We start from the raw sequence: 112,821 nt of genomic DNA, 5'->3' as shown, positions 1-112,821 counted from the left end.
GCGCTGTCGGTCGCGCCCAGGGTGCGGGCGTAGAGCAGGTGTCCGGCGTTGTCGTACTTGAGCAGAGCCACGTCGCTCTGGCCCTTGATGACCTGACCATTGATGTCGGTCTTGCCGCTGACCGCGGTATCGACATCGGCCAGCATGTAGACCGACCCGTCCGCGCCGGTCAGCGACTTGCGGACGGTGTTGATCGTGCCCTGCAGCGTCTCGGTGAAGACCTTGCCGCCGGGCGCGCCGGCGCCGGGGCCGCCGCCGGTTCCCGCCGCGCTGTATTTGGTGAGCGTGCTTTCGTAGACCGCGTCCTTGGTCTCGGGCTTCTTGTCCGGATCAGGGTCGCCGGCCTTGGTCGTCACATAGACGGCGGGCGCGGCGGTCGGCGCGGTAAAGGTCAGCTGCTCGGCGGAGTCGCCGTTGATCCGCAGGGCGAAGTCGTCCCCGGTGGCCGGCAGGGTCACGGGCTTGCCGCCGACCTGCACGGTGCGTTGTTCGCCGGGCGTGCGCTGGACCGAGAACGAGGTGTTGAACCCCGCGGCCTTCAGCTTGCCGTTCATATAGGTCACGACGTTGGACATCGTCCGGGGCGTCGAGCCCATCTCGGCGAGATTCATGGTCACGTTCGAGGTGACGCCGAAACTCTTGACCGCCACGCTGAACGACACGTCGCCCTTGAAGCGTGGGACCTCGTCATCGACCTGGCCGGTATAGAGCGTGTCGGTCTTGTAGCTGTAGGTCGCCTTGGGAACGCCGACGGTCGCCTTGTCGGTGGTCATCACCGAACCGGTCGTCAGGCGCAGCTGATCCAGGGAGAGGTTCTGGACATAGCCGCTGACTTCGCCGAGGCCGCGCGTCAGGGCGGTCTGCAGGCGGGCGATCTCGCCGTCGGTCTGGCCCTTCTTGCCGGCTTCGGTGATCAGGGCCGACATCGTGTTCAGCGCCTGATAGGTCGAGAACAGCTTGGCGTAGTCCGGGCTGGCGCCCTTGAGCTTCGAGGTGTTGGCGGCTTCGTCGACGAACTTGCGACCGTTGACGGCCGCGCGGACCAGTTCGCTGGCGGGCGGGATCCCGCCGCCCAGCCAAGGCGCGTTCGGAACGACCGCCTTGCCCCGCGCCGGCGTCGCGCCGCTCGACGCGGACGCGCCGGCGCCCGCCAGGCTCGACCGAGCCTGGTAGAAGTTGAGCAGCAGATTGGAATCGAAGCTGATCACGACCTGTTCCGAGCGGGCGCGGAAACCCACGCCTACCCATGCCAGACGATCGCTGACGACTCGTTAAGATGTCGCGTCAGGCGGCGATCAGGTGGGCGTCCGACAAGGCGCGGCGGGCCGCCTCGCGCAGCTGCGCCCATTCGGACGCCAGGATGCCCAGCAGCACCACGTCGCGGGGTTGGCCGTCCTTCAGGACATGGCCGCGCAGATAGCCCTCGCGCCGGAAGCCCGCGGACGACTGCGCCTTCAGCGCCGCGTCGTTGTCGGCCATCACCTCGGCGAACACCTTGTGCAGCCCCAGTTCGCCGAACGCTCGATCCAGGCCCAGCACCTGGGCGGCGCGGCCGACGCCCCTGCCCCGCGCCTCGGCCGAACCGAGGAACCAGTTCCAGCTGGCGCGACGATGATGGCTGGAGAGCCCCGTCAGGGTCAGAAGGCCCATGGGCGCGCCGCCGCGGGTGATCATCCAGCCTCGCAGATCCGGATCGGCGCGGAGCGCGGCGAACCACGCGGCATGCGCCTCGTGGCTGGGCAGATCGGCGTCGGACATCCAGCGGTCGACCTCGGGCTCGGACCGCCACTGGAAGAGGACCGCCTCGTCCTCGTCTCGCAAGTCGCGCAACTCGATCATGCCGCCGCCGAATCCCCAGGTCCGCCTGGCGCGAGTTTAGCCCCGGGATGCGACAGGACCTAGACCTCCGCCCCCCGTGGCGGGTCTAGGCGCCCTTGAACAGGGACAGGATGATCTGCGGCGCGCCGTTGGCGATCGACAGCGCCTGGGCGCCCAGCTGCTGCTTGACCTGCAAGGCCTGCAGGCGGGCGCTCTCCTTGGCCAGATCCGCGTCCACCAGATTGCCGACCCCGGTCTCGAGCACGTCGTTGAGCTTGGAGACGAAGCTGTTGTGGGCCTCGATCTGCTTGGACTGCGTGCCGATGTTGCCGACCGCCTGGTTGACCGAGGTCATGGTCGCGTCCAGGCGCGTCAACACCGCGGCGGCGTTGGTCGGCGTCAGGATGTCGTCGGTGGCGGTCAGGGTGTTGATCGTGCCGCCCAGAGAGAGGTTCTGCAGGGTCAGGGTGATCGCTTGGGCCGCGTCGGCGTCGGCCAGGAACGTCATGTCCGCCGCCTGGCTGCCGTCCAGCAGATTGGCCCCGTCGAACACGGCGCTGGAGACGACCTGTTGCAGGTTCTTGAGCAGACCCTGGAAGTCGGCGTTCAGCGACTGTCGCGAGCTCGTGGTCAGCGAGGTGTCCTTGGCGGCGACCACCTTCTCGCGCATCGTCTTCAAGAGATCGGACACCGACTCGCCGGCCGCCAGAGCCACGTCCGAGATCGAGGTCGCTCGGTCCAGGCTCATCTTGACCGCGCCCAGCGCGCTCATGTCGGCGCGCTGTTGTTGGGCGATCGACCAGACGGCGGCGTTGTCCTTGGCGGTCGAGATCGACTGACCCGTATTGATGTGGGTCTGGACCGACTGCATGTCGTCGTTGGTCTTGTTGAGATTCTGCAGCGCGATCAGCGCGGGCTGGTTGGTGTTGACGCTCAGCGACATGCGCGGCCTCCGGTCGGCGATTTTGCCGTTGGTTGCGACCGCGCGTGATTCGGCGCGCGATCAACTCGCGGCCGAGATTGAGATCAGAAAGTAAGATTATGGTTAACGCTTATAAACCATCTTCATTAACGGCCGCGACCCGCCGTCGCACCCGTCCCCTATCCCCCTCGGGAAGGTCTCAAGCCTTACCGTCGAACACGTCGCCCATGGCGTAGCGCGCGTTCTCGCGCAGCTTCAGGATCTGCTCGCGCGGATATTGCTGCAGCGTCTCGCCAGTGCGGCGGTCGACCGTCTTGTACACGTACTCTCCCGTCTCATGGTCCTGCTCGATGACCAGGCGCAGGTCGCCCGGCTGAGGCCCGTTATCGACGGGTTGAGCCGGCGCGGCTTCCGCCGGCTTGGGCGTCGGGACCGCGGCGGCCGCGACGGGCGCGCCAGCCGCAACGGCGTTCGCGCCCACGGACGGGTCCGGGGCGGTCGAAACAGGCGAACTGGATGCGACGAAATCGTGGATCGCCGACAATGCGGCCTTGGGTTCCATGTTTGACTACCGGCTTTTCCGTGCCGGCCCTCCTTCCGATATGTGAAATCTCCCCCGCGGCTCGTTTCCGATGGAAAAGGCGGAGGCGGGCTAGGGCCCGCCTCCTTCCCGCTCCTTAACGGAAGAGGCTGAGGAGCGACGAACTGGACTGGTTGGCGATCGAGAGCGCCTGGACGCCCAGCTGCTGCTTGGTTTGCAGCGACTGCAGCTTGGCGCTTTCCTTGGCCAGGTCGGCGTCCACCAGGTTGCCCACGCCGGCGTTCAGGCTGTCTTGCAGCTTGCCGACGAAGGTCAGGTGGGTGTCGAGGCCCTTGGAGCTGGTGCCCAGCGACGACAGCTTGTTGGTGGCCGTGCCGATCGCCTTGTCCAGCGTGGCGAGCGCCGACTTGGCGTTCGCCGCGGAGGTGAAGGTGAAGGCGGCGGACAGGCCGATGCCGGTCAGGTTCAGGCTCTTGGCGCTGACCGTGAAGCCGGTGCCGTCCGTATTGGCCAGGAAGGTCAGCTTGGTCGTGGTGCCGTCGGCGATGCTGACGCCGTTGAACTTGGCGTTGCTGGCGGCCTTTTCGATCTGGTCGCGCAGCGAGTTGAAGTCGGACTTCAGCGCGTTGAACGAGGCGGTGTTCAGCGAGGTGTCGGAAGCGGCCAGGGCCTTTTCCTTCATCTTGCCCAGCAGATCGGTGATGGTGTCGCCGGCGGCCAGCGCGACGTCGATGGTGGACTGACCGCGTTGCAGCGAGTCCTTCACCGCGTTCAGGCTGTCGGCGGTGCCCGACTGGATCTTGGCGGTGGCCCAGATCGCGCCGTTGTCCTTGGCGCTGGCGACCTTCTTGCCGGTGTTGATGCGTTGCTGGACGACTTGAAGCTCGCTGTTGGTCGAGTTCAGGTTCTGCAGGGCGATCAGAGCGCCGGCGTTCGTATTGATGCTATTCAGCGGCATACGAGTAGTGTCCTTTTCAAGGTATCCGACGCCATTTTGGCTGCCGGGAGCATTTTGCTCGAAAGGACCTGAAGCAATTGCCGGGCCAATATTGCCGGGCGGCACGCAACGCCTAAACCTTTGAAATCACGGCGTTATAACTTCATTAAGCACGAAGGCCCCCGGCAGATTCTGCCGAGGGCCTTTCGCAATAGGAAATTGTTGCCGGGCACATAATGCGCACCTGCACGAAAGAGGCGCCGGACGGCTTTTGACAGCCGCCCGGCGTATCGGGCTCACCCCTTGAACAGCGACAGGATCGTCTGAGGGGACTGATTGGCGATCGACAGCGCCTGCACTCCGAGTTGCTGCTTGGTTTGCAGCGACTGCAGCTTGGCGCTTTCCTTCGCCAGGTCCGCGTCGACGAGGTTGCCCACGCCGGCGTCCAGGCTGTCCTGCAGCTTGCCCACGAAGGTCAGGTGCGTATCCAGGCCCTTCGAGGCCGTACCCAGGGACGACAGTTTGTTAGTGGCCGTTTGCAGCGCGAGATCCATCTTGGCGACGATGCTCTTCGCGTTCGCGGCCGACGTGAAGGTGAACGCGGCGGACAGACCGATCCCGGTCAGGCCCAGGGTCTGAGCGCTGATCGTGAAGGCGCCCCCGTCCGCGTTCGCGAGGAAGGCGAGCTTCGTGGTCGTGCCATCGGCCAGGCTCACGCCGTTGAACTTCGCGTTGTCCGCGGCCTTTTGAATCTGGTCGCGGAGCGAGTTGAAGTCCGACTTGAGCGCGTTGAACGAGGCGGTGTTCAGCGAGGTGTCGGAAGCGGCCAGGGCCTTTTCCTTCATCTTGCTGATCAGATCGGTGATGGTGTCGCCGGCGGCGAGAGCCACATCGATCGTCGACTGACCGCGTTGGAGCGAATCCTTCACGACATTCAACGAGCTCGAGCTCGCGCTTTGCAGCTTGGCCATCGACCAGATCGCGCCGTTGTCTTTCGCGCTGGCGATCTTCTTGCCGGTGTTGATACGGCCTTGGGTGGCGGCGAGCTCCGTGTTGGTTGCGTTCAGGTTCTGGAGCGCGAGAAGCGCACCAGGATTGGTGTTGATGGAATTCAGCATTGGCTACCTACCGTTTTGGTCGGATTTATCCGGCTTCGCCGGGCGGGCCTTTTGCCCGCGCGAACCATCGCAAGGCGCGGGCCAGCGGGGCCAAGCGCGCCAAGGAATTCCAAGTTATTGATCTCGTTGAACTTTAAGTCGACTTGGCGACGAAACGAAAACCGCCCGGCGAATGCAGGATTCGCCGGGCGGCAGGTTTTTCCAGATAAGGCTAGGCAAGACGTTCAGTCTTGCGAAAAGCAGAGAATCAGGCGGCGTCCGCCCGCCCCGCGAGCCCCTGCATGATCATGCGGTTGATCTCGATCAGCGGCTCGAAGTCCTCCTCCTTGCGCATCACGGCGCTGGAGTGACGACCGACCCAAAGGCTGAGCGAAATGATCCCGGCGCGCAGCTCCGTCGGGAGCTGGTTCTCGGGCAAGGAACAGTCGGTCGCCAAGGCCGACCAGACCTTGCGATTCCAATCGAGTGCGTCGATCCGCGTGGCGAAGTCGTCCGCCGGCGCCTGGGACGCGTCCATCAGGGCGCGCGTCACCTGCCCGAACAGGCGGTACTCCAGTTCACGGGGATTCTCAGCCCGCGTCGCCGCCTGCTGATACGCCCGAAGAGACATGCCCCAACCTCTCGTCTTCGTATTCGATAAGCTTCCGGCTCAGCATCAGAGCCTTGTAGTACTCTCTCGCCATCACATGTTTGGAGATGGCGATGCAGTCCTGCAGAATGACAGGATTGCGGACAACTCCCATGAATTCGTTAAGGCGGCCGGCGAAATCCTCGAAGAATTTTCCGGCAGAGCCCTCGTCGAGATACATCATCATCACCGGAAAATAGATCCGACGCGCGGGCGTCGTGACCTGGTCCGGTTGCATGATGTCCTTCTCGCGGAGGACCGAGGCCTTGTTCTGGAGCACCAGAACCCCGCGCCGATCCCCGTTCTGGACCACGGCGCCGTTGAGAACGAACTTTTCGCCGGGCTTCAGCGACAGCTTCAAAGGCACCTAATACCGCTCCTTCGTTGACGCCGCCTCGCCCGCTCCCGCCGAGATCGACGGGTCGGCGGTCAAGCTAGGCGGAGACCTGTTAACGCCATCTTGCCGCCTCTGGTCCGCTCCCGCGGCGATAAGACGCGGCTTAGGACTCGATTAAGCATGACGCCTCAAGACATGGTTAACACAGAGTCGAGGATAAGCCTTCCATGTCCCGCAAAAGCGCCCTCGAGATGTCAGCCAGCGCCCTCGCCCAGGCCGACGTGGGGGCCGCGCCCGTGCATGCGGGACAGATCGGCGGCGCGATCGGCGACGCGGCGTCCAACGAAGCCATCGCGCGCCTGAAGCAGGCCAGCCAGAACATCAAGAACGCCGAGAACAGCAAGATGCTGGTCCGCGCGGTGCAGGCCGTGCACGCGGGCGACTACGTCAAGGCGGACAAGCTGGCGCTGAAGCTGCTCCAGCGCGAGGAGCAACTGGGTCTGGCCTGGCATATTCTGGCGATCGCGCGGGAGAAGAACGGCGACTACGCCTCGTCCCTGCGGGCCTATGAGGCGGCGGTGGCGCTGCTGCCCGACCAGTCCGCCGTCGCCGGCGACCTTGGACGCCTCGCGTTCCGGATGAACATGCCGGAACTGGCCGCCAAATTCTTCGCCCATTACCGGCTGAACCGCCGCGACGACATCGAGGCGTCGAACAATCTGGCCTGCGCTCTGCGCGAGATGAATCGCGACGACGAGGCGATCGAGGTCCTCAAGGAGGCGCTGGCCCTGAACCCCGAGGCGACGGCGCTGTGGAACACGCTGGGCACGGTGCTCTGCAATATGGGCCGCGCCGGGGATTCCCTGGTCTTCTTCGAGGAATCGCTGCGCCTGGACCCCGACTACGCCAAGGCCTGGCACAACCGCGCCTTCGCCAAGTGCGACCTCGGCGACATCGAGGGCGCCCTCGTCGATTGCGAGGCGGCGCTGAAGCTGCCGGCCCAGGCCCAGGACGTGGCGATCATGCGCTTCGCCCGCTCCACGCTGCTGCTGGCCCTGGGGCGGCTGGAGGAAGGCTGGAAAGCCTACGAGGCGCGCTTCTCGCCGGAACTCACCGAGGCCCCGCTCTTCTATATCGGCGGCACGCGCTGGACAGGCCAGGACCTCACCGGCAAGGCCGTGCTGATCGTGGCGGAACAGGGGCTCGGCGACGAGGTCATGTTCGCCAGCATGCTGCCCGACATCATTGAGCGTCTCGGCGCGAAGACGCAGGTGACGCTGGCGGTCGAGCGCCGCCTGGTTCCGCTTTTCCAGCGCTCCTTCCCGGACATCGAGGTGCTGCCTCACCGCACCGTCTCGTTCGAGGGCCGCGTATGGCGGACCGTGCCGGACGTCCAGGACTGGAGCCGCTTCGACTACTGGACCGCGCTGGGCGCGTTTCTGCCGACCCTGCGCGGCTCGGTCGCCGACTTCCCCGCGCGCGACCGCTTCCTGGCGCCCGATCCCGAGCGCGTCGCCTATTGGAAGGCGCAGCTGGAAGCTCTGGGTCCCAAGCCGAAGGTCGGCCTCCTCTGGAAGAGCCTGGTCCTGCAGGGCGAGCGCGCCCGGCAGTTCTCGCCGTTCCAGCACTGGGAACCCGTGCTGAAGACGCCCGGCGTGACCTTCATCAACCTGCAATACGGCGACTGCGCCGAGGAGATCGCCTTCGCCAAGGAAGCGTTCGGCGTCGAGATCTGGCAGCCGCCCGGCATCGACCTGAAGCAGGACCTGGACGACGTCACCGCCCTCTGCGCCGCCGTCGATCTGGTCATCGGCTTCTCGAACGCCACCACCAACCTGGCCGCGGCGGCCGGCGCGCCGCTGTGGCTGATCACCATCGCCAAGGCGTGGACGCGTCTCGGCGCGCCGAACTATCCCTGGTACCCTCAAGCCCGTTGCTTCGTGACGGAGACCTATCGGGACTGGACCCAGCCGATGGCCGACATCGCCGAGGCGCTGGCCGTCTTTCCCGCGACCCGCTGACGCGGCGCTCGATCCGCCAGGGAGGCCACAACCGATGACCACGACCGTTTCCCTGCGCGACGTCGCCGAGGCCGATCGCGACCAGCTGCTGACCTGGCGCAACAGTCCCGAGGTCAGCGCCTACATGTATTCGGACCACCCGATCTCGCGCGAGGAGCACGACCGCTGGTTCGACGCCCTGCCCCTTCGCCGGGACCGCCGTTACTGGATCATCGAGGTCGACGGCGAGCGCGTGGGCCTGGTCAATCTGACCGACATCGACCACACGCACGGCCGCTGCGCCTGGGCCTATTATCTGGCGAGCCCCAAGGTGCGGGGGCTGGGCGTGGGCTCGTATGTCGAGTTCTGGGCGATCGAGCACGTCTTCGGCGCGCTGGGCCTGAACAAGCTGTGGTGCGAGGTTCTGCTGTCGAACGAGGCCGTCTGGAAACTGCACGAGACACACGGCTTCCAGCGCGAAGCGCTGTTCCGCGAACACGTCGTCAAGAACGGCCAGCGGGTCGACGTCGTGGGCCTGGGGCTGCTGGCGCGCGACTGGGCCGACAAGCGCGCCGAAATGGCCGCCCGCCTGCGCGGCAAGGGCTACGACATCCCCGCCTGAGCGGCGCGCCGTTCGACCCTCTTGCCAAGCGCGCGCCCGCCGGTAGTTTGATCAGCTTGTTTTGAACAACTGTTCGAACCGGACACGACTCCGGCGGAGATGGGCATGGATCAACGCTTCGAAGGCACTTCCGACTACGTGGCGACCGACGACCTGAAGGTCGCGGTGAACGCCGCCGTGGCCCTTGAACGTCCTCTGCTGATCAAGGGCGAGCCCGGCACCGGCAAGACCGTGCTGGCCTATGAAGTCGCCAAGGCGCTGAACGCCCCGCTGATCACCTGGCACATCAAGTCGACGACCAAGGCCCAGCAGGGCCTCTACGAGTACGACGCCGTCACCCGTCTTCGCGACAGCCAGCTGGGCGACGAGCGCGTCAAGGACGTCAAGAACTACATCAAGAAGGGCAAGCTCTGGGAGGCGTTCGAGAGCGAACAGCGCCCGGTGCTGCTGATCGACGAGATCGACAAGGCCGACATCGAGTTCCCGAACGACCTGCTGCAGGAACTCGATCGGATGGAGTTCTTCGTCTACGAGACCGGCGAGACGATCAAGGCCAAGGTCCGGCCGGTGATGATCATCACCTCGAACAACGAAAAGGAGCTGCCGGACGCCTTCCTGCGTCGCTGCTTCTTCCACTACATCCGCTTCCCCGAGGAGGCGACGATGCAGGCGATCGTCGACGTGCACTTCCCAGGCATCAAGCAGAAGCTGGTCGCCGAGGCGCTGCGCATCTTCTACGACATGCGCAAGGTTCCGGGGCTGAAGAAGAAGCCGTCCACGTCGGAGCTCCTGGACTGGCTGAAGCTGCTGCTGGTCGAGGATATCGACGAGACGATCCTGCGCGAGAAGGATCCGACCAAGCTGATCCCGCCGCTGCACGGCGCCCTGCTAAAGAACGAACAGGACGTCCATCTGTTCGAGCGGCTGGCCTTCCTGGCCCGACGCGAGGGCTCGGGAGCGCGGCCCGGGCAATAGGCTCGAGCCGCCCTTACCGGGATTTCACTGGACGCGCGCGCGCCGCGCGGCCAACGTCCCGCCAAACCTGGGGGGACGCATGCGTTATTCGAACTGGCTGACCGCGGCGCTGTTGATCGGCGCGGGCGCGAGCGCGCTCAACGCCTGCCACCGCGCCGAGGCCCCTAAGAGCGATCGGCCCGAGCATCATCTGGGCCGCCGCGAGCCCGCGCGCGTGATCGACCGCCTCGACTGCCCCGAGCGGCAGGGCCAGCTCAAGCGCGTCAGCGTGGCGGCGGACGGGCAGTCCTGCGTCTACGCCTCGTCGGCCGCCACGGTGGACCTGCGCCTGATCCGACTGAACGGCGGCGACGCCGAGGCCGCCCTGGCGCCGATCGAAACCGAGCTGAAGGCCATGATGCCGGCCGCGCCGCCCTCGCCCAAGCCGCCGGAGCACAAGGGTGGCGACAAGAACCGCACCAGCATCAACCTGCCCGGCGTCAAGATCGACGCCCGCGACAATGGCGCCGACATCCGGATCGGCCACCTGACCATCAACAGCGACGGCTCGGCCGCCGAGGTCAAGATCAACAAGAACGTCAACATCAAGGGCGACGACGGTCATGGCTCGGTCAATGTTCGTACCGATGACGAACATGAGGGCGACGTCACCATCAAGGCCAACGACAACGGGGCCGAGATCCGCGCCAAGAAGGGCGGCGGTGACATGGTGCGCTCGACCTTGATCCTGGCCAACGACAAGGCGCCGAAGGGCTATCGCCTGGCGGGCTACGAGGCGCGCGGCCCCAAGGGCGGGCCGCTGGCGGTCGCGGTGGTCAAGGCCAAGACCCGCGACACCGACGACCACGACCTGTTCAAGGACATGAAGGCGCTGGTGCGCCACAACGTCGGCGGCTAGGGCCGTCGAGGCGTCCCAGCCTTCGACGGGGACGCCTGCTCGGCGTCAGCTACGCGACGGGTTCGACCTGCATCACTTTGTAGGTCAAGGGGCGTCCCTCTTCGTCGGTGACGGTCACATATTCGCCCAGCGCGAAGCGGTGTTCGCCCAGCCGGTGCAGAGGCTCGTCGTCGGTCTCTTCCGAAGCGTCGTAGTCGAAGAACCAGCGCGTCCCGCGACGATTGAGGCGGCCGTCCACGGCGTCCTCGTCAGGCGCGAACCGGCGCACGCTGCATTCGCCCTTCACCTTGGCGTATTCGCCCTCGTCGATATGGCCATCCTCGGTCAGCGGCGCGGTCAGCGCGTAGCCGCGATGGTCGTCGCCGCCGGCGAACTCGGTGCCTGGATTGCGGGCCAGACGCATGACGATGCGGGAAAGAGACATTCGAGGCCTCCCTTGTTCGGGGTTTCAGACGTCTAGTGCGACAGGAACAGCGACGGCCCGTCGCTGTTCAGCAGCGTGCGGGTGGTGCCGCCGAAGATGAACTCCTGCAGCCTGGGATGCCCGAACGCGCCGGCGACCAGGAGGTTCGCGCCGGTCTCCTTGGCCGCGCCCAGCAGAAGGCCGGCCGCGTCGCCTTGCCCGTCCAGGGTCTGGATGGACGCGGTGACACCGCGGGCGGCCAGGAACTCGGCGAGCCGCGCGAGGTCGAAGGCGCGCGACGAGGCGCCCGGCGCGCCGGCGATGATCACCGATCGAGCCTTTTGCAGCAGAGGCAGCGCCGTGCGCATGGCCCGGCTGGCCTCCTTGCCGCCATCCCAGGCCACCAGGGCCACGCCGTCGACCTGGAACCCCGGACGCGCCACCAGGGTGGGACGCTGTTCGTCGGCCACCAGTTGCTGGAACGCTTCGGCCAGCGGTCCCTTGCCGCGCGCCGAGGCGTCGTCGAAGACGATGACGTCGGAGAGCCGCCCCTCCATCGCCAGCCCCGCCCAGACGGGCGACTCCAGACTGACGACGCGGGTGCGGGCATAGCCGAGTTCGGCCGCCAGCTTGGCGCACGCCTTGGCGCCCTCCTGAGCCGCGTCCTTGAGGCTTTCGAGGGCCGTGACCTGCACGCCGCCCATGAATCCCTCGCCCATCCAGGGCATCAGGTCCGCCACGTCGGCGGGCGCGTGGACGCAGGCGAGTTCGGCCTGGAACGCGGCGGCCAAGGCCGCGGCGGGGGCAAGCAGGCCCTGGTCGTTCGGGGTTCCGGCCAGCGGAACCATGATTCTCGCCCAACTCATGATCGAACTCCCTTGCAGGGCATTTCCACAGATGACGGCGACGGCCTCATTGATCTTTCTCAATCGATAGGCCAGTCAACCACCTTCACCGTGAGGAACGATCTGGTGGCCAAAGGGCTGCATAGGGGCGGACCGCCCCGCGCTTGGCAAAGGATGCTCTCCGGCCGTCGGCTCGACCTGCTCGATCCGTCGCCGATGGACATCGAGATCGAGGACATCGCCCATGGCCTGGCGCGGGTGGCGCGCTGGAATGGCCAGACGGTCGGCGACCACGGCTTCTCGGTCGCCCAGCATAGCCTGGTGGTCGAGGAAATCGCCGCGCATATCAAGCCCGACCTGGAGCCCCGCTGGCGGCTGGCCGCCCTGCTGCACGACGCCAGCGAATATGTGATCGGCGACATGATCAGCCCGTTCAAGGCGGCGCTGGGCGTCAGCTACAAGGACTTCGAGGCGCGCTTGGAGGACGCCATCCACATACGTTTCGGCCTGCCGCCGAAGACTCCCGCCCCGATCAAGAAGCTGATCAAGCAGGCCGACCGCGCCTGCGCCTTCTTCGAGGCGACCCAGCTGGCGGGCTTCGAGCACGCCGAGTCCCTGGCCATCTTCGGCGCCCCGCCGGCGGGCTACGAGCTGCGCATCACGCCCCTGCCGCCGTTCGAGGCCCAGGCGCGCTACGTCCAGCGCTTCCACGTGCTGTCGCGGGCGGCCGGCTACGAGAGCGCGCCTGGCGCCGCGTTCGAAACCGAGTGAGCCGGTCATGAACACCTCGGTCGTCATCGGTCTATCGGCGGTGGTCGTGGCGATCCGCGACGGCGAGGCCGTGGTCCTGACCGTGCGGCCGCACGACGCCATCACCGATGTCGCGTCCTCACTGTCGGGCCTGCCCTTCGGCCCGTTCGATCCTGACGAACACCGCACCTTCGAGCTTGGCCTTCGGGCCTTCGTGACCGAGCAGACCCGGTTCCAACTGGGTTATGTCGAGCAGCTCTACACCTTCGGCGACAAGGGCCGCGACGCGCCCCGCGCCGAGGTCGGGGCCGGGGCCGCGCGGGTGGTCTCGGTCGGCTATCTGGGCCTGACGCCGCGCGCCGTCGACACCGACGCGCCGGACACGGCCTGGGCGCCGTGGACCCGGTTCTTTCCGTGGGAGGACTGGCGCGACGGCCGCCCCGCCCTACTGGACGAGGCGATCGCCCCGGCCCTGCGCCGCTGGGCCGGCGACGACATGGCCCGCTGGTCGCGCGCCCGGCTGGCCTTCGCCCTGGACGGCGCGCCGTGGAACGAGGAGCGCGTGCTGGAACGCTACGAACTGCTCTACGAGGCGGGCCTGGCGCCCGAGGCCGCCCGCGACCGGGCTCGCGCCGACGGCGACGATCCGGCCGAGCCCGAGGCGCTGTCGGCGGCGTTGGGCGAGCCGATGATCTCGGACCACCGGCGCATCCTGGCCACCGGCCTCTCGCGGCTGCGGGGCAAGATCAAGTACCGGCCGGTGGTGTTCGAACTGACGCCCGAGGAGTTCACCCTCTCCACCCTGCAGCGCACCGTCGAGGCGATCGCCGGCGTGCCGCTGCACAAGCAGAACTTCCGTCGCGTCGTCGAGCGCGAGGAACTGGTCGAGGGCCTGGGTCGCCTCGACGCCGAGACCGGCGGTCGGCCCGCCGAGCTTTTCCGCTTCCGTCGCGAGATGCTGGCGACGCGCCAGGCGACCGGGCTGTCCCTGCCGCTACTGCGGGACTAGGTGAGGCGTAGGACGACGATCCACCGCGCCAAATTTGCGGCGAGAACGCGCGCATGGGCGCGTTGATATCCTCGGTCACGCCTGGATAACAGGGCAGTTTCAAACCGCGCCTTGCCCGGAACGCGAACGTCTAAGACACGCGTAGATACTTTTCCCCTAAGCGTCTCCAGACGCCATGTCGCTTCGCGATGTGGACGACTTTGAGATAACCGCCGATCGCATCGCCCTGTCGGTCGACAAAGAACAGAGCGCCGTCGCCAGAGCGATTGAGCACAGGCATCGTGGCCGAGACGTAGAAGTGCGCCGGGGGCGGAATGGGTTCGCCCGCTACCTCCACCGTTCGCGATGTCGCAGCCCTCCTTTGGGTCACTTCCGCCACGGTGCGCTGAGCCGCGAGACAAGCGCTCAAACCAATCGCGCGCGATCGTAGCAGACGGTCAACAAGCTCAGCCCCAGGCGGCGGACCGCTCCATCGCTCGGGAGACAAGAGAAGCGCGCGTGTTCGCGCGGGCCCCAGCGGATTTTCAGGAAGCCTCGCCGCGTCGAAGCGATCCAGCGGCTCGAAATCCCTCCCGTCCAACAAGACCTGGGCGAGGGCGTGGCATGCCGCCGACTCCCGTTCGGTTGAACTAGCCTCCGCCGCCGCCACCCCGACAATGAAGAAGAGCACGCTCCACGCCAACGAGCGTGGCGATATCAATCCTAGTGGCATGGCGTCGAGCCTCACAAAACTAGTTGGGAATCGTACCACCCCGATTGGTAAGCTGCGCATCCGTTGGATAAGCAAAGCCAAGAGCCGCCGCCAAGTCTCGCCCGGCGCTATTTGCTAAAGCCTCGCTAGAGCTTCCACCCGTGATAACGTGCCCAAACTCATGAAACACGGCATAGTCCTTGCCAGCTTCGCCACCATATAGGCCGGGGTTGGACGATACATTTGTATTATTAGGGTCCACATAAATCTCGATATGATCGGAGGAATAGTAGTAGGTGGCCGCCCCTCCAAATGCCATTGAGGAACTACCTAAATACACTTGAGTATGATCGAGGAAAGAAAAGGCCTGATTGTAGCTCAGGGCCTGGCCGTTCGGCATTGCGAACGTGGCGTTTGTAGAACTCACGTATTTATCATAGGCGGCGGATAGCGCATTATGAAACGCTGCGTACGTGGTGTAGGTGTTGGGGTCGTTGAGGTCGCCAGTTAGGTGAATAGGCGCGGCGGCGAACGCTAGCGCCGCGTTGCTGTGACTTGCACCTCCCCCTCCACCGCCGCCAGCAGAGCCATCCCCCGCACCGCCACCTCCGCCGCCATTGCCGGGCGGAGGAACGGGATGTTCATACTCGCCCCCCCGGGGGCGTTACGACGATTGGATCGACTTCATTATCGCCACTAGTCGTGGGAGGCGTGAAAGTCGAACTTAGGTTCAGCGGAATGACTCCGGGATAATCAGTCAGCGATGGCGCCGCCCCGATAGCCATGTTTCTGCTCTCATAGATTGACGCCTCCCACTAGGAGGTCACAATCTAAAGTTATTATCAACGAATATTCTACCCTGATCGGTGTTAGTTGGCCACCGCAGCGGCCGCGTCACCCCTCCTCGACCCGCGCCCGCCACTTGGCCTTCAGCGTGTCGGAGGTGTCGCGCGAGCCGTCGGGGCTCCAGCCCGGCGGGCCGAAGATGTAGCCCAGGGCGTGGCGCGGCGATCCCGCGACGTCCTTGGCGATGCCGATCCACTCGTGGAACACGTTGTGGAACAGATTGAAATTCCCCAGGTTCTTCACCGTGCCGTAGCGGCACGGCTCCTCATCGACCTCGGGAATGAACGTGCCGAACATCCGGTCCCAGATGATCAGGATGCCAGCGTAATTGGCGTCGAGATAGCGGGCGTTGCGCGCGTGGTGCACGCGGTGGTGAGAAGGGGTGTTGAACACCGCCTCGAACCAGCGGGGCATGCGCTTGATCGCCTCGGTGTGAATCCAGAACTGATAGACGAGGCTGATCCCCTTCTGGATGGCCACCATGGCGGGCGGAAAGCCGACGAAGGACAGCGGCAGCCACAGCAGCCAGGTTCCGGCGACGCCGCCCGTCCAGGTCTGCCGCAGGGCGGTGGACAGATTGTAGTGGGTCGAGGTGTGGTGGTTGACGTGGCTGGCCCACCAGATCCGCCGCTCGTGAGCGATACGGTGGAACCAGTAATAGGTCAGGTCCTCAAGCAGGAAGACAGCCACCCACGCCCAGACGGCGGTCATCGGGATCGTGAAGATCCGATGGTTCCAGACCCAGACCGTCGTGGCGAACACGACCCCGCCGAACAGCACGCCGGCGACGGTGCTGCCCAGGCCCATGCTCAGGGACATGGCCGTGTCGCGCGGCTCGTAGTTGGCCTTCGCCTTGCCGAACCGGCCGAGCAGGATTTCCAGGATGATGGCCAGCACGAAGAACGGGATGGCCAGCTGGACGGGATCGAACGGGGCTTTCAGCATCAGGCGAGCTCTCTAGGCGGCCAGGCGTCATCGGCGACGGCGAAGACGGGGCGGGCGTCGGGGACGCGGACGGCAAGCCGCCCCTTGGCCGGCTTCAGGTCGGCGACAGCGCTCCAGGGCAGGTCGCGGGCGACATAGCCGTCCCCGCGACGCCAGAGAACGAGCGCCAGCGTTCCAGCCCTAGCGATCATCCCCGCGCCGTCGGCGGCGATCCAGATCGCATCGGGTCGGTGATCGGGAAATTCTACGGCGAGCAGCGCCTTGGCCGCGTCCGCGTCGAGCGGCGGCGTCGGCCGCGCCACGCCCAGCCAGGCCGTGAAGGCCACCAGCAACGCCACGGCGACCAACGAGCCGCCCAACTGAATCATCAGCGCCTTGTCCAAGACCGACGCGTCCCCCCAATAACTTATTGCCGTTCAGATTGACGACGGCGGCGGCCGCGTCAAGCGCGCGAAAACGGCGCGCCCCTCGCGAGGCGCGCCGTCGTCAGGTCGGAAAGACCTCGAGCCTTAGAAGTGGCGGACGTAGCCGACCGACACCGTGTTCGAGCTCAGGTCGCTCTTGGTGTATTCCGACTTGGTCCAGTCGGCCCGGAGGCCGTTCTTGTCGTCGAGCTTGTACTCGGCGCCGACGCCGTAGTTCCAGCTCTCCCGGCTGCCGTCGAACGCGGCGGCGGCCGGATTGCCCGTCGAGAACTTGGTCGTGCCGTAGCCGGCGCGGGCCAGGAGGTCGAGGTTCGGCGTGACGGGCAGGTAGCCGACAGCGTAGCCCGCGACCTGATGCTCCATCTTCACCTTGGCCGGACCGCCGGCCGTATAGACCCGGTCGCCGTCGACGCCGCCGGCGACCTCGGCCTCGACACCAAAGTTAGGCGTAAACTTGGCGCCCACTCGCCCCTGAATAGCGCCGGTGTCGGCGCCTCGCGTGCGAGTTTGACCATAGTTCACCGAACCGTAGACGTCCGTCGAAGTCTGAGCTTGAGCCAAGAGCGGGGCCGCGAGAACCGAACCGGCGACCAGGGTGGAGGCGATGAGAGTCTTCATTGTTGTACTCCTATGTTACGCTTAGTCTTGAGCTCCCTCAGCCAGCTTTCGCTAGGCGCATAACGCGGCGCGGATGGGGCGGTTCACGGCCGCGTTTGCGGCCATCGCGTGTCGGCGACGGACAGGCGTGGGGATGACGCCGGCGCCATCCGTGCTATTTACGAGTCAAACAAGCGTCAGAACGCGGGCCGCAGAACCGCCCGCGCGCATCATCGGGACCGCCGTCTTGCCGCAAGCCGTCATCGCCGCCACGGGGCTCTACACCCCGCCCTTCGCCATTTCGAACGCCGAGCTGGTCGAAGCCTTCAACACCTTCGTCGAGCGCTTCAACGCCGCCAACGCCGAGGCCATAGCGGCCGGCGACGTCGTCGCCCTGCAGCCCTCCTCGCCCGAGTTCATCGAGAAGGCCTCCGGCATCAAGTCGCGTTTCGTGATGAACAAGGACGGCATTCTCGACCCCGACCGGATGTGCCCGATCATCCCGGAGCGACCGAACGAAGAACTGTCGATTCTCGCCGAGATGGCGGTCGAGGCGGCCAAGCAGGCGATCGCCCGCTGGGGCAAGCCGGTCTCGGAGATCGGCGCGGTGATCTGCGCCGCCTCCAACATGCAGAGAGCCTATCCGGCCATGGCCATCGAGGTGCAGCAGGCGCTCGGGATCGAGGGCTTCGCCTTCGACATGAACGTGGCCTGCTCGTCGGCGACGTTCGGCATCAAGACCGCCGCCGACTTCGTGACCTCGGGCAGCGCCAAGGCGGTGCTCATGGTCAATCCCGAGATCTGCTCGGGCCACCTGAACTTCAAGGACCGCGACAGCCACTTCATCTTCGGCGACGTCGCCACCGCCGTGATCATCGAGGACGCCGACCAAGCCCAGGGCGGCTGGGAGATCCTCGGCACGCGGCTGAAGACCCAGTTCTCGAACAATATCCGCAACAACTTCGGATTCCTCAATCGCGCCGCTCCGGAAGGGATCGGCGCCAAGGACAAGCTGTTCGTCCAGGAGGGCCGCAAGGTTTTCCGCGAGGTGGTGCCGATGGTCAGCGACATGATCGTCGAACACGCCAATGACCTGGGCGTGGATCCGACCGGCCTGAAGCGCCTGTGGCTGCACCAGGCCAATATCAACATGAACGAGATGATCGGCCGCAAGGTGCTGGGCCGCGATCCGGCGCCGGGCGAGAACGTGATCATCCTCGACGCCTACGCCAACACCAGCTCGGCCGGCTCGATCATCGCCTTCCACACCGCCAACGACGATTTCGCCGCCGGCGAGACGGGCCTGATCTGCAGCTTCGGCGCCGGCTATTCGGCCGGCACGGTGTTCGTCAGGAAGCGCTAGCCAAGGAGCGGGCTCGCCCGCCACTGGCCGCCGAAAGCTTCGCCGCCGGTCGGTCCGGAGACCTCACCCCAAGCTTGTCGAAGGGCGAGGTTTCCGTCTCTCCCTCTATTTCGGGTGCGTCGCCTTCCAGTCCATGGCCCGGCGGATCCTGACCCCGACGGCCGGGTGGTCGTAGAATAGCGCCTCCTCCAGCTTTCCCGGCGTCGCGGCGCGGTACTCGATGGTCTTGACCAGGGCCTTGGACAGCCCGTCGGGCTCGTTGAAATGCGTCAGGCTGTAGCGATCCGCGTCGCTTTCCGCCGTCCGGACCAAGGCGTTCACGAGCGGCGTCCCCAGCAGGTTCAAGACGGCCATGATCACCGCCAGGACCGGCAAGCCGGCGGGATCGGCGATGCCCGTCACGCCCTTGGCGCCGAGCGCCCGGGCGAACCAGGGGAAAACGCGGTCGACGATCAGGAACGCGATGACAGCCAGAAGGCTGAAGGCGCCGGTGATCCAGAGGTTGTGCTGATGGGCGTAGTGGCCCATCTCGTGACCGACCACGCCTCGAACCTCGGCGATATCGGCGCCCTTCGCGAACATCACGTCGCTCATCGCCACGCGGGCCGAGCCGCCTAGGCCGGAGACGTTGGCCGTGTAGGCGTTCGACTGTTTCGAGCCGTTATAGACGAAGATCTTGTCGCTCGGGATGTTCACCGACCTGGCCATCGCCACGACCTCGTCGCGAACCGCGCCGGGCGGCGCCGGCGTGTACTTGTTGAACAGCGGCTCGATGTAGATGGGCGACAGCAGCATGCCGAACACGACGAAGACGGCGGTCAGCCCGCCCGCCCATAGCCACCAAATCCGGCGCGCCCGGCGGATCAGCAGGTACAGCAGCGCCAGGAACAGCGCGGTGAGCACCACCGAGATGGCCGTCGACAGCAGGTTCTCGCCGAACCAGCCGCCGAACGCCTGGCTGGTGAGGCCGTACTGCTTGGGCCGCCACCAGTCGGCATAGACCGACCACGGCAGCTCCAACGCCCAGCTTAGGCCGACAAAGACGGCGGCGACCATCAGGCTGGCCAGGAACGGCCGCGCCTTGCCGCGCTCCACGCCCGCCTGAAGGCGCGTCAGAATTCCGCTGCGAATGATGATCCACGACGCGGCGACCGAGACGAGGAAGCCCCACAACAGCAGCCAGTGGCCGCCTTGCGTATAGTGCTGGGCCTTCAGGTGCGCCTCGGGCGGCAGTTGCGCCAGATAGGCGGCCGTCGCCGCGGCCGGATCGAACGAATGCGACATGTCCCCTTCTCCCGGTTAAGCTTTCGAGCAGGCCAGAGTCCCTCGGCGCCGTCAGCTAAAATCGTGCTCACCATCGTCACATCGGCGACACGTTCGGGCTGGCGAACGCCGTCGCGCCGTATAGAACTGCGCGAGCTAGTTTCGTCGAAGGTCTCTCCGATGCGATTCCCCGCCCGTCGCGCCGTGCTGTCCGGCCTCGGCCTCGCCCTGCTCGCCGCCTGCGGCAAGAAGCCCGCCCCGGGCGCCAGCGCCTGGGAGCGGATCAAGGCGTCCGGGACCTTGCGGATCGGGCTGGAAGGCACCTATCCGCCGTTCAACTTCCAGGGCAAGGACGGCCAGCTGACCGGGTTCGAGGTCGATTTCGCCAAGGCCCTGGCCGGCAAGCTGGGCCTGAAGCCCGACTTCCGCCCCGCGCCGTTCGCGGGCCTGCTCGGCGCGCTGGAGTCCGGCCGCGTCGACGTGGTGATCAACCAGATCACCATCACGCCCGAACGCCAGGCCAAGTACGACTTCTCCGAGCCCTACACCGTCTCGGGCATCCAGATCATCAAGCTGAAGGATCGGCCCGGCCTGGAAAAGCCGGAGGACCTGGCCGGCAAGAAGGTCGGCGTGGGTCTGGGGACCAATTACGAGCAATGGATCCGAGCCAACGTGCCGACCGCCGACGTGCGCACCTATGACGACGATCCGACCAAGTACCAGGACCTCAAGGCCGGCCGCATCGACGCGGTGCTGAACGACCGCCTGGTCGCCGCCGACTTCGTCAAGACCTCGCCGGAATTCGCCGCCTCCGGCCCGCCGTTCGCGGCCCAGGGCTCGGGCGTGGCGATGAAGAAGGATCCGGGCCTGAAGATCGTGATCGACCAGGCGATCGCCGCTCTGCGCAATAGCGGCGAGCTGACGGCGATCTCGCAGCGCTGGTTCGGCCTGGACGCGACCCGCTAGACGATGGACGCGCCGCTCGACCTGCTGCGCCAGTCCGCGCCCCTGCTGCTGAAAGGCGCGGGCTATACCGTGCTGCTCAGCGTGATCGGCATGGGGATTGGCGTCGTTCTGGGCTTTGGCCTGGCTTTGATGCGGCTTTCGCGCTCGGCGGCGTTGCGCTGGCCGGCGGCGGTCTATGTGTCGGCTTTCCGGGGCACGCCGCTCCTGGTCCAGCTGTTCCTGATCTATTACGGCCTGCCGCAGTTCGGGGTCGAGATGCCGCCGCTGCTGGCGGCGGGCATCGGCTTTTCGCTGAACATCGCCGCCTACGCCTCGGAGATCCTGCGCAGCGCCATCGACGCGGTCGACAAGGGCCAGTGGGAAGCCGCCAGCGTGCTCGGCATGAGTCGCGGCCAGGCCTTGCGGCGCGTGATCCTGCCCCAGGCCGCGCGCACCGCCGTGGCACCGCTGTCGAACAGCTTCATCGGCCTGGTCAAGGACACCTCTCTGGCCGCGACCATCCAGGTGCCGGAGCTGTTCCGCCAGGCCCAGCTGATCACCGCCCGGACCTACGAGATCTTCACCATGTACCTGGCGGCGGCGGCCATCTACTGGATCGTATCCACCGTGCTCGCCGCCCTGCAGGGCCGGCTGGAGCGCCGCGCCGCGGAGGGCCGCCGATGAGCGCGATCGACGCCAAGGGCCTGCGCAAGAGCTTCGGCGCGACGCCCGTGCTGGCCGGAGTCGACCTGAGCGTCGCGACCGGCGAGGTCGTGGCGATCATCGGACCCAGCGGCTCGGGCAAGAGCACCCTGCTCCGCTGCCTGGCCGGGCTGGAGGCGCTGAACGGCGGCGACCTGACGATCGCGGGCGTCACCGCCGGCGGCAAGATCCCGCTGGCCCGCGCGCTGAACGGCCGGGTGGGTTTCGTCTTCCAGAGCTTCAATCTGTTCCCGCACCGCACGGCGCTGGAGAACGTGATCGAGGGTCCGGTGGTGGTGCGCAAGGAGGATCCCGCCAAGGCCCGCGCGCGCGGTCGCGCGCTCTTGGAAAAGGTCGGGCTCGGCGACCGCGCCGACGCCCATCCGGCCGCCCTGTCCGGCGGTCAGCAGCAACGCTGCGCGATCGCCCGCGCCCTGGCCATGGATCCGGAGGTCATCCTGTTCGACGAGCCGACCTCGGCCCTCGACCCGGAACTGGTCGGCGAGGTCCTGGCCGTGATCCGCGATCTGGCCGCCGAGCGGCGGACCATGGTCATCGTCACCCACCAGATGGACTTCGCCCGCGACGTCGCCGATCGGACCATCTTCATGGACGGCGGCGTGATCGTCGAACAGGGGCCCTCGCGGTCCCTTCTGGCCGCCCCTCGCGAGGAGCGGACCCGTCGGTTCCTGGCACGCTCCGGAGTTCCGCAAGCTTGACCAGGTCATAATTTGGTCCCCGGCGCGCTGCACGACGAAGCGCGCTCCGGACGCGATCGTCCGCCTCGTCGAGAGGCCCGGACGTGCTATAAACAGTTGAATCTAAAGCCCTCCGCCGGGTGGCTTTTGTGGCGAGGACAGCGTGAAGCCTTATATCGAACTCAAGGGCGCCTCGGGCGCCGTCTACCGCTACAAGCTGGCAGAGAACGGCGATCCCGGCACGACGATCGCCGGCAACTACGTCTATGTCGACGCGCGCGGCGACGTGGTCTACGCGGGCGAGGCCAACAACCTGATCGACGCCAAGAGCCGCTGGGCGGACGCCCGCGCCCGCCACGGCGCGACCTGGCTCTACACCCGCCTGAACGTCTCGGGCGCGTCGCGGGCCGACGAGTATTCCGACATCGTCATCGCGCTGCAGCCGGTGATGAACCAGGCCGACTAAAGCCATTTGAGGTCTCCTCGCCGGGCGCCCGGAGCGGCTATGGTCGCGGTCGATGCGCCCGGAGATTCTCTTTCCCCTGTTCAGCTCGGTGTCCACGCTCAAGGGCGTGGGCCCCCGCGTCGCGCCGCTGGTCGAGAAGCTAGCCGGGCCGATCGTGCGCGACGTGCTGTTCACCCCGCCGACCGGCCTGATCCGACGCGCCGTCACCACGGTCGACAAGGCGGTCGAGGGCCAGGTCCAGACCTTCGTCGTCACCATCGACGCCCACCAGCCGCCGCAGCGGGTGGGTTATCCGTGGAAGGTCCGCGCCTGGGACGGCACGGGCTTTCTGACCCTGATCTGGTTCAAGGGCTACGGCCCGCACCTGGAACGCCAGCATCCCAAGGGGGCGCGGCGGGCGGTCAGCGGCAAGGTGGAGCGGCCCGACGGCTTCGCCTCCGAACTGCAGATCGCCCATCCCGACTATCTGGTCGAGGAGGCCCGCGCGGACGACATCCCGGACATCGAGACCGTCTACCCCGCCACCCATGGCCTGCCGTCGCGAGTGTTCCGCAAGTTCGCGCTGGAGGCCCTGAGCCGCGCGCCCGACCTGCCCGAGTGGCAGGACGACGCCTGGCGCGCGCGCGAACATCTGCCGAGCTGGCGCGAGGCGCTCGCCGCCTTGCACGCCCCCGCCAGCGAAGCCGATCTGTCGCCATTGGCCCGGCCGCGCCGGCGCCTGGCCTATGACGAGCTCCTGGCCCACCAGCTGGCCCTGGCCCAGCGCAAGGCCTCGCGGCGCGCGACGCCGGGGCCGCGCATTCCCGCCGGTCCCCTCGCCGAGGCGGCCGAAAGGGCCCTGCCCTTCAAGCTGACCGGCGCCCAGATCCGCGCGCTGTCGGAAATTCGCGGCGACCTGGCCTCGGGCGAGCGGATGAGCCGGCTGCTGCAGGGCGATGTCGGCTCGGGCAAGACCGTGGTGGCGATGCTGGCCATGGCCGACGCGGCCAGCGCGGGTCTGCAATCGGCCCTGATGGCGCCGACCGAGATCCTGGCCCGCCAGCATTTCGAGACCATCGCCGCGCCGCTCCAGGCCCTGGGCTTGTCGGTGATCCTGCTCACCGGGCGCGACAAGGGCGCGGCGCGCTCGGCCAAGCTGCTGGGCCTGGCCGACGGAACCCACCACGTCGCGGTCGGCACCCACGCCCTCTTCCAGGACGACGTGGTGTTCGACTCCCTGGCCCTGACCATCATCGACGAGCAGCACCGCTTCGGAGTCAACGAACGACGCCGGCTGCAAGACAAGGGTGAAGGCGTGCATCTGCTGGCGATGTCGGCCACGCCGATCCCGCGCACCCTGGAGCTGACCGTGTTCGGCGACCTCGATGTCTCGCGCATCGACGAGAAGCCGCCCGGCCGCACGCCGGTGGCCACCCGCGCCGTCCCCACCCCGCGCGTGCCGGAGATCGTCGAACGCCTGCGCGCCGCGATCGCCGGCGGGGCCCAGGCCTTCTGGATCTGCCCGCTGGTCTCGGAGTCGGAAAAGGTCGATCTGCGCGCCGCCGAGGACCGGGCGGCGGATCTGGCGACCCGTCTGCCGAACGTCGGCCTGGTCCACGGCCAGATGCCCCCCGCCGAGAAGGACGCGGTGATGCAGCGCTTCGTCGACGGCGAGGTCAGCGTGCTGGTCGCAACGACCGTGGTCGAGGTCGGGGTCAATGTGCCCAACGCCAGCATCATGGTCATCGAGCACGCCGACCGCTTCGGCCTGGCCCAGCTGCACCAGCTGCGCGGCCGCGTCGGCCGGGGGACGCGCGAGAGCGCCTGCGTGCTGCTATACGATCCGCCGCTGTCGGAGGTGGCCCAGCAGCGGCTCGATATCCTACGCCGCTCCGACGACGGGTTCGAGATTGCCGAGAAGGACCTGGCTCTGCGCGGCGGTGGCGATCCGCTGGGGCTGAAGCAGAGCGGCTTCCCGGCCTATCGCCTGGCCGATCCGGTGGCGCATCGCGACCTGATCGCGGTGGCCGCCGACGACGCGCGCCTGATCCTGGCCCGCGACCCGGACCTGACCTCGCCGCGCGGCCAGGCGCTGCGGACGTTGCAGGAACTGTTTGATTGGAAGCCGGGCTCGCCGCTGGGCGAGGCGGGTTAGCGGGGAGCTCCGTCATGCTGACCAAGGACCAGGAATATCTCCGCGACAGCCAGTACAGAGACGCGTCCAAGCTGGAGGCCCGCTCGCGATTACACCGCAAGTACGGCCGCCAGGACTGGTTCGAATGGCTTGCGAACCACGGCCATTGGCCGGAACGCGGCGCTTGCCTGGACGCCGGCTGCGGCGCGGGGGCCTTCTGGAACGCCATGGCCTCGAACCTGCCCGCGAGCTTGTCCCTGACTCTGCTCGATCTTTCCCCGGGCATGGTGGCAGCGGCGGTCCAGGCGGCCCTCGGGGCCAATCGCTGGGACAATGTCGAAGGCAAGACCGCCGACGCTTCGGCCATACCCTTCGCGGACGGGTCGTTCGACTGTGTCCTGGCGATCCACATGCTCTACCATCTGCCCGATCCAGAGGCGGGCGTCGCCGAGCTGAGACGGGTGCTCAAGCCGGGCGGTGTCGCCCTCATCGCCCTGAACGATCGCCACAACATGCGCGAGCTGGGAGACCTGCGTCGCCAGGCGATCCCCGACGCCGGCCCGCCTCGGCCTCCACCCTACGATCTGACAGACGCCGAACCGGTCTTGCGCAGGACGTTCAACCAGGTTGAGTTGATCCGCTATCCGGATGAGCTGGTGTGCACCGAGCCGCAGGACGTCATCGATTACCTCATGAGCATGCCCCCGGCCGACGCGGCGTCCGAGGCGCAGCGGCTAGAGCTGGCCACGGCGGTGCGGGCGGCGTTCGCGCGCCAAGGCGGAGTTTTTCGGGTCGGCAAGGCGGTCGGGCTGTTCCGCTGCGTCGCTTAGTGCGCCGCCGCGCCCTTGCGGTGATGCCACAGGTGCATCAGGCCCGCCAAGACGCCGCCGACCGCCAGGCCCACCACGGCCGAGCCGAGCGCGAAGGCCAGCCAACCCGTCAACGCGCCGACGCCCGGCGCCTGTTCGGCCCAGTGCTTGAAGCCCTCCACCCAGACTGGGATCGGCGTCAGGTGGAACGTCTCGAGTCCATGAACGATGATGCCGCCGCCGACCCACAGCATCGCCGCCGTACCGATCAGGGTCAGGGCTTCCATGGTCCAGGGCATGGCCTTGACCAGGCCTCGGCCGAAGCCGCGCAGCCCCAGGGACTTGCCCCGCGACAGGTGCAGGCCGATGTCGTCCATCTTCACGATCAGGGCGACGACGCCGTAGACGCCGACGGTCAGCAGCACGCCGACCACGGCTAGGGCGGCGGCTTGGATCGCCAACGGCTGGGCGGAGACGTCGGCCAGGGCGATGGCCATGATCTCGGCGGAGAGGATGAGGTCCGTGCGGATCGCCCCGCTGACCTTGGCCTTCTCCAGTTCGGGACCGCTCAGCGCCAGGTCCTCGACCGCCTCGCCCTCGCTTTCCGGCGTGAAGGCCTCGAGGACCTTTTCGGTCGCCTCGAACGCCAGATAGGCCCCGCCGCACATCAGGAGCGGCGTCACCGCCCAGGGCGCGAAGGCGCTCAGGAGCATCGCGCCGGGCAACAGGAACAGCAGTTTGTTGCGCAGCGACCCCAGCGCGATCTTCCAGACGATCGGCAATTCGCGGTCGGGCGAGAAGCCCATGGCGTAGCCGGGGGTCACCGCCGTGTCGTCCACCACCACGCCGACGGCCTTCGACCCCGCCTTGCCGGCGGCTCCGGTCACGTCGTCCAGGGAGGCGGCGGCCAGCTTGGTGATGCCGGCGACGTCATCGAGCAGCGCGGCGAGACCGGAAGGCATCGGATATCCTGACGTTGAGCTTGAGGCTCCGTGCCTAAGGCTCCTCGCGCGCGGCGTAAAGGCCGCCTCTTGCCTGACGCTGGGTGAAGGCGCGGAAGCTGCCGGCATGGACGTCGCCGCCGCCCTCGATCACCTCGCCCCGCGCCTGTCGCCGACCGCGACCAAGGCGCTGAACGCGCGCCGGCTGTCCGGCGGCGCCAGCCTGGAGACCTGGGCTTTCGAGCTGGACGACGGAACGCCGCTGATCCTGCGGCGCAGGCCCGCCGGCGCGGCGATGCGCGAGACCGCCTTGCCCCTGACCTCCGAGGCCGCCCTGATCCGCGCGGCCGGCGCCGCTGGCGCCCCGACGGCGGACGTCGTTCGCGTCTGTGACGGCGCCGATGCCCTGGGCGAGGCCTATGTGATGCGCCGGCTGGAGGGCGAGACCCTGGGCCGGCGGATCGTGCGCGACGAGGCGTTCGCGAGCGTGCGTCCGGGCCTGGCCCGCCGCTGCGGCGAGGTGCTGGCGCGTATCCACGCCGTGCCCACAGCGGACTTGCCGCCGCTCGCCGCCTCCGACGCCCTTGGCGAGCTCGCGCGCTACGAGACGATCTACCGGCAGCTCGACGCCCCACGCCCGATCCTGGAGGCGGCTTTCCGCTGGCTGGAAGCCGTCGCGCCGTCCCCGCCGGAGCGGCCGGTGCTGGTGCACGGCGATTTCCGCAATGGCAATCTGATGGTCCATCCCGACCAGGGCCTGGTCGGCGTGCTCGATTGGGAGCTGGCCCATCTGGGCGACCCGGCCGAGGACCTCGGCTGGATCTGCGTCAATTCCTGGCGCTTCGGCGAATGGCGAAGGCCCGTCGGCGGCTTTGGCGACTATGCCGACCTGCTGGCCGGCTACGGCGCCGCGGTGAGCCTGGAGCGCCTCCGGTTCTGGCAGGCGCTCGGCTCTCTGAAATGGGGCGTGATGTGCCTGATGATGTATCAGAGCTTCGCCACTGGCCAGGATCGCTCGATCGAGCGCGCCATGATCGGGCGGCGGACCAGCGAGGCCGAGATCGATCTGGTCAAGCTGATGGAGACCGCATGATCTCGCATCCGACCGCCGCCGAGCTCGCCGAGGCCCTGGCCGCGTTCGAGGCCGAGCCCGCCGCGCCAGGCGACGCGCGTCACGTGTTTCTGACCCGCGTCGCCGACAATGCCCGCGCGATCCTGGCCCGAGAAGCCGAACAGAGTGCTCGGCTCGAGGCGGAAGCCGCCCAGCGCCTGACCGCGCTCGTGGGCGCGCAAGGCGATGCCGCGACGTTGAACGCGCGGCTATGCCAAGCCTTGCGAGACAGCGCGATCGCGCCTTTGGACCCGGCCTTGCTGTCCCATCTGCGAGAGACGGCCATCGCCCAGATCGCCATCGATCAGCCCGGCTACAGCGGCCTAGCGGCGCTGCTCGACCGTTGAGGCGGCGGCCAGCGGCCGGCCGGTGATCGTCGCCGCGCGGGCCAGGGCGTCGGCCTCGATATCGGCATAGAACAGGTTGAAGGCGTCGACCTTGCGCCGGTCCGCCCAGGAGCCGCTGTCGCTCAGAGCGCTGGACTTCGGCCGGCTGGTCCGCAGCAATCCGTTCTCGCAGACCGCCGAGACCTGGCGCTGCAGGAAGGCCGGCCGCGCGCCCCATTCCAGGCCGGTGGCGTTCGCCGCGCCGAGATTCAGCCGCGCCGGCGCGCGTTCCAGGGTTGCGCCGCCCAGCACCGGGTTGAAGCAGAGCGGCGCGCGCTGGTCCAGATTGGTCAGTTCGTCGCCGGAGTCCCAGATCAGCGAGCGACCCAGCCACTCCTGCACGGCCTGGAAGTCGCCTTCCTGGGCCGAGGCCCAGGCCGCGACGCAGCCGGTCTCCCCGCGCCGCTCGCAGGCCGGGAGCGCGGCGTTGGGCTGATACTCGTCGGCCGGAACGATCGTCTCGATCAGATAGGCCGCGACGAGCCGACGCTTGAGATCGGGCTCCTTGGCCACCACGTCGCGCAGCAGGCGCGCCGCCAGGGTGCCGCCCTGCTCCACGCCGACAATGATGAACGGCCGCGCCTCGCCATAGCGCGCTAGATAGGTCTCGAAGGCTTGGCGGACGTCGCCATAGGCGAAGCGGCGGGCGTCGCGGGCGTCGTCGCGCAGGGTCAGATAGGTGTAGAGACTGGCCTGACGATAGCGCGGGGCGAACACGCGGCCGACCCTGTCGAATGGCCCGGCATAGTTCGGCAACACCACCCGTGACAGCAAGCGCTGAGCCTTCGGCTGGTCGATAGCGCCGTTCCAGTCGCGACCGCCGTCGAACGTGGTTGGATGGACGAAGAACACGTCGACCGGCCGATCGGGGGGCGCCGGCCCCTCGCGAGGCAGCAGCGCCCAGGCCGAGCGCTTGGCGTAATCCGGCGCCGGCGGCGGCCGATAGGTCAGGTAAGGAACCTTGGGGTCCAGCGCGTTGCTGAGAATGTCGTAGCGAAAGACGAACGCCGCCGCGACGAGGACGGCCAGGAACAGCGCCGCCCCCGCGAAGATCCAACGCTTGAAGCCTTTGAACGCGCCGCTCATGCCCCTCGGTTACACCAAGGTCCGGGCGGCTTTAAGCCCCTTCCTGGCCGATGATCGCCACCGAGCAGACATTGCTGGCCGGCGCGCCGCCCAGGTTATGGGTCATGCCGAACACCGGATTGGCCAACTGCCGCTCGCCCGCGCGCCCCTGGAGCTGTAGGTACATCTCGTACAGCATCCGCAGGCCCGAGGCGCCGATCGGGTGGCCGAAGCACTTCAGGCCGCCGTCGATCTGACACGGCACGCCGCCGTCGGCGTCGTAGAAGCCGTCCAGCACGTCCCGCCAGCCCTGCCCCTCGGGCGAGATGAACAGGTCTTCCATCGTCACCAGCTCGGTGATCGAGAAGCAGTCGTGCACCTCCATCATCGAGATCTGCTCGCGCGGGCGCTCGATGCCGGCCTCCTTGTAGGCCTTGCCGGCGGCGATGCGGGCGGTGTGGAAGTGGCTGCCGTCCCAGCCGTTGTACTGGCTCTCATAGCCATTGGAGACCGACAGCTGCAGCGCCTTGACCGTGACCAGGTCGCGCTTGCCGAGGCTACGGGCGATCTCCGGCGTGGTGACGATCGCGGCGGCCGCGCCATCCGAGACGCCGCAGCAGTCGAATAGGCCGAGCGGCTCGGCGATCAGCGGCGCGTTCAGCGCCTGCTCCTCGGTGATCGGCTTGCGCAGGTGGGCCTTGGGGTTCTTGGCGCCGTTGGCGTGGCTCTTGACCGACACGTGGGCGATGGCGCGCTTCAGGTCCTCCTTGGAGACCCCGTGCTTGGCGCGGTAGGCGCTGGCCAGCTGGGCGAAGTTGCCGGGCGCCGAGCCGTTCGGCATGACCTGCGGATTGAGCGTGCCGGGATTGGCGACCGGCAGCCCGCCATAGCCGGTGTCCTTCAGCTTCTCGACCCCGACCGCCAGGGCGATGTCGGCCGCGCCGGCCGCCACGGCGTAGACGGCGCCCCGAAACGCTTCAGAACCCGAGGCGCAGAAGTTCTCGACCCGGGTGACGGCGATGTTCGGCAGGCGCAAAGCGATCGACAGCGGCGTGCCGCCCTTGCCCGTGCCGATCTCGTCGATGTGGGTCGAGAACCAGGCCGCGTCGAGCTGGGTCGGCTCGATCCCGGCGTCCTTCATCGCCTCCAGATAGGCTTCGACCATCAGGTCGTCCGGCCCGGCATCCCAGCGCTCGCCGAACTTGCTGCAACCCATCCCGAGGATGGCGACCTTGTCGCGGATACCCTGAGGCATGACGGTCTCCCTTATTCGGCGGCTTGGGTTTGAGCGGATCGGGCGGCGATGGCGGCGCGGTCCGGCGTGGCCTTCCAGAAGTAGCGGGTAAAGCCGCGCTTCTCGTCGATCTCCTTGATGCGGAACACCATCCGCACCGGCAGGCCGGTCTCGACGTCGCCCGGCGCGACATCGGTGATGTCCATCATGATCCGGCCGCCCCCCTCGAACACGACCATGCCGTAATGGTTCGGCGGAGCCATGGAAAAGGTCAGATAATCAGCGGAGTAGCTGAGGATGCTCGCGCGGCGTTCGGCGAACTTGTAGGGCTCCTGGGTGTCGACGGCGGGGTTGTTGGGCGCCACCGAGATCCGGGTGCGCGGGAACTGCACGACGCCGGTCTCGCGGCAGCGACCGCCGACCAGGCCCAGGATCATGTCCTCGTTGCGGTAGAGGGTGGTCAGGGCCGTCTTGTTGTCCTTCTCGGCCCGCATGCCCTTGTCCCATTCGACGAGGCCATTGAAGGTCAGGAATTTCAGATAGTTGGTCTCGACTTCTCGATCCGCCAGCGACCCCGTGACGCCGCGCGCCGGACGCGGCCCCTTGCCGGTGGCGCGGAAGACGAGCGCCTCGGCGCCCTGGCCGAACTGGGCGACGAGCACGACCTCGTTTTCCCGAGCGTCTTCAAGCGCATGGGCCAGCATGATGGGGCCGTGGGCGCAGCCGGCCTCGCCCATCACCGAGGCCAGATTGTCTCTGACGGCCTCGGGCCGGATGCCGATGGTCTTGGCCAAGGTGGCCGCCATGCCGGAGAAGGTCGAGGGAAAGCAGAAATGATCGACATCCGAGGGACTTAGCCCCGCGACCTCGAGCGCCTTGCGGATCGCCGGCGGAACCAGCTTGACGATGCCTTCGTCACGGATCCAACGCTCTTCCCAGTAGTAGTCGAAGCCGCCGTCGTCGCCCCGGAAGTGGTCGATGAAGTCGTCGGTGACGCTGCCGCGCCCCAGAAATTGCGCGGCTCCAGGACCCTCGCCGATCACGAAGGCCGCCGCGCCGTCGCCGAAGTCCAGCTCCTGGGCCGAGGCCGCCCGCGCCTTGCGATGCTCCCCGACAGCCACCAGCGCGCGACCGCCGGCGGCCAGCGCCTGTCCTAGCGCCGTCAGGCCGCAACGCTGCGAGCCGGTGACGTCGGTCGCCGTGATCGACTTCTCCAGCGTCAGAGCGGCCGAGACGATGCCCGCGTTCAGCCGGTCGGCGAACGGCGCGGTCGTCGAGGCGAAATAGAGGCTGTCGATGTGCGAGCGATCATCATCCGGGCCCAGGGCGTCGCGCGCCGCCTCGACCGCCATGGTCAGGGCGTCCTCGTCCCAGTTGGCCATGGATCGCTCGCCCTTGCCCTTGGCCTTGAGGTTCGGCGCGACCCAGGCGTTGGCCTCGGTGACCGCCTTGCGGCTCAGACGCAGACGCGGCGCATAGGCGCCCCAGGCGGCGATGCCGACCATTTCTCGCTCCCTGCCCGTCGGGCTCGATCCCGACTTATCGGCGTTCAGCTTACGCTCGCGGAAATGGACGGCAACCGTGCCCTTGGGTCACCGGTAGGGGTCGTCGGTGTTGAGATACCCGGCGACGTAGTCGGCGACGCCGTCCTCCAGCGCCGTCATCGGCGCGTTGTAGCCGGCCGCGCGCAGCCGGCTCATGTCGGCCTGGGTGTAGTACTGATACTTGCCGCGCAGCACCTCGGGCATGTCGACATAGGCGATGTCCGGCGCGCGGCCGGCGGCCTGGAAGGTCGCCAGGGCCAGATCGCGGAACGATCGCGCCTGCCCCGAGCCCAGGTTGAAGACGCCGTTCACGCCCGGGCTGTTCGACAGCCACGCGATCACGTCGACTACGTCGCGCACATAGACGAAGTCACGCAGCTGGCCGCCGTCCTCGTAGGCCGGATTGTGCGACTTGAAGAGCTTGACGCCCTCGCCCGCCGCGATGCGCGGCCAGATCTGGGCCACGACCGACTTCATGCCGCCCTTGTGGTCCTCGTTGGGGCCATAGACGTTGAAGAACTTCAGCCCGACCCACTGGGCCGGCGCGCGGCCGCGCTGAGCCTCGCGCACGGCGTGGATGTCGAACAGGGCCTTGGACCAGCCATAGGCGTTCAGCGGGCGCAGGGCCTTCAGCGACTCCAGGTCATCGCGGCCGTCGAAGCCCAGGGCGCCGTCGCCATAGGTCGCCGCCGACGAGGCGTAGATCAGCCGCTTGCCGTGCTCCACGCACCAGTCCCACAGGTCGCGCGACAGCACGAAGTTGGACTGGATGATCTTGTCGGCGTCCGGTTCGGTGGTGGCGGAGACCGCGCCCATGTGGACGACGAGCTCGACATCCGAGCCGCGCCTGGCCAGCCAGTCGAACAGCTGCTCGGGCGCGACGAAATCGGCGATCGGGTGCTTGGCGAGGTTGCGCCACTTGCCGCTCGCCGCGTCGCGCAGCCGGTCGCAGACCACGACATCGACGTCCGAATCCTCGCAGAACCGGGCCACCAGGTTCGAGCCGATGAACCCCGCGCCGCCGGTGACGAGCACGACGCGCCGACGGCTGGCGCGGTTGGCGATTTGCGGATCATCCACGGGCGTTGTTCCGACGTATCAGGACCCTGGCCGCCAGTCGGCGACCATTGGGGCGAGGTGAAGCACGTGCGGACAGGCCATGACCAGGACCCGATCATCGTCTGGTTCCGCAAGGATCTGCGCTTAGCCGACAATCCCGCCCTGCGCCATGCCGCCGATAGCGGACGGCCGGTGATCTGCCTCTACATCCTCGACGAAACGCCGGGCATCCGTCCGATGGGCGCCGCGTCGCTGTGGTGGCTCGACAAATCGCTGAAGAGCCTGGCGCAAGCGCTTGAGGCGATTGGCAATAAGCTGGTGCTCCGTAAGGGCGTCGCCGCTGAGGTGTTGGACGCTCTGATCGCCGACACCGGCGCGACCCGCGTGCTGTGGAACCGGCTCTACGACAAGGCCTCCATCGATCGGGACAGCGCGATCAAGACGCGCCTGAAGGACGTCGGCGTCGACGCCCAGAGCTTCAACGCCGGCCTGCTGAACGAGCCTTGGACGGTCCAGAACGGCTCGGGGCAGCCCTACAAGGTCTTCACGCCCTATTGGCGCGCGGCGCGGGAGCATCTGACCGAGGTCACCGTGGAAGCCGCGCCCAAGGCCTTGAGAGCCTTGGAGAAGGCGACGCCCAGCGAACGTCTGTCGGACTGGCGTCTGCACCCGACGGCGCCGGACTGGTCCAAGGGCTTCGACCTCTGGACCCCGGGCGAAGACGGCGCCCGCGCGCGACTGGACAGGTTTCTCTCGGGGCCCGTCGCGCGGTACGGCGAGACGCGGGACATTCCCGGCGTCGAGGCCACCTCTCGCCTGTCGCCCCACCTGCATTTCGGCGAGATCGGCCCGCGCCAGGTCTGGCTCGCCGCCCGCCACGCCGCCGAGGCCGGCGACATCCCGGGGGCCCAGGCGGACAAGTTCCTGTCGGAGATCGGCTGGCGCGAGTTCAACCATTCGATCCTGTTCCACTGGCCCGACCTCCCCAGTCGGAACTTCAAGCCGGAGTTCGACGGCTTCCCGTGGTCCAAGGATCACGCCGCCCTCGAGGCCTGGACCAGGGGCGAGACCGGCTATCCGATCGTCGACGCCGGCATGCGCGAGCTGTGGGTCACCGGCTTCATGCACAATCGCGTGCGGATGATCGTCGCCTCGTTCCTGATCAAGCACCTGATGATCGACTGGCGGGAGGGCGAGGCCTGGTTCTGGGACACGCTGGTGGACGCCGATCTTTCCAACAATGTCGGCAACTGGCAGTGGACCGCGGGCAGCGGCGCCGACGCCGCGCCCTATTTCCGCATCTTCAATCCAATCACCCAGGGGGAGAAATTCGATCCCGACGGCGCCTATGTCCGGCGCTGGGTTCCAGAGCTGGCCGGCGCGCGGACCGATCTTATCCACAAGCCGTGGACCGCCCCCTTGCATCTGCCGGCCGCCGCCAAACGTCTATATTCTAGACCGATCGTGGATCATGCGATGGCGCGTGAGCGGGCCCTGGAGGCCTATCACGGCCTTTAGCGCGGGGTCTTTACGAGCCGGTCGTTAACGGCGTTAATGAACGGATCAAACCGGATGCGAGACACTCCCTTGGACACCGCGCTCTGGAACGATCCCGACCTTCGCACCGCCCCGGCGGCCTTTCGCGCCGCCCTCCGCGTGGCGTCCGACAATTGGGGCATGGGTTCGGTGACCTTTGTGCTCCCGACCGGCAAGCCGATCCGCATCGCCGGCGCCGCCCCTGGGCCGGACGCGGTGATCAAGATCCACGACTACCACTTCATCCGCCGAGCCTTCTCGTCGGGCGACATCGGCTTCGCCGAGGGCTTCATGGCCGGCGAGTGGGAGACCCCGGATCTTTCGGCGGTGCTGGAGGCGTTCTCGCTGAACTTCGACCGGCTGTCGGCCCTGGTCGAGGGCAATCCGCTGATGAAGCTGTTCAACCACCTCTACCACCTGCTGCATCGCAACAGCCGCGAAGGCTCCCGCCGCAACATCCACGCCCACTACGACCTGGGCAACGCCTTCTATTCGCGCTGGCTGGATCCCAGCATGACCTATTCGTCGGCGCTGTATGAGCGCCCCGGCCAGCCGTTGCCCGAGGCGCAGCACGCCAAGTACGCGGCGCTGGCCAGGACGATCGACCTCGCCCCCGGCAAGCACGTGCTGGAGATCGGCTGCGGCTGGGGCGGCTTCGCCGAGTTCGCGGCCAAGGAGGTCGGCGCCAAGGTCACGGGCATCACCATCTCGCGGGCCCAGTACGATTTCGCCAAGAAGCGCTTGTTCGACCAGGGCTTGGCGGAAAAAGCCGACATTCGTCTGGTCGACTACCGCGACGTCGAGGGACGGTTCGACGCCGTCGCCTCGATCGAGATGTTCGAGGCCGTCGGCGAGGCCTATTGGCCGGCCTATTTCGGCAAGATCCGCGAAGTGCTCGCGCCCGGCGGCCGGGCCGGCCTGCAGATCATCACCATCCGCGACGAACTCTTCCCCCATTATCGCGGCCGCACCGACTTCATTCAGCGCTACATCTTCCCGGGCGGCATGCTGCCCAGCGAGGCGCGCCTGAAGGAAGAGACCGAACGGGCGGGCCTGGAATGGAGCGATCTCAAGCGCTTCGGCCAGAATTATGCCGACACCCTGGCCGAGTGGGCGCGCCGCTTCGAGGCCGCCTGGAGCGAAATCCGCAAGGACGGTTTCGACGAGCGCTTCCGCCGCCTCTGGCGCTTCTATCTCAGCTACTGCGAGGCGGGTTTCCGCACCGAACGGACCAATGTGATCCAGCTGGGCCTGAGCCGCGCCTAAGGCGCTTAGCCTCGCGGCTAGGTGTCGACGCCGCGCGTTTGTGGATAGGCGACCAACACCCTGTCGCGTCTAGGATTTAGCCGCCCCGCTCGCGCGCTGTCAGGAAAACTGGGGTTGCCTGGGCCAGGCGCGGCACGATCTACCAGCCATTGAAGCGCTCCGCCCAAGGCTCGCCATGACCGTCCCATCCCACGTGCTCCCGAGCGTCCTGGAGGCCATCGGAAACACACCGCTGATCCGCCTGCGGCGCGCCAGCGAGGCCACCGGCTGCGAGATCCTGGGCAAGGCCGAGTTCATGAACCCCGGCCAGTCGGTCAAGGATCGCGCGGCCCTGGCCATCATCCGCGACGCCGAGGCGCGGGGGGTCCTGAAGCCCGGCGGACGCATCGTCGAGGGCACGGCGGGCAACACCGGCATAGGCCTGGCCATGGTCGCCTCGGCCCTGGGCTACAAGACCACTATCGTTATTCCGCGCACCCAGAGCCAGGAGAAGAAGGACGCCATCCGCCTGCTAGGCGCCGAGCTCGTCGAGGTGGACGCGGTCCCTTATGCGAACCCCGGCAACTATGTCCGCTATTCCGGGCGCTTGGCCGAGGATCTCGCCAGGACCGAGCCGAACGGCGTCGTCTGGGCCAACCAGTTCGACAATGTCGCCAACCGCGAAGCCCACTACCGCACCACGGGGCCGGAAATCTTCGCCCAGACAGAGGGTAAGGTCGACGGCTTCATCTGCGCCGTCGGCTCAGGCGGCACTCTGGCCGGCGTCGCCGCCGCCCTGCGCGAGCGCAAGCCCGGCGTTCAAATCGGTCTCGCCGACCCCCACGGCGCGGCGCTCTATCGCTGGTACAAGGACGGCGAGCTGGCCTCGGAAGGAAGCTCGATCAGCGAAGGCATCGGCCAGGGCCGGATCACCGGCCATCTCGAGGGCCTCGCGGTCGACCACCCGTTCAGGGTTTCCGACGAGGAGATGCTGGAGGTGCTTTTCGACCTCGTCCAGCACGAAGGCCTCTGCCTGGGCGGCTCGGCCGGGATCAACGTCGCCGGCGCCGTCAAGCTGGCGCGCGAGATGGGCCCCGGCCACACCATCGTGACCGTGCTGTGCGATCACGGCTCGCGCTATCAGTCCAAGCTGTTCAATCCTGAGTTCCTTAAGGAAAAGGGCCTGCCGACGCCGCCCTGGATGTAGCTTGCGGCGCTCGCGGCGCGAGGCGAAAGTGCGCGCCTCCAACAGGGGCGAGTCAGACCCCGAAAGGTCACCACATGAGCACGCCGTCCGATCCGCTGGTCTCCACCGCCTGGCTGGCCGAGCACCTCGAGGCCCCGGACGTGCGCGTCGTCGACGCCTCCTGGCACATGCCGGCCGCCCAACGCGAACCCTACAAGGAGTTCCTGGCCGCCCACATCCCCGGCGCGGTGTTCTTCGACATCGACGACATCGCCGACGAGACCACCGACCTGCCGCACATGATCCCGACGCCGGTCAAGTTCGCGTCGAGGGTCAAGAAGCTCGGCCTTGGGGACGGTTCCCGCATCGTCGTCTATGACAGCACCGGCATCCTGCCGGCCGCGCGCGCCTGGTGGCACTTCCGGGCCATGGGGCACGAGGACGTGGTCGTGCTGGACGGCGGCCTGCCCAAGTGGATCGCCGAGGGCCGCCCGATCGAGGACGGTCCCGCCGCGCCGCAGGAGCGGCACTTCACGCCGCGCTACCAGGCCGACATCTATCGCTCGCTGGACCAGATGCGCGCCATCGTCGAGACCGGACGCGAGCAGATCATCGACGCTCGCGCCGCCGGCCGCTTCGAGGGCAAGGATCCCGAGCCCCGCGCCGGCCTGCGCGGCGGCCACATGCCGGGCGCGCGCAACATTCCGCTGTCGAGCCTGATCGCGCCGGACGGGACCATGCTCTCGGCCGAGAAACTGAAGACGGTGTTCGAGGGGGCCGGCGTCGACATCAACCGCCCGGTCGTCTCGACCTGCGGCTCGGGCATCACCGCCTCGGTGGTCGCCCTGGCCCTGGCGCGTCTCGGCAAGCCCCGTTCGGCGGTCTATGATGGCTCCTGGACCGAATGGGGCGGTCTAGCCGACACGCCCGTGGTCACGGGTCCGGCGGCCTAACGCATCGGCGGGGCGTAGAGCAGGCCCGGCTTGGCCGCGTTCCACGGCGCGTTCAGGCCCCGCTCCAGCTTCAGAGCCGAGCCAGCGCCGATCTCGCGATCGAAGATCTCGCCGTAATTGCCCTCGGCGAGGATCGCCCGATAGGCCCAGTCGGGACCGAGGGCCAGCATCGCGCCATAGCCGCCCTCGCCCAGCAGCCGCCGCGCCTCGGGGTCGGCGCCGGTCTTCATCGCCTGGGCGTTGGCCCGCGTGACGCCGTGCTCCTCGGCCAGGACCAGGGCGTAGAGCGTCCAGCGGACGATGTCGGTCCAGCCCGGATCGCCCTGGCGGACCAGCGGGCCCAGGGGTTCCTTGGAGATGGCGTCGGGCAGGATGACGTGGGCGGAGGGGTCGTCGAGCACCGACCGCGCCGCCGCGAGGGCCGAGATGTCGGCGGTCAGCGCGTCGCACTTGTCGGCCTGGTAGGCGGCCCGGGCCGCGTCCTCGCTGTCGAACACCACGGCGGTGTAGGCGATGCCGCGCGCCCGGAAAAAGTCCTCGAGATTCTGCGCGGAGGTGGCGTTGCTCTGGACGCAGATCCGCGCGGTGTTCAGCTCGACGGCGCTGGTCAGGTTCAGGCTTCGGCGAACGAGGAAGCCCTGACCGTCGAAATAGGAGACGGCGGCCATGTCCAGCTGGTCGCCGGCGTCGCGCGCGAACGTCCAAGAGGTGTTGCGCCACAGCACGTCGACCTTGCCGGTGCGCAAGGCCGTGATCCGCTCCTCGTTGCCCAGCGGCACGAACCGCACCTTGTCCGGCTTGCCCAGCACGGCGGCGGCCAGCGCGCGGCAGAAGGCGACGTTGAAGCCGCGCCAGCGCCCGCCGTTGTCGCGGAAGGCGAAGCCCGGGAGGTCCGGATTGACGCCGCACAGCAACTCGCCCCGCGCGCGCACCGCCTTTAGGGTCGGACTGGGCGTGGCGGGCTTGATCTTCAGCGGCGCGGCGGTCTCGGCGGCGTTATCCGCGGGCGCTCGCGCCGGCCGTTCGCAGCCCACGAGGGCGAGGGCCGTAACCGCCATGATCAAAAGGCCAAGACGCCCAGACACCGATCGCTCCTTGAACCGCGCGCGCGCGGCCTTAAACCACAGGGTTTCCGCAGCGTCGCCGAGAGTCTCCCGCCGATGGATGAAGAAACCCGCCTGATCCGCAAGGGCTCCGCGCCGCAAACTCTGGCGCGCACGGTCAATCCGCCCATCCAGCGCGCCTCGACGGTGCTGCTGCCCAACGCCGCGTCGCTCTATGACGACGATCAGCTGACCTATGGCATCACCGGTCTGTCCTCGCCGGCGGCCTTGCAGCAGGCCCTGGCCGAGCTGGAGGGCTCGCCGGACGTCACCCTCTACCCGTCGGGCCTGGCGGCGATCACCGGCGCCATGCTGGCGGTCCTGAAGGCCGGCGACGAGATCCTGGTCGTCGACAGCGCCTATAAGCCGACCCGCCGTTTCTGCGATCGGGTGCTGAGCCGGTTCGGCGTGGCGACCACCTATTACGACCCGGCCCTCGCGCCCGACGACCTGATGGCGCTCGCCACGCCCCGGACGCGGATGGTCCTGCTGGAGGCGCCGGGATCGCTGACCTTCGAGATGCAGGACGTGCCGGCCATCGCTCAGGCGGCGAACGCGCGCGGGATCATCACCTTGATCGACAACACCTGGGGCGCGGGCTTCTACTTCAAGCCCCTGGCGCACGGGGTGACGATCAGCGTCCAGGCCTTGACCAAATATGTCGGCGGCCATTCGGACTGCTTCATGGGCAGCGCTACCACCATGGACACGGTGATCGGCAACCAGCTGGGCGACGCCATGTGGGATATCGGCTGGTCGGTCTCGCCCGACGACGCCTACCAGATGCTGCGCGGCCTGCGGACTTTGGCCGTGCGCCTGCCGCGCCACCAGGAGAACGGCCTGGCCGTCGCGCGTTGGCTACAGGCGCAGCCCGAAGTGTCGCGCGTGCTGCACCCCGCCCTGCCCGACGATCCGGGTCACGCCCTCTGGAAGCGCGACTTCACCGGCGCCTGCGGCCTCTTTGGCGTGGTGCTGAAGCCTTGTAGCCAGCGCGCCGTTCACGCCTTCCTCGACGCGCTCAAGCTGTTCGGGCTGGGCTTTTCCTGGGGCGGCTACGAGAGCCTGGCGATCCACTGCGATCCGCAGCTCAAGAACCGTTCGGTTCCGGTGAAGCTGGAAGGTCCGCTGCTGCGCCTGCACATCGGGCTGGAGACGGTCGAGGACCTGACGGCGGATCTCGACCAGGCCTTCGCCGCGCTCCGCGCCGCCTAGAGCCTTTTGAACGTTTGGCGCGCGACGAGGCCGGCGGCGCCGTTTGGGCCTTGCCGCGGTCTCCGCGATGACGTCAGTCTCGGCGCTCTATTTCGGGGAGCACCGCATGACCCTCTACATCCTGGCCTTGTTGATCGGCGTCATCGCCGGCCTGCGCGCGATGACCGCGCCCGCCGCCATGGCCTGGGCCGCGAGTCTTGGCCGGCTGTCGCTGGCGGGCTTCCCGCTGGCTTGGCTGGGCGGCCCGATCCCGGTGGGCCTCTTCACCGTGCTGGCGCTGCTGGAGCTCTTCGCCGACCAGCACCCCAAGACGCCCAGCCGCAAGGTTCCGCAGCAATTCGCGGCGCGCGTTCTGAGCGGCGCCTTCAGCGGCGCGGCCCTGATGATGCCCAGCGGTCACTGGCTGCGCGGGGCGGCGATCGGCGCGGTCGGCGCGGTGATCGGCACGCTGGGCGGGGCCGAGGCGCGGGCGCGCCTGGCCAAGGCGTTCGGCAAGGATCAGCCGGCCGCCTTCGTCGAGGACGCCGTGGCCGTGCTCGGCGCGGCCCTGATCGTGATCCTGGCCCCGTGAGCGACGCGCCGAGGGCCTTCGACGCCATCATCGTCGGCGCGGGTCAGGCCGGCCCCGCCCTGGCCGGTCGGCTCAGCGCGGCGGGCCAGACCGTGGCGATGATCGAGCGCAAGGACTTCGGCGGAACCTGCGTCAACACGGGCTGCATGCCGACCAAGACCCTGGTCGCCAGCGCCTACGCCGCCCACCTGACGCGCCGCGCGGCGGACTACGGCGTGGTGCTGGCGGGCCCGGTCGGCGTGGATATGCGCCGGGTCCGCGAGCGCCAGCAGACGGTCGTCCGCAACGCGCGCGGCAATGTCGAGAAGTGGCTACGCGGCATGGCGGGCGTCACGGTCGTCGAAGGCCACGCCCGTCTCGAAAGCGCCGACACGGTGCGGGTGGGCGATGATCTTCTGACCGCGCCGAGGATCTTCCTGAACGTCGGCGGCCGCGCCAACGTGCCGGACATGCCGGGGATCGACGAGATCCCCTATCTGACCAATGTCGGCATGATGCGGCTGGACGTCCTGCCCGAGCACCTCGTGATCGTCGGCGGCAGCTATATCGGGCTGGAATTCGCCCAGATGTTCCGGCGCTTCGGCAGCCAGGTGACGGTGGTCGAGATGGGGCCGCGCCTGATCGGCCGGGAAGATCCCGACATCTCCGACGCGGTGCGCGAGATCCTCGAGGTCGAGGGCGTGACGGTGCGGCTGAACGCCGAGTGCATCCAGTTCAGCAAGGTCGAAGAAGGCGTCCAGGTCCACGTCACCTGCGAGGCCGGCGCGCCGCGGGTCACCGGCTCGCACGTACTGCTGGCCGTGGGACGTCGCCCCAACACCGATGATCTCGGCCTGGAGGCGGCCGGGATCGAAACCGACAAGCGCGGCTATATCGTCGTCGACGACCAGCTGCGCACCACCGCGCCCGGCGTCTGGGCCCTGGGCGACTGCAACGGCCGGGGCGCCTTCACCCATACCGCTTATAACGACTTCGAGATCGTCGCCGCCAATCTGCTGGACGACGATCCGCGAAGGGTCAGCGATCGGATCGGCTGCTACGGCCTGTTCGTCGATCCGCCGCTGGGTCGCGTCGGCATGACCGAGGCCGAAGCTCGCGCCACCGGCCGCCCGCTGCTCGTTTCCAAACGTCCGATGACCCGGGTCGGCCGCGCGGTCGAGAAGGGGGAGACCCAGGGCTTCATGAAGGCCGTGGTGGACGCCGAGACCAAGGCGATCCTGGGCGCGGCGATCCTGGGCCTGAACGGGGACGAGGTCGCCCATGGCCTGCTGGACGTGATGTACGCCAAGGCGCCCTACACGGTGATCTCGCGCGCGGTGCACATCCACCCCACCGTGTCGGAGCTCATCCCCACCCTGCTGCAGGACCTGAAGCCGCTTTAGATTTCGAGAGCCGGCTTTCAGACGAAATCAGAGCCTGTTGCGGTTGCGAACGCGGCGAGCGTGACCAGATATCCGCCAGACGCCGACGGAGGGTCGGCGCCCCTTGTTCAGGGACAGTCTCCATATGCCCACTCTGTTCGATCCGCTGCGCGTCGGCGCGCTTGATCTGCCCAACCGCGTCGTCATGGCGCCGCTGACCCGGCTGCGCGCCGGCCCGACCCAGATCCCCAACGCCTTGATGGCCGAGTACTACGCGCAGCGCGCCTCGGCCGGTCTGCTGATCACCGAGGGCGTGCCGGTCACGCCGCAAGGCGTCGGCTATGCCGGCGTGCCGGGGATCTGGTCGAAGGAACAGGTCGAGGGCTGGAAGCAGGTCACCAAGGCCGTGCACGACAGGGGCGGCCGCATCTTCATGCAGATCTGGCACGTGGGCCGGATCTCCGATCCCGAGCACCTGAACGGCGAGCTCCCGGTCGGCCCCAGCGCCATCGCCGCCAAGGGCCATGTCAGCCTGCTGCGTCCCGAGCGCCCCTACCCCACCCCGCGCGCGCTGACCACCGAAGAGGTCGCCGGCGTCGTCGAGGCCTTCCGACAGGGCGCCCAGAACGCCAAGGACGCGGGCTTCGACGGCGTGCAGCTGCACGGCGCGAATGGCTATCTGCTCGACCAGTTCCTGCAGGACGGCTCCAACCAGCGCACCGACCAGTATGGCGGCTCGATCGAGAACCGCGCCCGCCTGCTGCTGGAGGCCACGGACGCGGCCATCTCGGTGTTCGGCGCCGACCGCGTCGGCGTGCACCTGGCGCCGCGCGCGGACAGCCATTCGATGGGCGACAGCGACTTGGCGGCGACCTTCGGCTACGTCGCCAAGGCCCTGGGCGAGCGCAAGATCGCCTTCATCTCCACGCGCGAATACGCCGGCGCCGACAGCCTGGGCCCGGCGCTGAAGGCCGCGTTCGGCGGGGTCTATTTCGCCAACGAGAAGTTCGACCGCGACAGCGCCAACGCCGCGATCGCGGCGGGCGAGGCCGACGCGGTGATGTTCGGCAAGGCCTATATCGCCAATCCGGACCTGGTCGAGCGTCTGAAGGCCCATGCGCCGTTGAACGCCCCCGACCCGACCACCTTCTACGGCTTCGACAATGGTCCCCGCGGTTACACGGACTATCCGACGCTGGAGCGGGTCGCCGAACCGGCCGAATAGAGGCCGACCGGCGCGCGTCTAGGCCGGGATCAGCCCCGCCTCGACATAGGCGCGCGCCACCGCCTCGGCGACCTTGATGCCGTCGACGGCGGCCGAGAGGATGCCGCCGGCATAGCCCGCGCCTTCCCCGGCCGGGTACAGGCCGGCGGTGTTCAGGCTCTGGAAGTCCTTGCCGCGGGTGATCCGCACCGGCGAGGACGTCCGGGTCTCGACCCCGGTCAGCACGACGTCGGGATGATCGTAGCCCGGGATCTGGCGGCCGAAGATGGGTAACGCCTCGCGCATCGCCTCGATGGCGAAGTTCGGCAGACACCGGCTCAGATCGGTCAGGTGGACGCCCGGCTTGTACGACGGAAGCACCGCGCCGAATTCCGTTGACGGCCGTCCGGCCAGGAAGTCGCCGACCAGCTGACCGGGGGCCTTGTAGGTCCCCCCGCCCGCCTCGAAGGCCAGGCTCTCCCACTTGCGCTGGAATTCGACCCCCGCCAGCGGGTGGCCCGGATAGTCCCGCTCGGGATCGATATCGACGACGAAGCCGGAATTGGCGTTCCGCTCGTTGCGCGAATACTGGCTCATGCCGTTGGTGACGACGCGGCCGGGCTCCGAGGTCGCCGCCACCACCGTGCCGCCGGGGCACATGCAGAAGCTATAGACCGTGCGGCCGTTCTTGCAGTGATGCGAGATGGCGTAGGCCGCCGCGCCGAGGTCCTTGTGGCCGGCGCAGTCGCCAAAGCGGGCGCGGTCGATCCAGGACTGCGGATGCTCGATGCGCACCCCGATCGAGAACGGCTTGGCCTCGATGTGGACGCCGCGATCATAGAGGGCCTGGAAGGTGTCGCGCGAGCTGTGGCCCAAGGCCATGACCACGTGGCGGGCGGGGAGATAGTCGCCGCCGGCGATATGAAGCCCGCGGATGCGGCGCGCCCCGTCCTCGCCCATCTCGATGTCGAAATCCTCGACCCGATTTTGCCAGCGGTACTCGCCGCCCAGGCTCTCGACCAGGGCGCGCATGTTCTCGACCATGTGCACCAGGCGGAAGGTGCCGATGTGCGGGTGAGCCTCGGTCAGGATCTCTTCCGGCGCACCGGCCTTGACGAACTCCTCCAGCACCTTTCGGCCCAGGAAGCGCGGATCCTTGATCTGGCTGTAGAGCTTGCCGTCCGAGAACGTCCCCGCCCCGCCCTCGCCGAACTGGACGTTGGACTCCGGATTGAGCTCGCTCCGGCGCCACAGGCCCCAGGTGTCCTTGGTCCGCTCCCGCACGACCTTGCCCCGATCGACGATGATCGGCTTCAGCCCCATCTGGGCCAGGATCAGGCCGGCGAAGAGGCCGCACGGCCCGGCGCCGATCACCACCGGACGCGGGCCCTCGAAGCCCTCCGGCGCCCGGGCGACGAACCTGTAGGCGGTGTCGGGCGTCGGCCGCACGTGATGATCGCCCGCGAAACGGCTCAGCACGGCGGTCTCGTCGCGCAGGACGACGTCCACCGAATAGACCATCAGGATCCTGGACTTCTTGCGCGCGTCGTGCGCCTGGCGCGCGACGTCGAAGCTCAGCAGGTCCTCGGCGGGAATCTCCAGGCGCTCGAGGATGGCGGGCCTCAACGCCTCGGGCGGATGGCCGAGCGGCAGTTTCAGTTCCGAAAGACGCAGCATGGCGCGCGTCTTAGCCGGAACCGCGCCGAAGCGCCATCGGCGGCGAGCTCGGGCGGCGCGGCCCCTTGCCACGGCCGGCGCGATGGCCGACAAAACCCCATCGCCTTTCTAGAGTATCTCGCATGCCGCACCCGTCCGCGCCCGTCATCGCCGTGGTCGGGGCGGGATTCAGCGGGGTGATGACCGCGCTCAATCTGCTGCGCCGCTCGCCCGAGGCCAAGGTCATCCTGTTCGAGCGGCGGGTCCCCGTGGGCCTCGGCGCCGCCTACGCGACGCACAATCCCCGGCATCGGCTCAACGTGCGGGCGGGCAATATGAGCGCCTGGCCCGATCGGCCCGGTCATTTCGTCGAGTGGCTCCAGGCCCGCGGCCTGGGGCTGGGCGCGGCGGATTTCGCCACGCGCGCCGACTATGGCCGCTATCTGCAGAGCCAGGTGGCCGAGATCGCCGAGGGGCCGGCCGGCGCGGGACGCCTGGTGGTGGCGCCGGACGCCGTGGTCGGGATCGAGCCGGGCGGCGACGGCTGGCGCCTGACCTCGGCGATGGGGCGCGCGTTCGACGTTCATGCCGTGGCCCTGGCGCTGGGCAACCCGCCGCCCGCGCGGCCGCCGGGCATCGACGAAGGCTTCGCCGCCTCGGACGCCTATGTTCCCGATCCGTGGCGCTGGGACGCGCGCCAACTCGGACCCGGGCCGGTGCTGCTGATCGGCGCGGGCCTGACCATGGTCGACGTGGCGCTGTCGCTGGACGACGCCCAGCCCGGCCGGCCGATCCTGGCGCTATCGCGACGAGGTCTCGCCCCGCTGGAGCATGACGGCGCGCCGCCGGCCCAGCCGCTGGCGCCGCCGCCGGGCGACTTGTCCCCGTTGCGGGCGCTGGCCTGGCTGAAGGCGACCGCGGCGGACCACGGCTGGCGCACGGCCATCGACGCGGTCCGCCCCGCCACCCGGGCGCTGTGGAGCGGCTGGTCCGCGAGCCAGCGCCAGGCCTTCCTGCGCCACGCCCGGCCGTTCTGGGAAATTCATCGCCATCGGCTGGCGCCCGAGGTCGCGCGGCGGATCGCCGCCCTGCGGGCCACGGGCCAGCTGGTGATCGCGGCCGGCAAGATCCGCGACCTCGCCCCACAGCCCGATGGCCTGGCGCTGTGCCGATGGCGCGGCCGGGGCGAGCGCGCGACCTATGTCGCCCGGGCGGCGGCGGTCATCAACTGCACCGGTCCGACCGGCGATATCGTCACCTCCGACGATCCGCTGATCCTCGATCTGGTCCGCCGGGGGCTGGCGCGGCCCGACGGCTTGCGGCTGGGCTTCGACGTCGACGCGGCCGACCGCCTGCGCGACGTTTCCGGCGCCAGCCATCCCACGCTCTTCGCCGTCGGCCCCGCCACGCGCGGCGCGCACTGGGAGATCACCGCCGTGCCCGACATCAGAGGCCAGGCCGCGGCGGTGGCGGAGGCTATTCTCGGCGCGCTCGGCGGGCGCGCTCCGGCCGTCTAGAAGGAACCCCCATGTCCGTCGTTCGCTTGTTCTCCTACGGCACGCTGCAACAACCCAAGGTCCAGCGGGAGACGTTCGGGCGGCTGCTGGAGGGGCGTCCCGACGCCCTGCCGGGCTTCCGCCAGACCCTGCTGCGGATCACCGATCCGGCGGTGCTGGCGACCAGCGGCGAGGCGTTCCACCCGATCGTCACCCCGACCGGCGATCCGGCCGACCGGATCGAAGGCGCGGTCTTCGAGATCACGCCCGAGGAACTGGCCGCCGCCGACGCTTATGAGGTTTCCGACTACAAGCGGATCGCCGTGCGCCTGGCGTCGGGGCTCGAGGCCTTCGTCTACGTCCAGGCCTAGGCATCGGCGACCAACAGGTCCTCGAAGAACGCGCCGAACGGGCGCGTGGGATGGCGGATCTGGATCTCCAGGATCCACAGGCCCGACGCGGGTTGGCGTTCGAAATCGCCCAGCTTGCCGCCCTTATAGATCGCGTGCGGGAAGTCGCTGACCCGATGCCCGCGGATCTCCCAGTTCAGCACCCAGCCCATGGCGTCGGCCCGCGCTCGCGCGAAGTCGTAGAGGGTCTGGCCGGTGACACCCTCTTCGCGCCACCGCTCGGCCACCTCCTTCCACAAGGTCCGCGCCGCCTCGGCGCAGGCCGCCATCTCGGGATCGTCGCCGACCACAAAGGTGTCGCCCGCGTCGCCCTCGTGGCCGTTCCAAACGACGCCCAGGTCGACGAAGAAGATGTCGTCGGCGCCCAAGGTCCGTTCCGGCTCCATCAGGGCCAGGAAGGTGTCGAGCGTGCCCTCGCCGAAGCGGATTATCGACTTGTGCCAAAGCCGCTCCATGCCCATCGCCGCCAGCACGGCCTCGGCGTGGTCGTGCGCCCTCGCCTCGGTCATACCGGGCTGGATCCCGGCGGCGATCCGCCGGACGGCCTCGAAGGTCAGGTCGCGCGCGGCGATCATGGCGTCCAGCGAGAAGGCCTGGCCCACGCCCTCCCGGCGCTCGGCGGCGAGCGTCATCGGGCGGCCTTCGCCGAGAGGAAATGGCGCGGATCAAGCGCGGCGTGGGTGAACCGCGCCTGGCGGATCGCGCCCTTGAAATAGTCGATCTTGTTCATCCGCGCGCCGATCGACGCCTTGCCGGGCCCCTGCGGCTTGAAGGCGATCTCGGCCTCGCCCTGCAGCACGCCGTCGACGAAGCAGCGATACATCTTCCCATCGAAGCTCTGGGCCACGGCGTACCAGCGCCCGATCGGAAAGGTCTTGTCCGGAAAGATCAAGGTCTGCTTGTAGCCGGGCCCGGTGACATAGGTGTCGAGCCACCACTGGCCGTTCTCGGTGCGGATCTCGAACATCATGCGCGTGTTCAGCGGCGGCCCGTCGGTCGGCGCCTGCGGGTCCTCGGCGATGTGCATCCAGCGCTGGGCCTGGGCGCCGCCGTCGGGACGGAACAGGGCCTCGGCGGTGAACCGCGCCGCGCCGGCGAACGGGTGCTGGTCGATCACCAGCCGGTCGTCGACGCCGTCGAACAGCACCGCCTTGCCGAATGGGCTCCGGATCAGCGTCGGGTCGCCCTCGACATGGGTCGGGACGCCGCCGATGTCGGTCAGGCGGTCGAAGGTCCAGGTGACCGTCTTGGGACGAGCCAGGGCCGGCGAGGCGGCCAGGGCCGCGCCGGTCGCCAGCACGGCGCGTCGAGTCCAGGGATGGGTCATGTCAGGCTCCGCGAGTCGCGCCCGCAACTTGGGCCGCTTCGCCGCGAACGGGAAGCCGGCGCGTCGCCCGGTCTAACGCGGCGCGGTCAGGCCGGGCTTGGCGCGCGGATAGCTGCGCGTCGACAATGGCGCCGGCTTGTAGCCGACCTGGAAATGACAGGCCTCGCCATAGGTCTTGACCGCCTCGGCGCAGCCGGCGGCCAGGCTGGCCGGGCTCGGCTTGATCCCCTTGCCGGTCCAGGCGTCCATGGCCCTGAAGAGGGCCGCGTATTCCGGCGTGGCGAGCTTGGAGTGCTCGTGCTCGTCGGTGAACGACTGGACCAGGAGATCACTCTTGCCGGCCTTGGCGACGGTGTCGCGGAAGACGCTTTCCAGTTCCACGAAGGCGGTGGGATCGTCGATGGCGTGCATGGTCAGGGTCGGGACCATAAGCTTGCCGGTGAGGTCGCTGTCCTCGGCCAGGCGCCGCACGCCCTCCGGATCGGCGGCGAAGCGCGGGACGCCCGCGTTCAGGGCCTTGTCGTCGTCCGAGCCCTTGTAGACCACGCCGACGTTCGAAAACGGGTTCTTGCCGCCCAGGCGCTTGTTGACCATGTCGGCGAAGGTGAAGGTCGCCCAGCCAAGGTGGCTGCCCAGCGTGCGCTCCGGAATGCGCGTGACGGCCAGGATGTTGGCGAGATTGCGCTTTTGCGCCGCCGTGCGCTGGCCGGCCGGCAGATCAACGCCCGTGCAGGCGTTGAGCCGCTCGTCCAGCTGCCTGTTGGTCAGTTTCGAGCCGACCGGCTGGCCCTGCCAGAGCGGGTACTGCGCCTCGTCCTTGGCCGGGTGATTGCCGCAGTAGAACTGGTAGACCGCCCGGAGGTCGGCGCGGAAATCGTAGCTGCGCGTGCCGCCGCCCAGCACGCCGCTGGTCAGGATGACGCCGTCATAGACCGGCCTGCCGTCGGCGCCTTGACCATAGAGCTCGGCGGTCTTGGCCGCGACATTGCCGCCCCAGGACTGGCCGTGCAGCAAGGTGCGCTTGGGCCGGCCGAATGTGTCCCAGAACAGTTTCCGCAGGTTGTCGCTGTCCTCGGCGGCCGAGCGCACGCCATAGCCTTCGCGGCGATAGTTCGAACCGGCCCAGGCATAGCCCTCGGCGACGGTGACGGAAAACCGCTCCAGGTCCTCCAGAGCGTCGTCGGGCTTGGGCGCCTTCAGGCGCGGCCCGCCGTGGGTGTGAACCACCAGCGTCCCGTTCCAGGCCTTCGGGACGGCGATCCAGTAGTAGGCGCCGTTGGCGTCCTGGCCGGCCAGGCACTTGGTCTCGGCGGGGAGTCCCTCCGGACAGGACCTTTCGACCGGCTGGGCGTGGACGACGGTCGCGGACAAGGCCAGACCCAAGACGGCGACGGAGAGCTTCAGCACCTGACGGACCTCATCACGCGAAAAACGAAAGGACGGCGTCCGCTTCCGGGGGAGGACGGAAGCGGCCAGCCGGAGCGTCGCTAGATCAGAACGACTTGGCGATGCTCATGTACCAGTAGCGAGCGTACGGATTGTATAGCGAGCCGATGTAGCCCGACGACGACAAGGGCGGATCCTTGTCGAACAGGTTCCGCGCGCCCACCCGGATGCGGGTGTCGTTGGCCCAGCCCTTCTGGCTAAAGCGATACTGGCCATAGAGGTTGACCGTGGTCAGCGGCTGAACGCGCCAGGGCTCGCCGGCCGTCGACAGGAAGTCGGTGTCCAGCACCGCGCCGGTATAGATCACCGAGGCGCCGATCTGCACCGGACCGCCGCGCCAGGTGGCCGTGCCGTTCCACTTCCACTTGGGCTTGCCGTTCTTCTTCAGCAGATTGCCCGGATCGGTCAGCGGCGTGGCGCGGTTGATCGTGCCCTTGTCGCGCGCGGCGAACAGATCGGCGATCGGCGGCGAGAGCTGCTGCGAGAACTTGTCCATGAAGGTGGCGTCGATGTTCACGCTGAACCGACCGAAATCCTTGGTCCGCAGGCTCCAGTCCAGGCCGTAGTCGATGCCGCTGACCGTCTGGGGCTGCAGGTTCTTGAACTGGTCGCGGATTTCGAGGATCTGGCCCACCGGCGCCAGGCCCGTGCCGTTGAAGAAGGCGACGTCGTCGACCGTCGGGGCGGCGCGGATGACGTTGGCGTTGTTCGAGCCGGTCAGGCGGAACAGATAGTCCTGGACGGCGATGTTGGTCGAGCCCAGCGAGCCGACGATGCCGGTCTGCTTGATCTGCCAGCGGTCGACGGTGAAGGTGAAGCGACCGAACCGCTGGGGGATGAAGGTCGGCTGCAGCACCGCGCCGATCGAATAGTTCTCGCTCTCCTCGGCCTTGAGGTCGGGATTGCCGGCCGTGGTGAAGCGGATGCCGACGCTGCGCGTGCAGGCTGTGAAGGTCGAGATGCGGCCGGCGCGCAGGTCGGCCTCGCAGCGGTAATAGTCGGTGACCGTATTGGTCCGCGAATAGCTGAACGGGTTGGTGGTCTCCAGGTTCGGGGCGCGGAAGCCCTTCTGCCAGGAGCCGCGGAACCGAACGCCGTCGACCACGTCCCAGGCGAAGGCGATCTTGGGCTTCGCGACCGAGCCGAAGTCGCTGTAGTGCTCGTAGCGACCGGCCAGCTGGACGTCGACGCGGCGCACCAGCGGGATGTTCATCTCCGGCGAGACCAGCGGCAGGGCCAGTTCGGCGAAGGCCGAGCCGACATTGCGCGAGCCCTTGGTGCTGGGCGTGTCGTTGACGCCGGTGACATTGCTGTTGCTGGTGTTGCCCGTCACCGGATCCGTGAACGGCGTGCGGCCGTCGACCATCGGGTCACGGCGGTCCTGCTGGGTCTCGTGGCGGAACTCGACGCCGGCGGCGATGCCGACCGGACCGCTCCAGATGGTCAGCAGTTCGGGCTTTGAGACCTTGAAGTCGGCCAGCGTCAGGGTGGTGGTCGAGTGGCGCTTCAGGCGGAAGCGGATGGCGTCCAGCGCCGCCTGGGAGCTGGGCGTGCAGTCCTTGCCGCCCGTGCCGTCCAGGCAGCCGCCGTTGAACGGGTTATAGGCGTCGGGCGTCGACAGGGCGAGCTGGGCCGCCAGCTTCTTGCTGTCGATCCCGTCGCTCTCGTCCTTGGCGTCGGCCTTCGAATAGAGAACCGCCGAGTCGAAGTTCCAGCCCCACTTCTCGCCCTTCAGGCCCGCCAGGAAGCGCGTCTGATAATTCTCGACCTCGACCTTGTTGGGTCCCAGATCGTTGAAGCGATAGTTGGTGAAGGTCACCGCCGCGCCGTTGACGGACACGTTGGTCAGGTTCGGCAGGCGATTGGGATTGGCCTGGCCGTTGGCGAAGGTGACCGGGCCGAAGGGGTTCCAGTAGTTGGTCGCGGGCACGCCGATCGCCACCAGGCTGGTGCCCTGGGTGGTCAGGCCCTCCGACGTCGCGTGATAGAAGCCGAGCTCGCCATAGGCGGTCAGATTGTCGGTAATGTCGTAGTGACCGTTCAGGAAGACGTTCTGCCGCTTGATCGCGGGCTGGATCGTCGTCGCGTCGCCTTGCGGGGCGTTGTAGCGATAGGCGTTGGCCGTGCTGCCGGTCGCGAGGTTGCCCGTGCCCAAGCAAAGACCGTTGGCCAGCTGGGTCGCGCAGCCGGCGATGGTGTTGGGCTGAATGTGAGCGGCGCCGGCCGCGGTGGTCAGGGCCGTCGTCCCCTGGCGGATGGCGTTGGTGACGCCGAACACCGTGACGTTGGCGAACGAGTTCTGGTTGCCGCGGTTGTCTGGCGCGCTGCTGGCGGCGTAGTCCGGATAGCCGGCGAACAGCGAGCGCAGGTCCTGGGTCGCCGTGTAGGGTCGGTCGCTGGGCCGCTGGGCGGTCCGCCAGGTGAAGTTGCCGTTCACCGAGATATTGCCTCGCCCCTCGGCGAAGCTGCGGCCCGCGAAGATGTTGCTGGTGTATTCCTTGCGGTGCGTGCCTTCGGCCCAGCCGTACTGGGCGTCCATGGTCAGGCCGTTGAAATTGTCCTGCAGGACGGTGTTGACCACGCCGGCCACCGCGTCGGAGCCGTAGATGGCGGCGGCGCCGTCGCGCAGCACTTCCAGGCGCTCGAGATTGGCGGTCGGGATGGCGTTGGCGTTGTAGCCCAGCAGCGGCACCGTGCCCGACGATTGGCTGGTCGGGTGCGAGACCAGGCGGCGGCCGTTCAGCAGCACCAGGGTGTTGCCGACGCCCAGGCTGCGCAGGTTGATCGAATTGACGTCGCCGCGCGTGGAGTTGCTGGTCTGGGGCGCGTTGCTGGGATTGATGAAGACGTCGCCCATCTGCGGGATCGAGCGGAACAGGTCATCGCCCGACACCGCGCCGGTGGCGGCGATCTGGGCGTTGTCCAGCACCGTGACCGGCAAGGCGGCGGTGGTCTTGGCCCCCTTGATCTGGCTGCCGACCACGACGATCTCCTCGACCTTGATGGCTTCGGAAGCCTGCTGGGCCGCCGCGCCGGTGGCGATCAGCAGGGCGGCCAGGGCCACGCCCTGACCGAGGCGGCGGCGGTATCCGCGATGGGTTTGGTTCGTCACGCTCTTAGCTCCCCAATGTTCTTGTTCTGACTGCGTTTCGTCGAGGTTCGGCCGCCGCTCAGGGGCGGGCCGGGTCGGGTACCGGTCCGCCCCCGGAGGGCGGGGCCTTGTTCGGATGCAGGGCGGCCTTCAGGGCCGCGCCGTCGAGACCGCGTTCCCAGCGCGAGACGACGATCGCCGCCACCGCGTTGCCGATGAAGTTGGTCAGGGCTCGGCACTCGGACATGAAGCGGTCGACGCCCAGGATCAGGGCCATGCCGGCCACGGGCACCGACGGGACGACCGACAGGGTCGCCGCCAGGGTGATGAAGCCCGCGCCGGTGACGCCGGCCGCGCCCTTGGAGCTCAGCATGGCCACGCCCAGCAGCAGCGCCTGCTGCTCCCAGGACAGATGCACGCCGGTGGCCTGGGCGATGAACAGCGCCGCCAGGGTCATGTAGATGTTGGTGCCGTCCAGATTGAACGAGTAGCCGAGCGGCACGACCAGCCCGACGACCGACTTCGGGCAGCCGGCCTTTTCCAGCTTCTCGATCAGGCTGGGCAGCGCCGCTTCCGAGGAACTGGTGCCCAGCACCAGCAGCAGTTCGGCCTTCAGGTAGCGGATCAGGCTCAGGATCGAGAAGCCGTTGACCAAGCCCACCGCGCCGAGCACGACCACGACGAACAGCGCCGAGGTCAGGTAAAAGGTCCCGACCAGCAGGGCCAGGTTCGCCACGGAGCCCAGGCCGTACTTGCCGATCGTGAAGGCGAAGGCCCCGAAGGCGCCGATCGGCGCGGCCTTCATCACGATGTGCACGAACTTGAAGAAGGCCTGGGCGACCACCTCCAGGAAGTCCACCACCGGCTTGGCCGGGTCGCCGACCAGGGTCAGGGACAGGCCGAACAGCAGCGAGATCAACAGCACCTGCAGGATCTCGCCCTCGGCGAAGGCGCTGACCACGGTGTTGGGAATGATGTTCATCAGGAAGCCGACGACGCTCTGGTCGTGAGCCTTGGCGGCGTATTCGGCGACCTTGCCCGCCTTCAGGGTGGCGGGGTCGATGTTCATGCCCGCGCCCGGCTGGACGACATTGGCGACGATCAGGCCGACGACCAGGGCCAGGGTCGAGAACACCAGGAAATAGATCAGGGCCTTCAGGGCCACGCGGCCGACCTTCTCCAGATCGCGCAGGCCGGCGATGCCGGTGACCACGGTCAGGAAGATCACCGGCGCGATGACCATCTTCACCAGCTTGATGAAGGCGTCGCCCAGCGGCTTCAGCGCTTGGCCGACCTCGGGATAGTAATGGCCGATGGCGCCGCCGAGCACGATCGCGACCAGCACCTGGAAGTAAAGGTGAGTGAAGAACGGCTTGGGCCGCTCCTTGGACCCCGTCGGGGCCGCCGGTTGGATCGTCTGCACGCGCGCCTCTTGGCTCGGCCCGTAGGCCGCGTTTCCATCCCGCGCCCCTTTGCCGAGGCGCTTGGATAGACGATCCTCGTTGCCAGAAGGTCGCGCAAGCGATCCCGAGGGAAGCCACAACACGTTGTTTTATTTAAACTTCGACGCCGGGACGGCGACGCGCGTCGCGCGGATCGTGGCGGAATTCCCTCCTCTGGACGCCACGTTTGTGCGAAAATCCGCACAGAGAGAGGACCAGCGATCATGGCCTGGCCGCCAAATCTGACCGATCCGATCGCGCGCCGCTGGGTGGTGTTCGTCACGCTCGGCGCGATATTGCTGGCCGGCGCGGTCGGCTTCGCTGGGGCGGTGGTCGAGCGTCGCGCCACCAGCGATCTGGCGCGTCAGGCCCAGACCTCGGCGACCTTGCACGCGGCCGTTCTGCGCAGCGAGTTGGCCAAGCACCGCTCCCTGCCCTTCGTGCTGGCCCAGGACGCGGACGTCGCCGAGACCCTGCGCTCGGCCGACCCGCGCGGCGTCGACGCCCTGAACCGCAAGCTCGAGACCCTGAGCGGCGGCACCCGCGCGGCGGTCATCTATGTGCTGAACGCCAAGGGCGTGACCATCGCCGCCAGCAACTGGCGCGAGCCGACCAGCTTCGTCGGCTCGGACTACAGCTTTCGCCCCTATTTCAAGAACGCCCGCGCCGACGGCGTCGCCGAGCTCTTCGCGCTCGGAACGGTCAGCCGTCGCCCTGGCCTCTTCATGTCGCGCCGCGTCGACGGCCCGAACGGCGTGCTCGGCGTCGTCGTCGTGAAGGTCGAGTTCGAGGCGCTGGAGGCCGAGTGGTCCGCCGCCGAACCCGCCTTCGCGGCCGATCCGAACGGCGTCATCCTGGTGACGTCGATCCCCGCCTGGCGGTTCTCGACCCTGTCGCCCCTGCCCGGTGTCGAACAGGGTCGACTGCGGGCCGAGCACCGCTTCGGCGACGCGCCGTTCGCGGTCCTGCGGGCCGATCCGCCGCCGCTGCCGCATCGCCCGCCCGTGCTGACGACGGTGTCGCCGCCGGGGCAGAACGAGACACGCTACATGGCCGCCAGCGTGGATCTGGGGGCCGGCGGCTGGACCGTCTACACCCTGACCCCGGTCGGAGCGGCGCTGCGCACCGCCGTGACGGCCGCACGGGCCATCACGCTCCTGATCGGCCTGGCCATCTGCGGCGTCGCGGCCCTGCTGCTGCGCTGGCGCGGCGAGGCCGCCGTCCGCGCGGCCCGGCAGGAGGCCGCCCGGCGCGAACTGGAAGCGCGGGTCGCCGAACGCACCGCCGAACTCAGCGACTCCAACCGCCGCCTCAGAGTGGAGATGGAGGAGCGCCGACGCGCCGAGGCCCATGTCCACCTGATGCGGGACGAACTGATCCAGTCGAACAAGCTGGCGACGCTGGGCCAGATCGCCGCCGGGGTGGCTCACGAGATCAACCAGCCCGTCGCCGCGATCCGCGCCTATGCCGACAACGCCGCCGTCCTGCTCGACCGCGACGACGACCGGACCGCCAAGGCCAATCTCGGCCTGATCGCCGGCCTGACCGACCGGATCGGTCTGATCACCGACGAGCTCCGCGCATTCGCGCGCAAGTCGGGCGCCCCGGCCTCGGTGGTGACGGTGAGGGACGCCGTCGACGGCGCCCTGCTGCTGGTCGGCCCGCGCGCCCGCCAGCAAGGCGTCAGCATCGTCCGCGACATCGGCGACGAGTCGGCCCGGGTGATGGCCGAGCGGTTCCGCCTGGAACAGGTTCTGGTGAACCTGCTGCAAAACGCCTTGGAAGCCGTGGAGCGCACGCCCGATCCCGAAATCCGCGTGCAGGTCCTCACCAAGCGCGCGCAGGTGCGGATCCTGGTCGCCGACAACGGCCCCGGCGTCGCGGCCGAGGCGGCCAGGACCCTGTTCACGCCCTTCGCGACGACCAAGCCGCGCGGGCTCGGCCTTGGGCTGGTGATCAGCCGCGACATCGTCGCCGAGTTCGGCGGCGAGCTTTCCCTGGAGCCGGGCCACGGCGGCGCCCGCTTCGTCATGTCCCTGCCCAAGGCGCGTTAGAAATGTCCGAGACGGTCAACAAGGTCGCCTTCGTCGACGACGACGAGGTTTTGCGCGACGCCAACGTCCAGACCCTGCAACTGGCGGGGTTCGAGGTTCTCGCCTTCGGCTCGGCCGAGACGGCCCTGGCCGCCCTTTCCGCCGGGTTTCCGGGCGTGGTGATCAGCGACATCCGCATGCCCCGGATGGACGGCCGCCAGCTCTTTCGGCGGCTGAAGGACCAGGACGAGGACCTGCCTGTCATCCTGATCACGGGGCACGCCGACGTCGCCGAGGCCGTCGAGGCGATGCACGACGGCGTCTACGACTTCGTCGCCAAGCCCTACGCGCCCGACCGCCTGGTCTCCAGCGTCCGCCGCGCGATGGAGAAGCGGCGGCTGGTCCTGGAGAACCGCGCCTTGCGGACGCTCGCGGCCCAGGCCCAGAGCGACTGGCCGCTGATCGGCCAGACGCAGGTCATGGAGCGCCTGCGCGCCACCCTGCGGCAGCTGGCGTCGGCCGATGTCGACGTGCTGCTGGAGGGCGAGACGGGCGTCGGCAAGGAGCTGGCCGCCCGGGCCCTGCACGCCTGGGGCCGCCGCCGCGACCATCCGTTCGTCGCCGTGGACTGCGCCGCCCTCCCCGCCGCCGCGCTGGACAGCGAGCTCTTCGGCCACGAGCTCGGCGCGTTCAACGGCGCCTTGCGCCAGCGCACCGGCCGCATAGAGCAAGCCGATCGCGGAACCCTGTTCCTCGACGAGGTCGAGACGCTGTCGAGCGACGCCCAGGGCCGCTTCCTGCGCGTGCTGGAAGAGCGCGAGATCACGCCGGTGGGCTCGAACCATGCGCGCACCTTGGACATACGGGTGGTGGCCGCCGCGAAGATCAACCTGGCCGAGGCCGTGGCGACGGGCGCGTTCCGGCAGGACCTTTTTCACCGGTTGGACGTCGTGCGGGTCCGCATCCCGGCGCTGCGCGAGCGGCGCGAGGACGTGCCGCTGTTGTTCGCGCACTTTCTCGCCCGCGCCGCGGAGCGGCTGGGCCAGCCGCAGCCGGCCATCGACGACGCCGTGCGCTGGCGGCTGCACAACCACGACTGGCCTGGCAATGTGCGGGAACTGGGCCACTTCGCCCAGCGGGTCGCGCTGGGCCTGGCCGAGGATGGACCGCGCGACGCCGACGACGCGCCGCCGCCGCTTCCGGCCCGCGTGGCCACCTACGAGGCGCAGGTGATCAAGGAAGCGCTGGCCAGCAGCGGCGGCGACGTGCGCAAGGCGTTGGACCTGCTGAAGATCCCTCGCAAGACCTTCTACGACAAGATCGAGCGCCACGAGATCGATCTCGCGACCTATCGTCGGGGCGGGCCGGCGACCTAGACCCGCCCCGACGACGCGCTTATTGGCCCGCGCCGCCCGCCGATTTCAGCTGGGCGACGTGATCGAGGTGAGCCTGGATCTTGGTCACGGCCTGCTGGGCCGCGCCGCGCAGACCAGCGTCGTCGCCGCGCTCGCCATAGCCCCGCATCAAGGTCAGGGCCTCGTTGTGAGCGGCGTCCTGCTGGTCCAGATAGACCTTGTCGAAATCCTGGGCCGAGGCGGCGTTCAGATTGTCGATCATGCCCTTGCGGCGCTCGTCGAGCCCGGTCGGCGCGGTCTTGCCGGCGGCGGCGATCAGCGGCTTCATGCTGTTGGACAGCGCCGTGTGGTCGGTGACCATCATCTTGCCGAAGTCCTTGACCGCCTTCGACTGCCCCTTCTGCTGGGCGATGCGGCCGGCCTGGATCTCGTACATGTCGCTGATCACCGCATTGGCGACGAAGGCGTCGGTGTTGATCGGTCCCGCCGTCGAGGCCGACGCCGTGCCGACCGCGGCCGAGGTCGCGTCCTGGGCGGCGTTGACGGCGGCGTTGCCGGTGCCCGGCTCGGCGGGGTTGGGGGCGGCGTCCTTCTTCTGGCACGCGGCCATGGAAAGGGCCGCCACGGCGGCGGCGGTCAGCAAGATGTATCGAGCCATGAGTATCTCCCGTTAGACCGCATCCAACGCGGACGGCCCGGGTCGGTTCGCCGCTAGACCAAACGATGTGCCGCGCGCCCTATTCGGGCTTCCGGATCACCGCGCCGATCGCCGCGATCCGCTCGACATCGGCATACGGGGCGCGGCCGAGTTCGCTGGCGAAGATGTCCGGGTCGAGCTCGGAATAGGCGAGCGACGCGCCGACGGCGGAGACGAGGGCTTCCAGGCCGTCTCGAACCACGTCCCGCCCTCCGGCGCGGATGGGAGCGCCGGTATAGAGGATCATCCGCCCGCCCGGCGCCAGACGCGCCAGGGCCGTCCTCGCCCAGTCGAGGGCCAAGCCTTCGCCGAGCTCGCCGCCGCCGTCCTTGTAGGCCCGGCCGCTATCGCCGGCGACATAGGGCGGATTGGCGACGATGAGGTCGAGGTCGGACGGAGCGTCGTCCAGACCGGGCGACAGCCGGAAGGTCGCCGACACGCCGGCGTGCGCCGCGTTGGCGCTGGCCAGGCGCAGGGCCGCCGCGTTGACGTCGCTGGCGAAGATCCGCGCGCCCGGAACCCGCGCGCCGGTGACCACCGCCCCGACGCCCGCGCCCGTTCCGACATCGAGCGCGCGCCGGACCGGCGCCGCGCCGATCTCCCGCCCGATCAGGGCCGCGAAACGATAGCTGTCCGGACCGACGAAGACCGCGTCGGGTCCGGCGCCCGCGCAGGCCGAATGAAGGAACAGCCTGCCGTCCACCCGCGCCGCCCGGATCCGGGCGCGCTGCCCCCGGTCGCTTTCGACAAGCGCGCCGGCTTCCCTCAAGGCCTCGAACAACGCCTCGGGAAGGTCGCCCCGCCGAAACGGAAAGCCCCACCCGAGAATGTCCCGCAAGTCCGGGCGGGCGGGCGGCGGGCGCGACAGCCACCGCCGCACGGTGGCCGGGTTCGGCGTCGTGAAGTCGTAGCCCGCCGAGTCGAGATGCTGGAGCACGGCGCCCAGCGCCGCGTCCGCCCGCTGGCCCGGCATCAGCGATAGAAACTGTCGGGGACCAGTCCGCCGTTCTCGGCCAGGCGGCGCATCACGGCCCTGTGCAGGGCGATGTTCTGCTCGGCGCTGCCGGGCTCGGCCGCGTGGACGCCCAACTCGTCGGCCAGGGCCTTGCGGGCCTCCAGGCTGGAATCGAGCTTCAGGAGCTTGAGAAGATCGACGATCGAGGACCGCCAATTGCCGCCGCCATTGTCCATCTCGGCCATCGACGCGAGCACCGCTTCGACGTCGACCGGCGGCATGGCGACGGAGGGCGTCGGGGCGGGCGTCGGGGCGGGCGCGCTGTTCGCGGGTGCAGCCGACGCCGAAGGGGCGGCGCCGACCGGCGTCGTCGCGCGCGGGGCGTGAAAGATCTTGTCCATGATCTTCGAGAACAGGCTCATGAGCATCCTTGGGTCGTCGTGAGGGGTCAGACGGCAACGACGACCCGCCGCGCGGGTTCCTCCCGGCGTCGGCCAAAGCGCCTCGCCACGCGCGCGTCGGCTTCTCATTTGGCAAAAGCCTGACCTTGTTCGCCGGACGCGCGTTGTGACCCTCGTCGGCCGCGCGACGCGCCGAGGGGAGCGCTTGGCATGCATCATCGTCCCGCCCGGAGAACGCGGCTCGCGCGGGCCCTCGCGGGACTGTCGTTGGCGTGTGTCGGCGGGTGCTCGGGCGGCGTGCTGGATCCGGCGGGACCCGTCGGGGCGGGCGACGCGGCGATCCTGATCAACGCCACCTTCATCATGCTGGCCATCGTGGTGCCGACGATCCTGCTGGCCTTCTGGATCGCCTGGCGCTATCGCGCCTCGAACACCAAGGCCAAGTACCTGCCGCACTGGTCGTACTCCGGGCGGATCGAGGCCGTCGTCTGGTCGATCCCCACCCTGACGATCATGTTCCTGGGCGGCTTGATCTGGATCGGCTCCTACCAGCTCGATCCGTTTCGCCCCCTGCCCTCCAAGAGCCCGCCGGTCGAGGTGCAGGTCGTCTCGCTGGACTGGAAATGGCTGTTCATCTACCCCGAGCAGGGGGTGGCCAGCGTCAACCAATTGGTCGTGCCGGCCGGACGTCCCGTCCACTTCTCGCTGACCTCGGCCAGCGTCTTCAACGTCTTCTTCGTGCCGCGCCTGGGCTCGATGGTCTACGCGATGCCGGGCATGGTCTCGCAGCTGCACCTGCAGGCCGATAAGCCGGAGCGGCTGTGGGGAACCTCGGCGCAGTTCTCCGGGGACGGCTTCTCGGACATGCAGTTCGAGGTCCAGAGCGTTCCGCAGCGAGACTTCGACGCCTGGGCCGCCCGGGCGCGCGGGGCCGGGCCGCCGCTGGACCGCGCCGCCTATGCCGAGCTTGCGCGTCAGAGCGCGAACCTGGCGCCGCGCGGCTATGGCTCGATCGACCCGCACCTGTTCCACGCCATCGCCATGGGCGCGATCGCCCCCGCCCCGGGTCCCGCGCCGGAAGGGCAAGGCCACGCCGGCCGCGAGAAGACTCCAGAAGGAAGGCGCTGACCATGTTTGGAAAGCTCGACTGGTCGGCCGTTCCGTTCAGCCAGCCCATCCCGCTGATCACCTCCGTGGTGATCCTGCTGGCGATGCTGGGCGTGCTGGTCCTGGCGACGGTCAAGGGCTGGTGGCCCTATCTGTGGCGCGAGTGGATCACCAGCGTCGACCATAAGCGGATCGGCGTCATGTACGGCCTGCTCGGGACGCTGATGCTGATCCGCGGGTTCGCCGACGCGATCATGATGCGCACGCACCAGGCCATGGCGGTCGGCGGCGGCGAAGGCTATCTGCCGCCCGAGCACTACAACCAGATCTTCACGGCCCACGGCACGATCATGATCCTGTTCGGGGCCATGCCGCTGGTGCTGGCCTTCATGAACTATCTGGTGCCGCTGCAGCTGGGCGTGCGGGACGTGGCCTTTCCGACCTTCAACTCGGTGGGCTTCTGGCTGACGGCCAGCGGCGCGCTGCTGGTCAATGTGTCCCTGTTCGTCGGTGAGTTCGCCCGCACCGGCTGGCTGCCGTACCCGCCGCTCAGCGAGAACGCCTACTCTCCCGGGGTCGGCGTCGACTACTACCTTTGGGCGGTGCAGATATCCGGGATCGGGACCCTAATCACCGGGATCAATATCGTCACGACGGTGCTGAAGATGCGCTGTCCGGGCATGAGCTATCTGCGGATGCCGATCTTCTGCTGGACGGCGCTGGCCTCGTGCCTGCTGATCGTCGCGGCCTTCCCGATCCTGACCGCCACCTTGGCGATGCTGACCCTCGATCGGTACCTGGACTGGCACTATTTCACCAACACCGCCGGCGGCAATCCGATGATGTTCGTGAACCTCGTCTGGGCGTGGGGTCACCCGGAGGTGTACATCCTGGTGCTGCCCGCCTTCGGCATCTTCTCGGAGATCTTCCCGACCTTTTCCGGAAAGCCGTTGTTCGGCTACCGCTCGATGGTCGCCGCGACGCTGTTCATCTGCGTCGTCTCGATGCTGGTCTGGCTGCACCACTTCTTCACCATGGGCGCGGGCGCGGCGGTCAACACCTTCTTCGGGATCTCGTCCAGCATCATCGCCGTCGGCACCGGCGTGAAGATCTACAACTGGATCTTCACGATGTACGGCGGACGGGTGCGGTTCGAGGTCCCGATGCTGTGGTCGATGGGCTTCATCTTCACCTTCATCATCGGCGGCCTGACGGGCGTGCTGCTGGCCATTCCGCCGGCTGACTTCCTGACCCACAACTCGATGTTCCTGGTCGCCCACTTCCACAACGTCATCGTCGGGGCGGTGGTGTTCGCGGTGTTCGCGGGGCTCGAGTTCTGGTTTCCCAAGGTCTTCGGCTTTCGCCTGCACGCCGGCTGGGGCAAGGCGGCGTTCTGGCTGGCCTTCACCGGTTTCTGGGTCACGTTCACGCCGCTCTATGTGCTGGGCCTGCAGGGCATGACCCGCCGCCTGCAGCACGTGAACGTGCCCGACTGGGCGCCGGGCCTCTATGTCTCCGTCGTCGGTGTGGCGATCCTCGCCCTGGGCGTCGCGGCCCAGATCATCCAGCTGGTGGTCAGCATTCGACATCGCGACACGCTGCGAGACGTCACCGGCGATCCCTGGGACGGCCGCTCGCTGGAATGGGCGACCGCCTCGCCGCCGCCGTTCTTCAACTTCGCGGTCATGCCCGATGTCGAGGGCGAGGAAGCCTATTGGGACATCAAGCGGCGCGCGCTGGAAAGCCAGCAACTGGGTCCCGAGCCCGACTACGCGCCGATCGAGATGCCGCTCAACAGCCCCGTCGGAATCTACACCGCCTTCTTCACCTTCGTGTTCGGCTTTTCGATGGTCTGGCACATCTGGTGGGTGGCCGTCGCGGCCCTGGTCGCGGCCTTCGCCGGCTTCGTGGTCTTCGCCTGGCGCGACGCGCACGAACACGAGGTCCCCGCCGAGGAGGTCGCGCGCCTCGACCGGGCCCGGCGCGAGGCGCGGACGGCCCTGCTGGCCCGCCTGCCGCGCGAGGAGTCCGCGTCGTGACCGACACCGGCCTGCCCGCCAGCCTGGAGGCGCTGCGGCGCCTGCGCGAGGACCCTCACCGCCTGGGCCATCGCGCTCACGGCCCCGCCGCGCCCGTCCCCGGCGCCGGCCATGGAGAGACGGGTCCCGCGCGCAAGCGCGTCATCGTCGGCTATGGCTTCTGGATCTTTCTGCTCAGCGACATCGTGATGTTCGCCTGCTTCTTCGCGGCCTTCGCGGTGCTGCGCGGCGCGACGGCGGGCGGCCCGACCATCGCTCAGATCGTCGACCTCAAGCGCGTCGGCTGGGAGACCGCCTGCCTGCTGTTGTCCAGCTACACCTGCGGCCTGTCGTTCGCCGCGACCAACGCCCGCAACAAGCTCTGGACCCAGGTCTTCCTGCTGCTCACCGGCCTTCTGGGCCTGGCCTTCGTGGCTCTTGAGCTCCAGGAATTTCTCGATCTGGCCGCCAGGGGGATCACGCCCCAGCGCAGCGCCATGCTGACCGGCTTTTTCGGCCTCGTGGGCCTGCACGGCGTTCACGTCACGATCGGCGGGCTGTGGCTGGCCACGATGATGGCCCAGGTCCAGTTCAAGGGCTTCCGCCAGGAAATGATGCACCGGCTGCTGTGCTTCAACCTCTTCTGGCACGCGCTGGACATCGTCTGGATCGGCATCTTCACCATCGTCTATCTGCTGGCGGCCGCCCCATGAGCACTCTCGAAGACCAACCCCTTCGCCGCGCCGGCGACATGGACGACCGCGAGGACCACGCCCCCGGCGACGCGCCCGAGGAGAGCGCCGGCCATTGGGTGACCAACACCCATCTCGGCCTGGGGTTTTCGGTCGTGCTGACCGTGGCCGCCTTCGTGCTGGCGCGCGGCGGCCTGGTCTGGGCGCCGGCCATCCCCGTGGCGCTGATCGTGCTGGCCATCGCCCAGATGGGCGTCCACCTCGTATTCTTCCTGCATGTCACCACCGGCCCCGACAACACCAACAACGTGCTGGCCCTGGCCTTCGGGGTCATGGTGGTGTTCCTGATCGTGGTCGGCTCGCTCTGGATCATGGGCCACCTGAACCACAACATGATGCCGATGGACGAGCTGATGCGCATGCAGCGCTGACGGCTCGCCGTTCGCCCCCGCGCGGCGATGCCAAAAGGCACTAGCGGGCGCCCGCGGCGCCGGCCACGCATTGGGTTGCCGAGGCCGCGACCGGCGGTCACCCTCGAGGACCTCCGATGCGCACCCTGATCGTCGCCGCCGCCCTGGCCTGGACCACGGCCGCCGCCGCCCAGTCGACTTCCGCCCAATCGACTTCAACCCAGTCCACTTCCGCCCAGTCGACTTCCGCTGGATCTGCCGCGAGCGACGCCGCCTCGCCGCCCGCCGCCCCCGCCTTCGTGATGATGGCCGGTCAGTCGGACGCCTTCGAGATCCAGTCGGGCCAGATGGCCGCCGACAAGGCCTCGCGCCCCGATCTCCGCGCCTTCGGCCAGCGAATGGTCAAGGACCACACCGCCAGCACGCAGATGGTCATGGCCGCCGCGCGCAAGAGCGGCCTGTCGAGCGCGCCGCCGCCCGCCTTGCGCGCCGACCAGCAAGCCATGTTGAGCCAGTTGCAGGGCGCGGACGGCTCGGCGTTCGACACGCTGTACGTCAGCCAGCAGCTGCGCGCGCACCAGGAGGCGCTGGCGCTGCATGGCGCCTACGCCCGGAACGGCGACGATGAGAACCTCAGGAAGGCCGCCGGCAAGATCGTCCCGGTCGTCACCATGCACCTCGACATGCTGCGCAAGGGCGACGGGGGCATGAGCGGGTCCATGAGTCACTGAACCTTCCGGCGCTGACGACCAAATGGGGGCCGACATGTCCGATCCCGAGCCCGGCGCGACGCCCGAGACGCCGGTCCGCAAGTTCAACATCAATTTCGGCCCCCAGCACCCGGCGGCGCACGGCGTCCTGCGCCTGGTGCTGGAGTTGGACGGCGAGGTCGTCGAGCGCGTCGATCCGCATATCGGCTTGCTGCATCGAGGCACCGAGAAGCTGGCCGAGGCCCGCCCCTATCTGCAGATCATCCCCTATTTCGACCGCCTCGACTATGTGGCGCCGATCAGCCAGGAACACGGCTTCTGCCTGGCCGTCGAAAAGCTGCTCGGCGTCGACGTGCCGATCCGCGCCCAGACGATCCGCGTGCTGTTCGACGAGATCAGCCGGGTCCTGAACCACCTGCTGAACGTGACGACCCAGGCCATGGACGTCGGCGCCCTGACCCCGCCGCTTTGGGGCTTCGAGGAGCGCGAGAAGCTGATGGTGTTCTACGAACGCGCCAGCGGCTCGCGGCTGCACGCCAACCTGATCCGTCCCGGCGGCGTTCGCCAGGACGTTCCGCCGGACCTGATCGAGGACATCGACGATTGGGCGAAGGCCTTTCCCAAGGTGCTGGACGACATCGAGGGTCTGATCACCGGCAACCGGGTGTTCAAGGGCCGCAATGTCGACATCGGCGTGGTCAGCCAGGACCAGGCCCTGGCCTGGGGCTTCTCCGGCGTGATGCTGCGCGGCTCGGGCGTCGCCTGGGACCTGCGTCGCAGCCAGCCGTACGAGAACTATAACGACTTCGAGTTCGATATCCCGCTGGGCAGGAAAGGCGATTGCTATGATCGCTATCTCTGCCGCATGCAGGAGATGCGGGAGTCGACCAAGATCATCCGCCAGGCCTGCGACCGCCTGCGCAAGGAGCCAGGTCCGGTGCGGACCGACGACCGCAAGATCGCGCCGCCGCCGCGCGCCGACATGAAGCGGTCGATGGAGGCGATGATACAGCACTTCAAGCTCTACACCGAGGGCTTCCACACCCCGCCCGGCGAGGTCTATGCGGCGCTCGAGGCGCCCAAGGGCGAGTTCGGCGTCTATCTGGTCAGCGACGGGACGAACAAGCCGTACAAGTGCAAGATCCGCGCGCCCGGCTTCGCCCACCTGGCCGGCATGGACTGGATGACGCGCGGCCATATGCTGGCCGACGTGTCGGCGATCCTGGGCTCGCTGGACATCGTCTTCGGCGAGGTCGACCGCTGAGGGAGACGGCGGACTAGGCGCTCCCGGCGCGCTCGAGCCGCTCCACCGCCGCGGCGACCACCTCTGGCGCGGCGTGGTGGATCATGTGGCCCACGCCCGGCAGCGGGCTGAACCGAGCGCGCGGCGCCAGCGCCGCGAGAAGCCGCCCATGCAGGGTGTTGTTGACCACCAGGTCGCTGTCGCCGCCCAGGATCTCCAGAGGAACATCCAGCGCCCCGACCCTCGCCAGCAACGCCAGGAGCTCCGGCCCGACGGCCAGGCAATCCTCGCCGATGCGCATGGTGGCCGCCGCCTCGCCGGCCAGATCGAACGGGAAGGCCCGCGTCATGGACGGCGGCATGGCCTGGGGCAGGAACATCGCGCGCCACAGGATCGGCAGAAGCCCGCGATCGAGCCCGGCGTGCGCCGTGGCGGCCAGCAGGTCGCCGGATCCCGGCCAGGCGCGCGGACCGAAGATCAGATGCTCCAGCCGCCACTCCGGGATCACGAGCGGCGCCAGGGCCACCACGCCCGCGACGGCGGCGGGACGCAGCACCGCCATGGCCACCGCGACCGACGCGCCGAAGGAGTGGCCGACAATGATCGGGCGCTCGACGCCTAGCTGATCAAGGCCGCGCCAGAGACCGCGCGCCTGGGCGAAGATCCCAGCGCCGGAGAGCCGATCGCGGCCGCTCCGTCCGAAGCCCGGGCGATCCACGGCGATCAGGCGACGGCCCGGCGCCAGCAAGTCCGACAGGGCCAGGGCCATGTCGTCCAGCGTGGTCAGGGTTCCGTGGATCAGGACCAAGGGGCGCCCTTGTCCGACCTCCGCATAGGCCAGGGCGTGGCCGCCGACCTCAAGGAAGGCGCGTGCCACCTCGCCGCCGCGCCAAGGCAGGGCCGACGTCCTGTCCGCCGTCAGGGGCGACTGATCGTGCATTCGACCTCGCAAGGAACCGCCGGCCAAACGGCGCGCCGCCGGGGCCGTTCCGCGCCCCAGGAAAAGCCACGCGTCGGGGCTCGTCGGCGGCGGCGGGTGCTTCCATTCGCCACGCCGCCGAGACGACATGTCCGGCTGCGCGCTTCGGCGTCCGGCGCCATATCGGCGGCTCGTCCTTTTTGCGAGTCGGTCCATGTTCTCGATCTATCGTCGCGCGATCGCCTCCCTGATCCAGGAACGTCGCCGCGCCGCCATCATCGTCGGCGCCAATCTCGTCTTGGGCGCCGTGGCCCTGCTCGACCCGATCGTGTTCGGCAAGGTGGTGGGCGCGGTCGGCCGCGGCGCCGCCGCCTGGCCCTACATCGCCGCCTGGGCCGCCGTCAGCGCCCTGGGCGTCGGCGCCGGGGTGACGGCGTCGATCGTCGCCGACCGGCTGTCCCACCGCCGACGGCTGCAGGCCATGACCGAGGCGTTCGACAACGCCGTGACCCTGCCCAGCGCCCTCATCTCCGAGCGCGGCACGAGCCGGCTGGTCCGGATCATGACCGCCGGCGGCGACAGCCTCTTCTGGGTGCTGCTGGGCTTTCTACGGGAGCAGATGCCGGCGCTCTTCGCCCTGGCGCTGATGATCCCCGTGGCGTTCTGGATGAATCCCGGCCTGGCCGGCGTGCTCGTCGCGCTGGCGGGGATCTACGTGGCCGCCAATCTCTACGTCATCCGGCGCACGGAGAGCGGCCAGCGCAGCGTCGACGATCAGGCGCAGGCGGTGTCCAGCCGCATCGGCGACGTCGTCGCCAACGTCTCGGTCGTCCAGGCCTACGCCAATCTGTACAGCGAGACCGCCAAGCTGCGGCAGCTTTCCCAGCAGTTGCTGAAAGCCCAGTTTCCCGTGCTCAACTGGTGGGCCCTGCTGATCGTCCTCACGCGCAGCGCCTCGACGATCGCGCTGGTCTCCATCTATGCCGTGGGCGGCGCCATGGCGGCGCATGGCCAATCGAGCCTGGGCGAGATCGTCGCCTTCGGCGGCTTCGCGACCCTGCTGATCGGACGTCTGGACCTGCTGTCCAGCTCGTTGTCGCGCCTGTTCGTGGGCCTGCCGACGCTGAAGGCCTTCTTCGCCCTGATCGACGAGCGCCAGGGCTTCAGCGACGCGCCCGACGCGCGGCCGCTGGAGAACGCTCGCGGCGAGGTGGCTTTCGAGGGCGTCACCCATTGGATCTGCGATCGCAACGACCTGGGCGTCTTCGATCTGAACGTGAGCGTGCCGGCCGGCGCGACGGTCGCGCTGGTGGGGTCCTCCGGCGCGGGCAAGACGACGATGATGTCGCTGTTGCAGCGCATCCGCGAACCCGATCTTGGCCGCATCACCATCGACGGCCGCGATCTGCGCGAGACCACGCTGGCCTCGCTGCGCGCCTCGATCGCGGTGGTGTTCCAAGAGGCCGGCCTCTTCAATCGGTCGATCGGCGAAAACCTGCGGATGGCGCGGCCCGAAGCCACGGACGCCGAGCTTCAGGCGGCGCTGGTCGCCGCCGAGGCCTGGGAGTTCGTTCAGGACAAGGAGGGTGGCCTGGATTTCGTGATCGGCGAACGCGGCCAGCTCCTCTCGGGCGGCGAACGGCAGCGCCTGGCGATCGCGCGCGCCATTCTCAAGAACGCGCCGATCCTGATCCTGGATGAAGCGACCAGCGCGCTCGACACCGTCACCGAGGCCAAGGTCAAGGCCGCGCTGGACAACGCCGCGCGCGGGCGCACCACCTTCGTGATCGCCCATCGCCTCTCGACCATCGTCGACGCCGATCTGATCCTGGTGCTCGACAAGGGCCGGATCGTCGAGCGCGGGACGTTCGCGGACCTGGTGGACCAGAACGGGCGCTTCGCCCATCTGGCCCGCGAGGCGGGCCTGGCGCCCGCCGAGGTCATTCCGCTGTCACCCAGGGCCGCGTGAGCAAGCGGCGACCGCGTTCGCCATCGATCAGCAAGTCCAGCGCCTGATCCAGGCGCGCCCGCCCCTCGGGCTCCGCCACGGCGACGTCGGCGCCGAACTCGGCGATGAGGATCCGCGCGTCCATGGCCAGCAGTTCGGCGACCAGGGGTTCGGACACGCTGTCGCCGCCGACCAGCGCCAAGAAGGCCAGGCCACGGATCGCGCTGGCCGCCGCCCAGCGAACGACCAGGTCATCTCGCGCCTCGGCCGCGTCGAGGGCGGCGATGATCGCCCACGGGCGCTCGCCATCGATCAGCGCCCCGGCCTTCGCGCGGTCGCCGACGATCCGATAGTCGAGCCCGCGCCAGAGGCAGGCTTGCGCCACCGCTTGCCCGAGCGTTCCGTCCCCCAGGATCACCAGAGGCGGTCCGGCCTCGGGAGTCCTGAGCCAGGTCGGCGGCGGGTCGTCCAGAGGGCGACGGACCGGCGCGTATTCCAGTCGGATGTCGCGCCGCCACCAGCCCGCGCCCAGCGCCGCCGGCGGCGGATCGGCCCGTTCGGCAAGGGCCTTCATCAGGGTCGCCAGGCCGGTCGGGCGAGGCGCCCCATCGCGAAGATCGAAGACGCCCGGCTCGTACGAGCCTGTCGCGCGCGTCAGCAGGCTGTCCCAGTCGAACGCCCCCAGCAACGACCAAGCCGTGACCCCGATCACCGGGATATCGTCCGCCCGCAGGCGCTCCGCCGCCCGCCAGGCCTCCAGAAGCCAGCGCATCTGCTCCTCGCGCGTGCAGCCGTTGTGAACCTCGGTCACCGCCATCGGAAGGCCGTAGCGCGCGTGGGTCTCGCGCAGGACGCCTTCCAGCCCGTCGGGTCCGGGCAGCAGCACCCGAACCGCCTCGACATCGGCATAGCGCACCGTCGCGTTGCCGCCGTGGCGCTCGGGCGGGTAGCGCTCAAGCCGGTGATCGAGAAAGCGCTCGCTGGTCAGGTAATGGTTGACGCCCAGGACGTCGGGCGGACAGGGCGCGTCGGCGATGGCCCGCAGCCGGTCACCCAGACCATAAAGGTCCAGCCGCTCGAAAAGACCGTGTTCGCGGTCAACCCGCCCGGTCAAGAGATCCCAGGTCATCCAACGCCGCAGGTTCTCAAAATCGGCCTGCTCGCGCAGCGGCGGCGTCGCGTAGGTGCGCCCCAGGTCCTCCGTCTGGATCAGGCGCGCGTCCGGCCGCGCGCGGCGAATGGCGCGCATCGACAGCCGCACCGCGTCGATCTGGTTCAAGAGCGCGGTCCAGAACGCGCCCTCGTCCGCGGCGTGCGGATGCCAGTGGCCGTAGAGGGCGCTGAAGCGCGCGGTGGTCAGCGGCTCGTTGACCGGCGTCCAGTCCTCGATCCAGTCATAGCGCTCCGCGACCGCCTGGGCATGCGCCGCCAGCCCCGGCGCGAACTCCGGATCCAGGAGGTCGGTGTGGCGCGGCCCCGATCCGTGGTGACAGAGCCCGACGATGGGTCTGATGGAAAGGGCGCGCAGGCGCTTCAGGCGCTCGTCGCTCCAGGTCCAGTCGGGCGGATCGTCCCGGCGGGGCGAGACCCGCTCCCACAGCACCGGATAGCGAAGCGCTCGGCACCCGGCCGCCGCGAACAGGTCGAGGTCGGCGACCCGCGTGTCATGGCCGCTGATGACCGACTGATCGCGATAATCGTCGCGGACGCGGTTCACCGTGCATTCGTGACCGCCCCAGAGCTCGAGCATTCCACCTCCAGCGAAACAAGTCTCTGAAAGCGGACACGGGGCCATGGAGCACGGACGATAAAATTTGTTGTCCACCCGCAGGGTATCCCCAGAACATCAAAACATATTCCAGGAAACCCGGACTTCGTTCGTTTCTTCTCTCCCAAATTACCAGGGAGATTTATGTGCCGCCGTCTTCACTGAACGCTAATCGGACTGGCCGCGCGGCCGATGACGCTCTTATCGTTTGCTTTTCTCACCTCCGCTGGGACTTCGTCTTCCAGCGCCCACAGCATCTGATGAGCCGGTTCGCCCAGCAGCGGCCGGTGATCTTCTGGGAGGAGCCTCGCCCCGGCGAAGGGGATCCGCGCGTCGAGACGCGGGTCTGCCTGGAAACCGGCGTCGTGGTCGCCACGCCGATGCTCGACCCGAACCTCGACGACGAGGCCCGCGACGCCACCTTGGGGCGTCTCTTGACCGAGCTCATCGCCGGCCGACCGGTGCGGGCGCGCTGGTACTACACGCCGATGATGCTGCCGTTCTCGCGGTCCGTGTCGGGCGCCTGCGTGGTCTATGACTGCATGGACGAGCTGGCGAACTTCAAGTTCGCCCCGCCGGCCCTGGTCGCGCTGGAGCGGGAACTGCTGGCGGCCGCCGACGTGGTCTTCACTGGCGGCTACAGCCTGTACGAGGCCAAGCGTTCGGCCCACGGCGACATCCACCCCTTCCCGTCCAGCGTGGATCGCGACCACTTCGCCAAGGCCCGCGCGTCGCGGGACACGCCGGCGGACCAGGCGGGCCTTGGAACCCCGCGCCTGGGCTTCTATGGCGTGATCGACGAGCGCATGGATCTTGATCTGATCGCCGCCGTCGCCGACGCGCGCCCGGATTGGACGCTCGTGCTGGTCGGCCCGGTGGTCAAGATCGACCCCGAGGCTCTGCCCCGACGCGCCAACATCGCCTATCTGGGCGGCAAGTCCTACGCCGCGCTCCCAGACTATCTGGCGGGCTGGGACGTGGCCCTGATGCCGTTCGCGATCAACGAGTCCACGCGGTTCATCAGCCCGACCAAGACGCCGGAATATCTCGCCGGCGGCCGTCCGGTGGTCTCGACGCCGATCACCGACGTCGTCCGGCACTACGGCGCCTTGCCGGGCGTGCGGATCGCCGCCGACGCCGAGGGCTTCGTGGCCGCCTGCGCCGAGGCGCTGGAGGACGCCAGGAGGCCCGAGACCTGGCTGCCCCGCGTGGACGCGGCCCTCGCCGATCTGTCCTGGGACGAGACCTTCCGCGCCATGAACGGCCGAATGGAGACCGCCATCGCCCGGCGCGCCCGCCAGGCCAGCGCCGACATCAAGGTCGCCCTGCCCTATGCGCCGGCCATCAGGCCCGCCTCGCGCCAGAGGCCGTTCGACTATGTCGTGGTCGGCGCCGGCTTCGCGGGCAGCGTCCTGGCCGAACGCCTGGCGGCGGGCCTGGGCAAGCGGGTCCTGCTGGTCGATCGCCGCCCGCACATCGGCGGCAACGCCTATGACGAGTACAACGCCGACGGTGTGCTGATGCACCGCTACGGGCCGCACATCTTCCACACCAACAGCGAGGACGTGGCGGCCTATCTGTCGCGCTTCACGCGCTGGCGGCCTTACGAGCACCGCGTCCTGGCGCGGACCAGCGCCGGCCTGCTGCCGATGCCGATCAACCGCACCACCCTGAACGGGCTCTATGGCCTGAACCTGACCTCCGACGACGAGGCGGCCGCCTTCCTGGCCAGCCGCGCCGAGCCGGTGGCCAGCGTCCGGACCTCCGAGGATGTCGTGATCTCGGCGATCGGCCGCGATCTCTACGAGCGCTTCTTCCGGGGCTATACGCGCAAGCAGTGGGGCCTTGACCCCTCGGAGCTGGACAAGTCGGTCACGGCTCGCGTCCCGACCCGGGTCAACACCGACGACCGCTATTTCACCGACAGCTTCCAGGCCATGCCCGCCGCCGGCTACACGCGGATGTTCGAGGCCATGGTCGATCATCCCAACATCACCGTCGAGACCGGCGTCGATTGGGAGGACGTGCGGGGCGAGACCGTGTTCGACCACGTGGTCTATACGGGTCCGATCGACGACTATTTCGATCAGCGCTTCGGGGCCCTGCCTTATCGCAGCCTGAGGTTCCGCCACGAGACCCACGACCAGGAATGGTTCCAGCCGGTGGGGACCGTCAACTATCCCGCCGAGGACGTGCCCTATACGCGGGTCAGCGAGTACAAGCACATCACCGGCCAGAGCCACCGCAAGACGACGATCACCTACGAGCATCCGTCGGCCACGGGCGATCCCTACTATCCGATCCCGCGACCCGAAAACCAGGCGCTCTACAAGCGCTACGAAGCGCTGGCCCTGGCCGAGCGCGGCGTGACCTTCGTCGGCCGGTTGGCGAGCTATCGCTACTACAACATGGACCAGGTGGTGGGGCAGGCTCTGGCCACCTTCCGCCGACTGGCCGAGCGCGAAGGCCGGGTCCTCAAGGGCGCGGAGATCGGCTCGGCGGTGGGGGACGCCTGATCGGCGGCCGGCCCTCGTAAGTTAATCGCCGGAGCGGCGGCGCGCTGGAAGTTACCCTCCCGACGCCGCCAGCTCTTCCCCCCAGCATGACGCGGCGTCGGAGCCCCGGTGTCGTGACACCGGGGCTCCATTTTCTGGACCGACGAGCGCGAGGTGACGATGTTTCAGCCGGAAATCCTCTTCGGGGTCGGCGTGGGCCTCCTCTTCGTCGCGCTGATCTACGGCATGATCCAGTACAAGACCCGCAACCGCGCCAACGACCGGCTGACGGAGGCCGCGACGAAGGCGCTCTACGACGATCCGGAACGCTTTCCCGAGAAGCGCCAGGCCCTCGAGCGGGACGTCGAACGGTCGTAACGCGTCGGCGCCCGATCGCCCCGCCCTATCGGCCCGCGTAGATCCGGTCCAAGGTCTCCGCCAGGCGAACCAGCTTGTCCGCTTCGGGATCGAACCGTCCGCCGCCCGCCAGACCGCGCGCCCAGGCCACGGCGGCGCGTCCGCCCCAGGCGTCCGGCGGCGAGACCAGCCTTTCCCGGGTTTGGCCGCGCAGCCTTTCGGCCGCGAAGTCGTAGAACGAGCCGCCGACATTGCTGAACGCCACCCCGCCCTCGGTCCCGTAGAAGGCCGCCGAGATCACGGCGTCCTGGCCCGCCGGCAGGCGCCATGAGCAGGCCAGGCGCACGACCGCGCCGCTGGACAGGGTCAGGGTCGCCACCCCGAAGTCCTCGACCATGTCGGCGCCAAGCGGGCGCCCGCCGGAGAGCAGCGCGCTGGACACGCTGGCGATCTCGGGGCCGTCCAAGGTCCATAGCGCCAGATCGACCAGGTGCGTGCCCAGATCCATGACGCAGCCGCCGCCGGCCAGGGCCGGGTCGTAGAACCACGCCTTGTCCGGTCCGTAGGCGTTATGGAAGGTCAGGTCGACGTGAAAGACGCGGCCGATCTCGCCGGCGGCGACGATGTCCCGTACGCGGCGCATGGCCTCGACGTGGCGATACGACAGGTCCACCGCCAGCAGGCGATCGGCCCGGCGGGCGGTCTCGACCACGGCGGCGACCTCGGCGCGGTCGCGGCCCAGCGGCTTCTGGCAGAACACCGCAACGCCGCGCTCGAGCGCCGCGATGGACTGCCGGGCGTGCAGCGCGCTGGGCGTGGCGATGACCAGCCCGTCCAGATCAAGGTCCAGCAGCCCGTGCAAGCCATCGACCGCCGAGGCCCCAGGCGCGAGTTCCAGCGCCGCGTCCAGCATCTCCGGAGAAGGGTCGGCCACGCCGACGGCCTCGACCACGCCGGCCTCGATCAGCGCCTGGAGACGGTGTCGACCAATCCAGCCGACGCCCAGAAAGCCCACGCGCGGCGAGCGGAGGTTCGCTTGGCTTCGAGAAGCGATCATCGTGTCGGTCATGGCGTCACCAGAGCCTTGAGGAAGCCGTCCGGTCGGTCGCGCGTGGCGTCCAGCGCCTCGTCCAGCCGCTCCAGCGGATAGGCGTGGGTGAGCAGCGCGCGCGGATCGATGACGCCCGCCTCCACCGCCGCGATCGCCGCGCGCACCCCGTCGGCATAGACCGCCGGGTCGCGCTCGTGCGCGTTGATCACGTCGAGGCCGCGCCAGTTCCACAGCCACATGTTCACCTGACGCGGACCATCCTGGTGGTAGCCGGCGACGATCAGTCGACCGCGCTCGGCCGTCAGCTCGGTCGCGAGATCCAGCGCCTCCTGCTTGCCGACGGCCTCGATCACCCGCTCGCACAAGCGCTCGTCGGTCAGCAGCTTGACCGCCTCGACCACCTTCCAGCGCTCGCCCATCTCGACCGTCTCGACCGCGCCCATGCGACGCGCGACATCCAGGGAATAGGCGCGCCGCGAGATGGCGATCACCCGCGCGCCGGCGTGGGTCGCCAACCGGGTCAGCACCGCGCCCAGGAAACCCGCCCCGACGATGGCCACGGTCTGGCCGGGCCGGATGTCCGACCGCGCGAAGATGTTCATCGCGCAGCCCAGCGGCTCTCCGGGGAAGGGCTGGCCAGCGAGGCTCTCGGGCAGGCGGACCGCCGCCGCCGCGTCGACGACATCGTATTCGGCGTAGCTGCGGTACGACAGCGCGGCGACGCGATCCCCGATGGCCAGGTCGCTCACGCCCTCCCCGACCGCGTCGACCACGCCCCAGCCCTCGTGGCCCAGACCGCCGGGCTCGGTCGGAAAGCTCATCCACTCCGGACCGGCCCAGGGCGTCAGGTTCGAGGCGCAGACGCCGCAGCCCTCCAGCCTGACGCGGACCTGGCCCGGACCAGGTTCCGGCCTGGGCACGTTTTGGACCACCATCTGGCCAGGACCGACGACGACGGCGGCGCGCATCAGGTCGCCCGGCGGCGAGGTTCCATCCATGAGTCTTCTCCTGAGGTTTGGTCGGCGAAGCGCCGCAGCGCCTCGCGATATCGGCGGGCGTGCGTCTCGACGCGCGAGGCCTCCTCGGCGGGCGCGAAGCTCCAAAGGCCCAGCTGGAAGGCGGGGTAGCAGGCGCGGTGGATCGCCAGCAGCGGTGGCGCGACGCCGAGGATCGCCGCGAGTCGGTCGGTCTCGGCCTCCGACAGACCCAGCTCCAGCTCGGCGCCGGCCACGTCCCAGGCGATGTCCTGACAGCCGACGAGATCGTGGCCGCGCGAATGGTCGACCGCGTCGGTCTTCAGCAGACGCCCGTCCGGCGTCACCAGCCATTCCCAGCCATGCAGGCGCGCGTCGACATGGACGGGACGGCTGGCCGGCGCATCCGCTAGCAGGGCCCGCAGCCGTCGCGCCACGGCCTGCCCGACGGCGTGGCCAAGCGCCTCGCCGGCATTGATCGCGGCCATCTCCGCCAGGGCCTCCAGGCCGGCGCCCTCCTCGACGCGCGCCGGAAACCGGTCGGCGCGGAAAGCCAGGTAACGGGCCAGGTGGTCCATAAGACGGGCGCGGCCCCAGCACTCGGGGTCGAGAGGCCGCGCGTCCGCGATCCAGCGGGCGGCGAGAAAGCCGTGCAACAGCCCGCCCGTCTCGGGGCAGAAGCCGTCGGCGGCGAGCGCCCGCGCCCGCTCGGCCTTGGCCTCGCCCTCCTCGCCCAGGCCGGCGAACTTCAGCAGCCACGCGCCCGTCGGCGTCTCGACGCGGAACTTGCGGCGTTCCAGCATCGGCAGGACCGGCGCGGCGCCGTCCGCGCGCCAGCGGCCGCCCGACAGGTCGACGGGCGGGCCCGACGGCGCGCCGAGCGTTTTGGCACACCAGGACGCCAGGCGAGACGGGCCGATCCAGCGATCGAAGTCGGCCGCCGACCGCCGCGCGAGGTCCCAGCGCCGCCGATGCCGCCCGCTGGCCATCGGCCCCGGCGCGCCATCGTGGCTGGGCAGATAGACGATCCGCTCGGGGCTCACGCCCGCGTCCTCCAGAAGGTCGCCGACCGCGCCGAACGAACTCCCCGACAGCCCCGGGCCTTCGTCGACGATCGCATAGGGACCGGCATGGCTCAGCAGGTCGCGCCGAACGGCCGCGCTCAACGCCAGATGACGCGCGAAGGGCTCGCCGACCGGGCGCGGCGCGACCACGCGCGTTCCCGGCGGAAAAGCGGCGCTGACCATGGGCGCCAGGGCCGCGCCGATGCTGCGCAGGCCGATCACGCAAGGCGGCGCCGCCCACCTCGTCGCGCGCGTGGCCTCGAAATAGGCCTCGGGATAGACCGCGTAGTGGGCGAAGCCCTCGGCGACGCGAAGCGACAAGGGCTCGGCCGGCAGGCTCGTCCGCCATCGGGTGAGCGCGTCTCCCAAGCCCAGCGGCGCCGCGTGGGCGGGGTCGTCCCACGACATGGCGACCGCGCCGGCAAGGCGCGAGAGGACCTCCAGCCCGACGCTCTGCGCGACGGTGGTGTCGTCGACGCCGTCACGGGCGAGTTCGAGGTCGGCGACACCCTGGTGCAGCGCGGCGGCGTCGATCAGCAGGCGCGTGAGCCGCGCATGGCGGTCGAGGCCCCGGCGCGCCCGCGTTTCGGCGACGCCCTCGGCGAGCGCGTCGAGGGCGGCGCTGGCGGATCCCGTCCGCGCCCGGTCGCCATAGACCCGCATCAGCCCGCCCGCGCATAGGCGATCGCCGCGCAAGCCTCGAAGCTCGGGGCGGCCTGTCCCCGCCGCGACAACCAAGCGCGCCAAGCCTCGATCTGCTCGACGCTGGGCGAAGCCTTGCGACGGCGCGACTTGACCAGGACGAGCGCTTCAAGCGCCCCCATGCCCCGCTCGACCAGCACGCACAGGGCCAGCATCACCGAACGGCCGATCCCGTGTTGGCAATGGATCAGCAGGCGTCGCCCCGTCCGCTGGGCGCGCTCGGCGAAGTCCAGTCCGGTCCGCAGCATCTCCGGCGTAACGGCCGCGTGATCCTCGGTGGGCAGGCTCAGAAAGACGACGCCCTGGCTTTCCCAGGCCGCGGCCTCGTCGATCGCCTCGGCGCGCGCGTCGATCACCGCGCCCAGCCGGTGGTCGCGCGCCAAGCTCGCCAGCGCCTCGGGCGCGCAGCAGCCGCCGATCGCGAGATCCTCGGTGATCCAGTCCAGATCGCATCCGTCTCCCACGGCCTAGCCGACCGCGCGCAGCGGTTCGACCGCCGCGCCGACGCGCGGCGCGTAGCGGCGCACCATGGCGGCGCAGAAGTCCGCGTACTCTTCGACGATCTGGGGCGGGCTGGTGTGATGCGGCTCCAGGCCGCGGTGCTCGGGCGTGAAGCAGAAGGTCACGGTCACCTCGAAGTCCGCCAGGGCCTCCATCTGCCGGTCGAACCAGGCCAGGGCGTCCGGGCGGAAGCTGTCCGCCCACGACAGGCCCGTGCGCAGGTGGCGCACGCCCAGCCGCTTCATCCACGCGACCGCTTCGTCGAGCCGATGGTCCTGGAAGTGGAACCATTGGCAAAGGCCCATCTGGCCGGCGTGGTCGGCGTAGACCTCCAGCCCCGGCTTGGGCGTTCCGTCCTCGCGCAACAGGCCCATGTGGAAGTGCCGGTAGTAGGACGAGCCCTCGGCCTCCCGGTGACGCGTCGTGGCTTCCCAAGTCTTGGGCAGATCATAGAGGCTGTACCAGTGGACGCGCGGCGCGCGGCCGATCAGCAGGTCGGCGGTCTTCTTGACCCCCCAGGCCTGGACCTCCTCCGAGCCGAAGCTGGAGACGCCGACCTCGGTGACCCAGACCGGTTTGTCGGTGACGGCCTTGATTTCCTCGAGCTTGGCCGGCCACTCGTCGATCGACCACAGATTCCAGTCCAGCGGAAAGCCATGGACGGCCAGCACATCCACATGATCGAGCGCGCCCTTGGCCTCCAGACGCCGCACGAAAGACGGATCGATCGGCGACATGCCGCCGAGCACCCGGGTCAGGCCCGGCGCCTCGGCCGCGATCGCCTGGCCGGCCAGACGCGTCATCTCGGCGAACAGGTCCCATTCGGGATCGAGATTGGGGTCCCAGTGCGACTTGTTGTTCGGCTCGTTCCAGATCTTGACCGCCTCGATCATCGCGCGTCCCCGTTTGAATGTCCGTTCTTGCCGTTCGGCTTTGGCCGCGCCGGATAGACCGCGCCGTCCCCCGCCCCGCCGACGCGGCGGCAGACGAAGATCTCGCTTTCCGGATGGTCGACGATCTCGAAGCCGGCGCTGCGCAGCATCGCCGCCGAGCAGGCGGCGTTCGGCGCCCACCAGTTGGTCGGGTCGCCCGAATAGCGGCCCTCGATGAAGTGCATCTTCGGATAGCCGGGGTCGTCGAAATGCTTGTCCTCGAAGAAGCCGTAGTCCTCGCGGACGGGCGCGATCGCGTCGGAGCCGCGCTGCATCGACTGATAGACCAGAAGGTCGCCGACGACGTGGTCGTGGATCAAGTCCAGCGCGAGCAGCGGGTGACGCAGGTGGTACAGCACGCCCATGAACAGGACGACGTCGAAGCGCTCGCCCAGGCTGGCGACGTCGTAGACCGACAGCTTGCGAAACTCGATGTCCGCGCCCTTCACCTCGGCGGCGAAGCGGGCCTGCTCGAGGTAGCGGTCGTCGAAATCGATCCCGAGCACCCGGCCCGCGCCCCGTCGCTTCATCTCCAGTGAATAGAAGCCCGCGTTACAGCCGATATCGAGCACGCTCTTGCCGGTCAGGTCCGCCGGAATGGCGTGCTCGAAGCGCCGCCATTTGACGTTCGGGTAGTCGTGCAGGAAGTGGTCCGGCGCGGTCGCCACGCCGTCCAGATCGAGGTTGTGGAACCACTGCCCCAGGGCCTCGACCCGAGCCTTGATCGTCTCGCGGCTCATTCCGACCATGGGGTCACCTCGTTCACGCGTTGCACATTGAGCCCCCACGACCCGATCACGACGGTGCTGAGCGAGGCCGGGGAGATCTCCAGCCGCGCGTGGTGGTCGAGACAGAGACCCAGGGCGTGGGCCAGGGCCGCCTTGATCACGTCGGCGTGGGACACGGCCGCCACCACGCCGCCGCCGCGCGCGCGCCAGATCCGCTCCAGCCAACGGGCGACCCGCGCCTGGACCTCCAGCATGCTCTCGCCATTCGGAGCGCGGTGCTGGCTGCGACCGGCGTTCCAGAACGCCCATTCCGGCGCATGGTCGAGATCCTCGAAGCGCGCGCCGGTCCAGTCGCCCAGGTCGATTTCGTTGAGCGGCTCGGCGATCTCGACCGCCAGTCCCTTGGCCTCGGCGAGCGGTTCGGCCGTGCGCAAGGCGCGCTCCAGCGGGCTGCTGTAGAGAACGTCGACCGTCTCTCCGGCGAGACGGCTCGCGAGCGCCCGCGCCTGGGCCGCGCCCACGCCGTTCAGCGCCGCGTTCGTACGGCCGCTGAGCGAGACCCCCAAAGCATCGGTGGCCCCGTGGCGGATCAGGTGCACGGTCAAGCTCATGACGCCAGGCGAGCGCCCGTGATCGCCGCCTCGCCGTCGTCCTCGCGCAGGCCGGCGATGAAGCGCTCCGTCCGCCGGTGGGCTTCGTCGTCCGAGAACTGACGCGGCGGCGACTTCATGAAATAGCTGGACGGCGCCTCCAGCGGGCCGGCCAGCCCGCGATCCAGTCCCAGCTTGGCGCAGCGCACCGCGTCGATGACCACGCCGGCAGAGTTCGGGCTGTCCCAGACCTCGAGCTTCAACTCGACGTTCAACGGCGCGCCGCCGAAGGCCGTGCCCTCGACGCGGATATGGGCCCACTTGCGGTCCGTAAGCCAGGGCACGAAGTCGCTGGGGCCGACATGCACGTCGTCGGCGTCTGGCGCGGTCTCGAACTGGCTGGTGACGGCCTGGGTCTTGGACACCTTCTTGGACGCCAGCCGCTCGCGCTCCAGCATGTTCTTGAAGTCGGTGTTGCCGCCGAAATTCAGCTGATAGGTGCGGTCGATCCGCACGCCGCGATCCTTGAAGAGGTTGGTCAGCATCCGGTGGATGATCGTGGCGCCGACCTGGCTCTTGATGTCGTCGCCGACGATCGGCAGGCCGCGCTCGCGAAACCGCCTCGCCCACGCCGGGTCCGAGGCGATGAACACCGGGATGCAGTTAACGAAGGCGCAGCCGGCGGCCAGGGCCTGTTCGGCGTAGAACTCGGTCGCCGCCTGCGAGCCGACTGGCAGATACGAAACGAGGACGTCGGTGCCGGTGCGGCGCAGTTCCTCGGCCACGTCGACGGCGGGCGCGTTGGCTTCCTCGATCTCGTCGGCCAGATAGCGGCCGATGCCGTCCAGGGTGGGGCCGCGCCGCACGACGGCGCCGGTCCGCGACGGCTGCGCGAAACGCATCGTGTTGTTCGGCGCGGCGAACACCGCCTCGGCCACGTCGCGCCCGACCTTGCCCGCGTGGATGTCGAAGGCGCTGGCGATCTCGATGTCGGCGACGTGGTAGCCGCCCAGGTCGACATGCATCAGCCCCGGCGGCGGCGCGTTGGCGGCGGCGTCCGCGTAGTGGCCAAGCCCCTGCACGAAGGACGAGGCGCAGTTGCCGACGCCGACCAGTCCCACGCGGAGTTTCCTGCGAGCCATCATGATCCCTGTTCGGAGGAGCCCCGCCCCGTGCGGCAGCTTTGTAGCTGCAGGACGCTCTCGACGAGACCTTTGTTCCTGAGACGGCCGCGTTTACATCAAATGATGGATCTCAAACCCGAAACAGAACAACAAATGATAATAACATTTGATCAACGGGAACGGTAATTGCTTGAATCATATTGTTTGATAACTTGAGCACAGCAACTTAGCTGAGGAACTTACAACAAGAAGATCGTGTTGCCTTGCCAAGTTCAGCAAGGGACGCGCCATGAGCCAAGCCAAGTCGATCACGGACCACGACGCCATTCGTCGGTGGGCGGAAGAGCGCGGCGGGCGGCCGGCGCGCGTCAAGGCGACCGCCGACAAGGACGGCGGCGGCGTCCTGCGCTTCGACTTCGGCGACAAGGACGACGCGCTGGAGGAGATCGACTGGGAGACCTTCTTCCGCATCTTCGACGACAACAAGCTCGCCCTGCTGGAGCAGGACGAAACCAAGGACGGCCAGCTCAGCCGCTTCTCCAAGTTCGTGCAGCGCTGAGGCCGGGATGTCGGAAACCGTTCTGATCACCGGCGGCGCCGGCTTCATCGGCCGCTGGCTGGCGCGCGCCCTGCTGCGCGACGGCCATCGGGTCCGCGTGCTCGACAGCCTGATCGAGCAGGTCCACCCCCGCCGCGAGCGGCCGACCGAGCTCGACGCGGAGGTCGAGTTGATCGTCGGCGACGTGCGCGATGAGACCGCCGTGCGGCGGGCTCTAAAGAGCGTCGACGCCGTCGTCCACCTCGCCGCCGAGGTGGGCGTCGGTCAGAGCATGTACGCGGTCGATCGCTATACCTCGGTCAACGATCTCGGGACCGCCGTGCTGTTTCAGCAGCTGATCGACAATCCGGTGCGCCGGGTCGTCACCGCCTCGTCGATGAGCGTCTATGGCGAGGGACGCTATCGCACCGCCGACGGCGAGATCCGCGACGAGGTCATCCGCGACGGACGCGGCCCTGACGGGTCGTGGGATCCGCGCGACGAACGGGGTCGCCCGCTGACCCCTGCCCCGACGCCGGAGACCAAGCCGACCGCCCTGAAGTCGGTCTACGCGATCGGCAAATATGTGCAGGAGCGGCTGACCCTTACCCTCACCCGGCAGTACGGGATGGAGGGCGCGGCCTTGCGCCTGTGGAACGTCTATGGCCCGGGCCAGGCGCTTTCCAATCCCTATACCGGCGTGCTGGCGATCTTCGCCTCGCGGATCGCCAACGGCCAGCCGCCGATGATCTTCGAGGACGGGTTGCAGCGCCGCGACTTCGTCCACGTCACCGACATCGCCGAGGCCTTCGTCCTGGCGCTGAAAGAGGCCTCGGCCGATGGCGAGGTGTTCAACATCGCCAGTGGCGAGGATCGCACGATCGCGGACGTCGCCCGCTTGCAGGCCGCCTCGATGGGGCGGTCGGACCTGACGCCCGAGATCACCGGCAAGTCCCGGGCCGGCGACATCCGCCACTGCATTCCCGACCTGACCAAGGCCCGCGAGCGCCTCGGCTACGCGGCGCGGCGCGACTTCGGCGAGGGCTTGGCGGAGCTGGCCGAGTGGGTCTCGCGCCAGGAGGCCGAGGACCGGGTCGCCGAAGCGCGCAAGGAGCTGGAACTGCGGGGACTGGTGGCATGACCGGCGGCCCGATCGTCGTCACCGGCGGCGCCGGCTTTATCGGCAGCAATCTCGTCGACCGCCTGGCCGGCGCGGGACGCGACGTCGTGGTGCTCGACGCCCTGGCCCGCCCCGGTGTCGAGCGGAACCTGGCATGGCTGAAGCAGCGGCATCCCAGGCGCGTCCGCTCGACCATCGCCGACATCCGCGACCGCCGCGCGGTGGACGAGGCGCTCGCCAGCGCCGACGCGGTGTTTCACCTCGCCGCCCAGGTGGCGGTGACCACCAGCCTTGTCGATCCGATCGAGGACTTCGAGATCAATGTCGGCGGCGCCGTCAACGTACTGGAGGCCGCGCGCCGGGCCGAGGCGCCGGTGATCTTCGCGAGCACCAACAAGGTCTATGGCGACCTGGGCGATGTCGGGCTGGCGCTGACGGACGGCGCCTATCGGCCAACCGATCCGGCCATGCGACGCGCCGGCGTCGCGGAGGACCGGCCGCTGGATTTCCATACGCCCTATGGGTGCTCGAAGGGCGCGGCGGACCAGTACGTGCTGGACTACGCGCGCAGCTTCGATCTGCCGACCTGCGTGCTGCGGATGAGCTGCATCTATGGCCCCCGGCAGATGGGGACCGAGGATCAGGGCTGGGTCGCCCACTTCCTGATCCGCGCCCTGGCCGGCGAGCCCATCACCCTCTATGGCGACGGCCGGCAGGTGCGTGACGTGCTGTTCGTCGACGACGCGGTCGACGCCTATGTCGCGGCGCTCGACCGGATCGAGGCCGTCAAGGGCCAGGCGTTCAATCTCGGCGGCGGCGCGGCCAACGCCATCAGCCTGCTGACCCTGATCGACCATATCGAGCGGCTGATCGGCCGGCGCGTCGAGACCCGCTTCGAGGGCTGGCGGCCGGGCGACCAGCGCTACTACGTCTCGGACGCCGGCAAGGCGCGGGCGCTGCTAGGCCTGGGACAGCCGGTCGCCTGGCGCGATGGCGTCGCGCGCCTCGCCGACTGGCTCGAACGCGAGAGACCAGCGGCCGCTCCGCGTCGCGTGGGGGCGGTCTCTTGAAGGCCCCGGCGACGCCTGACGAGGGACGGCATGTGCTGATGACGACCGACGCCGTCGGCGGGGTCTGGACCTATGCCCTGGATCTCGCGGCCGGTCTGGCCGAGGCGGGCGTCCGCGTCAGCCTCGCGGTCCTGGGCCCGCCCCCGACCGCCGACCAGATCGCCGAGGCCGCCGCCACCCCGGGCCTTGACTTGATCGACACGGGGCTGCCGCTCGATTGGACGGCCGAGGACGCGCGGGCTTTGGATCAGGCCGGGCGGGGCGTCAGCGACTTGGCCGCCGAGCTTGGCGTGGATCTGGTTCACCTGAACGCCCCGGCCCTCGCCGGCGCGGCGCGGTTCCGGCAGCCGGTCGTCAGCGTCGCGCACTCGTGCCTGGCGACCTGGTGGCGCGCGGTGCGCGGCGGGCCGCCGCCCGAGGATTTCCGCTGGCGGATCGAGGCCCATCGGCGCGGCCTGCTCGCCTCGGACGCGGTGATCGCGCCCAGCGGCGCCTTCGCCGACGACACCATGCGGGCCTACGACACGGTCAGGCCCTTCGTCGTTCCGAACGGCCGCCGGCCGGACACCGCGCCGGCGCGGGCGTCGCGGTCCGGAGTCGTGACCACCGGGCGCCTGTGGGACGACGGCAAGAACATCGCGACTCTGGATCGCGCGGCCGCGCGCCTGCCCTTTCCGCTCAAGGCGATCGGCCCGCTGACGGGTCCGCACGGCGAGCGGCGACGCGTCGATGACGCCATCGCGGTCGGCCGCCTCTCCGCCGAGGCGGTGCGCGTCGAGCTGAGCGCCGCCGCGATCTTCGCCTCGGCTTCCCTCTACGAGCCGTTCGGCCTTGGCGTGCTGGAGGCCGCGCAGGCGGGCTGCGCCCTGGTGCTGAGCGACATTCCGACCTTTCGGGAATTGTGGAACGGCGCGGCCCTGTTCGCGCCGGGGCGTGACGACGCGGCCTTCGCCAGCGCGATCCAGGCCCTCTGCGACGATGATCATCGTCGCGAGGCGCTGGGCCTGGCGGCCCGGGCGCAAGCGGCGCGCTACGGGGTCGAGGCCATGACCGCCGGCGTCCTCGACATCTATGCCCGCCTCGCGCCAGGCCTGGGGCCGTCCGTTCGCCGGGAGGTCGCCGCGTGAGGATCGTCTATTTCACCCATTCGCTGAGCTCGTGCTGGAACCACGGCAACGCGCATTTCCTGCGCGGCGTGCTGCGCGACCTCGGCCGCCGCGGCCATGTGGTCACCGCCTTGGAGCCCGACGGCGCCTGGAGCCTGGCCAGCCTGCTCGCCGACCACGGCGAGCGGGGCCTGACGCCCTTTCGCGAGACCTATCCCGACCTCGACTGGCGCGCCTACGGCCGGCTCGGCGAGGCCGTGGACCAAGCCGCCGACGCCGATCTGGTGATCGTCCACGAATGGAGCGACCCCGCGCTGGTCGCGGCCTTGGGCGCCAAGCGAAAGGCCGGCGGGCGGTTCACCCTGCTGTTCCACGACACCCACCACCGCGCCGTCAGCGATCCGGACGCCATCCGCGCCTTCGATCTCGACGGCTATGACGGCGTGCTGGCCTTCGGCGAGACGCTCGCGGCGGTCTACCGCCGCTGGGGCTGGGGCGATCGGGTGTTCGTCTGGCACGAGGCCGCCGACGTCACGGTGTTCCAGCCCCCGGCTCATGAGGGCGAGCGGCAAGGCCTGGTCTGGATCGGCAACTGGGGCGATGGCGAGCGGACGGCCGAGATCGAGGCCTATCTGCTGGCGCCCGCCCGAGACGCGGGGCTGTCGCTGGACATTCACGGCGTCCGCTATCCGGAAGCGGCCAAGGCGCTGCTGGCCCGGTATGGCGCGACCTATCGCGGCTGGCTGGCCAACGCCGCGGTTCCGCGCGCGTTCGCCCGGCGCCTGGCCACGGCCCACGTGCCGCGACGGTTCTATGTCGAGGCCTTGCCCGGCATCCCGACCATTCGCGTCTTCGAGGCCCTGGCCTGCGGCATCCCCCTGGTCAGCGCGCCGTGGCGCGACGTGGAGGGCCTGTTCCGGCCGGGAACCGACTATCTGATCGGCGAGGATCGCGCGGCGATGACGACGCACCTGCGCGCCGTCGCGGCCGATCCGGAACTTCGCCAAAGCCTCGCCCAGCACGGGCTGGAGACCATCCGCGCCCGCCACACCTGCGCCCACAGAGTCGACGAGCTGCTGGCGATCCTTCGCCGGATCGGCGCGGCCCCCGCCTTGGAGAGCGTCGCATGAAGATCGCCTTCTACGGATCGAGCCTCTTGTCCGCCTACTGGAACGGCGCGGCGACCTATTACAGGGGCCTTCTGCGCGACCTGGCCGGGCGAGGCCACCAGATCGTCTTCTACGAGCCGGACGCCTTCGATCGCCAGAAGCACCGCGACATCGAACCGCCGGCGTGGGCCCGCGTGGTCGTCTATGACGCGACGGAGTCGGCGGTCGACGCGGTCATTCAGGAGTCCGGCGACGCCGACGTCGTGGTCAAGGCCAGCGGGGTCGGCGTGTTCGACGACCGGCTGATCGCCGGCCTGGTCGCGGCCGCCGCGCCGCACGCGGTCAAGGTGTTCTGGGACGTCGACGCGCCGGCCACCCTGGCCGAGATCACGCCCGCGCCCGACCATCCGCTGCGCCAGGCGCTAGAGAGACTGGACTTCGTGCTGACCTATGGCGGCGGGCCGCCGGTGATCGACGCCTACAAGCGCCTCGGGGCCCGCGCGTGCCAGCCGATCTACAACGCCCTGGACCCGCATACGCATCATCCCGTCCCGATCGAGCCCCGCTTCGCCCGGGATCTGAACTTCCTGGCCAACCGCCTGCCGGATCGCGAGCGGCGGGTGGAGCGGTTCTTCCTCGACGCCGCCGCCCGCCTCCCCGACCGCCGGTTCCTGCTGGGCGGCTCGGGTTGGGACGACAAGCCCATGCCCGACAATGTCGAGCGCCTGGGGCATGTCGGCACCGCCGATCACAACGCGTTCAACGGCTCGCCCCTGGCGGTGCTGAACGTCGCCCGGGACTCGATGGCCGAGGTCGGCTTCTCCCCGGCCACGCGCGTCTTCGAAGCCGCCGGCGCCGCCGGCTGCCTGATCACGGACGCCTGGGAGGGCCTCGAACTGTTCCTCGCGCCCAACGAGGAGGTTCTGGTCGCCCGCGACGGCCAGGACGTGGCCGAGCATCTCCGCGCCCTGACGCCCGAGCGCGCCCGCGCCATCGGCCAGGCCGCCCGCCAGCGGGTGCTGGCCGAACACACCTACGCCCGGCGCGGCGCGGAGGTGGATCAGCTGCTGCGCCACGCCGTCGATCTGAAGCGCGAAGGGAGCCTGGCGTGAAGCTCGTCGTCCTCGGCCTCGCCCTCTCCTCGTCCTGGGGCAATGGCCACGCCACCACCTATCGCGCGCTGCTGAAGGCCTTCGCCGAGCGCGGTCACGACATCCTGTTCCTGGAGCGGGACGTTCCCTGGTACGCGGCGCACCGCGACCTCGAACCCGACTTCTGCCGGCTGGCCTTCTATGATGACCTCGCCGGCCTTGAGGCCTGGCGGTCGGAGATCGCGGCGGCCGACGCCGTGATCGTCGGTTCCTACGTGCCCGAAGGCGCGGCGATCGGCGACTGGGTGCTGACCCACGCGCGGGGCGTGAAGGCGTTCTACGATATCGACACCCCGGTCACCCTGGCCAATCTGCAGGCCGGCCCGCTCGACTATCTGTCGGCGGACCTGATCCCGCGCTACGACCTCTATCTGTCGTTCACCGGCGGGCCGACGCTGCGGCGCATCGAGCGCGACCTGGGCTCGCCCGCCGCCCGCGCCCTCTATTGCTCGGTGGACGCCGACCTCTATCGGCCGATCGAGACGGCCAAGCGCTGGGACCTCAGCTATCTGGGCACGTACAGCGTCGATCGCCAGCCGATCCTGGAGCGCCTGCTGCTGGAACCGGCCCGCGCGGCGCCGCACCTGAAGTTCTGCGTCGCCGGGCCGCAATATCCCGCCGACATCGCCTGGCCGGATAACGTCGAACGGATCGACCATGTCGGTCCCGCCGAGCACCCGGCCTTCTACGGCGCCAGCCGCTTCACGCTGAATGTCACCCGCGCCGACATGTCGGCGGCCGGCTACAGCCCCAGCGTCCGCCTGTTCGAGGCGGCGGCCTGCGGGGCGGCGATCATCTCCGACCGGTGGGACGGGATCGAGACGCTGTTCGAGCCGGACCACGAGATCATCCTGGCCGACGACGGCGCCGCCGTGCTGGCGGCGCTCGCCGCCCCCGTCGACCTGCCGCGACGGATCGGTCAAGCCGGACGCCAGAAGATCCTCGGCGCCCACACCGCCCGTCACCGCGTGCTCGAACTGGAGCGCCTGTTGCTCGCGGCGGCCCGCGCCCCGCTTTCGCCCCCTGTCGCCGAGGTCGCCCATGCCTGAGAAGACGTCGCTCTCCATCCTCGTCGCCGGCGGCGCCGGCTTCGTGGGCTCGCACCTCTGCGAACGGCTGATCGCCGACGGGCACCGGGTGGTCTGCCTCGACAACCTGCAGACCGGCTCGCGCGACAACCTGCGCCGGCTGGAGGCGCACGAGCGGTTCAGACTCCGCATCGGCGACATCGTCAGACCGCTGCCGACGCGCGTAAGCCGGACGCGGTTCGACCGCATCTACAATCTGGCCTGCGCCGCCTCGCCGCCGCTCTATCAGCGCGATCCGGAGCACACGCTGCTGACCAGCGTCCTGGGAACCGACCGCCTGCTGAGGCTGGCCGAACGCGATGGCGCGCGCCTGCTGCAAGCCTCGACCAGCGAGGTCTATGGCGATCCGATCGCCCACCCGCAGGTCGAGAGCGACTGGGGCAACGTCAACTGCACTGGCCCTCGCGCCTGCTACGACGAGGGCAAGCGGGCCGCCGAGGCCCTGTGCTTCGACTTCGAGCGCCTGGGCCGCGCCGAGGTGCGGGTGGCCCGGATCTTCAACACCTACGGTCCGCGTCTGTCGGCCCACGATGGCCGGGTGGTCTCGAACCTCGTGAGCCAAGCCATCGCCGGAGAGGACATCACCGTCTTCGGCGACGGCGCCCAGACCCGCTCGTTCTGCTTCGTCGCCGACCTCGTCGAAGGCCTGATGCGTCTGATGGAGCACCCGGTCTCGCCGCGCGGCCCCGTCAATCTCGGAAATCCGGAGGAACTGACCATCCGCCAGCTGGTCGAGGTCGTGCTGGAGCTGACGGGCTCGTCGTCGAAGGTCGTCCACCAGCGCCTGCCGGTCGACGACCCGCGACGCCGCCGTCCCGACATCACTCGCGCGATCGAGATCCTGGGCTGGCGGCCGACCACCAGCCTCGGCGATGGCCTGCGGACCACCATCGCCTGGTTCGAGGCCCAGGACCGCCCGCGACCCCGTCAGGACGAGACGGAGCTCGTGGCCTAGGCATGACCCGCCCCAAGCGCGTCGGCGTCCTGACCTTCCATCGCTGCATCAACTATGGTTCGTACTGGCAGGCCCGACGCCTGGTCGAGGGCCTGAGGGCGCGTGGCCACGACGCCCAGCTGCTGGATCATCGCTCGCCGCGCGTGGATCGCGCGGAGTGGCGTTGCGCGCTGTCGCCCCACCTTCCCGCCCCGACCCCGGCCGAGGATCGGCGCGCCTATGCCGACAAGACACGGGCCTTCTTCGACGCCTTCGGGCGCCTACCGATGTCGAAGCCGTTCGACCTCAAGGCGCCCGCGCGCATGGATCGCCAGGATATCGTCGTGGTCGGCAGCGACGAGGTCTGGAACCTGCGCCATCCGTGGTACGGCGGCGAGCCGGTGTTCTTCGGCCAGGGGCTGAACGCCGACCGGATCGCGGCCTACGCCGCCAGCGTCGGCAATCACGGCGACGCGGGGCTGGACGACGGCCTCGCCAGTTTGCTGCGCGGTTTCGCCCATATCTCCGTTCGCGACGAGAACGCCCGACGACTGGCTCGCGGCGCTTTGGGCCTCGAGGCGCCGCGCGTGCTGGACCCCTGTCTGCAATTCGCCCCGCCGCGCGCCGCGTCGGCGTCATCGGGCGAGGTGATCGTCTACGGTCATGGCTTTCCCGCCTGGCTCCAGCGCGCGCTTAGCGCTTGGGCGGGGCGACGCGGTCGCCGGCTGTTGAGCTTCGGCTACCGCAACGCCTGGGCCGACGCCCAGACGCTGGACGCGGGCCCGGAGGCGTTCGCCGAGGCGATGGCCAGCGCCTCGGGGATCGTGACGAACTTCTTCCACGGCTGCGTCTTCGCCTTGGCCGAACGCAAGCCGTTCGTCTGCGTCGGCACGCCCTATCGCGCCGACAAGATCGGGGACCTGCTGACCAGTCTCGGGGCCGAGGATCGGCTCATCGGCGACGACGCCTCCCCCGACCGGATCGATCATCTGATGACCACGCCGCCGGAACCGATCGTCGAGGCGCGGATCGCGGCGTTGAGGGCGCGTTCGGACGCCTTTCTCGACACGGCGCTCGCCTAGCCCATGGATCAGCCCCATCAAGCCCTATCGCCGGACGAGGTGGTCCGCGCCGGCCTCTGCGTCGGCTGCGGCGGCTGCGCGGGCCTTCGCGCCGAAGCGCTGGAGATGAAGCTCGACGCCTTCGGCCAGTTGAAGCCCCGGGGACCGGCGGCCGAGGTCGCCAGCCTCGCCTTCGCCCGAACCTGTCCTTTCTCGCCCGGCGCCGCCGACGAGGACGCCATCGCGACCGCGCGGTTTCCCGCGGCCACGGGGCGAGACGAGCGCCTGGGGCGGCACGAGGCGACCTATATCGGCTATGTCGCCGAGGGCGACTACCGCGCCCGCGCCAGTTCCGGGGGCCTGGCGACCTGGACCGCCGCGACCCTGATGGAACGCGGCCTCATCGACGCCGTCGCCCACGTCGCGCCCGACCCCGGCGAACGCCTGTTCAGCTACGTGGTCTCTCGCAACGTCGACGCGCTGCGCGCCGGCGCCAAGTCGCGCTACTACCCGGTCGAACTTTCCGGGGTGGTGCGCGCCATCCTCGCCGCGCCGGGTCGCTACGCGGTGATCGGCGTTCCCTGCTTCATCAAGGCCATCCATCTGCTGCGCGCCCAGGACCCCAGGCTGGCCGAGCGGATCACCCACACGATCGCGCTGTTCTGCGGCCACATGAAGAGCGCGCGGATGGCCGAGAGCTTCGCCTGGCAGATGGACGCCCGACTGGAGGACGCGGAAGGCTTCGACTTCCGGCTCAAGATCCCGGACCAGCCCGCCAACTGGTACGTCGCCGCGATCGACCTGCCCGGCGGAGACCAGCGCCGCAAGCACTGGTGGGACATGGACGACGGCGACTGGGGCGCCGGCTTCTTCCAGAACTCGGCCTGCGACTGGTGCGACGACGTCGCCGGCGAGACGGCGGACCTGACGGTCGGCGACGCCTGGATCGAGCCCTACAGCGCCGATGGGCGCGGGCACAATGTGGCGATCGTCCGCGATCCGGCCCTGCACGTGCTGTTCGAAGAGGCCGCGGCCGATGGGCGGCTGGCGCTCACCCCGGCGACGGCGGATACGGTGGCCGAAACCCAGGCGGCGGCCTTCCGCCAGCGCCGCGAGGGCCTGGCCTACCGACTGGCCGTTACGCCGCCGGCCTTGCCTCTCGCCAAGCGAGTCGCGCCGCGGACCGACCTTCCGCCGCGTCGCAAGCTGATCTATAGCGCCCGCCGCCACATCGCGCGGACCAGCCATCGGTTGTTCTGGCTGGCCCGACGCCTGCGACGGCCCGCCCTCTATCGCGCCTGGGCGCGCAGCGTGCTGAGCGTCTACGTCGCCCTGGCCTACGGTCGAGGACGCCTCGGCAAGATCCTCGACCGCTGGCGCTGACCGGCCGCTCCGCCCGTGGACGAGCTTCGGCGCGCAAGGGTCGGAACCCTCTGGCCCGCTTTCGACAAGCGACGCGTCGAGATGACCTTCGCCGACCGTCCGGAGGCCTCTACGCAGCCTATGCCGAAGCGCCATGGCCCGCGCGAGCGGGTGGCGCGCCGATCTCGGCCCTCTCAAGCCTCGCGAGCAGCCGATCGTAGGTCGACTGTCGGATCGGCCGGCCGTCGCGCAGCGACCGCCAGGTCGTCTCGCTGACGCCCAGGACTTCCTGGAGCCAGACCTTGGTCACCGCCGGCAGCGCCTTGCGGATGACGTAAACCTGTTCGGGATCGACAAGCACCATGTTCATCATTGATCTCCCGCGCGTGGCGTCAGGGCGGCTCAAGCCGTCGGCGAGCGGCGCCCGCCGACGGAAGACTGGGGACTAGGGCTTCAGGGTTCGGGCGCGCAGATCGGCGGAGCCCTTCAGGGCCAGGTTGTCGGCGGCCGCGCCGACGCCGACCTGATAGGCGCCCTTGTCGAGCACCCAGCGATTGGTCTTGACGTCGAAGCGACCCAGGAGCCGCGCATCGGCGGTGAGCGTGACCTTGCGCGTCTCGCCCGGCTGGAGCTCGACCTTGTCGAAGCCGATCAGCCGCTGCGTCGCCTTGCCGGGCGCGCCGGTCAGATAGACCTGCGGCGCGTCCTTGCCCGTCCGCTGCCCGGTGTTGGTCACGTCGAAGCTGACCGTCAGGGTCTCGCCGCCCGTGACCTTGAGATTGCCGTAGGCGAAGCTGGTGTAGGACAGGCCGTAGCCGAACGGGAAAAGCGGCTTCTGACCGCTGGCGGCGAAGCGCCGGTAGCCGATGTCCGCGCCTTCCGAATAGACGACGTCGAAGCGCGTCTTCTCGGGCGCGCCCAGACCCGGCAGCTGGGCGCGGGGATACTGGTCGATCGAGGCCGGGAAGGTGATCGGCAGGCGGCCGGACGGATTGATCGCCCCGAACAGCACGTCGGCGATCGCCTCGCCGCCCTTGACGCCGGCGTACCAGGCCTCCACGACCGCGCCGGCGTCGGTCAGCCACGGCATCGAGACCGGGCCGCCGGTCTGCAGCACCACGACGGCGTTGGGATTGGCCGCGACCACCGCGGCGATCAGCGCGTCTTGGCCGTTCGGCAGCGAAAGGTCGTAGGCGTCCTCGCCTTCGCCCATCCACTGGTTGCCGAACACGATCACGACGTCGGCGGCCTTGGCGGCGGCGACGGCCGAGGCGACATAGCGGCCATCGTCGAAGGTGACCTTGGCGCCCGGCGCGGCCTTGCGGATCGCCGCCAGGGGCGAGGAGCCGTTGAAGTACTGGCTGCGGAACGCCCCCATCATGCCCTCGCCGCCCAAGGGCACGACGCGCTTGGCGCCGCCAGGCGGCACGACCTGAGAGGAACCGCCGCCCGACAGCACGCCCGCGTCGGCGTGGCCGCCGATCACGGCGATCGTCTTGGCGGTCTTGGCCAGAGGCAGAAGCCCCGAACGGTTCTTCAGCAGCACGATGCCTTCCGCCGCCGCCGCGCGGGCGACCTCGGCATTGGCGTCGTAGTCGATCGCGCCGCCGGGGGTCACCGGCTTATCGAACAGGCCGGCGGCGAACATCGAGCGCAGGATGCGCCGCGTCGCGTCCGACAGACGCGCGGCGGGAACCTCGCCCTTCTCGACCGCCGTCTTCAGGGGCTCGCCGAACCAGACCTTGGCGTCAAGCTGCTCGCCCGACTGCTGGTCCAGGCCCCTGAGGATATAGTCGGTCGCGTGGACCGCGCCCCAGTCCGACATCACCCAGCCCTTGTAGCCCCAGTCGCGCTTGAGCACCGCGTTGAGCAGGTGATTGTTGCCGCAGCTGTAGTCGCCGTTCACCAGGTTGTAGGCGCACATCACCGCGCCGGGCTGGCCCTTCTCGATGGCGATCTGGAACGCCAGCAGGTCGCTTTCCCGATGCGCGGCCTCGTCGATCACCGAATTGGCGAAGTGGCGATTGGTCTCCTGGCCGTTCAGCGAGAAGTGCTTGATGGTCGAGACGACGCGCTGGGCCTGAATGCCGCTAATCTGCGCCGCCGCCATATTGCCGGCGAGCCAGGGATCTTCGCCCAGATACTCGAAATTGCGGCCGTTGCGCGGGTCGCGGGCCAGGTTCACGCCGCCGGCGAGCTGGACGTTGAACCCCTTGGCGCGCGCCTCGCGGCCGACGACCGCGCCGCCCTCGTAGGCCAGCTTGGTGTTGAAGGTGGCCGCCAGGGAAAGGCCCGAGGCCAGCGCGGTGGCGCCGTCGCCCGGCCGCACGCCCAGAGGATTGGTCACGCCCAGGCTGGCGTCGCTCTCATTGACCGCCGGCACGCCCAGGCGCGGAACGCCCGGGATGTAGCCGGCCGAACCGATCGCGCCGTCCGGCTTCCTGATCCCGAAGATCGGCATCGACATCGGTCCGTGGACGAGGCCGATCCGCTCGTCGAGCGTCATCTCCTTCTCCAGCAAGGCCGCCCGTTCGTCCGGCGAGAGCTTCACGTTCATCCAGGGCCGGTCGGCGGCTCGCGCCGGGACGGCGAGCGCCAGCACCGCGAGGCTCGCATTGAGGGTGAGAAGTCGGGACGCGGTGATCATCCTTCGCCGTTCCAAGCTGGTGGGGACGCGGGACGAGCGTTCAGCGGGCGCCGCGACCTCGTGGTCGCGCGGACGCGCCGTTTCGTTTCCTCCGGCCTCCCCGATTGAGGCCCTTGCCGCGCCTAGGTCTTCGCCCCGGATAACGACAACGTTGTCGTATGCCTCTACGACAACGTTGTCTAGCCCACGGACCGTTGATAACGCTGTCGGCCGCCAGGGTCTTGCAAGGCGTCGGGCGGCGGAAGCTTCAGCCCCGTGGCGGGGCCGCCGAGCCTCGGACAACGAGGCGGTAGTCGAGCTTCTGTTCGGTGATCTGCTCGCGGAAGCGCGCGTCGCCGAAGCGCTTGACCAGCATCTCCACCGCCGCCTCCGCCATTTCGGCCGTGGGCTGGTGCACCGTGGTCAGCCGGGGCCAGGACATCTCTCCGGCCGGGGCGTTGTCGAAGCCGACGACCGAGAGCGCCTCGGGCACCGCGACCCCGTGCTTGGCGGCGGCGGCCAGCACGCCCAGCGCCATCTCGTCATTGCCGGCGAAGATCGCCGTCGGCCGCGGGTCGAGCGCCAGCAGCGCCTCGCCGGCGTAGAAGCCGGACAGGCCGAAGAAGTCGCCGGGAGCGATCCATTCGGCCGGCACGGCGACGCCGCGCTCGCGCATCGCCTGGAGGTAGCCTTCGCGCCGCTGCACGGCGGCGCGGTGATCGGAGGGACCGCCGACGAACGCAATACGGCGATGTCCCATGTCCCAAAGCCCCAGCGTCTGTTCGCGCGCGGCCTCCAGGTCATCCATCCAGACGAAGGGCGCCCTGCCCGGCTCGGTGTTGGGCGCCATGCGGACATAGGCGACGCCGGCGGCCTCGACCGCCGCGAGCACGTCCTGATCATCGCAGAGCGGTGGCGTCAGGACGACCCCGTCGAACGCCACATTGGCCAGCACGGCCGCGAAGGCTTCCAGGTCGAAGCGGCCGTCGGCGGCCTCCACCTGCTCGACCACCAACTGGTAGCCCGCCCGGCGGGCGGCCCGCAGCGCGCCCGCCTGCACCTCGCCGACATAATGGTGACTGACCAGCCGCAGGAAGATGACGCCGATCAGATAGCTGCGTCGGCTCGATAGGTTCCGAGCCGAGGCGTTGGGGCGATAGTCGTGCTTGTCGATGATCGCCTGGACGCGCGCCCGCACCTCGGCGCCGGCCCCTTCCTCTCGGTTGATCACCCGCGAGACGGTCTTGATCGACACCCCCGCCTCGCGGGCGATGTCGACGATCGTCACGCCTTTACGGTCATTCCTGGCCATCCGCTCCCTCTAGCAGGAAACGCCCGGCGGACGAGTCTCTCGCGCGGCGAAAGGACGACCGCGCCGATAAAAATAGCGGCGCGGCCTGAAGCCGCGCCGCCCGCCGCCACGGCGGCAAGGGTCTCTGGGGGAGGAAGATCCAGAGAAGAGAGCCGTCGATCAGAAGCCCATCCGCGCGCGGACGCCGACATAGCGCCGGGAATTGCGCGGCAGCAGCTGGGCCACGGCGCCGGCGTTGGACGAGCCGGTGTAGCCCAGCGACGTGGCGTAGTGCTGGTCGAACAGGTTGTTGACGAACAGGGCGACGCGATAGTTGGCCTCGTCGCGACCGGCCACGCCCAGGCTGGCATTGACCACGCCATAGGCCTTCTGGCGCGAGATCGGCGACCCCAGCAGGTCCAGCATCACCCCGCTCTGGTGGGTGTACTCGGCGGTGACGAAGCCATCGAAGGGCATGCTCGGCATCGAAACGTCATAGACGCCCGACAGCGAGTACTTGAACTTCGGCGAGTTGGCCAAGGGCTTGCCCGAAAGGTCCTGGAAGTTCGCGCCGCCCACCGGACGGCAGCCCTGGGCCAGGGTCTGGTTGGTGTAGCACGGCGCGTTGGCGAACTCGCGGATCGTGGCGTCGGTGTAGGCGGCGGAAGCGTCGATGCGCAGCGCGCGGACCGGCTTGGCCGAGGCCTCGACCTCCACGCCCTTGCTGCGCAGGGAGCCCACGTTGCTGAGCTGCGGCACGATGGTGCCGTCGGGCTGGGTCACCCCGCCCTGGGCCTGGAAGTCGGTGAAGTCGGTCAGGAAGCCGGTGACGTTCAGTTGCACGCGCTTGTCGAGGATGCGGCTCTTCAGGCCCAACTCGTAGGCCTTGCTGGTCTCCGGCCGGACCGGCTTGGCGGCGCGGCCGGGGTTGAAGCCGGTGCTGATGTCGAAGCCTTGTCCCTTATAGCCCGTCGAGAACGAGGCGTAGGCCATGACGTCGTCTGCCAGATCCTGGCGCAGGGCCATCTTGTAGGTGACGTGGTCGTCCTTGGACTTGCCGGCGCACACCGACAGGCAGCTGGCGTTGTTGGCCGGCGGCGAGGCGGTCGGCGTGCGGTTGATGAAGGTCGCCTCGATGGCTTCGTGGTTGAAGCGCACCCCGCCGTCGAGGTGCGTGCGCTCGCCGACGTGGTAGGTCATCTGGGTGAAGGCCGCCAGCGTGCGGGTTCCGGCCGTCGCCGCCCAGCTGGTGGCCGCGTTCGGCCCGCGCGAGAACGAGCGGTCGGAGTCGCCATTGGCGTAGAACAGGGCGAACAGATAGTCGAGCTTGCGGGCGCCGCTGGAGACCAGCCGCAGCTCCTGGGTGAAGTTCGTCGAATGGAACGGGCCGCCGGCCGTCGAGCCGGTGGGCAGGACGCTGGTCGGGTCCGCCGGGTTCAGCAAGGTCGGCGAACCCAGGGTGTCGAGGTCCTCCAGGAACCGGAACCGCCAGTCCTGATAGCTGGTGATCGAGACCAGGTTGGCGCCGCCCAGGTCCAGGCTGGCGCGACCGGTCAGCATGGTCTGCTTGCTGGTGTTCTTGGGCTCGGTGTCGAGGCGGATCTTGTAGTTGTCGTCGCCCGGCGTCAGCCCGACGGCCGAGAGGGCCAGCGGCGCGCCGAACGCGGCGGCGCCGGGCTTGATGCTCTGGAAGGTCCGCACCTGGCCGTCGGTCTTGGTGTTGGTGTGCGAGGCCGTGAGGCTGATGTTCAGATTATCGGTGGGATCCAGCTCGAGGCGCGCCCGCAGGCCATAGGCGCGCTCGCCGTTCAGCTTGTGACCGGTGTTGAGATTTTTGATGTAGCCGTCGCGGTCGCCATAGAAGGCGTTGAGGCGGAAGCCGGCCTTGTCGGAGATCGGTCCCGAGACCATCCCCTCCACGCGCTTCTCGCCGTCGCTGGTCAGGGTCCCGCCCACCGAACTCGTCAGGGTCTTGGTCGGCTTCTGGGTCACGATATTGATCACGCCGGCGGCGGCGTTCTTGCCGAACAGCGTGCCCTGGGGCCCCCGCAGGACTTCGAGGCGGGCGATGTCGTTCAGGCCCGAGAAGGCCTGGGCCTGCTGCAGCAGCGCCACGTCGTCGACCACGACCGCGACGCTGGGCTCGATGCCGATGCTGAACGAGAAGGTGCCGATCCCGCGCAGATTGATGCTGTTGCCGGTGGCGTTGGTGTTCTCGGTGACCGTCAGGCTGGGCGAGACGCGGACCACGTCGGTGACCTGCGCCACGTTGCGGGCTTCCAGCTGCTCGCTGGTGACGGCGCTGACGGCGACGGGGACGTCCTGCAGGTTCTGCTCGCGCTTCTGCGCGGTGACGACGATTTCCTCCAGCGCGGTGTTCTGGTCGGCGGCGCGCGGCGCGGCCTGCGCCCAGGCTTGGCCCGCCGTGGCGATCATGGCGACGCTCGCCATCCAAAGAAGACGCCTGTTCATTTCCCCTCCAATTGTTCTTACGCCGGTCTGTCCGGTCGCACTCGGTCTGTCTGACCAATTCTTGGGTGGTTAAAAATCGGGTCAACCTCTTTTTGCCTGACATCTTCGCCGCGCCAGGGCACAATCGCGGAGGATCGCGAGACGGTGGCGGCGACCGCCCGACCCCGCGGCGAAGGGAGGATGACGATTGGCAGCGCGCGCGAAGGGCGGAGCGGATCGGGCGACCGTCGACGACGGCGCCATCACCGGCGATCGCATCTATCAACGGCTGGCCCGCCACATCTTCGACGACCTCTTGGCCGGACGCTACGCGCTCGGCAGCCGCCTGCCCGCCGAGCGCGAGCTGTGCGCGGAGTACGGCGCCAGCCGACCCGCCGTGCGCGAGGCGCTGATCGCGCTGGAGGTCCAGGGCTATATCGACATTCGCGTCGGGTCGGGCGCCTATGTCCGCAAGCTGCCAGGCCGAGAAGATCACCCCGGCTTCGCCATCACCGCGTTCGAGTTGACCGAAACCCGGCTCGCCTTCGAGGGCGAGGCGGCCGCCTTGGCCGCGAAGCACGTCACCGACGACGAGGTGGCCAAGCTTGAAGGTCTGCTCGAGGCGATGACCGAGGAGAACCTCCGCGCCCAGGTGACGGAGGACGCGGACCGCGAATTTCACATGACGATCGCCCGGGCGACGCGGAACGCGGGGATCGTGCTGATGATCGACGAACTCTGGCGGCTGCGCTCCACCTCGCCGGCCTGCGCCCTCCTCCACGACAAGGCCCGCAGCGCCAAGATCCGCCCCGTCGTGGCGGAGCATCGCCGCATCGTCGAAGCCCTGAAAGCCCGCGATCCCCAGGCCGCCCGGACCGCGATGCGCGCCCACCTCGCCGCCGTGATGGACCACCTGCTGTTCACGACCGAGGAGATGGCCCTGGAAGAGGCCCGCCGCGCCGCCGCCGGCGTACGCGCGCGGTTCTCGATGGCGGCCGACGAAACCTGACTGACCAATTTCTAAAATTGATCTGGCAGATTTGATCGGATCCGCTAAGCTTCCCTCAAAGTCGCCGTCGAGCGACGCGCGGGGAGGCTTGCCGATGAAACGATTGCTCCTGGCCACGACCCTGGCCGCCCTCGTCGCGCCCGCGGCGTCTGTCGCCGCCCCCGCCCCTGCCAGCCCGGTCAGGGTCGAGACCTCGCTGGCCCAGGACTGGCGGTTTCGGCAGGACGACACGCTGACCGGCGTCGAGCGCCCCGACTTCGACGACAAGGATTGGAGCCGCGTCAGCGTTCCCCACACCTGGAACCGTGTCGGACTCTATCTCCCCGGCCCCGTCCAGCGCCTGCACGCGGCCAAGGACATCAACAAGGTCCAGGGGATCGGCTGGTACCGCCTCGCCTTCGCCGCGCCCAAGCTGGACGGCCGGCGCGCCTACCTGCAGTTCGACGCCGCCAGCCGCGCGGCCAAGGTGTGGCTGAACGGCGTCTATCTGGGCGAGCACCAGGGCGGCTTTTCGCGGTTCCGCCTGGACGCCACAGACGCCCTGCGGTCGGACGGCCAGAACCTGCTGGTCGTGCGCACGGACAACAGCAAGCCCGCGCCGGGCTCCTCGACCGCCGACAACCTGCCGCTGACCGGCGACTTCTTCGTGCATGGCGGCCTCTATCGGCCGGCCGTTCTGGTCCTCACCAACGCCGTCCACTTCGACATGCTCGATTTCGGCGGCCCCGGCGTCTACGCCCGCGCGAGCGCCCTGACGGCCGACAAGGCCGAGATCCAGGTCCGCGCGCGCTTGCGCAACGACCTGGCCAAGGCGACGCCGGTGCGCGTCGCCGCCCGCCTCTACGACGCCGCGGGAAAGCTGGCCGCCGAAGCGAGCGCCTCGGCGGTGCTGACGGGAAAGGCCGGTCGTGAAGCCGAGCTCTCCCTGGCGTTGGGCAACCCGCATCTCTGGAACGGCGTGGCCGACCCGTATCTCTATCGCCTGGAGACCGAACTGATCGGTCGCGACGGGAAGGTTCTCGACCGCGTCTCCACGCCGTTCGGCGTGCGCCAGATGGCGTTCGATCCCGACAAGGGCTTCCTGCTGAACGGCAAGCCCTATCGCCTGCACGGGGTGGGCTATCACCAGGATCGCGAGGGCAAGGGCTGGGCCGTTTCGCCGGCCGATATCGAAGAGGACATGGCCATCCTGCGCGAGATGGGCGCCAATACCCTCCGCCTGACCCACTACCAGCACGGCCAGACCATCCACGATCTGGCGGACAAGTACGGCTTCGTCCTGTGGGACGAGATCCCGCTGGTCTCAGCCTGGACGATCGGCGGCGCCATGGAGCCGACGCCCGCCCTGGTCGAGAACGCCAAGCAGCAGCTGCGGGAGCTGATCCGACAGAACTACAATCACGCTTCGGTCGCCAGCTGGGGCATCGCCAACGAGGTCGATTTCGGCAATTCGTTCCCCGCCTTCCTGACCGGCTACAAGGACGGCAAGGCCCCTGATCCCATCCCGCTGCTGAAGGCGCTGAACGCCCTCGCGCGCGCGGAGGACCCGGCGCGCCCGACGGCGCTGGCGACCTGCTGCGAAGGCCGGGTGTTCGCCCCCGGCGTCGACGTGCCGACGACCGCCGAAGCCGCCGATCTGGGCGGCGCCAACCGCTATTTCGGCTGGTACTTCGGCGCGGCCGACGACCTGGGCCCGCACCTCGACGCCTTGCACGCCAAGCGTCCGCGTCAACCGCTGTCGGTGACCGAGTACGGGGCCGGCGGCGGCGTCACTTTGCACACGGACGATGTGCTGGGCGGCCCGGTCGACTCGCGCGGACGGACCCAGCCCGAGGAGTATGAGAGCTACATCCACGAGACCGCCTGGGCGGCGCTGTCCCAGCGTCCCTATCTATGGGCCTCCTGGCTGTGGAACGCCTTCGACTTCGGCACCACGATCCGCCACGAGGGCGACGCCGACGACATCAACACCAAGGGCCTGGTCACCTACGACCGCAAGATCCGCAAGGACGCGTGGTACTTCTACAAGGCCAACTGGACGACCAACCCGACCGTCCACATCAATGGTCGCCGCTATGTCGATCGCGCCTATCCGATCACCGACGTACGCGTCTATTCGAACGGCGCGACCACGGACCTGACGCTGAACGGCCGGTCGCTGGGACAGCGCGCCGACTGTCCCGGGCGCGTCTGCGTGTGGCCCGCCGTGCGCCTGGCTCCCGGCGAGAACGTCCTGGTCGCGACGGCCGCGTTCGACGGGCGCAAGGTCGAGGACCGGATCACCTGGCGGCGTCCAGCCGAGCCCAACGCCCCGATCCGCATCGACGCGGGAGCGCTGATCGGCGCGGGCAAGAAGGCGCGGTTCGGATCGGACGCCTTCTTCCAGGGCGGCGAGGCCCTTTCGGCCAATACGCCCGCCGACTACGGACGCCCGGAGGTGCGCGCCGCCATAACCGGGACCGACGAGGTCGACGTGGCCACGAGCTACCGCCAGGGTCGGTTCGTCTACGCCATTCCGGTCGCGCCAGGCCGCTACAGCGTCCGCCTGACCTTCGTGGAGCCCAAGCTCGCCGCCGGCGAGCGGCGCTTCGACGTCGTGGCCAACGACACGCCGGCGCTCAAGGCCCTGGACGTCGCCGCCGAGGCGGGCGGCGCCCTCAAGGCGCTCGACAAGACGTTCGAGGTCGAGGCGCGGGACCAGGGACTGACGCTGCGCTTTATCCCGATCAAGGCCGACGCGATCGTCTCGGCGATCGAGATCACGCCGCTCGATCCGGCCAAACACTGAAACGCCATAAGAAAGGTCCGAGCGGACGGCGGAGCGGCGCGATGAGCGGCCTCTCCAAGGCCGCCGGGCCTTCCGGGGACCACACGGCGCCGGCGCCGCTTGTCGCCCTGACCTGGCGGCTCCAGCTCGCCGACGCCTGAGGCCACGCGACGCGGGCGGCCCGAGGCGACCGATCACGCCCCGGTCGCGGCCGCGATCGCCCAGGACATGGGCGCATTTTTCACGCTCCGCCTAGCCGCCTTGGACGCGCCGCCTGGCTCGGCGTCCGCTCCAGCTCGGGCCTTCGCCCCGCCGCGCGGTCGACCGTCCGGACGATGTCGCCACCTGCCCCCTTGCCAATAGATAGTTTTTATTATCGTATTTGCGAAAGCAGTCGCAGTACTGGGTGAGATGGGGAGTTAGGCATGAAGTCAGCTTGGCTGATGGGCGTATCCGCCTGGGCGATCTCCGGTGGTCTCGCCGCCGCGCAGTCGACCGTAACGTCGCCTCAGGACGACACCGCGATCGCGGAGATCGTCGTGACCGCGCAAAAGCGCGCCGAGAACCTGCAGGACGTTCCCGTCGCGGTCACCGCCCTCACCGCCGACACCCTCGCCGCGCGCGGTGTCAACAACGTCCTGGCGCTCAACAACATGGCGCCGGGCATGCGGATCAGCGCCAACGACGCGGCCGCCAATCCCAAGATCTATATTCGCGGCGTCGGGCTCAGCGACTTCAATCCCAACGCCTCCAGCGGCGTCGGGGTCTATGTCGACGGCGTCTATATCGGCTCGCCCCTCGCGCAGATGGCCGGGTTCTACGACCTGGCGCAGGTCGAGGTGCTGCGCGGCCCGCAAGGCACGCTCTATGGCCGCAACACCAACGGCGGCGCGATCAACATCACCACGAAGCGCCCGACCCAGACCTTAACCGCCGACGCCTCGGTGGAATACGCCACCTTCAACGCCGTGACGGCCGAGGCGGCGGTGGGCGGCCCGATCATCGCCGACAAACTCGCCTTCCGCGCCGCCGGCCAGTGGGTCAAGGACGACGGTTACACCTACAACCGGGTGACCGGCCACGACGTCAACGCCGCCGACCACTGGGCCGGCCGGCTGTCGCTGCTCTACACGCCGACCGACAAATTCGAGATGCTGACCCAGGTCAGTCGCTACGTGAACCGGGGCGACGCCATCGCCCCGCAGCACCGCGCCCTGTTCCCGTCCACGGCCGCCGCGACCGGACCCAACGGCCTGTGCGCGCCCAACGCCTATGCCAGCGGCGCTTGCGCGGACCTGCTCGGCTATGCCGACACCGACAACAACAGCCGCGCCCTCGACGCCAATCTGGAGGGGAAGGACAAGGTCGACCTGTTCGGCGCCTCCAACCAGGCGACCTGGACCTTCAAGGGCGTGCAGCTGGTCTCGGTGACGGCCTGGCAATGGGCCCACCGCAACGACATGGAGAACACCGACGGCAGCCCGGCCCGGATGCTGGAGATCAACTACCGCTCACGTCAGCATCAGTTCACCCAGGAGCTGCGCCTGCAGTCCGACAATCCGTCGGGCCGCGCCAATTGGGTGCTCGGCGCCTACTTCATGGACGAGACGGTCCGGGACAACACGCGCCAGGACACCCTGCGCGACCTGCGCCCGCAGTTCATCACGCCGGACAACCCCACCGGCCTCAGCCCCGAAAACAGCGTCGCGGTGTTCGGCTGGCCATACACCCAGACCACCAAGGGCTACGCCCTCTTCGGCCAGGCCGACTACAAGCTGACCGACAAGCTGACGGGCACGGTCGGCCTGCGCTGGTCAGCCGACGACAAGCACATGAACTATCGCAGCCAGATCGAGGACGGGCTGATCGTCCTGCTGACCTCGGACCAGAAGAAGACCTTCTCGGCGTTCTCGGGACGGCTGGGCCTGCGCTACGCGCTGAGCGACGACGCCAACCTCTACGCCACCTATAACCGCGGCTATAAGAGCGGCGGCTTCTTCGGCGGCCTGGCCACCACGCCGGCGGAGGTCGAGCCCTACGACAACGAGACCCTCGACGCCTACGAAGTCGGCGTGAAGTCCGAGTTCCTGGATCGCCGCGTGCGGCTGAACGTGTCGGGCTTCTACTACGACTACAAGAACCAGCAGGTCTTCGCGCAAGCGCTGCGCAACGGTCTGACCGTGCTGGTGCTGGACAACGCCGCCAACTCCAAGGTCTACGGCGGCGAGGCCGAGATCACGGCGCGGCCGATCCAGCCCCTGACCCTGACCGCCGGCGTCTCGCTGCTGCACGCCAAGTACGGCGACTATTTCAGCGAGGGTCAGGACTTCACCGGCAACTGGCTGCCACAGTCGCCCAAGGTGACCTTCAACACGTCCGCGACCTATGTCGCCCCGCTGGCCAACGGCGCCTCGATCGTCGCCAATGTCGACGCCAACTATTCGTCCAAGGTCTATTTCGACAACTCGAACGCCGAGCGGCTGTCGCAGGACGCGGTGTGGATCGCCGGGGCCCAGGTCAGCTGGCGCTCGCCGGACCAGAAGATCGAGGCGGGCGCCTTCGCGCGGAACCTGTTCGACAAGACCTACGTCGTGTCGATCTCCAACATCGACAGCCTGGGCGAGGACCTGCTCAGCATGAACCGCCCACGCAGCCTGGGCGTCTTCCTGCGATACCACTACTAGGCGGCGGTTGGTCGGCGGCGGGCATTCTTGCTATCACCAGCGCATGGCAAGAAGCACCGCCGCCAAGACCGCTATTCCCAAGACCGACACGCCGTCGCTCGACACCAAGTCTCGGCCCTCGCGCCGGCGCGGCAAGGACACCTTCGAGGCGATCCTGACCACCGCCGGCGAGTTGCTGGCCGAGGTCGGCTTCGAGCGCCTGACGACCAACCTGGTCTGCGAGCGCGCCGGCCTGACGCCGCCGGCCCTCTACCGCTACTTCCCCAACAAATACGCGCTGCTGAAGGAGTTGGCGCACCGGCTCATGGACGCGCAGGACAAGGTGGTGCTGGCCTGGCTGGAGGACGGGGGGACCAAGGCGTCCTCGCTGGAGGAGTCGGTCGCCAAGAACCGCGACCTGCAGAAGCAGATCAACGCCATCACCCGCGACTTCCCCGGCGGCGACTGGATCCTGCGGGCGCTGCGGGCGCTGCCGATGCTGCAGGAGGTGCGGACCACCTCGCGCGACATGGTCGCCCAGGCCCTGTTCGAGATCCTCAAGACCGAGAACCCTCACGCCAGCGAGGATCGCCTGCGCACGGCCACGCGCCTGACGACGCAGATGATGTACGCCGCCACCGAAATGGTCCTGGAAGAGCCCGACCAGGACGAGGACAAGATCAACGAGGAGCTCTGCTGGATGGTCGGTCTCTACTACCAGCACCTCACGCGGGCGACTTCGGCCGCAAGAAGCTGATCAGACTGAGGGCCAGGGCCAGGCAGACCGCGGACAGGATCAGCGCCCGGCGGACGGGACCGTCCCCCACCACCAGCGACGCCGCCAAGGGCCCCGCGCTGCTGCCCAGGAGCTGAGCCGCGCCCAGCTGCATCGAGGCGCGGCGGGTCGGGTCGATGCGGATCAGCAGCAGGGTCTGGAACGGCAGGGCGAACAGCCACAGGAAGCCGAACGCGGCGACGCAGGCCACGAATACGAGACGCCCAGGGCCGCTCCACAGCACCGCCAGGATCAAGGCGTTGATCGCGCCGACGCCGAGCAACAGCCTCGCGGGCGGAACGCGGTCGCCGACCAGGGTGGCGGTCGCCCCGCCCAGGACCTGCAGCCCGAGCGCCAGGGCGATCGCCATCCCGGACTCGCGCGGCGAAAGGCCCGCCTGGGCGGCCAGCGGTTCCAGATAGACCCAAAGGGCGACGATGAAGGCCATCCAGAGAAACACGGCGGCGAGCCCCGCCAGGGCGGGAACGGCCAGGCGTCCGCCTTCCTCCGTCTTCGGCAACGGCGCCAGGCGATCGGGTCCCGCCAGCGCCGCGACGGCGGCCAGCACCGAGATCGCGGCGAGGGAGGTCAGGGCGCCGTTGACGCCGCCATGGACCATGACCGTCGCCGGTAGGGCCGCCGCCAGCACCAGCTGGGCGAAGGTCTGCACGGTCACGAACACGCCCGAGGCCCGCTCGGGCCGCGAGGATCGCGAGATCACCCCGATCGCCAGCCACAGCATCACCCCCGCGCAGGCGCCGGCGAAGGTCCGCGCCAGGATGACCTGCCCGCCGCTGACCAGGGTCGTGGCCATCATCGCGCCGGCGTGGAGCAGGCAGGTCAGCCCCATCTTCAGCCGGATGTTGGTGGGCTTCAGGAACGCCGCCGCCAGGCCGGCGGCGACGCCCAGAGCCATCAGCTCGGCCGTGGCGGCCAGCCCGATCTGGGCGGCGCTGAGCCGCCCTTCCCGCTCCATCGCGCCCAGGATCACCGGCTGCAGCCCGGCGATCAGCAGGGCCGCCACGCCGATGGCCTGGCCGATGGCCGCGTCTTGGCGGGACGGCGCGGCGACCGGGCTCGCACTTGGGGCTGTCGCGTCCATCACGGCATCGGTCATCCGCGCTGCCCGTACGACTTGAAGCGTTGCAGGATGCGGATCATCTCGTCGTCCGCCAGCAGGGTCGGACCGCCGATCGCCAGCGTCCCCCAATAGACGGCGGCCTGCTCCTCGACCTCCTCGGCGATGGCCAGGGCGTAGTCGAGGTTGGGCGCGGCGACGATCTGGCCGTGATTGGCCATCAGGGCGGCGTAGCGGCCGTCCAGCGTGTCGACCACGGCGGCCGCCAGCTCTTCCGAGCCGAACGTGGTGTAGGGCGCGACCGGCACGCTGGCCCCGCCGCCGACGGCGACCATGTAGTGCACCGCCGGAATGGGCTTGTTGGCGCACGCCAGGATGGTGGCGTGCCGCGAATGGCAGTGGACCACGGCGCCGACGTCCGGCCGGCGATCCAGAATCCCCTGGTGCATCCGCCATTCGCTGGACGGCTTCAGCGCCGCCGCCGCCGTCGCGCCGTCCGGCTGGACCAGCACCATGTGCTCGGCGGTCAGGCGCGAGGCGGGAATGCCGCTGGGCGTCACCAGCATCGCCTCGCCGCAGCGCGCCGAGACATTGCCGGAGGTGCCGCGATTGAGGCCTCGCGCGTCCATGGCCCGCATGACCTCGGCCATGCGCTGGCGCAGCGCGCTCTCGTCTTCGCTGGCCATCACGCGGCCTCGCTCAGGCTCATCTGGCGCATCGCCGCCTCGGTAGCCTCGAAGCTCTCCAGCTTGCCCAGAGTGGCCAGGCCCTGCGCCACCAGCGCCGCGGTGGCGGTGGCGAACCGCGCGGCCTCCAGCGGCGGCCATCCGCGATCGAGGGCGGCGATGAAGCCCGCGCAGTAGGAGTCGCCGCAGCTGGTCGTGTCGACGGGCTTGATGGCATGGGCCGGCAAGGTCGCGCGGACGCCGTCCAGCACCACCACCGAGCCTCGCCCGCCGTTCTTGATCACGCACCCGCCCGCGCCCAGGTCGCGGAAGACGTCGGCGGCGGCGAAGAGGTCTTCCTGGCCCGTCAGGAATAACGCCTCGGCGGCGCTGGGCATGAAGTAGTCGACATCGGGCAACAGCCGCTTCAGTTCGTCCATCGCCGAGGCCTGGGGCGAGATCAGATCGCAGGTCACGATCGCGCCGGCCTCGCGCGCCGCCTTGACGACCTCCGCGCCCGGCCCGCCATCCAGGCGCGGCCCGCCGATCCCTGCATAATGCAAGACGCGCGAGGACCGGGCCGCCTCCAGCGCCGCCGGCGTCGCCGCCGCCAGCATGCCCGCCCCGAGGGCGTGGAAGTTCGGCCGACGCCCCGCCGAGTCGACCGCCAGCACGGTGGTCGAGCTCGGCAGGCCCGGAAGGATCTCCAGCGCGGCCAAGTCCACCCCTGCTTCATCCAGCGCCATTCGGATGAACCGGCCGACCAGATCGTCGCCCACCGCCGAGGCCAGCCTGACCGAGAGGCCCAGCTTGGCGGCGACCAGGGCCGCCCCCGCCGCCGTTCCCGCCGGCGCGCAGGCGATCCCCTCGATCAGCGTGGTGCCCTCCCCCTCCGGCAAGGCGTCGATGGCCCGCGCCACCACGTCCAGGGTCGTCAAGCCAATGCATGTCAGGCCGGTCTTCATCGCCGTCTCTCCCCATGTTGACAGCCAGTATGCCTCAGCCATTATGATAGTCAAAACTATCTTATCGGCGAGACGCTCGACATGACCTGGACCAACAGTAAGGACACCACGCTGCGCGAGCGCGCCATGGCCGTGATCCCCAACGGCATGTACGGGCACCAGTCGGTCATGCTGCTGCCGGACGACTATCCGCAGTTCTTCGACCGGGCCCAAGGCGCCTATCTCTGGGACGCCGACGGCAACCGCTATGTCGATTTCCTCTGCGGCTATGGCCCCAACCTGTTCGGCTATGGGCATGCGGGCATTGACCAAGCCTATGTCGACCAGATGAAGCGCGGCGACACCATGACGGGTCCCGGCCCGGTCATGGTCGAACTGGCCGAGACCCTGGTGGCCCAGGTCAGCCACGCCGACTGGGCCATGTTCTGCAAGAACGGCACGGACGCCACGACCATGGCGATGATGATCGCCCGCAACTTCACCCAGAAGAAGACCATCGTGCTGGCCAAGGGCGCCTATCACGGCGCTCAGCCCTGGTGCACGCCGCTGAAGAACGGCACGACGCCCTCGGACCGCGCCCACCAGGTGTTCTACGAGTACAACGACGTCGAGAGCCTGGAGGCCGCCGTGCGCGAGGCGGGCTCGGACCTGGCGGCGATCTTCGCCTCGCCGATCAAGCACGACACCTTCGTCGATCAGGAGCTTCCCGACCCCGAATACGCGCGGCGCGCGCGAGAGCTGTGCGATGAGCACGGCGCCCTGCTGATCGTCGACGACGTCCGCGCCGGTTTCCGCCTGGCGCGGGACTGCGGCTGGTCGCTTGTCGGCGTGAAGCCGGATCTGTCCAGCTGGGGCAAGGCGATCGCCAACGGCCATCCGATCTCGGCCCTCCTGGGCGCCGATATCGCGCGTTTCGCGGCGGCCACCATCTACGCCACCGGCTCCTACTGGTTCTCCGCCGCGCCGATGGCCGCCTCGCTGGCCACCCTGAAGCTGATCCGCGAGACCGACTATCTGGAGCGGACCATCACGCTGGGCGAGCGCCTGCGCTCGGGACTCGGCGAGGCCGCCAGCCGTCATGGCTTCGGGTTGCGTCAGACGGGTCCGGCGCAGATGCCGCTGATCATGGTCGATGACGATCCCACCGGCGCCAAGGGCTACTTCTGGAACAACGCCCTGCTCAAGCGTGGCGTCTACTTCCATCCCTGGCACAACATGTTCATGACCAGCGCCATGACCGACGCGGACATCGATCACGCCATCGAGGCCGCCGACGACGCCTTCAAGCTGCTCAAGGCCGCGGGCCCGCTGGAGCCCGTGGCCAAGCTGGAGTTCCTCCACGCCGTCGCCGGCTGACGTCCGCGGCGCCGAATCCAGGCCGTCAGACCAGGCCTCGGCGTATCAGCAGGGCTTCGATCGTCATGGCGAGTTCCTTCACCGGCGCCTGTCGGATCGGCCGACTATTCCGACTCGTCTCGGCGACAGGCCCCGGCGATCCAGGCGGCGACCTCGGCGCGGCACGCCGAATAGGCGGCTGTGGCCGCCTGAAGCTGGGCCGAGAAGCGTCTTTCCAGCTTGGGATGGCCCTCGGCGAACAGGCCGGGGATCTGTTCCCGCGACGGCGCGGCGGCGGAGCCCTCGCCGGCGCTGATCGCGGTGAGGATGCCGATCGCCTCGACATCGTCAGCCTCGGTCCAGCCCGTGGCCAGCGCGGCGCGCCACGCCTTGAGCTGGCACAAGGCGGTCAGGACCTCGGTCAGGCCAGCCCCGGCCTCGGCCAACGGCCAGGCCGCGGCTTCGGCCACTTTTCCCAGCAAGCCCGCCAGCCGATCATCGCTGTCGCCTAGCTGGACGGCCTCGCCGCGCAACCGCCGCCACAGCGCCGGATCCTCGACGCCGTCGCGGTGCGCCTCCAGAAGGCCTTCCAGGACCGGCGACGCCGCCTCCGGCCAGGGGCGCGAGGCGAGCAACATCCAGCCCAGAAGCCGGGTTTCGTCGGAGACGTGGCCCCAGGCGGGATCCGCCGGCGGGACGCGTAGCTGCGCGCGCAACGTCCGCATCGCCGGCGTCAAGGCGCTGGCGGTCATGCGGATGCGCCGCCCTCGACGGCCTTATCGAGCATGATCGCCAAGCGGGTGCGGCTCTGGCCGCCGACATGACGGGCGAGCTGCTGGCCGCCGCGCCGAACCACGAGGGTCGGCACGCCGCGCACCTCGAACTGCCGGGCCAGGCCGGGCGAGGCCTCGATGTCGATCTTGGCGACCGCCACGCTGTCGGCGTACTCGCGGGCGATGTCCTCGACCGCCGGCGCCATCGCCTTGCACGGCCCGCACCAGCTGGCGCTAAACACCAGCATCTGCAAGCGCTCGCCCGAGACGGCGTCGATCGGCTCCAGGGTTTCGCCCGAGATGACGGTGATGTTTTCAGCCATGGCTCTGTCTTTCGTTACGCGATTAGCGGGATGAGGCGGCGGCGCCGCCGACCATCATCTCGTCGATGCGGATGGTGGGCTGGCCGACGGCGACGTCGAGATGCTGGCCCTGCTTGCTGCAACTGGCGACGCCGTCGTCGAGGCGGAGGTCGTCGCCGACCATCGAGATATGCCTCAGCGCCTGGTGACCGACGCCGATCAGCGTGGCGCCGTCCACGGGCGCGGTGACGCGGCCGTTCTCGATCAGCCAGGCCTGGGTGGTCGAGAAGTTGAAGCGGCCGGTGACGGTGTCGACCCGCCCGCCGCCGAAGGCGGTCGCGTACAGGCCATTCTTAACCGAGGCGACGATGTCGGCCGGATTGTCCCCACCGCCGACCAGGAAGGTGTTGGTCATCCGGGGCATCGGCAGGTGGGCATAGGATTGGCGGCGGCCATTGCCGGTGGGCCGCATGTTCATCAGGCCGGCGTTCAGGCGATCCTGCAGCAGCCCCGTCAGAACCCCGTCCTCGATCAGCGGGGTGCGCTGCCCCGGCGCGCCCTCGTCGTCGACGCCCAGGGAGCCGATGCTGCCCGGGATCGCGCCGTCGTCGACGACTGTGACGCCGGGCGCGGCGATCCGCTGACCCAGCTTGCCGTCGAAGGCCGAGAGCTTCTTGCGATGATGGTCCGCCTCCAGGCCGTGCCCCACCGCCTCGTGGAACAGTACGCCGGGATACCCAGGCGCGAGCACGATCGGCATTGTTCCGGTCGGCGCCGGACGGGCGTCGAGATTGATGATGGCCATGTCGACCGCCGTGGCGACCATCGCCGCCAGCCTCTCGTCAGACAGATCCGCCAGGCCGTGGCGGCCGCCCAGGCCCGCCTGGCCGCGGGCGCGCCGCCCGCCGGCCTCGGCGACGACATCGACGAACAGCTGAGCGGTCGGCCGGATGTCGGCGGCGAGGCGGCCATCGAGATCGGCGACCAGGATGGCTTGGTCGACGATCCTCAGAACGGCGTTGACGCGGACGATGCGCGGATCGGCGCCGCGAGCGCGCGAGTCCACAACATCGAGGATCGCGATACAGGCCGCCGCGTCGCCGGCCGCGTCCAGGTCGATCGCCGGATAGAGCTGATGGGCGGGCGCCGGCGCGGCCGACGGCGCGCTCGCCTGACCGCCCTCGCCGCCGTCGAGGGCGCGCACCGCCTCGGCCAGGGTGGCCAAGGCGGCGGGGTTCATCGCGGCCGAATGGGCGAAAGCGACCTGGGCTCCGCGCGCCGACCGCGCCCCGACGCCCTGGTCGATCTGGAAAGATCCGCCCACGACGCGACCGTCCTCCAAGCGGAAGGTCCGCGAGCGCTTCGACTCGAAGAAGAGGTCGGCCAGGCTGACTCCCGCCGTGGCCAGGGCCCCCAGCGTTCGCGAGAGATCCGAGAGCTCCAGACCGGCGGGCGCCAGAATGCGGTTGCTCACCGCCACGAAGGCGGCGTCGGCGTCGGCCGTCATGCCACGCCTCCGATCTGCAGCCCGTCCACCAGGAGCGATCCCGTTCGGATCGCGCCGGCGCGGTGGATGTCCTCGCCGACCGCCGTCACCGCCCGCAGCATGTCCTTCAGATTGCCGCCCACCGTCACGTCGGTGACGGCGTGGACGGGCTCGCCGTCCTCGATCCAGGTTCCCGCCACCGCGTAGGTCCAGTTGCCGGTGACCGGATCGGCCGCGCCGCCCATCAGCCGAGTCACGACGAGGCCCCGGCCCATCAGGCGTCTCAGGGCCTCCAGCGAACCGCCGGGAGCGCGGCTGGACAGGCGCAGGTTCCAAGGACCGTCGGCGTTGCCCGTCGAGACCATGCCCAGCTGCCGCGCCGAGCGGGTCCGCAGGAAGTAGCCCTCGACGACGCCCGCGTTCAGGATCGCGCGGCGCCGCCCGGCCACGCCTTCGCTGTCGAAGGCGCCGCTGGCCAGACCATAGGGCTCGGACGGATCCTCGGTCAGGTTCAGGTGATCGGCCGCCACCGTCCGCCCCAGGGCGCCGGGTAGAAAGGTCGCGCCCCGATATTGCGACGCGCCCGACAGCGCCCCCACCAGAGCGCCGACCAGAGCCGTGGCCACCCGCGCCTCGAAGATCACCGGGCCGCGGTGCGTCGTCACCGCGCGCGCGCCGAGCCGTCCGACCGCGCGTTCGACCGCCCGCGCCGCCAGAGTCTCCATGGACTCCAGGGACTCGAAACGGCGGTCGACGCTCTCGGCGGTGTCGTTGGCGGCGCCGCCGGCGTCCCGCGCCAGCGCGACCGCCCAGATATTGTGGACCGAGGCGAGCTGGCCTCGCCGGAACCCGGTCGACGTCGCCAGGGCGGTCGCCACCTCGCTGGACGATACCCCGGCCGCGACCGTCTCGACGCCTGTCGCCGGCGCGGGGCGCGCGGCGCGGATCAGCGCGTCGCCGCGCAGGGCCATCGCCCGCAACGCCGCCAGGTCATGGGTCGCCGGCGCGCCCAGCGGCGGCGAAGGGGCGTCGGCGGCCATCTGGTCGGGCGACGGCGGCAAGCCCTCGGGATCCTCC

Annotated in this window: 103 protein-coding genes (1 of these 103 only partly in view); 51 read left to right on the top strand and 52 right to left on the bottom strand. The window is 69.0% G+C overall.

Annotated elements, in window-relative coordinates:
- The 8 genes from Q0V34_RS07720 to flbT all read right to left on the bottom strand — a co-directional run.
- A protein-coding gene (locus Q0V34_RS07720; protein ID WP_297510159.1) for a hypothetical protein crosses the window boundary here: on the bottom strand, positions 1-1,208 show its 5' portion. Its footprint begins 1,657 nt before the window's first position; the window shows 1,208 of its 2,865 coding nt (coding positions 1-1,208); the start codon lies at positions 1,206-1,208; its stop codon lies off the left edge, out of view.
- Positions 1,209-1,284: 76 nt separating this feature from the next.
- Entirely contained in the window at positions 1,285-1,839 is a 555-nt protein-coding gene (pseH, locus tag Q0V34_RS07715; RefSeq protein ID WP_297510156.1) for a UDP-4-amino-4,6-dideoxy-N-acetyl-beta-L-altrosamine N-acetyltransferase, read from the bottom strand.
- An 85-nt stretch (positions 1,840-1,924) separates the two neighbouring features.
- On the bottom strand, positions 1,925-2,761 hold the full coding sequence (locus tag Q0V34_RS07710; protein WP_297510154.1) for a flagellin: 837 nt from the start codon (positions 2,759-2,761) through the stop codon (positions 1,925-1,927).
- Positions 2,762-2,939: 178 nt separating this feature from the next.
- On the bottom strand, positions 2,940-3,302 hold the full coding sequence (locus tag Q0V34_RS07705) for a hypothetical protein (RefSeq protein ID WP_297510152.1): 363 nt from the start codon (positions 3,300-3,302) through the stop codon (positions 2,940-2,942).
- A 115-nt stretch (positions 3,303-3,417) separates the two neighbouring features.
- Positions 3,418-4,239 carry a flagellin gene (locus Q0V34_RS07700; RefSeq protein ID WP_297510150.1) on the bottom strand — a complete coding sequence of 274 codons (822 nt, stop codon included), beginning with the start codon at positions 4,237-4,239 and terminating at the stop codon, positions 3,418-3,420.
- Between the two features lie 275 nt (positions 4,240-4,514).
- A complete protein-coding gene (locus Q0V34_RS07695; protein WP_297510147.1) occupies positions 4,515-5,336 on the bottom strand; it encodes a flagellin in 822 nt (273 codons plus the stop codon).
- Between the two features lie 247 nt (positions 5,337-5,583).
- Positions 5,584-5,946: a flagellar biosynthesis regulator FlaF gene (gene flaF, locus Q0V34_RS07690; RefSeq protein WP_297510144.1), complete on the bottom strand. Its 363-nt coding sequence runs from the start codon at positions 5,944-5,946 to the stop codon at positions 5,584-5,586.
- On the bottom strand, positions 5,906-6,331 hold the full coding sequence (gene flbT / locus Q0V34_RS07685; protein WP_297510142.1) for a flagellar biosynthesis repressor FlbT: 426 nt from the start codon (positions 6,329-6,331) through the stop codon (positions 5,906-5,908). The genes flaF and flbT overlap by 41 nt, the downstream gene beginning before the upstream one ends.
- Positions 6,332-6,528: 197 nt before the next feature.
- On the opposite strand from flbT, the gene Q0V34_RS07680 reads away from it, so the two are divergent.
- From Q0V34_RS07680 to Q0V34_RS07665, 4 genes are all read left to right on the top strand, one after another.
- On the top strand, positions 6,529-8,322 hold the full coding sequence (locus Q0V34_RS07680) for a tetratricopeptide repeat protein (RefSeq protein ID WP_297510139.1): 1,794 nt from the start codon (positions 6,529-6,531) through the stop codon (positions 8,320-8,322).
- 34 nt (positions 8,323-8,356) lie between these two features.
- Positions 8,357-8,923 carry a UDP-4-amino-4,6-dideoxy-N-acetyl-beta-L-altrosamine N-acetyltransferase gene (gene pseH, locus Q0V34_RS07675; RefSeq protein ID WP_297510136.1) on the top strand — a complete coding sequence of 189 codons (567 nt, stop codon included), beginning with the start codon at positions 8,357-8,359 and terminating at the stop codon, positions 8,921-8,923.
- A gap of 105 nt (positions 8,924-9,028) precedes the next feature.
- Positions 9,029-9,898: a MoxR family ATPase gene (locus Q0V34_RS07670; RefSeq protein WP_297510132.1), complete on the top strand. Its 870-nt coding sequence runs from the start codon at positions 9,029-9,031 to the stop codon at positions 9,896-9,898.
- Positions 9,899-9,977: 79 nt separating this feature from the next.
- The gene (locus tag Q0V34_RS07665; RefSeq protein WP_297510129.1) at positions 9,978-10,796 is read left to right on the top strand and encodes a hypothetical protein; all 819 of its coding nucleotides are present in this window, start codon (positions 9,978-9,980) and stop codon (positions 10,794-10,796) included.
- A 49-nt stretch (positions 10,797-10,845) separates the two neighbouring features.
- Here the strand turns inward: Q0V34_RS07665 and Q0V34_RS07660 are convergent, their stop codons facing one another.
- Both Q0V34_RS07660 and Q0V34_RS07655 read right to left on the bottom strand, forming a co-directional pair.
- Positions 10,846-11,220: a hypothetical protein gene (locus tag Q0V34_RS07660; RefSeq protein WP_297510125.1), complete on the bottom strand. Its 375-nt coding sequence runs from the start codon at positions 11,218-11,220 to the stop codon at positions 10,846-10,848.
- Between the two features lie 32 nt (positions 11,221-11,252).
- A complete protein-coding gene (locus Q0V34_RS07655; RefSeq protein ID WP_297510122.1) occupies positions 11,253-12,065 on the bottom strand; it encodes a universal stress protein in 813 nt (270 codons plus the stop codon).
- 105 nt (positions 12,066-12,170) lie between these two features.
- On the opposite strand from Q0V34_RS07655, the gene Q0V34_RS07650 reads away from it, so the two are divergent.
- Both Q0V34_RS07650 and Q0V34_RS07645 read left to right on the top strand, forming a co-directional pair.
- Positions 12,171-12,815: an HD family hydrolase gene (locus Q0V34_RS07650; protein ID WP_297510119.1), complete on the top strand. Its 645-nt coding sequence runs from the start codon at positions 12,171-12,173 to the stop codon at positions 12,813-12,815.
- 7 nt (positions 12,816-12,822) lie between these two features.
- Positions 12,823-13,803, top strand: coding sequence for an NAD regulator (locus Q0V34_RS07645; RefSeq protein WP_297510116.1), 981 nt, complete (start codon positions 12,823-12,825; stop codon positions 13,801-13,803).
- 130 nt (positions 13,804-13,933) lie between these two features.
- Here Q0V34_RS07645 and Q0V34_RS07640 read toward each other — a convergent pair whose 3' ends face one another.
- From Q0V34_RS07640 to Q0V34_RS07620, 5 genes are all read right to left on the bottom strand, one after another.
- On the bottom strand, positions 13,934-14,473 hold the full coding sequence (locus Q0V34_RS07640; RefSeq protein ID WP_297510112.1) for a hypothetical protein: 540 nt from the start codon (positions 14,471-14,473) through the stop codon (positions 13,934-13,936).
- Between the two features lie 61 nt (positions 14,474-14,534).
- Complete coding sequence (locus Q0V34_RS07635) at positions 14,535-14,894, bottom strand: hypothetical protein (protein WP_297510108.1); 360 nt, start codon at positions 14,892-14,894, stop codon at positions 14,535-14,537.
- Positions 14,895-15,388: 494 nt separating this feature from the next.
- The gene (locus Q0V34_RS07630) at positions 15,389-16,285 is read right to left on the bottom strand and encodes a sterol desaturase family protein (RefSeq protein ID WP_297510105.1); all 897 of its coding nucleotides are present in this window, start codon (positions 16,283-16,285) and stop codon (positions 15,389-15,391) included.
- Positions 16,285-16,668 (bottom strand): hypothetical protein, encoded by a 384-nt coding sequence (locus Q0V34_RS07625; protein ID WP_297510102.1) that lies wholly within the window; start codon positions 16,666-16,668, stop codon positions 16,285-16,287. The genes Q0V34_RS07630 and Q0V34_RS07625 overlap by 1 nt, the downstream gene beginning before the upstream one ends.
- A 126-nt stretch (positions 16,669-16,794) precedes the next feature.
- Positions 16,795-17,328, bottom strand: coding sequence for a porin family protein (locus Q0V34_RS07620; protein WP_297510099.1), 534 nt, complete (start codon positions 17,326-17,328; stop codon positions 16,795-16,797).
- 226 nt (positions 17,329-17,554) lie between these two features.
- Between Q0V34_RS07620 and Q0V34_RS07615 the strand changes: the two genes are divergently transcribed.
- Complete coding sequence (locus tag Q0V34_RS07615; protein ID WP_297510096.1) at positions 17,555-18,670, top strand: beta-ketoacyl-ACP synthase III; 1,116 nt, start codon at positions 17,555-17,557, stop codon at positions 18,668-18,670.
- Between the two features lie 105 nt (positions 18,671-18,775).
- On the opposite strand, the gene Q0V34_RS07610 is transcribed toward Q0V34_RS07615, so the two are convergent.
- A complete protein-coding gene (locus Q0V34_RS07610) occupies positions 18,776-19,954 on the bottom strand; it encodes a M48 family metalloprotease (RefSeq protein WP_297510093.1) in 1,179 nt (392 codons plus the stop codon).
- 159 nt (positions 19,955-20,113) lie between these two features.
- Here Q0V34_RS07610 and tcyJ point away from each other — a divergent pair, with 159 nt between their 5' ends.
- From tcyJ to Q0V34_RS07580, 6 genes are all read left to right on the top strand, one after another.
- Positions 20,114-20,899, top strand: a complete 786-nt coding sequence (gene tcyJ, locus Q0V34_RS07605; RefSeq protein ID WP_297510090.1) for a cystine ABC transporter substrate-binding protein — start codon at positions 20,114-20,116, stop codon at positions 20,897-20,899.
- Positions 20,900-20,902: 3 nt separating this feature from the next.
- Positions 20,903-21,562 (top strand): cystine ABC transporter permease, encoded by a 660-nt coding sequence (gene tcyL / locus Q0V34_RS07600; RefSeq protein WP_297510086.1) that lies wholly within the window; start codon positions 20,903-20,905, stop codon positions 21,560-21,562.
- Entirely contained in the window at positions 21,559-22,299 is a 741-nt protein-coding gene (locus Q0V34_RS07595; protein ID WP_297510083.1) for an amino acid ABC transporter ATP-binding protein, read from the top strand. Before tcyL ends, Q0V34_RS07595 begins: the two co-directional genes overlap by 4 nt.
- Before the next feature lie 142 nt (positions 22,300-22,441).
- Positions 22,442-22,744, top strand: a complete 303-nt coding sequence (locus Q0V34_RS07590) for a hypothetical protein (protein WP_297510080.1) — start codon at positions 22,442-22,444, stop codon at positions 22,742-22,744.
- A gap of 52 nt (positions 22,745-22,796) precedes the next feature.
- Complete coding sequence (gene recG / locus Q0V34_RS07585) at positions 22,797-24,878, top strand: ATP-dependent DNA helicase RecG (RefSeq protein WP_297510076.1); 2,082 nt, start codon at positions 22,797-22,799, stop codon at positions 24,876-24,878.
- A 14-nt stretch (positions 24,879-24,892) separates the two neighbouring features.
- Complete coding sequence (locus Q0V34_RS07580; RefSeq protein WP_297510072.1) at positions 24,893-25,687, top strand: class I SAM-dependent methyltransferase; 795 nt, start codon at positions 24,893-24,895, stop codon at positions 25,685-25,687.
- Here Q0V34_RS07580 and Q0V34_RS07575 read toward each other — a convergent pair.
- Complete coding sequence (locus Q0V34_RS07575) at positions 25,684-26,628, bottom strand: DUF808 domain-containing protein (protein WP_297510069.1); 945 nt, start codon at positions 26,626-26,628, stop codon at positions 25,684-25,686. The two genes, Q0V34_RS07580 and Q0V34_RS07575, sit on opposite strands and share 4 nt — an antisense overlap.
- A gap of 106 nt (positions 26,629-26,734) precedes the next feature.
- Between Q0V34_RS07575 and Q0V34_RS07570 the strand changes: the two genes are divergently transcribed.
- Both Q0V34_RS07570 and Q0V34_RS07565 read left to right on the top strand, forming a co-directional pair.
- A complete protein-coding gene (locus Q0V34_RS07570; RefSeq protein ID WP_297510067.1) occupies positions 26,735-27,700 on the top strand; it encodes a phosphotransferase family protein in 966 nt (321 codons plus the stop codon).
- Complete coding sequence (locus Q0V34_RS07565) at positions 27,697-28,065, top strand: DUF6285 domain-containing protein (RefSeq protein WP_297510064.1); 369 nt, start codon at positions 27,697-27,699, stop codon at positions 28,063-28,065. The genes Q0V34_RS07570 and Q0V34_RS07565 overlap by 4 nt, the downstream gene beginning before the upstream one ends.
- Here the strand turns inward: Q0V34_RS07565 and Q0V34_RS07560 are convergent.
- The 4 genes from Q0V34_RS07560 to rfaD form a co-directional block, all read right to left on the bottom strand.
- Positions 28,042-29,190: a DUF3089 domain-containing protein gene (locus Q0V34_RS07560; RefSeq protein ID WP_297510063.1), complete on the bottom strand. Its 1,149-nt coding sequence runs from the start codon at positions 29,188-29,190 to the stop codon at positions 28,042-28,044. The genes Q0V34_RS07565 and Q0V34_RS07560 overlap by 24 nt on opposite strands.
- A gap of 31 nt (positions 29,191-29,221) precedes the next feature.
- Entirely contained in the window at positions 29,222-30,424 is a 1,203-nt protein-coding gene (locus Q0V34_RS07555; RefSeq protein WP_297510060.1) for an acetyl-CoA acetyltransferase, read from the bottom strand.
- An 11-nt stretch (positions 30,425-30,435) separates the two neighbouring features.
- A complete protein-coding gene (locus tag Q0V34_RS07550; RefSeq protein WP_297510056.1) occupies positions 30,436-31,908 on the bottom strand; it encodes a hydroxymethylglutaryl-CoA synthase family protein in 1,473 nt (490 codons plus the stop codon).
- 87 nt (positions 31,909-31,995) lie between these two features.
- Positions 31,996-33,012, bottom strand: a complete 1,017-nt coding sequence (gene rfaD, locus Q0V34_RS07545; protein ID WP_297510162.1) for an ADP-glyceromanno-heptose 6-epimerase — start codon at positions 33,010-33,012, stop codon at positions 31,996-31,998.
- Between the two features lie 81 nt (positions 33,013-33,093).
- Here rfaD and Q0V34_RS07540 point away from each other — a divergent pair, with 81 nt between their 5' ends.
- The 4 genes from Q0V34_RS07540 to sseA all read left to right on the top strand — a co-directional run bounded on the left by Q0V34_RS07540 (position 33,094) and on the right by sseA (position 37,926).
- Entirely contained in the window at positions 33,094-34,524 is a 1,431-nt protein-coding gene (locus tag Q0V34_RS07540) for a deoxyribodipyrimidine photo-lyase (protein WP_297510053.1), read from the top strand.
- Positions 34,525-34,560: 36 nt separating this feature from the next.
- Positions 34,561-35,808 (top strand): cyclopropane-fatty-acyl-phospholipid synthase family protein, encoded by a 1,248-nt coding sequence (locus Q0V34_RS07535; protein WP_297510050.1) that lies wholly within the window; start codon positions 34,561-34,563, stop codon positions 35,806-35,808.
- A 175-nt stretch (positions 35,809-35,983) separates the two neighbouring features.
- Positions 35,984-36,994 carry a cysteine synthase A gene (locus tag Q0V34_RS07530; RefSeq protein WP_297510047.1) on the top strand — a complete coding sequence of 337 codons (1,011 nt, stop codon included), beginning with the start codon at positions 35,984-35,986 and terminating at the stop codon, positions 36,992-36,994.
- 74 nt (positions 36,995-37,068) lie between these two features.
- On the top strand, positions 37,069-37,926 hold the full coding sequence (gene sseA, locus Q0V34_RS07525; protein WP_297510045.1) for a 3-mercaptopyruvate sulfurtransferase: 858 nt from the start codon (positions 37,069-37,071) through the stop codon (positions 37,924-37,926).
- Here the strand turns inward: sseA and Q0V34_RS07520 are convergent.
- Positions 37,923-39,011, bottom strand: a complete 1,089-nt coding sequence (locus Q0V34_RS07520; protein WP_297510042.1) for an amino acid ABC transporter substrate-binding protein — start codon at positions 39,009-39,011, stop codon at positions 37,923-37,925. The genes sseA and Q0V34_RS07520 overlap by 4 nt on opposite strands.
- Before the next feature lie 75 nt (positions 39,012-39,086).
- On the opposite strand from Q0V34_RS07520, the gene metC reads away from it, so the two are divergent.
- From metC to Q0V34_RS07500, 4 genes are all read left to right on the top strand, one after another.
- Positions 39,087-40,241, top strand: coding sequence for a cystathionine beta-lyase (metC, locus tag Q0V34_RS07515; protein WP_297510039.1), 1,155 nt, complete (start codon positions 39,087-39,089; stop codon positions 40,239-40,241).
- A 106-nt stretch (positions 40,242-40,347) separates the two neighbouring features.
- A complete protein-coding gene (locus Q0V34_RS07510; protein WP_297510037.1) occupies positions 40,348-40,812 on the top strand; it encodes a DUF4126 family protein in 465 nt (154 codons plus the stop codon).
- On the top strand, positions 40,809-42,194 hold the full coding sequence (locus tag Q0V34_RS07505; protein ID WP_297510034.1) for an FAD-containing oxidoreductase: 1,386 nt from the start codon (positions 40,809-40,811) through the stop codon (positions 42,192-42,194). The genes Q0V34_RS07510 and Q0V34_RS07505 overlap by 4 nt, the downstream gene beginning before the upstream one ends.
- Before the next feature lie 124 nt (positions 42,195-42,318).
- Positions 42,319-43,398: an alkene reductase gene (locus tag Q0V34_RS07500; protein ID WP_297510031.1), complete on the top strand. Its 1,080-nt coding sequence runs from the start codon at positions 42,319-42,321 to the stop codon at positions 43,396-43,398.
- 18 nt (positions 43,399-43,416) lie between these two features.
- On the opposite strand, the gene Q0V34_RS07495 is transcribed toward Q0V34_RS07500, so the two are convergent.
- On the bottom strand, positions 43,417-45,054 hold the full coding sequence (locus tag Q0V34_RS07495; protein WP_297510029.1) for an NAD(P)/FAD-dependent oxidoreductase: 1,638 nt from the start codon (positions 45,052-45,054) through the stop codon (positions 43,417-43,419).
- Positions 45,055-45,176: 122 nt separating this feature from the next.
- On the opposite strand from Q0V34_RS07495, the gene Q0V34_RS07490 reads away from it, so the two are divergent.
- Together Q0V34_RS07490 and Q0V34_RS07485 are read left to right on the top strand one after the other, a co-directional pair.
- Positions 45,177-46,550 carry an FAD/NAD(P)-binding protein gene (locus Q0V34_RS07490; protein ID WP_297510027.1) on the top strand — a complete coding sequence of 458 codons (1,374 nt, stop codon included), beginning with the start codon at positions 45,177-45,179 and terminating at the stop codon, positions 46,548-46,550.
- An 11-nt stretch (positions 46,551-46,561) separates the two neighbouring features.
- Entirely contained in the window at positions 46,562-46,900 is a 339-nt protein-coding gene (locus tag Q0V34_RS07485; RefSeq protein ID WP_297510025.1) for a gamma-glutamylcyclotransferase family protein, read from the top strand.
- Here Q0V34_RS07485 and Q0V34_RS07480 read toward each other — a convergent pair.
- The 5 genes from Q0V34_RS07480 to Q0V34_RS07460 form a co-directional block, all read right to left on the bottom strand.
- Positions 46,897-47,571, bottom strand: coding sequence for a M24 family metallopeptidase (locus Q0V34_RS07480; RefSeq protein ID WP_297510024.1), 675 nt, complete (start codon positions 47,569-47,571; stop codon positions 46,897-46,899). The genes Q0V34_RS07485 and Q0V34_RS07480 overlap by 4 nt on opposite strands.
- On the bottom strand, positions 47,568-48,266 hold the full coding sequence (locus Q0V34_RS07475; RefSeq protein ID WP_297510022.1) for a LamG domain-containing protein: 699 nt from the start codon (positions 48,264-48,266) through the stop codon (positions 47,568-47,570). Before Q0V34_RS07475 ends, Q0V34_RS07480 begins: the two co-directional genes overlap by 4 nt.
- A 72-nt stretch (positions 48,267-48,338) precedes the next feature.
- Positions 48,339-49,673, bottom strand: a complete 1,335-nt coding sequence (locus Q0V34_RS07470) for a hypothetical protein (RefSeq protein ID WP_297510020.1) — start codon at positions 49,671-49,673, stop codon at positions 48,339-48,341.
- A gap of 85 nt (positions 49,674-49,758) precedes the next feature.
- Positions 49,759-52,824 (bottom strand): TonB-dependent siderophore receptor, encoded by a 3,066-nt coding sequence (locus Q0V34_RS07465; protein ID WP_297510018.1) that lies wholly within the window; start codon positions 52,822-52,824, stop codon positions 49,759-49,761.
- A 58-nt stretch (positions 52,825-52,882) separates the two neighbouring features.
- Positions 52,883-54,226 carry a dicarboxylate/amino acid:cation symporter gene (locus tag Q0V34_RS07460; RefSeq protein ID WP_297510016.1) on the bottom strand — a complete coding sequence of 448 codons (1,344 nt, stop codon included), beginning with the start codon at positions 54,224-54,226 and terminating at the stop codon, positions 52,883-52,885.
- A gap of 243 nt (positions 54,227-54,469) precedes the next feature.
- On the opposite strand from Q0V34_RS07460, the gene Q0V34_RS07455 reads away from it, so the two are divergent.
- Both Q0V34_RS07455 and Q0V34_RS07450 read left to right on the top strand, forming a co-directional pair.
- Positions 54,470-56,299: an ATP-binding protein gene (locus tag Q0V34_RS07455; RefSeq protein ID WP_297510013.1), complete on the top strand. Its 1,830-nt coding sequence runs from the start codon at positions 54,470-54,472 to the stop codon at positions 56,297-56,299.
- Positions 56,300-56,301: 2 nt separating this feature from the next.
- Positions 56,302-57,654 carry a sigma-54 dependent transcriptional regulator gene (locus Q0V34_RS07450; protein ID WP_297510011.1) on the top strand — a complete coding sequence of 451 codons (1,353 nt, stop codon included), beginning with the start codon at positions 56,302-56,304 and terminating at the stop codon, positions 57,652-57,654.
- Positions 57,655-57,673: 19 nt separating this feature from the next.
- On the opposite strand, the gene Q0V34_RS07445 is transcribed toward Q0V34_RS07450, so the two are convergent.
- The 3 genes from Q0V34_RS07445 to Q0V34_RS07435 all read right to left on the bottom strand — a co-directional run bounded on the left by Q0V34_RS07445 (position 57,674) and on the right by Q0V34_RS07435 (position 59,707).
- Positions 57,674-58,291 (bottom strand): DUF4142 domain-containing protein, encoded by a 618-nt coding sequence (locus Q0V34_RS07445; protein ID WP_297510010.1) that lies wholly within the window; start codon positions 58,289-58,291, stop codon positions 57,674-57,676.
- A 79-nt stretch (positions 58,292-58,370) separates the two neighbouring features.
- Positions 58,371-59,303 (bottom strand): methyltransferase, encoded by a 933-nt coding sequence (locus tag Q0V34_RS07440; RefSeq protein WP_297510008.1) that lies wholly within the window; start codon positions 59,301-59,303, stop codon positions 58,371-58,373.
- On the bottom strand, positions 59,303-59,707 hold the full coding sequence (locus Q0V34_RS07435; protein ID WP_297510006.1) for a DUF3597 family protein: 405 nt from the start codon (positions 59,705-59,707) through the stop codon (positions 59,303-59,305). Before Q0V34_RS07435 ends, Q0V34_RS07440 begins: the two co-directional genes overlap by 1 nt.
- Before the next feature lie 189 nt (positions 59,708-59,896).
- Between Q0V34_RS07435 and cyoA the strand changes: the two genes are divergently transcribed.
- The 6 genes from cyoA to Q0V34_RS07405 all read left to right on the top strand — a co-directional run bounded on the left by cyoA (position 59,897) and on the right by Q0V34_RS07405 (position 65,887).
- Positions 59,897-60,814: a ubiquinol oxidase subunit II gene (cyoA, locus tag Q0V34_RS07430; RefSeq protein ID WP_297510005.1), complete on the top strand. Its 918-nt coding sequence runs from the start codon at positions 59,897-59,899 to the stop codon at positions 60,812-60,814.
- Positions 60,811-62,832: a cbb3-type cytochrome c oxidase subunit I gene (locus Q0V34_RS07425; protein ID WP_367272046.1), complete on the top strand. Its 2,022-nt coding sequence runs from the start codon at positions 60,811-60,813 to the stop codon at positions 62,830-62,832. The genes cyoA and Q0V34_RS07425 overlap by 4 nt, the downstream gene beginning before the upstream one ends.
- Positions 62,829-63,524, top strand: coding sequence for a cytochrome c oxidase subunit 3 (locus Q0V34_RS07420; RefSeq protein WP_297510001.1), 696 nt, complete (start codon positions 62,829-62,831; stop codon positions 63,522-63,524). Before Q0V34_RS07425 ends, Q0V34_RS07420 begins: the two co-directional genes overlap by 4 nt.
- Entirely contained in the window at positions 63,521-63,934 is a 414-nt protein-coding gene (gene cyoD / locus Q0V34_RS07415) for a cytochrome o ubiquinol oxidase subunit IV (protein WP_297509999.1), read from the top strand. Before Q0V34_RS07420 ends, cyoD begins: the two co-directional genes overlap by 4 nt.
- 116 nt (positions 63,935-64,050) lie before the next feature.
- On the top strand, positions 64,051-64,644 hold the full coding sequence (locus Q0V34_RS07410; protein WP_297509998.1) for a DUF4142 domain-containing protein: 594 nt from the start codon (positions 64,051-64,053) through the stop codon (positions 64,642-64,644).
- A gap of 34 nt (positions 64,645-64,678) precedes the next feature.
- Positions 64,679-65,887 (top strand): NADH-quinone oxidoreductase subunit D, encoded by a 1,209-nt coding sequence (locus Q0V34_RS07405; RefSeq protein ID WP_297509995.1) that lies wholly within the window; start codon positions 64,679-64,681, stop codon positions 65,885-65,887.
- A 13-nt stretch (positions 65,888-65,900) separates the two neighbouring features.
- Here the strand turns inward: Q0V34_RS07405 and Q0V34_RS07400 are convergent, their stop codons facing one another.
- Positions 65,901-66,806, bottom strand: coding sequence for an alpha/beta fold hydrolase (locus Q0V34_RS07400; protein WP_297509992.1), 906 nt, complete (start codon positions 66,804-66,806; stop codon positions 65,901-65,903).
- 193 nt (positions 66,807-66,999) lie between these two features.
- Between Q0V34_RS07400 and Q0V34_RS07395 the strand changes: the two genes are divergently transcribed.
- Positions 67,000-68,754 (top strand): ATP-binding cassette domain-containing protein, encoded by a 1,755-nt coding sequence (locus Q0V34_RS07395; RefSeq protein ID WP_297509989.1) that lies wholly within the window; start codon positions 67,000-67,002, stop codon positions 68,752-68,754.
- Here the strand turns inward: Q0V34_RS07395 and Q0V34_RS07390 are convergent.
- On the bottom strand, positions 68,726-70,483 hold the full coding sequence (locus tag Q0V34_RS07390; protein ID WP_297509986.1) for a family 1 glycosylhydrolase: 1,758 nt from the start codon (positions 70,481-70,483) through the stop codon (positions 68,726-68,728). The two genes, Q0V34_RS07395 and Q0V34_RS07390, sit on opposite strands and share 29 nt — an antisense overlap.
- A gap of 278 nt (positions 70,484-70,761) precedes the next feature.
- On the opposite strand from Q0V34_RS07390, the gene glf reads away from it, so the two are divergent.
- Together glf and Q0V34_RS07380 are read left to right on the top strand one after the other, a co-directional pair.
- On the top strand, positions 70,762-73,017 hold the full coding sequence (gene glf, locus Q0V34_RS07385) for a UDP-galactopyranose mutase (protein WP_297509983.1): 2,256 nt from the start codon (positions 70,762-70,764) through the stop codon (positions 73,015-73,017).
- 153 nt (positions 73,018-73,170) lie between these two features.
- On the top strand, positions 73,171-73,374 hold the full coding sequence (locus tag Q0V34_RS07380) for a hypothetical protein (RefSeq protein ID WP_297509980.1): 204 nt from the start codon (positions 73,171-73,173) through the stop codon (positions 73,372-73,374).
- A gap of 25 nt (positions 73,375-73,399) precedes the next feature.
- Here Q0V34_RS07380 and Q0V34_RS07375 read toward each other — a convergent pair whose 3' ends face one another.
- Genes Q0V34_RS07375 through Q0V34_RS07340 form a run of 8 tightly spaced genes read right to left on the bottom strand, consistent with a single transcriptional unit; the run spans position 73,400 to position 81,040 of the window.
- Entirely contained in the window at positions 73,400-74,422 is a 1,023-nt protein-coding gene (locus Q0V34_RS07375) for a Gfo/Idh/MocA family oxidoreductase (protein ID WP_297509977.1), read from the bottom strand.
- A complete protein-coding gene (locus tag Q0V34_RS07370; protein ID WP_297509974.1) occupies positions 74,419-75,402 on the bottom strand; it encodes a zinc-binding dehydrogenase in 984 nt (327 codons plus the stop codon). The genes Q0V34_RS07375 and Q0V34_RS07370 overlap by 4 nt, the downstream gene beginning before the upstream one ends.
- Positions 75,372-77,138, bottom strand: a complete 1,767-nt coding sequence (locus Q0V34_RS07365; protein ID WP_297509971.1) for a hypothetical protein — start codon at positions 77,136-77,138, stop codon at positions 75,372-75,374. The genes Q0V34_RS07370 and Q0V34_RS07365 overlap by 31 nt, the downstream gene beginning before the upstream one ends.
- The gene (locus Q0V34_RS07360; protein WP_297509968.1) at positions 77,105-77,608 is read right to left on the bottom strand and encodes a dual specificity protein phosphatase family protein; all 504 of its coding nucleotides are present in this window, start codon (positions 77,606-77,608) and stop codon (positions 77,105-77,107) included. Before Q0V34_RS07360 ends, Q0V34_RS07365 begins: the two co-directional genes overlap by 34 nt.
- Before the next feature lie 3 nt (positions 77,609-77,611).
- Positions 77,612-78,538, bottom strand: a complete 927-nt coding sequence (locus tag Q0V34_RS07355; protein ID WP_297509965.1) for a beta-xylosidase — start codon at positions 78,536-78,538, stop codon at positions 77,612-77,614.
- Positions 78,535-79,326: a TIGR04290 family methyltransferase gene (locus Q0V34_RS07350; RefSeq protein WP_297509962.1), complete on the bottom strand. Its 792-nt coding sequence runs from the start codon at positions 79,324-79,326 to the stop codon at positions 78,535-78,537. Before Q0V34_RS07350 ends, Q0V34_RS07355 begins: the two co-directional genes overlap by 4 nt.
- Positions 79,314-79,916, bottom strand: coding sequence for a histidine phosphatase family protein (locus Q0V34_RS07345; protein ID WP_297509959.1), 603 nt, complete (start codon positions 79,914-79,916; stop codon positions 79,314-79,316). Before Q0V34_RS07345 ends, Q0V34_RS07350 begins: the two co-directional genes overlap by 13 nt.
- A complete protein-coding gene (locus Q0V34_RS07340) occupies positions 79,913-81,040 on the bottom strand; it encodes an inositol-3-phosphate synthase (RefSeq protein ID WP_367272044.1) in 1,128 nt (375 codons plus the stop codon). The genes Q0V34_RS07345 and Q0V34_RS07340 overlap by 4 nt, the downstream gene beginning before the upstream one ends.
- Positions 81,041-81,308: 268 nt before the next feature.
- On the opposite strand from Q0V34_RS07340, the gene Q0V34_RS07335 reads away from it, so the two are divergent.
- Genes Q0V34_RS07335 through Q0V34_RS07290 form a run of 10 tightly spaced genes read left to right on the top strand, consistent with a single transcriptional unit; the run spans position 81,309 to position 91,579 of the window.
- The gene (locus tag Q0V34_RS07335; protein WP_297509954.1) at positions 81,309-81,578 is read left to right on the top strand and encodes a hypothetical protein; all 270 of its coding nucleotides are present in this window, start codon (positions 81,309-81,311) and stop codon (positions 81,576-81,578) included.
- A gap of 7 nt (positions 81,579-81,585) precedes the next feature.
- Entirely contained in the window at positions 81,586-82,698 is a 1,113-nt protein-coding gene (locus tag Q0V34_RS07330; RefSeq protein ID WP_297509951.1) for an NAD(P)-dependent oxidoreductase, read from the top strand.
- Complete coding sequence (locus Q0V34_RS07325) at positions 82,695-83,747, top strand: NAD-dependent epimerase/dehydratase family protein (RefSeq protein WP_297509949.1); 1,053 nt, start codon at positions 82,695-82,697, stop codon at positions 83,745-83,747. Before Q0V34_RS07330 ends, Q0V34_RS07325 begins: the two co-directional genes overlap by 4 nt.
- A gap of 38 nt (positions 83,748-83,785) precedes the next feature.
- Positions 83,786-84,874 (top strand): glycosyltransferase family 4 protein, encoded by a 1,089-nt coding sequence (locus Q0V34_RS07320; protein ID WP_297509947.1) that lies wholly within the window; start codon positions 83,786-83,788, stop codon positions 84,872-84,874.
- The gene (locus Q0V34_RS07315) at positions 84,871-85,983 is read left to right on the top strand and encodes a glycosyltransferase (RefSeq protein ID WP_297509945.1); all 1,113 of its coding nucleotides are present in this window, start codon (positions 84,871-84,873) and stop codon (positions 85,981-85,983) included. The genes Q0V34_RS07320 and Q0V34_RS07315 overlap by 4 nt, the downstream gene beginning before the upstream one ends.
- Complete coding sequence (locus Q0V34_RS07310; protein WP_297509943.1) at positions 85,980-87,074, top strand: glycosyltransferase; 1,095 nt, start codon at positions 85,980-85,982, stop codon at positions 87,072-87,074. The genes Q0V34_RS07315 and Q0V34_RS07310 overlap by 4 nt, the downstream gene beginning before the upstream one ends.
- On the top strand, positions 87,071-88,162 hold the full coding sequence (locus tag Q0V34_RS07305; protein ID WP_297509941.1) for a glycosyltransferase: 1,092 nt from the start codon (positions 87,071-87,073) through the stop codon (positions 88,160-88,162). Before Q0V34_RS07310 ends, Q0V34_RS07305 begins: the two co-directional genes overlap by 4 nt.
- Positions 88,155-89,156 carry a UDP-glucuronic acid decarboxylase family protein gene (locus Q0V34_RS07300; protein ID WP_297509939.1) on the top strand — a complete coding sequence of 334 codons (1,002 nt, stop codon included), beginning with the start codon at positions 88,155-88,157 and terminating at the stop codon, positions 89,154-89,156. The genes Q0V34_RS07305 and Q0V34_RS07300 overlap by 8 nt, the downstream gene beginning before the upstream one ends.
- Positions 89,157-89,158: 2 nt before the next feature.
- Complete coding sequence (locus tag Q0V34_RS07295; protein WP_297509937.1) at positions 89,159-90,217, top strand: polysaccharide pyruvyl transferase family protein; 1,059 nt, start codon at positions 89,159-89,161, stop codon at positions 90,215-90,217.
- A gap of 3 nt (positions 90,218-90,220) precedes the next feature.
- Complete coding sequence (locus Q0V34_RS07290; RefSeq protein ID WP_297509935.1) at positions 90,221-91,579, top strand: Coenzyme F420 hydrogenase/dehydrogenase, beta subunit C-terminal domain; 1,359 nt, start codon at positions 90,221-90,223, stop codon at positions 91,577-91,579.
- Between the two features lie 118 nt (positions 91,580-91,697).
- Here the strand turns inward: Q0V34_RS07290 and Q0V34_RS07285 are convergent, their stop codons facing one another.
- The 4 genes from Q0V34_RS07285 to Q0V34_RS07270 form a co-directional block, all read right to left on the bottom strand.
- A complete protein-coding gene (locus tag Q0V34_RS07285) occupies positions 91,698-91,928 on the bottom strand; it encodes a hypothetical protein (protein WP_297509934.1) in 231 nt (76 codons plus the stop codon).
- Positions 91,929-92,003: 75 nt separating this feature from the next.
- Positions 92,004-94,205: a glycoside hydrolase family 3 protein gene (locus Q0V34_RS07280; RefSeq protein WP_297509932.1), complete on the bottom strand. Its 2,202-nt coding sequence runs from the start codon at positions 94,203-94,205 to the stop codon at positions 92,004-92,006.
- A gap of 247 nt (positions 94,206-94,452) precedes the next feature.
- Positions 94,453-95,496: a LacI family DNA-binding transcriptional regulator gene (locus tag Q0V34_RS07275; protein WP_297509930.1), complete on the bottom strand. Its 1,044-nt coding sequence runs from the start codon at positions 95,494-95,496 to the stop codon at positions 94,453-94,455.
- Between the two features lie 159 nt (positions 95,497-95,655).
- Positions 95,656-97,947 carry a TonB-dependent receptor gene (locus tag Q0V34_RS07270; RefSeq protein ID WP_297509928.1) on the bottom strand — a complete coding sequence of 764 codons (2,292 nt, stop codon included), beginning with the start codon at positions 97,945-97,947 and terminating at the stop codon, positions 95,656-95,658.
- 187 nt (positions 97,948-98,134) lie between these two features.
- Between Q0V34_RS07270 and Q0V34_RS07265 the strand changes: the two genes are divergently transcribed.
- From Q0V34_RS07265 to Q0V34_RS07250, 4 genes are all read left to right on the top strand, one after another.
- A complete protein-coding gene (locus tag Q0V34_RS07265) occupies positions 98,135-98,935 on the top strand; it encodes a FadR/GntR family transcriptional regulator (protein WP_297509926.1) in 801 nt (266 codons plus the stop codon).
- Between the two features lie 94 nt (positions 98,936-99,029).
- Positions 99,030-101,723 carry a glycoside hydrolase family 2 TIM barrel-domain containing protein gene (locus Q0V34_RS07260; protein ID WP_297509924.1) on the top strand — a complete coding sequence of 898 codons (2,694 nt, stop codon included), beginning with the start codon at positions 99,030-99,032 and terminating at the stop codon, positions 101,721-101,723.
- 404 nt (positions 101,724-102,127) lie between these two features.
- Positions 102,128-104,386 carry a TonB-dependent receptor gene (locus tag Q0V34_RS07255; protein WP_297509923.1) on the top strand — a complete coding sequence of 753 codons (2,259 nt, stop codon included), beginning with the start codon at positions 102,128-102,130 and terminating at the stop codon, positions 104,384-104,386.
- A 43-nt stretch (positions 104,387-104,429) separates the two neighbouring features.
- Positions 104,430-105,122, top strand: coding sequence for a TetR/AcrR family transcriptional regulator (locus Q0V34_RS07250; protein WP_297509921.1), 693 nt, complete (start codon positions 104,430-104,432; stop codon positions 105,120-105,122).
- On the opposite strand, the gene Q0V34_RS07245 is transcribed toward Q0V34_RS07250, so the two are convergent.
- From Q0V34_RS07245 to Q0V34_RS07235, 3 genes are read right to left on the bottom strand one after another with little or no spacing between them, the layout of a single operon-like run.
- A complete protein-coding gene (locus Q0V34_RS07245; RefSeq protein ID WP_297509919.1) occupies positions 105,091-106,257 on the bottom strand; it encodes an MFS transporter in 1,167 nt (388 codons plus the stop codon). The genes Q0V34_RS07250 and Q0V34_RS07245 overlap by 32 nt on opposite strands.
- The gene (locus Q0V34_RS07240; RefSeq protein ID WP_297509916.1) at positions 106,254-106,904 is read right to left on the bottom strand and encodes a class II aldolase/adducin family protein; all 651 of its coding nucleotides are present in this window, start codon (positions 106,902-106,904) and stop codon (positions 106,254-106,256) included. The genes Q0V34_RS07245 and Q0V34_RS07240 overlap by 4 nt, the downstream gene beginning before the upstream one ends.
- Complete coding sequence (locus Q0V34_RS07235) at positions 106,904-107,848, bottom strand: carbohydrate kinase family protein (protein WP_297509913.1); 945 nt, start codon at positions 107,846-107,848, stop codon at positions 106,904-106,906. The genes Q0V34_RS07240 and Q0V34_RS07235 overlap by 1 nt, the downstream gene beginning before the upstream one ends.
- Before the next feature lie 81 nt (positions 107,849-107,929).
- Here Q0V34_RS07235 and Q0V34_RS07230 point away from each other — a divergent pair, with 81 nt between their 5' ends.
- Complete coding sequence (locus Q0V34_RS07230) at positions 107,930-109,204, top strand: aminotransferase class III-fold pyridoxal phosphate-dependent enzyme (RefSeq protein WP_297509910.1); 1,275 nt, start codon at positions 107,930-107,932, stop codon at positions 109,202-109,204.
- 104 nt (positions 109,205-109,308) lie between these two features.
- Here the strand turns inward: Q0V34_RS07230 and Q0V34_RS07225 are convergent, their stop codons facing one another.
- The 4 genes from Q0V34_RS07225 to Q0V34_RS07210 all read right to left on the bottom strand — a co-directional run.
- A complete protein-coding gene (locus tag Q0V34_RS07225) occupies positions 109,309-109,935 on the bottom strand; it encodes a hypothetical protein (RefSeq protein WP_297509908.1) in 627 nt (208 codons plus the stop codon).
- Positions 109,932-110,279, bottom strand: coding sequence for a co-chaperone YbbN (locus Q0V34_RS07220; RefSeq protein WP_297509906.1), 348 nt, complete (start codon positions 110,277-110,279; stop codon positions 109,932-109,934). The genes Q0V34_RS07225 and Q0V34_RS07220 overlap by 4 nt, the downstream gene beginning before the upstream one ends.
- A 22-nt stretch (positions 110,280-110,301) precedes the next feature.
- Positions 110,302-111,765 carry a metallopeptidase TldD-related protein gene (locus tag Q0V34_RS07215; protein ID WP_297509902.1) on the bottom strand — a complete coding sequence of 488 codons (1,464 nt, stop codon included), beginning with the start codon at positions 111,763-111,765 and terminating at the stop codon, positions 110,302-110,304.
- A partial coding sequence (locus Q0V34_RS07210) for a metallopeptidase TldD-related protein (protein WP_297509900.1) occupies positions 111,762-112,821 on the bottom strand: 1,060 nt, incomplete at its 5' end. The genes Q0V34_RS07215 and Q0V34_RS07210, both read right to left, overlap by 4 nt.

Source organism: uncultured Caulobacter sp. (genome assembly GCF_947036865.1).
Lineage (GTDB): Bacteria > Pseudomonadota > Alphaproteobacteria > Caulobacterales > Caulobacteraceae > Caulobacter.
The sequence above is the reverse complement of the archived record's forward strand: the minus strand, read 5'-3'. Positions and strand labels throughout refer to the sequence as shown.

Bases quoted from the DNA above. Each gene is read 5' to 3' on its own strand.
- Q0V34_RS07230 (WP_297509910.1), top strand. From the start codon at position 107,930: ATGACCTGGACCAACAGTAAGGACACCACGCTGCGCGAGCGCGCCATG.
- Q0V34_RS07695 (WP_297510147.1), bottom strand. From the start codon at position 5,336: ATGCTGAATTCCATCAACACCAATCCTGGTGCGCTTCTCGCGCTCCAG.
- Q0V34_RS07295 (WP_297509937.1), top strand. From the start codon at position 89,159: ATGACCCGCCCCAAGCGCGTCGGCGTCCTGACCTTCCATCGCTGCATC.
- Q0V34_RS07225 (WP_297509908.1), bottom strand. From the start codon at position 109,935: ATGACCGCCAGCGCCTTGACGCCGGCGATGCGGACGTTGCGCGCGCAG.
- Q0V34_RS07535 (WP_297510050.1), top strand. From the start codon at position 34,561: ATGAACGGATCAAACCGGATGCGAGACACTCCCTTGGACACCGCGCTC.
- Q0V34_RS07495 (WP_297510029.1), bottom strand. From the start codon at position 45,054: ATGCTGCGTCTTTCGGAACTGAAACTGCCGCTCGGCCATCCGCCCGAG.
- Q0V34_RS07375 (WP_297509977.1), bottom strand. From the start codon at position 74,422: ATGACCGACACGATGATCGCTTCTCGAAGCCAAGCGAACCTCCGCTCG.
- Q0V34_RS07335 (WP_297509954.1), top strand. From the start codon at position 81,309: ATGAGCCAAGCCAAGTCGATCACGGACCACGACGCCATTCGTCGGTGG.
- flaF (WP_297510144.1), bottom strand. From the start codon at position 5,946: ATGTCTCTTCGGGCGTATCAGCAGGCGGCGACGCGGGCTGAGAATCCC.
- Q0V34_RS07320 (WP_297509947.1), top strand. From the start codon at position 83,786: ATGACGACCGACGCCGTCGGCGGGGTCTGGACCTATGCCCTGGATCTC.
- Q0V34_RS07325 (WP_297509949.1), top strand. From the start codon at position 82,695: ATGACCGGCGGCCCGATCGTCGTCACCGGCGGCGCCGGCTTTATCGGC.
- Q0V34_RS07410 (WP_297509998.1), top strand. From the start codon at position 64,051: ATGCGCACCCTGATCGTCGCCGCCGCCCTGGCCTGGACCACGGCCGCC.
- Q0V34_RS07215 (WP_297509902.1), bottom strand. From the start codon at position 111,765: ATGACGGCCGACGCCGACGCCGCCTTCGTGGCGGTGAGCAACCGCATT.
- Q0V34_RS07565 (WP_297510064.1), top strand. From the start codon at position 27,697: ATGATCTCGCATCCGACCGCCGCCGAGCTCGCCGAGGCCCTGGCCGCG.
- Q0V34_RS07620 (WP_297510099.1), bottom strand. From the start codon at position 17,328: ATGAAGACTCTCATCGCCTCCACCCTGGTCGCCGGTTCGGTTCTCGCG.
- Q0V34_RS07275 (WP_297509930.1), bottom strand. From the start codon at position 95,496: ATGGCCAGGAATGACCGTAAAGGCGTGACGATCGTCGACATCGCCCGC.
- cyoA (WP_297510005.1), top strand. From the start codon at position 59,897: ATGCATCATCGTCCCGCCCGGAGAACGCGGCTCGCGCGGGCCCTCGCG.
- Q0V34_RS07705 (WP_297510152.1), bottom strand. From the start codon at position 3,302: ATGGAACCCAAGGCCGCATTGTCGGCGATCCACGATTTCGTCGCATCC.
- Q0V34_RS07260 (WP_297509924.1), top strand. From the start codon at position 99,030: ATGAAACGATTGCTCCTGGCCACGACCCTGGCCGCCCTCGTCGCGCCC.
- Q0V34_RS07450 (WP_297510011.1), top strand. From the start codon at position 56,302: ATGTCCGAGACGGTCAACAAGGTCGCCTTCGTCGACGACGACGAGGTT.
- Q0V34_RS07270 (WP_297509928.1), bottom strand. From the start codon at position 97,947: ATGAACAGGCGTCTTCTTTGGATGGCGAGCGTCGCCATGATCGCCACG.
- Q0V34_RS07580 (WP_297510072.1), top strand. From the start codon at position 24,893: ATGCTGACCAAGGACCAGGAATATCTCCGCGACAGCCAGTACAGAGAC.
- Q0V34_RS07700 (WP_297510150.1), bottom strand. From the start codon at position 4,239: ATGCCGCTGAATAGCATCAATACGAACGCCGGCGCTCTGATCGCCCTG.
- Q0V34_RS07390 (WP_297509986.1), bottom strand. From the start codon at position 70,483: ATGCTCGAGCTCTGGGGCGGTCACGAATGCACGGTGAACCGCGTCCGC.
- Q0V34_RS07445 (WP_297510010.1), bottom strand. From the start codon at position 58,291: ATGGCTCGATACATCTTGCTGACCGCCGCCGCCGTGGCGGCCCTTTCC.
- Q0V34_RS07485 (WP_297510025.1), top strand. From the start codon at position 46,562: ATGTCCGTCGTTCGCTTGTTCTCCTACGGCACGCTGCAACAACCCAAG.
- Q0V34_RS07500 (WP_297510031.1), top strand. From the start codon at position 42,319: ATGCCCACTCTGTTCGATCCGCTGCGCGTCGGCGCGCTTGATCTGCCC.
- pseH (WP_297510156.1), bottom strand. From the start codon at position 1,839: ATGATCGAGTTGCGCGACTTGCGAGACGAGGACGAGGCGGTCCTCTTC.
- Q0V34_RS07610 (WP_297510093.1), bottom strand. From the start codon at position 19,954: ATGTCGCATTCGTTCGATCCGGCCGCGGCGACGGCCGCCTATCTGGCG.
- Q0V34_RS07250 (WP_297509921.1), top strand. From the start codon at position 104,430: ATGGCAAGAAGCACCGCCGCCAAGACCGCTATTCCCAAGACCGACACG.
- tcyL (WP_297510086.1), top strand. From the start codon at position 20,903: ATGGACGCGCCGCTCGACCTGCTGCGCCAGTCCGCGCCCCTGCTGCTG.
- Q0V34_RS07480 (WP_297510024.1), bottom strand. From the start codon at position 47,571: ATGACGCTCGCCGCCGAGCGCCGGGAGGGCGTGGGCCAGGCCTTCTCG.
- Q0V34_RS07630 (WP_297510105.1), bottom strand. From the start codon at position 16,285: ATGCTGAAAGCCCCGTTCGATCCCGTCCAGCTGGCCATCCCGTTCTTC.
- Q0V34_RS07355 (WP_297509965.1), bottom strand. From the start codon at position 78,538: ATGATCGAGGCGGTCAAGATCTGGAACGAGCCGAACAACAAGTCGCAC.
- Q0V34_RS07670 (WP_297510132.1), top strand. From the start codon at position 9,029: ATGGATCAACGCTTCGAAGGCACTTCCGACTACGTGGCGACCGACGAC.
- Q0V34_RS07245 (WP_297509919.1), bottom strand. From the start codon at position 106,257: ATGACCGATGCCGTGATGGACGCGACAGCCCCAAGTGCGAGCCCGGTC.
- Q0V34_RS07560 (WP_297510063.1), bottom strand. From the start codon at position 29,190: ATGAGCGGCGCGTTCAAAGGCTTCAAGCGTTGGATCTTCGCGGGGGCG.
- Q0V34_RS07350 (WP_297509962.1), bottom strand. From the start codon at position 79,326: ATGGTCGGAATGAGCCGCGAGACGATCAAGGCTCGGGTCGAGGCCCTG.
- Q0V34_RS07340 (WP_367272044.1), bottom strand. From the start codon at position 81,040: ATGATGGCTCGCAGGAAACTCCGCGTGGGACTGGTCGGCGTCGGCAAC.
- Q0V34_RS07655 (WP_297510122.1), bottom strand. From the start codon at position 12,065: ATGAGTTGGGCGAGAATCATGGTTCCGCTGGCCGGAACCCCGAACGAC.
- Q0V34_RS07665 (WP_297510129.1), top strand. From the start codon at position 9,978: ATGCGTTATTCGAACTGGCTGACCGCGGCGCTGTTGATCGGCGCGGGC.
- Q0V34_RS07440 (WP_297510008.1), bottom strand. From the start codon at position 59,303: ATGCCGGGCCAGCGGGCGGACGCGGCGCTGGGCGCCGTGCTCCAGCAT.
- Q0V34_RS07280 (WP_297509932.1), bottom strand. From the start codon at position 94,205: ATGATCACCGCGTCCCGACTTCTCACCCTCAATGCGAGCCTCGCGGTG.
- Q0V34_RS07660 (WP_297510125.1), bottom strand. From the start codon at position 11,220: ATGTCTCTTTCCCGCATCGTCATGCGTCTGGCCCGCAATCCAGGCACC.
- Q0V34_RS07510 (WP_297510037.1), top strand. From the start codon at position 40,348: ATGACCCTCTACATCCTGGCCTTGTTGATCGGCGTCATCGCCGGCCTG.
- Q0V34_RS07530 (WP_297510047.1), top strand. From the start codon at position 35,984: ATGACCGTCCCATCCCACGTGCTCCCGAGCGTCCTGGAGGCCATCGGA.
- Q0V34_RS07310 (WP_297509943.1), top strand. From the start codon at position 85,980: ATGAAGATCGCCTTCTACGGATCGAGCCTCTTGTCCGCCTACTGGAAC.
- Q0V34_RS07330 (WP_297509951.1), top strand. From the start codon at position 81,586: ATGTCGGAAACCGTTCTGATCACCGGCGGCGCCGGCTTCATCGGCCGC.
- Q0V34_RS07290 (WP_297509935.1), top strand. From the start codon at position 90,221: ATGGATCAGCCCCATCAAGCCCTATCGCCGGACGAGGTGGTCCGCGCC.
- Q0V34_RS07220 (WP_297509906.1), bottom strand. From the start codon at position 110,279: ATGGCTGAAAACATCACCGTCATCTCGGGCGAAACCCTGGAGCCGATC.
- Q0V34_RS07595 (WP_297510083.1), top strand. From the start codon at position 21,559: ATGAGCGCGATCGACGCCAAGGGCCTGCGCAAGAGCTTCGGCGCGACG.
- Q0V34_RS07405 (WP_297509995.1), top strand. From the start codon at position 64,679: ATGTCCGATCCCGAGCCCGGCGCGACGCCCGAGACGCCGGTCCGCAAG.
- recG (WP_297510076.1), top strand. From the start codon at position 22,797: ATGCGCCCGGAGATTCTCTTTCCCCTGTTCAGCTCGGTGTCCACGCTC.
- Q0V34_RS07490 (WP_297510027.1), top strand. From the start codon at position 45,177: ATGCCGCACCCGTCCGCGCCCGTCATCGCCGTGGTCGGGGCGGGATTC.
- Q0V34_RS07645 (WP_297510116.1), top strand. From the start codon at position 12,823: ATGAACACCTCGGTCGTCATCGGTCTATCGGCGGTGGTCGTGGCGATC.
- Q0V34_RS07370 (WP_297509974.1), bottom strand. From the start codon at position 75,402: ATGGATGGAACCTCGCCGCCGGGCGACCTGATGCGCGCCGCCGTCGTC.
- Q0V34_RS07710 (WP_297510154.1), bottom strand. From the start codon at position 2,761: ATGTCGCTGAGCGTCAACACCAACCAGCCCGCGCTGATCGCGCTGCAG.
- Q0V34_RS07435 (WP_297510006.1), bottom strand. From the start codon at position 59,707: ATGAGCCTGTTCTCGAAGATCATGGACAAGATCTTTCACGCCCCGCGC.
- Q0V34_RS07550 (WP_297510056.1), bottom strand. From the start codon at position 31,908: ATGGTCGGCATCGCCGCCTGGGGCGCCTATGCGCCGCGTCTGCGTCTG.
- Q0V34_RS07400 (WP_297509992.1), bottom strand. From the start codon at position 66,806: ATGCACGATCAGTCGCCCCTGACGGCGGACAGGACGTCGGCCCTGCCT.
- Q0V34_RS07555 (WP_297510060.1), bottom strand. From the start codon at position 30,424: ATGCCTCAGGGTATCCGCGACAAGGTCGCCATCCTCGGGATGGGTTGC.
- metC (WP_297510039.1), top strand. From the start codon at position 39,087: ATGGATGAAGAAACCCGCCTGATCCGCAAGGGCTCCGCGCCGCAAACT.
- Q0V34_RS07345 (WP_297509959.1), bottom strand. From the start codon at position 79,916: ATGAGCTTGACCGTGCACCTGATCCGCCACGGGGCCACCGATGCTTTG.
- tcyJ (WP_297510090.1), top strand. From the start codon at position 20,114: ATGCGATTCCCCGCCCGTCGCGCCGTGCTGTCCGGCCTCGGCCTCGCC.
- Q0V34_RS07475 (WP_297510022.1), bottom strand. From the start codon at position 48,266: ATGACCCATCCCTGGACTCGACGCGCCGTGCTGGCGACCGGCGCGGCC.
- Q0V34_RS07235 (WP_297509913.1), bottom strand. From the start codon at position 107,848: ATGAAGACCGGCCTGACATGCATTGGCTTGACGACCCTGGACGTGGTG.
- Q0V34_RS07680 (WP_297510139.1), top strand. From the start codon at position 6,529: ATGTCCCGCAAAAGCGCCCTCGAGATGTCAGCCAGCGCCCTCGCCCAG.
- sseA (WP_297510045.1), top strand. From the start codon at position 37,069: ATGAGCACGCCGTCCGATCCGCTGGTCTCCACCGCCTGGCTGGCCGAG.
- cyoD (WP_297509999.1), top strand. From the start codon at position 63,521: ATGAGCACTCTCGAAGACCAACCCCTTCGCCGCGCCGGCGACATGGAC.
- glf (WP_297509983.1), top strand. From the start codon at position 70,762: ATGAGCCGGTTCGCCCAGCAGCGGCCGGTGATCTTCTGGGAGGAGCCT.
- Q0V34_RS07570 (WP_297510067.1), top strand. From the start codon at position 26,735: ATGGACGTCGCCGCCGCCCTCGATCACCTCGCCCCGCGCCTGTCGCCG.
- Q0V34_RS07255 (WP_297509923.1), top strand. From the start codon at position 102,128: ATGAAGTCAGCTTGGCTGATGGGCGTATCCGCCTGGGCGATCTCCGGT.
- Q0V34_RS07455 (WP_297510013.1), top strand. From the start codon at position 54,470: ATGGCCTGGCCGCCAAATCTGACCGATCCGATCGCGCGCCGCTGGGTG.
- Q0V34_RS07300 (WP_297509939.1), top strand. From the start codon at position 88,155: ATGCCTGAGAAGACGTCGCTCTCCATCCTCGTCGCCGGCGGCGCCGGC.
- Q0V34_RS07395 (WP_297509989.1), top strand. From the start codon at position 67,000: ATGTTCTCGATCTATCGTCGCGCGATCGCCTCCCTGATCCAGGAACGT.
- pseH (WP_297510136.1), top strand. From the start codon at position 8,357: ATGACCACGACCGTTTCCCTGCGCGACGTCGCCGAGGCCGATCGCGAC.
- Q0V34_RS07285 (WP_297509934.1), bottom strand. From the start codon at position 91,928: ATGAACATGGTGCTTGTCGATCCCGAACAGGTTTACGTCATCCGCAAG.
- Q0V34_RS07575 (WP_297510069.1), bottom strand. From the start codon at position 26,628: ATGCCTTCCGGTCTCGCCGCGCTGCTCGATGACGTCGCCGGCATCACC.
- Q0V34_RS07240 (WP_297509916.1), bottom strand. From the start codon at position 106,904: ATGGCCAGCGAAGACGAGAGCGCGCTGCGCCAGCGCATGGCCGAGGTC.
- Q0V34_RS07635 (WP_297510108.1), bottom strand. From the start codon at position 14,894: ATGCCGAACGGCCAGGCCCTGAGCTACAATCAGGCCTTTTCTTTCCTC.